Raw genomic sequence first — 84,319 nt, 5'->3', positions numbered from 1 at the left:
CCCCCTCCTGACAAACAGAAAACTTGTCCACGCCCCTTCGCCCTGCCCCTATACTTGCCCCGCCTGCTCAAAGGGCTCCGTGGGGGACCGTCCTTTACGGGGGAGCGGGCCGGGCGTGGGCTCACGGGGGGATGGTAACGCAATCCGTCCGGGGTCCGGTGACAGGCCTCAGGGCAAACAGCTGTACCTGAGCAGTCTATCCATTCCGGGTGTGCTGTGCGGCCTCGGGTGCCGGTCAATTCGGCGTCGTGGTTATCCTGTCCTGGTTCGGAGTTCGGCTGTCCTGTCACACAAAACAGCCCGGGCGGGGCCGTCAGGCCATGCCGAAGAAACACTATTTGTCTCAAGATGCGCAGGCAGGGGCCTGACGCGTCCCGCCACTCCTGTATCTTGCAGGGGATTTCCAAACAAAACGCCGGAGGAAACCCTCGCGGCGCTTTTCGTGCTGGCTGCTTGCGCAGTGAACGGTTCAAGCCACGAGCTTGTCGACAAAGGTTTGAAGATCAATGGAGCCTTTGCGGGCATTATCGTCGAGAAAGGCGATCCGGCCATTTGCGATGTTCGCATTCATCTCCGAAATGCTCTCCGCCGATTGCTGCGACAGGCCATTTTCCTTCAAGACATCGACCCAGGCTTCCTGTGGCACCGGAACCGCCGTGATCGTACGATTGAGCGATTTGGACAGGGCGGCCGCAACGTCTTCGGCCGAGTACTGTGCCGCGCCTTTCAGTTCGATTACCCGGTGCGGGACCGATGGTGGATTGGCAAGTGCGTCGGCAATTGCACGGCCGATGTCCTGGGTAGCCACCATGTCGACCTTGAAGTCGAGCGGCAGGATCATGCTGGGAAAAATGTCTTCATGCAGAACCGCGGGCATGACGTCCTGTATGTTTTCCAGGAAATAGCCGGGCCGAATGGCCGTGAGCGGAATGGAGGCTTCGGTGAACAGTTTCTCAAGATACGCGATTGTCGCGATCGGGCCGACCTTGTCGGCATGTTGGGCGCCGACCGATGACAGAATTGCTGCATGCGGCAGCCGGGCCGCCTTGGCCGCATCCACGATCGCTTCTGCGCGTTTGCGGCTGAGGCCTAGGAAATCCTCATCGGCAAGATCCGGCGGCAGCAGGAAGTAGGCACCGCTTGCGCCGTCAAGCGCCTTGGTCATGGCGGCGGTGTCGAGCAGATCTGCAACGGCAACCTCCGCGCCCTTTGCTTTCCAGGCCTCGCCCTTTTCGGCGGTGCGCACGATCACCCGGACAGCTTGTCCCTGATCGAGCAGGGTTTGAGCAACAACGGAACCGGTGTTTCCGGTAGCACCTGAAATAACGAACATGATGTAGTCTCCTTTGGTTTGGGTCAGTTCGATGCCTGAAACCTAAGGAACCCCTTTGCATTCATCCAATGCATGTTTTATATTTTATATATGCATCAAACGAATGTAAAAAACGTCGACTTGAATCTCCTGAAGGCGCTGGACGCTCTTCTGGAAACGGAGAGCGTCAGCAAGGCGGCGGTTTTGGTGAACCTGTCGCAGCCGGCGATGAGCCGCGCCCTCAACCGGCTGCAGCATGCGCTCAAGGATCCGCTTTTGGTCCGCTCCGGCCGCGGCATGGTTCTGACGCCGCGCGCGGAGGCCCTTCGTGCTCCGGTCCGTGAAGCGCTTGCCCAGGTCTCGAGCGTGTTTACGCCCAAGGTGTTTGATCCGGCAAAGGCACAGGATCACTTTCGCATTATGGCCCCAGACTATCTGGCGCAGACCTTGCTGCCGCCCGTTTTAGGCCAGCTGGTGAATCTGGCACCGGGGGTCCAGATCGATATCGAGAACCTGTCCGCGAGTGGTGTCCAACAGATGTGCGAGGGGCATATCTCCCTCGGCTTCGGTGTTGTGAATGACGGGCCGGTGCTGGAAAACGTCGCCAGTCAGGCGCTTTTTCAGGACCGGCAGGTGTGCCTCATGCGCAAGGGGCACCCGCTTGCGGCAAAGACCCTGAGCCTTGAGGACTACGCCGGCGCCACACATGCCTTGTTGAGCATTACCGGGAAAGGCGGTGGCCGGATCGACGACATTTTGAACGAACACGGATTGAAACGGACAATCGCCCTCCGGGTCGCGCATTTCATGACAATCAGCGCCGTGATCGCCCCTACCGACCTAATCATCACAGTGCCGGAAATGCTTGCCGCTCAAGTCATGACCGAGGATCTCGAACTCGTCGCGCCACCGAAAGAACTCGGTATGCCGCACTTCTCGGTCTCGCAGATCTGGCATCAACGCTTTACCAAGGATCCCGCCCATCAGTGGCTCCGGCGGATGATCAAATCGGCCTGTTTGGTGCAGAGCTAAGCCCGATGGACACAAAGATCTGATGACGATGCAGTTCAGAACCTGACAAATGCGTCCGTTGCGTTGAACAGCCATATGCGGGCGCTATTTGTTCTTTGTGTGCGGGCGTAGACCGGCCGCTGCGGGAAATCTTCGTTTGGGAGGAGAGGCATCATGAACGTGACAGCGCCCCTTGCCTTGGCCGGAGCCATGTTTCTGACCGGTGCATTGGCTCCAATGCCGGCGATTGCGAGCACTTTGACTGCCCAGGAAATACAGGCAGAAATGCTGAACAGAACCATCGTCACTTACAAATTCGGGATGCAGGTGACGATGCGCTACAAACCCAGCGGCGTTGTTTCGGCGCGCGCGCTGCTTGGTTCAGTGGATGGGACCTGGCGTGCACGAGGCAACCAGATATGTTCAACATTTCCACGCGGTCCAGCCAAAGGGACCAGCTGCGTTAGTTTTCAGCGGCTGGGAAACAATCGGTACATCAGTTCTGAAGGTGTGCGGTTCCGTGTGGTCGATTAGTCATCCGCCGAAGGCATTTGAAACCCGAGGTCCGGGCTGAACCTGAATACCGGCCGCAATATAAGCCGAGTGCAAGCCTGCGCACTGCATTCCGCAACGTAATTAATTGTTAACCAATCCTTGTGATTTTATGAAAGCGATCCTCCAGAAGGAGGCTTCATGCTAGAATAGGCCAGGAGGCCATCATGCCATCGACGATTGAACGGCCCGTAGCGGCCCAAGTCGTGGCGCATGCGACCGAATATCCGCCCGATCGCCAAAGGCAGGAACGGGAACCGGATGAAGAGCGTGGTAAAGAGTCAAAGGCGCAGCGCCCCGAAGACCAGACCGGATCTGACACAGAGACGCCGGCGGTCCTGATTGACGATCATCATCAGGAAGATCACCGCCTCGACGGTGTGGCCGCTTACACGGCCGCAGCACAGCACGCGGCAAAAACGGCCAGCAAGCCGGTGAGCGCGCTGCCCCGTACCGAGCCCCCTGAAAAGCAAAGCGCAGAAGCCGTGCGCCATGCCTATGAAGATCATCGCGGCGAAATTGAACAGCACGAAGTGAATGTGGCCACGTAAACCAGCCTGTGGCACTCAGAACAGGCATCCGCGCGTTTCCAAGGTGCGGGCGACGGTTCTGGATGCCTAGAATGCGCAACAGATGCGCCTTTGTGCTTGAACGCCAATAAGGGCGCGCATATACCAGCGAAACTTACGCATTTTTTCGTATTTTGCGATCCTGTGTGCAGAAATCGCGAACCGCGATTTAGAAAGGTATTGCGCGTGCTCGAAACGATCATCGGACTTGCAGCCGACAATCTTTTGTCGCCAATCATTCTTTTCTTCGCCCTCGGGCTTCTGGCTTCCTTTCTGAAATCCGATCTGACCGTACCGGAGGCCGCCGCCAAGGCTCTGTCGATCTACCTGCTTTTTGCGATCGGCTACAAGGGCGGTGTAAGCGTAAGCGATCACGGTATCGACCAGACCCTGCTGCTGACGCTTGCCGCCGGTGTTGTTCTGTCCTTTGCCCTGCCGCTCATCGCATTTGCGTTGTTGAAGGTGATGACCCGGCTGAACCAGACCGATGCTGCAGCCGTTGCCGGGCACTACGGCTCGATTTCGATCGTCACATTTGTTGCGGCGACTTCCGTGCTTCAAAGCCAGGGCATGGCCAGTGAGGGCTATATGGTGGCAGTGGCGGCTGCCATGGAAGCACCGGCGATTCTGTCCGCGCTCTGGCTCGCCAGCCGGGGCGGCAACAGAAGCAGCGGAAGCGGGGAAGACAGCGACGGCCTGTTGAGAGAAATCCTGCTGAACGGCTCAATCGTTCTGCTGGTCGGGTCGTTCCTGATCGGCCTGATTACCGGCAAGGAGGGGCTTGCCGAAATCGAGAGCTTTATTGTCTCGCCTTTCAAAGGCGTCCTTTGCCTGTTTTTGCTCGATATGGGACTTGTGGCAGGGCGTGGCTTGCGCTCCAGCAGCAAGGTGCTGACACCGGGATTGATCGGGTTTGGGGTCTTGATGCCGGTCATCGGGAGTTTGTTTGGCCTGGCCGCCGCCTTGACGATTGGGCTGTCGATCGGGGGCGCCGTGTTGTTGATGACCCTGTCCGCCTCAGCGTCTTATATCGCGGTTCCGGCGGCCATGCGTGTGGCCCTGCCGGAGGCGAATCCTTCAATTTATCTGACAATGTCCCTCGGCGTGACCTTTCCGTTCAATTTGACGATCGGTATTCCGCTGTATTTATCGCTCGCAACCGCACTGGGAGGATAACCCGATATGGACACCAACACGGCGAAACGGGTCGAGATCATCATTGAAGCCCCGATGGAGGAACGTTTGACCTCTGCGCTTGAAGGGGCCGGTGTAACAGGCTTCACAGTCCTGCCGGTCCTGGGCGGCAGTGGGCGATCCGGCCGCTGGAGCCGGGAAGGTCAGATTTCGAGAGCCGGTGGTATGGTCGCCGTGATCTGCATCATCCGCGAGGAACGGCTGGATGAATTGCTGGAAGCAGCGTTCAAAGTGGTCAAACGCCACATCGGCGTCGTATCCGTGAGCGACTGCGAGGTTCTGCGTGCTGAGCGATTTTAGGCGGATTGCTCCGGAGGTATCTAGGTAATTGACCTTATCTAGGCGGTTTCTGCCAGATCTTTTAATGTGCAACGGATGCGCATTCCAAAGTCTGGAGAGGCCAATTGACGTTTCCGCCGAATTTGCTGGCCGGCTATGGCCGGTACCTGGAAAAAGGGTTCGTGCGCTATCGTCAAACGCATGAGCATCTGGCCATTTACGGCCAGCAGCCAGAGGTCATGGTCATATCCTGCTGCGATAGCCGGGTAACCCCGGAAGGGGTGTTCAATGTCGGACCGGGCGAATTGTTTGTGGTGCGCAACGTTGCCAATCTCGTTCCGCCTTTCGAGGCGACCGACGGTCAGCACGGCACAAGCGCGGCCATCGAATATGCCGTGACCGCTCTTCACGTGAAGCACATTGTTGTTTTAGGTCACGCAAAATGCGGCGGCATTTGTGCCTTCCGGGAAACCGTCAACCGGGACACGCTGGACGGCAATTTCATAGGCCGCTGGATCAAGCTGCTGGAGCCTGCAGCGATTGCCATGGCCTGCATGCCAGTTGACCGGATCGACGATCCGCAATTGGCTATGGAATATGCCGGTGTGCGGCAATCCTTGAAGAACCTCCTGACCTTCCCGTTTGTCCGCGACGCCGTCGAGGCCGGGAACCTTGATTTGCATGGCGCCTGGTTCGACATCGGGTCCGGCGAGCTGCGTACCATGGATCCGGACACGCTGCGTTTCGCGCAAGCCGGAACGGAAACGCAGCAGCCGCTGCCAGTCGTGGCCGCAGAATAGGGTGCTTCGCATGTGTGCCGATCCGAACCTTTGCAGGCGGATGGCCGTCTACAATCTTTGGATGACCGAAAAACTATATGCTGCCTCAGGCCAAATGACCGACGAGGAGCGGAAGCGGGATCAGGGCGCATTCTTCAAGTCTGTCCACTCGACCCTCAACCATATTTTGTTTGCGGATCGCGCATGGATGAGCCGGTTTACGGGACATCCATATGAGATCAAGGGCATGGGCGTTGATCTTTATGCTGATTTCGAGGCTCTTAAATCTGCTCATTTGGCAATCGCCGGTGATATTATTGCCTTCGCCGATACGCTGACGCCGGAGTGGCTGGCCCAAGACCTGGAATGGACGAACACGCGCGGTGTCACCAAGGTCCGCCCAAAATGGCTTTTGGTGATCCACATGTTCAATCATCAAACGCACCATCGGGGCCAGATTTCGACGCTTTTGACACAGGCGGGCATTGATATCGGGGTGACGGACTTGCCATTTATGCCGGATCTGGAACTGGCGGAATAGGCGCCGGTGCATCTCCGGAGTTGGGCCGGTTTCAAAGGAGATGGGCATGAACACGAGCCCAGTTTGTTTCACGCTGCTGTTCGGTTTTTGGTTTCTGGCCAGCGCGCAGGTGGTGTTTGCGCAAGGGATCGAGGGTGGCAGCTACTGTTCTGACGGAGATGGTCTGCCTGAAAAAGTCACCGTCGAATATGCTGGGCCGCCGACGGAAGACAATGAATTCATGGATCTGCGGGTCAACATTGACACGGTTGAGGCTCCGGCGATGTCATCCTTCAGCTATTTTGGCCGAACCCTGCCACCGAATGGCTTTGTTGTTGCGGTCATCCCGTCGATTGCCGAGGTTCCCGACGCCCCTGAAATCTTGCTGTTTGAAGATACAGACACTGGCAAGTGGCTGACCTATAACGGTAAAACCATGCGCGCATGCGAATGAGACTGGCGCTTAGTTCATAAACAGCAGCGCACTGCCCACGACCACCAGTGCAGCGCCCGCCCAAGCGCCGAGGGCCGGGATCTCCTTCGTGCGCCACCACAGCAGCGGCAGCATGAGAGCGGGGGTCGTTGCCGAAAGCGTCGCGATGATGCCGACTTCGCCGCCGGTCAGCGCGAACAGGATCAGCGTCATGCCGATCCCCATGCCGATCAGTCCGGACAAGGCAATGAGCGCCAATGTTCCGGCGGTCAGTTTTCCGGCCGACTTGACCCAGGCAAAGGGCAATTGGGTCAAGAGGAGGAGCCCGAGCGCTGCGACCCCGACACGGATGCTGGAGGCTGCCACCGGATCGGCGCCGGTCTCCATCACGGGCCGGGCAATCAAGGAGCCGATGGATTGCGAGAGCGCTGCGCCCAGCCCGAGCAAGACACCGGCCCAGAGCGGGCCGCGGATGCTTTCCCACTGATGCAGCTGAGAGGGGCGCTTGCCGAAGCGGATGGCGAGCAAAACGCCGGAGAAGGTGAGGGCAATCCCGAATATCTGTGCCGTCGTTAGCGTTTCCGACAGAAACAGCCAGCCCAGGATGACCGACATCGGGGCATTGAGCGAAAACAGCATTGCCGTCCGGCGCGGGCCCATGCGGTTGAGGGTCAGAAACAGCGCCGTATCGCCGAGAAAGATGCCGATAAAGCCGGACAGAACCAGCGGCATATAGTGATCCGGGCTGATCGATCCCCAACCACTTGTCAGCGCCACGTAGCCGGCCAGCATCAGGAACACCAGACCCATGCGGGTCCGGTTGAAGGCGATGGCGCCAAGATGCTGGGATGGACCGGCCGATATCAGCCCGGCAATGGCCCACAGGGATGCCGCACCGATGGCCGCAGCTTCATAAATGAACATGCCAGAAGGACCGGGAGGGGAAACGAAAAACGGGCGCCGGATGGCGCCCGCTTGGATAGTTCTTAGGCTGCTGCCTTTTTCGGGGTGATCAGACCGCGGTTCACCAGAACCTCAGCGATCTGCACCGTGTTGAGGGCCGCGCCCTTGCGCAGGTTGTCGGAGACCACCCACATGTTGAGGCCATTCTCAACCGTCGCGTCTTCGCGGATGCGGCTGATGTAAGTCGCATCTTCACCGGCAGATTCGTAGGGCGTGATGTAGCCGCCGTCTTCCTGCTTGTCGATGACGAGGCAGCCCGGTGCTTCGCGCAGGATGTTGCGGGCTTCTTCAGCCGTAATCTCGTTTTCAAACTCGATGTTGACGCTTTCTGAGTGGCCGATGAAGACCGGAACGCGCACGGCCGTGCATGTCACCTTGATCGCCGGGTCCAGCATCTTCTTGGTTTCGGCCAGCACCTTCCATTCTTCCTTGGTGTAACCGTCTTCCATGAAGCTATCGATGTGCGGGATCACGTTGAAGGCGATCCGTTTGGTGAATTTTTCCGGCTCGATCGGATCGTTCACGAAAACGGCGCGGGTCTGGTTGAACAGCTCTTCCATCGCTTCCTTGCCGCCGCCAGACACCGACTGGTAGGTGGACACGACAATGCGTTTGATCTTCGCATGATCGTGTAGCGGCTTCAGCGCGACAACCAGCTGCGCTGTAGAGCAGTTCGGATTGGCGATGATGTTCTTCTTGGTAAAGCCGGTGATGGCGTCGGCATTCACTTCCGGAACGATCAGCGGCACTTCGGAGTCGTAGCGCCATGCGGACGAGTTGTCGATGACAACGCAGCCCTTGGCGCCGATCCGCGGAGACCATTCCTTCGAAATGTCGCCGCCTGCGGACATCAGGCAGATGTCCGTGTCGGAGAAGTCATAGTTCTCCATGGTCTGGACCTTCAGCGTCTTGTCGCCGAAGGAAACCTCGGTGCCTTGCGAGCGGCGGGATGCCAGCGCGACGACTTCGTCCGCCGGAAAACCGCGCTCGGCGAGAATGTCCAGCATTTCACGGCCGACATTTCCGGTCGCGCCTGCAATTGCGATCTTGTAACCCATTTGAAATTCCTCGTCCGTCTCCCCGCTCCGCCGTTGCCCGCGCAATCGGCCTTTCGGCACCCCCCATCCCCGGGGAGTGCGGGACGAGCGGCACCGTTAAGCGGTGGTCTTTGTGGTCGTGGTTGTGCGTTTGGTTGCAGTCGACCGCACGGCGCGGGCTGCCCCACGTGAGAATGTCACGTCGGAAACGGCCTGGCTCATCAAGGTCAAAATGTCAGCGGTCAACCGCTTCATACTGCTTCGCAATCACGTTGAATTCGAGACGGCGTGTTCTTGCCCGTCAATGGGCACTTGTCAACCGTTTTGATGCGGAACCGCCGCCAATCGGACCGGTGAATGGATTTTGCGGGGGCGATGAAGCATCTCCCGCAGAGGAGCCAAACAAAACACTATATATTTCGATAATTCTTGATATATTGAAATAAGGGTTGGGCCATTGGAAGTGACAAGAGTCCCTCTGCCGCAGCAGGCCAAACCCCGTCATATTTGAATGCGGCGGGCACATGCTTTGAGACAATGAGAGTTGGGAGTGAAGCGCATGTCCGGATCAATCTACAATGTTCTTTTCCTGTGCACAGGAAACTCTGCGCGTTCCATCATGGCTGAAGCCATCATGAATCGGGAAGGTCAAGGGTGGTTCAAGGCATATTCGGCCGGTTCTTTCCCCACGGGCGAAGTCCGGCCAGAGACGCTCGAGTTGCTGGCGCGCATGAACTACAAAACCGACGACCTTCGGTCGAAAAGCTGGGACGAATTCTCAGGCCCGGATGCTCCGGAAATGGATTTCGTTTTCACCGTATGCGACCAGGCCGCAAAAGAGAGTTGCCCGGTTTGGCCCGGTCAGCCGATGTCCGCACATTGGGGAGTTGCCGACCCGGCTGCCGCCGAAGGCAACAAGGCCGAACGTGAACTCGCTTACAGCGACGCGTTCCGGATGCTGAACAACAGGATCTCGATTTTCGTTAACTTGCCAATCAAGTCGCTCGACAAGCTGTCCTTGCAGAAAAAGCTCGACGACATCGGCAAGGCAACTATGGCCGAACCGGCCGCTTGAGCTGCAAACAACCGGCCTGGCCCGGCTTCTCTTGTCGACAGGCCGGCCAAAGTCAGCAAATGCCAGGCGAGTGCCGAATTGCTGCTGATCACCGGCTGGCCGAGGGCTGCCTCGCACGCCTCAATGATGCTGAACGTGCGGAGGTTGGTGCAAGGCGTGAACACGGCCTCGATTTCAGGGGCGGCGGCAAGCTCGACAACCGCTGTCTTGACCGAGCTTCCCGTGATCCGGGCCTTGGGGTGGGTCTGATGTAGGACTGCATCAACGTGGCCGCTTCCTCTCGTCTATAAGCCGATCATAGGCAGCTCTGGCCCGGTGGGGCGGGTGAGAAACTCGGCCCCGTCCTCCCGGATTACGATGTTTTCCTCGTGCACCATCATGCGGCCCTCGGTCGTGGTGAGCCCCGGCTCGAGTGTCAGGACCATGCCGGCCTCCAGAACGGTGGTGTCGAAGGGCGCTATCGAGGGTGTCTCGGTGAGTTGCATGCCGAGCCCGTGCCCCATCCGTCCGACCTGACCGCCTTCGTCTTGAAGCACCTTTGCCATTGTTTGAAACAGATCGGCGAATGTGCGTCCGGGCCGCGCCGTCTCGAATGCGGCTTGCGTGGCCCTGACAAGTGTTGCATGGGCTCTTGCCGCGATTTCCGAAGCGGGGCCGACACTGAAATTGCGGTCGAAGTCGCAGAAATACCCGTTCAGGGTCGCGCCTGTGTCCATCATGAACACATCGCCTGTGGCCAGATGCGTCCCGTCCGGCGGAGAAATGATGTCTCCGTAGCCGTCCGGCCCGGCGCCGCCGACAAGATAGGGCACGTCATCGGCACCCCGCCGCAGCAGGTCGATCCGGAAGGCCCGGAAGGCATCTTTCAGCGTCATCCCGGCATGGATCTGTTGGGGCACCGCGTCGAACGCATCGCAGGCGATCAAACAGATCTGCCGGATCAGCGCGATCTCACGTTCTGACTTGATATGGCGAAGCGTCTGGATCAACGGCGCGGCATCGGCAAGCTCGCACCCCGCAAGGCTGTGTGTCAGCTCCTGAAAATCATTGAGCGGCAAGCGAAGCTGGCTTTCTCCGCTCATGGGCAGGCCGATGCGGGCCTTTGTTTTCAGGAGGCCGGCGAGTATCGGCAGGGCTTCGTTTTGGGGGGCGGGTGAGGCAAACGTGCGGATATCCTCGATCCAGGTCCGGGCCATCAGAGCCGCGCCGATTTCGGGGATCACCGCAATCGGTTTTCCGCTCGAGGGCACGATCAGGAACCACGGTCGCGTCGGACTTTGCCAAAAGAGCGTTCTGAACCCGGAGAAATATCTGATTTCCGGTTCTGTTGTCAGGAGCAGGGCATCCAGATTGTCGCCGGCCATCAGCCTTTGGGCTCTCTCGAGCCGGTCTGCGAACTCGCTTTCGGGAAAGTCGGGCTCAGACATCCTCTGGCCCTTCGGAAAGGTAACACAGGACCCGCGATTGCGGGGTCAAACCGAACCCCGAGAGCTGCGCGCCGCCATGCCTTAAGGCTGCAACCCCTGCTGCCCCGGAGGGTGTTGTCGCCAGATCCTTTCCGCCCAGCCAATCCGCGGTTTCCCGTGCCTCGGTATCGGAGATGGTCACAAACCCGTCCGCCTCCTTGGCCAGATACTTTAGCGCCAAATGCGAGGGCTCCTTGCAGTCCAGCCGCCCCATATTGGACACCGGGCCCGGCGCGATGACGGGTTCTCCCGCCTTGATGCTGTCAAGCAAGGCGGGTGCGGCTTTGGGCTCGACAATGATGATGCACACGTCATCACCCCAAGCGGCGCGGGCACTGGCCGCGCAGGCGGCAGCAAGCCCACCAACACCGGCCTGCAGGAAAACATGCGTCGGTGCTTGGGGAACCTGACCTACAACTTCATCGCCCATGATCAGATAGCCTTCCATCACATCATGGCCGGGCCGGGTCATGCCGGGCCATGTGCTGTCGGGCAGAAGTTCCCAGCCGTTTTCTGCGGCCTGTCGTCCGGCTTCGGCCATGCTTTCTTCATAGGTGGAGCCCGAGCGGACAACTGCCGCCCCCTTGGCCCGCAAGCGCTCCGCAAAGGCCTCGGGAACCGTGTCAGCTATGAAAACGGCGGCCTTTGCCCCGAATAGAGGGGCTCCCGCAGCGAGCGACAGGCCGTGATTGCCAGCGCTGGCGCATACATAGGTTCGTCCGCTCAGCGCATTTTCATGACTGCGTGCGGTGCCGCTTTGAACCAGCCGGTCCGCTTCTTTGGCGATGGCATAGGCGGCACCAAGGGCCTTGAAACTGCCAAGCCCCATACGGCCACGTTCGTCTTTGAGGTAGAGAGCGCCGATGCACAGCTCAGCGGCGAGGTCCGGCCGGCTTTCAAGCGGTGTCGCTGCCGCCTTCGGACAAGCTTGAAACAGAGAGCGGGGACCGGCGCCATCTGTTGCAATGCCGCCCTCGGCAAGGAGTGCGGATTTGGGAAGGCCATTGCCACGCCATGGATTTATCAAAACCGCGTCCTCACCTGCTTATTGATTGCGAGCCCCCCACAGGAACAGTCTTCGCGTCCAACAACAAGCCGAAAAACAGCCATGCGGGACAATGGCCGGGCGTGCAGGACCCTTGAGGGATGAAAGGCGTCCGGCAGATGATGCAATTCAGATTTGGAATGTCTGGAAAATTACCCGGCAAAGTTTCATGAAAACTTCAAACAACTGTCACCGAACCTCCATCGCACAGCCCTAGCGTTCCGCAGCGAAATCGTGAATTTTATCGAGATTAACGGGGATTTAGCATGAGAAGCTTGCGCAAAAAGCTCATGGTCGGCGTCAGCCTGGCCGTTGCGCTCGGCATGGGAGGCGCGGCCGCAAACGCAGCGTCTTTCTTCGAGCGGATCAACTCCTACCCGGTCTACAAGACGCTCCCGGAAGGTGCTGACCTGTCGACCGAAACGGTGGCTGAGATTATTGCCGCTTCCAAGGACGGCCGCACGCTGGCCTTCACCGACAGCCCTGGTGAAGCTATTGTCTTCGTCAATGCGACCAACCCGGTCAACATCCAGCCGATCGGCCGCGCGGATCTGGGCGGTGAGCCAACCTCCGTTGCCTTCGGTGCGCATGCCGCCTATGCCGGTGTGAACACCAGCGAAGACTTCATCAACGCCTCCGGCCATCTCGCCGTCATCGATCCAGAAACGCTGGAAGTCACCGCGAGCTGTGACGCGCAAGGCCAACCGGATGCGGTTGCTATTTCCGAGGACGGGCGTTTTGTTGCCGTTGCGATCGAAAACGAGCGCGACGAAGATCTAAACGACGGCGTGATCCCGCAAATGCCGGCCGGTCACCTTGCCGTTTTCGATCTGGATGGCGAAGGCCAGGTCACCAACTGCGACAGCGTCCGCATCGTGGACCTGACCGGCCTTGCCGAAGTTGCCGGGTCCGACCCGGAGCCGGAGTTTGTGTCCATCAACGGCAACAACGAAGCTGTTGTCGCGATGCAGGAGAACAACCACCTTGCCGTGGTCGATCTGGCGACCGGTGAGGTCACCGCGCATTTCTCCGCCGGTGCCGTGAGCGTTGACAACATCCCGGTGACGAAAGCGCGGATGAGCGACGCTTCCGGTTCGATCGCGGACGTTCCGCGTGAACCGGACGCGGTGGCCTGGATCGACAATGACCGCTTCGTGACCGCCAACGAAGGCGATTATGAAGGCGGATCCCGTGGCTTCACCATCTGGAGCAAGACCGGCGAAGTGTTGTTCGACAGTGGCGACCAGATGGAACATATCGGCATGTCGCACGGTCATTACCCGGCCAAGCGGGCGTCCAAGAAAGGCACCGAGCCCGAAGGCGTTGCAGTTGGTGAGTTTGGCGGCGAAACAATGATTTTCGTCAACTCGGAGCGCGGCAACTTCGTCACTGTCTATCGTGACACCGGCGGTGAGCCGGAGTTTGTCCAGCTGCTGCCGACCCATGTCGGCCCGGAAGGTCTTTTGACCATTCCGCAGCGCGATCTGTTTTTGGTTGCCAACGAAGTCGACGAAGACGGTGTGCGGGCCCATGTGGGTCTTTATCAGTTCGGCGCCGATGCGCCGGCCTATCCGTCCATCGTCTCGGCGATGGATCCGGAAAAGAGTGCGCCGATCGGCTGGGGCGCTCTGTCGGGCCTCGCCGCTGACCCAAACAATACCAACACCCTCTATGCGGTGAGCGACAGTTTCTACGACGAAGCGCGGATCTACACGATCGACATTTCCACTTCACCTGCCACCATCACCTCCTATGTCACCGTGACCGGTGCAGGCCAGGAGCGTCTTGACCTTGAAGGTATCGCCGTCGCATCTGATGGCGGGTTCTGGCTGGCGTCCGAAGGCCATCCGGACAATGAGCGCGGCCACCTGCTTCTGAAGGTCGGCACGGATGGTGCGGTTGAGACGGAAATCACGCTTCCGGACGAGCTCGTCGCCCAGGCCGAGCGTTTCTCCTTTGAAGGTGTCACCGAGTTCGAAATGAACGGTGAGCCGATGGTGGCCGTTGCCGTTCAGCGCGAGTGGAAGGACGATCCGAAGGGCTTCGTGAAGCTGGCGCTCTACAATCCGGCTGACGAGACCTGGGGCTTTGTCCACTATCCGCTCGATGCACCGGCCAGCCCGGCTGGCGGCTGGGTCGGCCTGTCGGAAATCGTGTCTCTCGGCGATGGCCGGTTCGCCATCCTGGAGCGTGACAACAAGGGTGGTGAAGATGCGGCGATCAAGCAGATCACCGTTGTATCCATGGATGGCGTAACACCGGCTGCTTATGGCGAAGACCTGCCGGTTCTTCAAAAGCGCATGGCGATGGATATCCTGCCGCACATGGCAGCGGCAAAGGGCTGGATCCTCGACAAGCCTGAAGGCCTGGCGATCACCGCGGACGGCCATCTGATCCTGATCACCGACAACGACGGTGTCGACGACGCGCCGGGCGAAACCCAGCTGATCAACTTGGGTCCTGCGACCCGCCTGAACTAAGTTCTGCGGCACGCCTCAAAATCGGACCCGGCGGTTTCTCCGCCGGGTTTTTTTATGTTTTGGAATGCGCCTTCGGACGGCTTTGCCAGACCGGCGCTGCCAAAAATGCCTCAACGGCTCCATCCAGATCGGCACTAACCTTCGAAAGCGCGTTGGCCGTTTTTGCCACGCGTGTTGAATCATCCTGCGCCTGACCAATCGCCGTTGTCAGGTTTGAGACGTTTTCCGAAGCGGTTGCGCTGCCTCTGGCAGCCACTGACATGGACTGGCTAATTTCGCCGGTGGCTGCGCCTTGCTGTTCAACGGCGGAAGCGATCGCGGTGGTCACGTCCTGAACGTCCTGCATGCTGTCGCCAATGGCGCGGATCGCGGCCACGGCGGTTTCAGTGGAATGCTGCACACCGGTGACTTGGGCTGAAATCTCGTCTGTAGCCCGCGCAGTCTGCGTCGACAGGTCCTTGACCTCGGCGGCCACAACAGCAAAACCGCGGCCTGCCTCTCCCGCCCGGGCAGCTTCTATCGTCGCATTCAAGGCAAGCAGGTTGGTTTTTTCCGCGATGTCTCGAATCATGCTGATCACCTCGCCGATTTTTTCTGCAGCAGCAGAAAGTTCGCTAACGTCGTGGTCGGTTTTCCGGGCAACATCGGCTGCGGACTGCGTGATTTTGAGAGCCTTGCCGGTGTGTTGGTTGATTTCGTTGACCGAAATGCGCAACTCTTCTGCCGCTGTTGCGGAAGCTTGAACACCGTCATCAGATGCTTTTGTGGCAGACAAGGCACCGTCCGCCGCTTCTGTGGCGTTCTGCGCTAAGGTGACGATTGACTTGGCGGTTTGCGACATGACACCGGTTTGACCGGTCAGGTCTTGCTGAATTGCGTGAATACGTTGCTGGAATTGCTGCACAACAGCTTCCATGTCTGCGCGACGGCGTACTTCCCTATCGGCGCGTGCCGCGCTTTCAGCCTCCATTTTTTCGCAGTAGACGGCATTTTCCTGGAATTTTATGAGCGCTCGTTCCATTTCGCCAAGCTCATCGCGCCGGGCGGTGTCCGGCAGCTGCACATCGAGCCGTCCGGCCACAAGGTGGCGTATATTTTCAATGATGGTACCAAGTGGCCGGGTGATCGAACGGGCAAGCAACATCCCTGTCGAGAGCGCAAGAATCAGCAAGACAGCTGCTGCTCCGAACATCCAAACTTTCATCTTTGCCAGCGCGGCCATGGCTTCAGTTTCAGCTTGAAGCGCAACAACGTTCCAGCGCGTGCCGAACAGGTTCAGGTCCGCTGTCATGGCTAGCATGTTCATGCCGCGCCAAGTGTTGGTATGCCAGGTAACCGTTGGCCCGGTTTCGACCGCAAGCCGGCGGGTGAGGATATCGTTCTCTTCAGTGAACCGCGAATTGTTGCGCAAAAAGCCATCCGGCCCGACGATCAAAGTCTCGCCAGTTTCTCCAAGCCCGGTCGTGCGGTCCATTAGCTCGTTGATCTTGTCAATCGGCATTTGAAAAACAAGCACCCCAATTTTTTCGCCGCCGGCAACAACGGGCCGCGAAATGAAACTGGCTGGTGCTCCATAGCTTGGCTGATAGGGGGCGAAGTCGTAGAAATGAACCTCGTTGTCAGGCCCGTTCAGTGCAGCCCGGAACGCATTTCCAAGATCGGTTTCAGCCCATGGGCCCCCAGGCATGAAGTTGGTTGCAAAATCCTCCTCCTTGAAGACCGTGTAGACGAGGTCTCCTTCCTTATTGAACAGGAAGATGTCGTAGTAGCCGCGATCAATCAGCAGCTCCCGGAACCAGGGATGGAAGGTCTGATGCACGATATCATAGGCTGGATTGTCGTTTGCGCTGTCAAGAAGGTGTTTTTCGCCAAGCGGGTGCGGATTATTGGAGATGTACGCTTTTTTGAGGGCGCTTGTCTTGTCGCCAGAAATATCCATCCATGCGACCTTAAAGGCTGTGAGAGCATCCGCGGTGAACGGTAGTTCGCTGACCAGTTTCAGGTCGGTCTTGATGGCCTCTAGATAGTCTTCCAGTTCAAAGCGGCGATTTTCAGCGACAGCTTGCAGTCTGTGCTCTGTAAGGAGGTGGATTTCCCGCGCTGCTGTGAAGTAGCTGCTGATACCGATCCCGATCCCGACCAGCATTGCGCCACATAAAATTGCGGCCGGTATTTTGAATTTGACAGAGATTGAGTTCCACATGCAGGCCTCCACACAATATGCAAAGGGTGCTTGGGTGCAATGAATCAAATATTAAATCTAAACGTGTTTTGCATAAATAATATGCAGAAATAAATCTGTATCAAGTAGTATTTATCAATATAATATTTAATGTTTGATAAAATTTACTTAGTAAAAATAGGGGCTATTTGTGTTTTTGGATGAGGTCCCATTTGTTGACAAATGGATCTTCAAACACGACGACTTTTCCGTAGTTCTCATGTCTGGGATTTTCCAGAAACTTCACACCTGCAGCTGTCATTTTCCGCATGTCAGCTTCAAAATCATGTGTTTCCAAAAACAAAAAAACACGCCCGCCTGTTTGATTGCCAATAGCAGACAGTTGCGCCTCGGCATCAGCCTTCGCCAGAAGAAGGCGCGTCTGCGCGGTTTCGTTGGGGGCGACGATGACCCAGCGTTTGGTATCAGACAGTACCGTATCCTCGATCAGAACAAAGCCCAGCTTATCTACGTAAAAGGACTTCGCAGCCTCGTAGCACGGGACAACAAGCGCTATTGCGGAGATAAACTGGACCATCACTGAGCCCGGCGATAAACGGACACGTTTTCAAAGCTTGCAACGTCCACCAAATGGACCGTTTGCGTCACTGTCAGGGTGCTGCCGTCTTCAGACAGCTCGCGGTCAGCCTTCATGATTGTCAACCCGCCGCGTCTGGCCTCAGAAACCAGGTTCCGGTCGCCCTGGAACACCAGCCGCATGGCATCCACGAGCCCGCTTTTTCCGAGTTTCACCTCCGGTCCGTCCGGTACCGCTTCGAACCGGTCATTGGTCACTTCGCCATCTGCACCGACCTGGTTCATCGTGAACACGGCCATGCCGAAGTTGTCTTCGATTTTCAAGGTCGCGCTTTTCGGTGGATCGCCTTGTTCGAATTCGCTCTCGTCCGGATCCAAAATCCAATTGCCCAGAAAGGGGCCGATCTTGTCTTCCATCGTCTTGTTGATCCCCAAACCTAAATAAAACCGGCCGCCGGCGGATACCCGCCAGCGGCCGGATGAAAATTAGTCCAATCACGCGCTCAAAGCATCCAGTTCGGCAATGATTGCTTCGCCCATCTCGGTTGTATTGACAGTTGTTTCGCCACCGGCTGCGATGTCTTTCGTGCGCAAGCCTTTATCCAGTGTGTTGGCAATGGCCTTGTCCAGCAGGTCAGCCGCCTCAACCATTTCAAACGAATACCGCAAGGCCATGCCAAAGCTTGCGATCATCGCGATCGGGTTCGCTGCACCTGTTCCGGCGATGTCAGGGGCCGAGCCATGTACCGGTTCATAAAGCGCTTTGCGTTTGCCGGTCTTCGCGTCCGGCGCGCCCAGCGAGGCAGACGGCAGCATGCCGAGCGAGCCGGTCAGCATGGCGGCCACATCGGACAGCATGTCGCCGAACAGGTTGTCTGTTACGATAACGTCGAATTGTTTCGGCCAGCGCACCAGTTGCATACCGCCGGCATCGGCCAGCATGTGCTCAAGCGTGACGTCTTCAAAGCCGTTCTTGTGGGTCTGAGTGACGACTTCGTTCCACAGAACGCCGGACTTCATGACGTTCCGTTTTTCCATGGAACACACCTTGTTGTTCCGTGTGCGGGCGAGTTCGAACGCCACCTTGGAAATGCGCTCGATTTCATAGGTGTCATACACTTGGGTATCGACGCCACGCTTTTGTCCATTGCCGAGATCAGTGATTTCTTTCGGCTCGCCGAAATAAACACCGCCGGTCAGTTCACGGACGATCAGGATATCCAGCCCTTCAATCACGTCCTTCTTCAATGAAGAGGCGTCTGCGAGCGCCGGATAACAGATCGCCGGACGCAGGTTGGCGAACAGTTCCATGTCTTTTCGCAGGCGCAGCAGACCGGCTTCGGGACGAACGTCATAGGGAACGTCGTCCCATTTGGGGCCGCCAACTGCGCCGAAAATGACGGCATCCGCTGACATTGCCTTGGCCATGTCTTCTTCGGAAATGGATTGGCCGTGCGCGTCATATGCCGAGCCGCCAACAAGCCCTTCTTCGGTCGTGAAATCCGTACCGCCATTGGCATTGAACCAGGAAATGACCTTTTTGACCTCTTCCATGATTTCCGGACCGATGCCATCACCTGGAAGAAGCAGAAGATTATGAGAAGCCATAGACGTTCCATCCCGCATGTCTTGAACAGTATGCATCGGGTTAAAGGCTCAGGCTGGGGATGACAAGCGCAATGCTGTTGCGAAGACTTCAATTGGACCCGGACGCCGGTTCAACTATTCCCCGAGGGAAGCGCCGACTGGAAACTTGGCCAAACTGTTTCCAAGGCCGCCACATTACCAGCGTTTGCTTGCGTAATTAAGGGCTTCGCGGACGTCGAGCTGCCGGGTGGAATTGCCGCTTCTTACATAGAACGTCGAGGATTTGCCTTCTTCCATGTATACCGCGCGCGGGGCGGGCCGCACGATAACCATTGCGACGTCGTCTTCGCCGATTTTGGCAAAAACGGTGTGAATGTAAGGGCACAGGTCGCCGCCTAGAAACTTTGTCACGACATCATTGACCGACCTCTTAAAGGCATCGACATTTGGCTGTTTGAGGGTCGTCAGATCCTTGGCAAGGCCCAGGACTTGACCGTTGTCATCCACACCGATGACCAGATAGCCTCCTTCTCCGTTGAAAAAGCCGGCCACTGTCTTTGCGATAACTTTCTCAAGACCCCGGTTTACCCTGTTTTCATTGACATCCCATCGCAGCGACGATTTGAACTCGACCTTCGAGCTCTCCCCGCGCTTGATGATGTCCGGAATAAGGGCGGTCTGTTCTTCCCTTAGCGACTGGTATGCCTTTGCCGTCGTGACATAGTTGCGGGTGAAGACACCAAAGGCCGCGCCGACGAGCGCGCCGATGACGGCATAGGCAAGCGCAACGTCCATGTGGCGCGGCAATACCATAAACCAAAGCCTGGCCTGCATGAACTCCATAAAGCTCGGAGCTGTTTCCGAAAACCGCGCCAATTCGAACCAAACCACCGTCAGATTCAGCGGATGGATAAGCAAAATGCCGACAAGCGCGCCGAGGAAGAGATAGGACGCCATCATCGATACGCGGCTGGCTGCAAACGGGAGCATGGCCTCGGCCTCTGGTTTTGATGAATACGCCCGGATGAGCCGGCGTATTTAAATCCTGGTGTATCAGGCGGAGGCCGGAAGCGCCGTCTCCACCAGCTTGACCCAATAGGAGCATCCGACCGGGATCAGATCGTCATTAAAGTCATATTCGGGATGGTGCAGCCCGGCACTGTCGCCATTGCCAGCGAAAATGAATGCGCCTGGACGCTCTAAAAGCATATAGGAAAAATCCTCGCCACCCATCATTGGGTGGATGTTGGTCTCGACCTTGTCATGGCCTGCGATGCTGCGGGCAACCGTTGTGGCAAAATCGGTCTGTGCGTCATGATTTGCCGTGACCGGATACCCGCGCTGAAATTCTATGGTGGCGGTTGCTCCAAAGCTTTCCGCTATGGTGGCCGTAATTGACTTGAAACGCTTCTCCGCGAGTGCGCGCACGTCATTGTCGAGCGTTCGGATCGTCCCGCGTAGCGTTGCGGTTTGCGGGATCACGTTATAGGCGCTGCCGGCTTGGAAAACAGTGACAGACACGACAACCGCATGAAGCGGATTGGCGTTCCGGCTGGCGATGGTTTGGAGGGCGCTGACGATATGGCTGCCAGCGACGATCGGGTCGATCGTTTCGTTCGGCTTTGCCGCATGGCCACCCCGTCCGGATATCGTAACTTCAAATGTGTCTGTTGCGGCCATGATGCCGCCCTTGCGGATGGCAAACTCGCCGACCGGCAGACCGGGGTAGTTGTGCATGCCGTAGACTTCATCCATATGCCAGCGGGTCATCAGGCCGTCGTCGATCATAGCTTTCGCGCCGGCTCCGCCTTCTTCGGCTGGTTGGAAAATCACAATCACGGTCCCGTCGAAGTTGCGGGTTTCGGCGAGATATTTCGCAGCACCGAGCAGCATTGCTGTATGACCGTCATGGCCACACGCATGCATTTTGCCGGGGATCTTGGAGGCGTAGGGTTTGCCTGTCGCTTCCTCAATTGGCAGCGCGTCCATGTCCGCGCGCAGGCCAACGCTTTTGCCGGCGCCGCCATTGCGGCCCTTGATCACTCCAACCACGCCAGTTTTGCCGATGCCCGTGGTTACTTCGTCGACCCCGAAGCTCTCAAGCAGCTCAGCGACACGGGCGCTCGTGCGTACTGTATCATAAAGGGTTTCGGGGTTTTCATGGAAATCGTGACGCCAGGCCGTTACTTCCTCTGCAAATTCAGCCAGGCGATTGACGATGGGCATGCGGGTCTCCTTGGGTACGAAGCACAACACTATCCTGTATCGGGCATCGGTACCGATTGCTCAAGGTCGATCCGCAACATGCTGCTGTTTTTCGAAGGAGGAAGTCCGAAAACCGCGAAAATTGAAGGGGTATTCAATGTTTGCGGGTTGGGCCCGTGTTTTTCTTTTTGCGCGGAACAATGTAGCGCAAGGGTGCCATGAATGGGGCCGCCGGTTTTTCCGGAGGAGCAACAGTCAGGGCTTCCAAGGGATCCTTAATATCGCTGACAGAGCTGCTTTGGCGGGCCGTTGCAATTGTTTTTTCGACTGCAGCCATGCGCCGGCCGTCTGGCGTCGCTGTGCTTGCATTCGCCTGTTTTTGGATGCGGGCGATCGCGCCAAGGGTCGTTTCCATGTCCTGCAGCGTTATCGTCTCCTCGATTGGCAAGGGGTCTTCATGCCGGCGGATCGCGGAGTAAACGATGGTGTGGCACAGGACAATTACCAGTGGGAGAAGATCGATCGAAATAGCGCCGGCCCAGGAGGGAATGAAGCTCGACCAGTATTTTAGGACGGCCTCTGCAGGTGACAAAGGAACGTAGCGCGGGGTCTGCACCGCCTCTTGTGCCAAAACGGTGTCGGCGGCTTTGACCAGGATTTCCGATTGCTCCGCAAGGCTCTGTTTGATGGAGGTCACGGCCTGGCGTTGCAGATCCCGCATTGCTGCGCTTTGACCGGTTGCTACCGGAATCACGAAGCCACGGTTCAGGTTTTCTGCCGCACGCTTCACGGCGGGGGCCAGAGAGTTCTGGTTCAGTTGGGCGACGATACCCGAAACGCTGGAGGCGGCTTGTGCGAACTCTACTGCGCGGGCATCAACCTCTCCGGGCGACGACACCAATTCGCGCATAATCGTTAGGTCGCGGGTGCCTTCCTCGTACAGCAGTTCGACGTCGCTCCGCGAGTTGATGACCTGCTCTTCGAGTATCCTTAGGTTTTGTGCCGTTTGAGAAAGCAACTGGGCAACTGTTCCCGAACCGGCCCGGCCGGTCAAGGCGCCCAGGTTAAGCTCTCTGGCGGCGATTTGTTCAAAGTTGTCGGCGGCCCGTTCCAGATCCGGAAGTATGCCTTGAACGGCAAGCGCGTTTTCATAGGCGGATTTCAGGGATTCCTGATAATCTTCAACCGTTTCGGCCAGGTTCTGTTCGACAGCAGCGGATCCTGCGAGGGCTGCTGCGTTCAGCCATGAAGAGATCGCAACGATTGCGACGCAACCGATCCCCATGGCAATGCACATCTGAAATTTCGCTCGGGTGGTGGTCAGCAAAGGAAGGATGCGGAGCATATAGCTCCAAAACATATAGATGCCGATGGAAACTGCTACGGAATAGGCAATAGCCGCACTGGATACCAGGAAATTCGAGCCGTTCAGCAAGCCGCGGACACCAATATAGGTGTAAATACCGGAGGCGATCGCCAAAACGGCAAGCCCGACAATGGTGAGACTGTTCAGAGACGATACGGCTGACTTGAGTTCCCGGGACAGACTGCACCTCCCTTGGCACATTGGTCGCTTGAGGGCCGAAAACGAACCACGCTCACTTGCGCACCAGTATCGTCAGGCTTTGGTGTCAAGAGCAACACACAATCCATGATTTACGTAGGGTTTCCCCTGATCTCTTGCGTCTTCTGGTGTCTTGTCTGGGTTGATCGCCTGGTTTTTCTATTGGCGCGGCTGCAGGCGAAAAATGCTGGTCTTTTTGATCTCGCTGTCTTCCAGTGCGCCAACAATGGGTACTGAGTAACTGGCCAGTTCTTGCAGCCGGTTCTTAGGGAGGTAGCTGCGCCCAGGGTCGCCGATCAAGACGTCCGAACCGTTGCATCTTGCCCGGTCGAGAAAAGCGAGCACACGCTCCGCCATTGGTTTGTCGTAGAAAACATCGCCTGAAAACACCAGGTCCACATTTGGCGGTGGCCCGTCCAAAACGTCTGTGCGCGTGTGGATCAAGGTTACCTGGTTTAGATCGGCATTCAGGCGGCCGGCAATCTCCGCGAATGGATCAATATCTGCGCAAATGCAGCTGCGAGCGCCCGCCATCATGGCCGCAATGCCGACCAGTCCGGATCCGCTGGCAAAATCCATAACAGATTTGCCAATTACGGATGCCGGGTGATCAAGAATATACCGCGCAAGACCCTGTCCTCCCGCCCAGGCAAAAGCCCAAAAGGGCGGAGGCAGACCGAGTTCGCCAAGCTCGTCCTCCGTCTTGAGCCATAAAGACATGGCCTCGTCGGCAAGGTGCAGCCGAATCTCCTCCGCGTGCGGAACGGTTTTGATTTTTGTCTCAGATCTGATGAAGGCGGCCGGGTCGGATATCCGGCCCGAATTTCCGGCAGGCTCAGGAGTTGTGCCGTCGGCTGTCACACCTCTTCCTTTAGGTCGCCCATTTCACACACGATTTTCCATTCTTCTTCGGTGACGGGCTGCACTGAAAGGCGCATTGAGGTGACAAGTGACATGTTCGACAGCTGCGGTTCAGCTTTCACATCCGCCAAGGTCACGGGCTTGGGCATATCGCAGACGGCTTTGAAATCCACGCACTCCCAGCGCGGATCGTCTGTCGTCGTGTCCGGGTGGATTTCACTGCACACCTCGACGATGCCGACAACTTCCTTACCGATATTTGAATGGTAAAAGAATGCCCGGTCGCCGATCTCCATTTTCCGCATGTTGTTGCGGGCCTGGTAGTTTCGAATGCCGTCCCACTGTTCGCCCTCGTCGCCCTTAGCCTTTTGCTGGTCCCATGACCATTTGTCGGGCTCGGATTTGATCAGCCAGTATTGCACTTACGACGCCTCCGGGTTCTTTACCGCCCAGTTCCAAGGACGAATTTCTACGCTTTCGAACAGGCCAGCCTTAGCATACGGATCTTCCTGTGAAAACGCGAGGATCTCGTCGCGGTTGGACGCCTCTACAATGACCAGCGAACCAGTCATATTGCCGTCATCGTCCAGAAACGGTCCCGCGGCTTTCAGGCTGTCGCCAAGGCCTTTCAGGAAATCGATGTGTGCCGGACGGTTGTCCAGCCTGACTTGATGCGCGCCCGGTTTGTCGGTGCAGATGAGTGCATAAAGCATTGTCGCCCAATCCTCGCGAGAAAATGTCAGCGGTGAAACTATGTGCCCTTCAAACAGAACTCAATGGCATTCGAGCTCAAGAACTTGCCTCTGGTTTCAACGGGCGGGACATCAGGGCCGTCAGCGCTTCGTCCACGTCCAGGTCTCCGTCAATCATCCGGGAGACTGTTTCGCAGATCGGCAGGTCCACTTTGTGCCGTCTGCCGATATCCAGCGCCACTCGCGCAGAAAACGCGCCTTCCGCAAGTTTGTCACTCTGGAGCAGGAGGTCGGCCGCCTTGTGCCCTTCTCCAAGCTTTTTACCAAAGCTGAAGTTGCGTGATTGGGTTGATGAGCAGGTCAGTACCAAGTCCCCGAGACCGGACAGACCGGTGAGTGTTTCCGGTTTGGCATCCATCGCAACGCCCAATCGGGTCAATTCCGCAAATCCTCTGGCGGTCAGGGCAGCTTGTGCACTTGCGCCTAGTTTGCGGCCGGCAACAGCTCCGCAGGCAATGGCCAGAACATTTTTCAAAGCGCCGCCGATTTGCGTGCCCACCACATCGGTCGATGCGTAGGGCCGGAATGCCGGTGCAGCCAGCGCCAAGCAAAGGGCGTGGCCCAGCTCCTGGGAGTCGATCGCAATCGTAACGGCTGTCGGGAGCCCTTTAGCAACATCCTCGGCAAATGACGGGCCCGACAGAACACCCGCCGGTGTGCCGGGCAGTTCCTCCGAGACGATTTGAGACAACAGTTTGCCGGTTTGGCGTTCAAAACCTTTCGCACAAAGCAATAGCGGCATCTTAAAAGCGCCAAGCCTGGAAAGTTCCTGCAGCATAGGGCGTGTTGTTTGCGCCGGGGTGACCAACAGCACCGCATCGACCGAAACAAGATCCGTCAGGACAGTGGTCGCTTCGATTTCCTCATCAAAGGTAATCCCATGCAGATAACGAGGATTTTGCTGACGGGCCCTAATATCAGAAACGGTATTTGCATCCCGTGCCCACAAAATCGCTTTTCGCCCGGCACGTGCGGCTGTCAGGGCAAGGGCGGTTCCCCAAGCGCCGCCACCAATCACACCGACAGATTGGATCCTCTGCATCAGCGTCTCTCCTTCATTTTCTGCCGGAGTTGGGCAATCGGGGCTCCAAAGGCTGCAAAGAAAGCGGAAGGATCACTCGCTCTGGGGTCGTCAAGGGCAAGCCAGAACAGCCTGAACCGGATCGGTTCGCCGCCGACGCTTGGCGTCATCTCGAAATGCTCCCATTCTTCTGCCGGTGGCTCGGAAACAACTGCATGGAAGTGTTTACGAACGTGTTTTCCCGTGATTGGCCGTTGTAGCGTGGTAATCGGACTCGTATTGTCGTCTTGGAGACCGAACGGAAGCACCTGATCCGCAAAATGCTCGAATGCCGTGTCGAGCTTCAAACCGGTTTCTTCGCTGAATTCGCGTCGTGCGCCTTGCAAAAAACTTTCGCCCGGATCGACAGTCCCGCCTGGTACCTGAAGGCCGATTTCGGGATTGTCGGGCTCTTCAAACACGAGCAGCCGGTCCTTGCAGGTCAAGTAAACATAGGCCTTAAAATAGACGTTCATAGAAACGAATCCCACGGGCTGCCTCGGTGAAGTCCTAACAGGCCCGTCTCAAGGGGCAAAGGCTGTACAATGCAATTTCCGACAGGTTCTCAAGACACCTCGCGCGTCGCATTGCAGCATTGGTCATAAAGGCTTAAACCTTGGCGCCTTTTTTTCCAGCACCTAAAACGGCTGCTTTTGTGGCGTCCAGCGGCCAACGGGGTCTTGGGGGCAGCGCCATGTCATCAACAGGTCCCAGAACAAGCCGTTCAATCCCCGCCCATGCGATCATGGCAGCGTTATCAGTGCACAATGCCATCGGCGGCGCGATGAAATCTGCCTGTGCTGCAGCTGTTGCAGCCTGGAGCGATGTGCGGATTTCCTGATTTGCGGCAACCCCGCCCGCAACAACGAGTGTTGGCGGCACATCGGGGTGCCGTTCGCCGAAAAGCTGAAGGGCGGCTTTGGTGCGGGCTGCGAGTACATCTGCAACAGCCTTTTGAAATCCCGCGCATAAATCCGCGATTGTTTGGTCATCAATGGGTTCGAGCTTTTTGGCTTGGGTCCGCAGTGCGGTCTTTAGGCCTGCGAAGGACATGTCGAGACCGGGACGGTCCAATAATGGGCGCGGCAATTTGAATCGACCGGCATCGCCAGCAAGAGCCATGTGCTCGACGGCCGGCCCTCCTGGATAGGGCAGGCCGAGCAGTTTGGCGGTTTTGTCAAAGGCTTCGCCGATGGCGTCGTCGATGGTTGTTCCCAGCCGCTCATAATCTCCAACGCCCCGAACCAGAAGAAACTGGCTGTGCCCTCCCGAAACCAGCAGAAGCAGGAAGGGAAAAGGCAGGTCGTCGGTCAGTCTGGCGGTGAGGGCGTGGCCTTCCAGATGGTTGACGGCAATAATAGGTTTGCCCGAGGCCATGGCAATAGCCTTGGCGGTCATGAAGCCAACAATCACGCCGCCGATCAGACCGGGGCCCGCTGTCGCAGCAACCGCATCAATGTCATCCCAACCGCAGTCCGCCCTCGACAGGGCTTCGGCAATAATCCCGTCCAGAACTTTGATGTGCGCGCGGGCTGCGATTTCCGGCACCACGCCACCGAAGGCGGTGTGATCATCGATTTGCGACCGCACGACATTTGAAAGGATCTGCTTTTCTGCCGGTCCGCGCACCACAGCCGCAGCCGTTTCATCGCAGCTTGTTTCAATACCAAGCACCGTCATTTGCAATGTGGGTTCAAGCGGATTGACTGAAGTCATTGGGTTTGCTGCATTGGGCCATCTAGTGTCGGGCATTCGCTCGGTCGCATAATCGTAGTTTCTAGGCGTGCCCTTGGTGGGCCATACATCGGGATCTGTTCTCTTGCAATCAACTCCTTTGCGTATCGGAACGCGCGGCAGCGCTCTTGCCCTTGCACAAGCCCACGAGACGCGCGCGCGCCTGATGGCGGCCCACGGCCTGGCGGAAGATCAGTTCGAGATCGTCGTCATCAAAACAACCGGCGACCAAATACAAGACCGCCCCCTGTCCGAGGTTGGGGGCAAAGGCCTATTCACCAAAGAGATCGAAGAAGCACTTTTGGACAGTCGTATCGATCTTGCGGTCCATTCCTCAAAAGATATGCCGACTGTGCTACCCGACGGGCTGGCTCTTACGGCGTTCCTGCCGCGGGAAGATGTCCGGGACGCATTCATTTCGCCTAAAGCAAAAACGCTGGCCGGTCTGCCTGAAGGCGCTGTTGTGGGCTCCAGTTCGCTGCGCCGCCAGGCAATGATTAAGCGCCTGCGGCCGGACATTGATGTGGTCATGTATCGTGGCAATTTGCAGACCCGGCTCCGAAAGCTTGAAGAGGGGCAGGTTGATGCGACCTTGCTCGCCTATGCAGGGCTCAAGCGACTCGGCTTGGAAGATGTTGTGACCAGCTTGTTGGACACCACGGAATTTCTGCCCGCCGTGGGCCAAGGTGCAATCTGTATCGAGAGCCGCGTTGGAGATGAGAGAACCTTGGCGATGCTTCAAAAAATTCATGATCAAGACACGCATGTCCGGCTGGAAACCGAGCGTGCGTTCCTTGCGGTGTTGGATGGTTCCTGCCGGACGCCGATTGGCGGGCTTGCGGAAGTGGTCGGCGACACGATCCGCTTCCGCGGCACGATCCTGAAGCCGAACGGGTCGATGGTTCATGACATTGAGACACGTGGTCCAGTCTCTGACCCTGAAGGCCTTGGCCGGTCCGCGGGCGAAGCGCTCAAGGAGATGGCGGGACCGAACTTCTTGGCCTCGTGAACAAATCGATGCGGTTTCTCGTCACACGCCCGCAACCTGATTGCACGAAAACCGCAGACAACATTCGCAGTGCGGGGCATGAGGCCGACGAAGCGCCGCTCTTGGTGGAAACATCGCAGCTGCCCACCTCGTTCCAGCTTTACGGGGTTGCAGCTTTGGCAGTGACCAGCCGTCGGGTCGTTGCGTTGCTGGCCAGGCACCCGGAGTTCAATCAGCTATGTGGTCTGCCTGCGTTTGCTGTCGGCAACAGCACCGCCGAGGCTTTGCGGATTGCGGGGGTTTCAACCGTCTATACCGCCGGCAGCAATGTTGTGGCGTTGGCAGATTTGATTGTGTCTCAATCGATCAATGGCGATGTGCTTTATCCCTGCGCGCGTGACCGCGCCGGCGATCTTGAGGGCATGCTTGCAAAGCGCGGTGTGACGTGCCGGACGGTTCAGATCTATGCAATGGAAAGAGCGCCTGCGTTGCCACGGGATGTTCAAATTCGTTTGCGCGACGGACACTATACGGCCGTGTTGATCTATTCACGCAGAACCGGTTTATTCTTTAAAGAGTTATTGGAAGCGGCGGGTTTGGGATGCTGTTTGAAAAACCAGACTGTCATTGCCATGTCCGAAAATGCGGCCGGGGACCTACGAGGTGCGGGCTGCCTTAAATTTCCCGCAAAGCCGAACGAGCAAGCAATGCTCGCTTTAGCGTTAGCGGACTGTTAACCCGAAGCAGCGAGTCCATTTCTTGCGATGCGAAAAAAGACTTGCGCGGTTGCGGTATCACTTGCCTGTCGGGCGTGTATAGTAGGTTAGACAGCCCGGCATGGGCCAGGAGGAGACAAGATGGCATCGGATAAAGACCCTTCCGGAAAATCGTCAACATCTTCAGGAGCCGAGACTTCAAAATCAGCCGGTTCCGGAGGTGGCGCCAAGGGCGAGACTGCAAAAGATACAAAACCATCCTCCAGTGCGTCATCAGCTACGTCTTCAGCTGCTGCATCGGGCTCCGGCAAACGACCGGTCACCATCGACTTGAAACCTGAGAAAGTTGCGGCAAAACAGGGCGCGGCTGGTGATTCATCCGCAGCGTCCAATACGGATCAAAAATCCGCTAACAAGGATGTGAAGTCCACTGCTTCGGGCAGCAAACCGGAAACCGCTACCGCCTCCGGGTCCGCGAAGAGCGGCGCGGCTACTTCTGGAAAAACTGGCGAAGACGCCAAGAAAACCGCCTCTTCCACAAGCGATACGGCGAAACCCTCCGGCTCATCCGGGACAACGGCGAAACCCGTCGGTGGCGGGGGTGCGGCTTCCGCGACTGTGAATACATCAGCATCATCCTCAAAGACGGCTTCGGCAATTGACAAGGACGCTGGAAAACCGGCAGCGGCTTCCAGCTCGTCATCTCAGAGCCGCAGTGGGTCCAAGTCCTTTACGCCGCCGGCTTCTCCGGAAAAATCTGGATCCGGTTTTGCGGGTATGTTGGGGGCTGCGGTCTTTGGCGGGGTCGTCGTCGTGTCAGCGGCCTACGGTTTGCACGCGGCGGGTGTCTTGAAGCTGCCGGCTGGCGCGAGCGAAGAGACAAGTGCGCTTCTTCAAAGCGCAGAGACGAAAATTGCGAACCTTGAACAGCAGATTGCGGACCTGTCGCAAAACGGTGTCGCGCAGGCAGCCCAGCAGCGTGTTGCGGAACTTGAAACCCGCTTAAGTGGCCTTGAGGGAACTGTTGCCAATGCAGTTTCCGGCAGCGACAGTTCCGGGGCGGCAGATACCAGCTCTGCACTTGAAGCGCTGAAAAGTGATGTCGCGTCGCTGACAACCCGTATTGATGACGTTGCAAGCCAGCTGGGTGCAGAGGGCGGTGCGGCATCAGGCGGTGGGGCCGCTGTTTCAGCTGATGCACTTGCCGGTTTGGAAAGCAAGGTGGCCGGGATTGAGACAAACCTTAACGCGGCGACCGAAACGGCATCGTCAGCGCAGCAGTCGGTCACGTCCCTGCAAAATGATATGAATGCGCTACAGAGCAAGGTCGAGAATGCCGAGGCCACCGCAAAGGCAGCGCAAACGGCAGTGGCAACCTCCGACACCTCGTTGAAAACGTTGGCCGACAGCCAGGCTCGTGCAAGCGATACTCTCGCCAGCCTATCGTCCGATATTCAAACAATGGCGCAAACGCAGTCAGCGTCTCTCGCTGAAATCAAGAGCGAGCTTGCCGCCATGTCCGCGCGTATAGCGACCGTTGAAAGCACGATGGGCGATGCCACTGCTCGAGAAGTGGCAGCCCGGGCGCTTTCCGTGTCGGCTTTGAAATCCGCTGTCGATTCCGGTCGGCCCTATCAGACGGAATTGGCAGCCGTGAAGGCCGGCTTGCCGGCTGATACGGATCTTGCAGCGCTGGAGGCTCATGCGGAAAACGGGATTGCGCCGGTTTCGGTGTTGATCGCCGAGTTCCCGGGAGTGGCGCGGAAGATGTTTGGAACATTTGCCCAGCCAGAGCAGTCCGGTGATCTGCTCGACAGTTTTCTTGCCAGCGCAAAATCGATTGTTTCCGTGCGCGGCCCGGGCGATGCGGATGGCTCCGGACCTGCTGCAACCTTGCGGCGCATGGAGAACGCGGTCTCAAATGGAAACCTGAGTGCAGCGCTCACCGCCTATCAGGAATTGCCTGCTGCCGCACAAGCTGCGGGGAGTGACTGGGCGGCCCGGGCGAAGGCGCGGGTTGAAGTCGATGGGCTGACCGAAAAGGCCTCGCAGGAAGTCTTGTCCGAGCTTGCACGCAAGGACAGCTGAACCAGTTCCGGCATCGTTATGGGTGCTGGATCGCATGGAAAAACGGCCTCGTGCCGGAAGATTGTGACGGAGCGTAGGAAATGATCCGCGTCCTTTTGTTCTTTGCCCTTTTGTTCCTGCTTGCCTTGGGCTTTGCATGGATGGCGGACCTGCCTGGCGTAATTTCGGTGAGTTGGCAGGGCTATGTGTGGGAACAGCCGCCCGTGGTCGTCGCAATCGTGGCCGGCATTTTGCTGTTCGTCTTTCTCCTGGCGGTCTGGTTGATTTCCGCCATTCTACGGTCTCCCAAGATCGCTACGCGCTTCTTTCGGCGCCGCCGGCGAGACAAAGGGTACGAGGCGCTGTCTCATGGGCTCATTGCTCTGGGCACCGGAAACGCGAAACTTGCCCGCCGCTACGGGCTTGACGCTGAAAAGCTTCTCAAAGGTGAGCCTGCGGCGAAACTGCTCCTCGCTCAGACCGCTCAGCTTGCCGGACGAAATGATGAGGCCCGGGCATTGTTTGAGAGCATGCTGGACGAGCCTGAAACGCGCGCGCTCGGCCTCCATGGGCTGTTTATTGAAGCCGAACAACAGAACGAACCGGTTGCCGCGCGCCACTATGCTGAAGAAGCTGCCAAGACCCAGCCGGGTCTGGAATGGGCCGGAAAAGCCGTTCTGGGCTACCAGGCGATTGCCAGCCACTGGGACCAGGCACTCACGACTCTCGAGCGCAATTACAGCGCAAAGCTACTCGATAAGAAAACCTACCGGCGCCAGCGTGCAGTGATTTTAACGGCCCTCGCTGAAAAGCTGGAGGATCAGGAGCCTGAACGGTCTTTCTCGCTCGCCAAGGAGGCGCATGGCCTGGCGCAGGATTTGGTTCCTGCTGCGGTTATCACCTCAAGGCTTGCGACGCGGCGTGGCGATGTGCGTAAAGCTTCTAAAGTTGTCGAGACGACATGGCGCCTCGCGCCGCATCCCGATTTGGCTGACGCTTATGCTCATGTCCGGACCGGGGATTCCGCCGTCGACCGCCTGAAGCGGGTGAAGTCGCTTGCCGCTCAGCGGGCAAACACCTCGGTTGGTGCTTTGGCAGTTGCGCGGGCGGCGATGGAGGCCCGCGAATTTACGGAGGCGCGTGAACAGCTCAAGAAAGTCCTTCAAAGTGACCCGACCCGCGGAGCTTTCCTGCTGATGGCTGAGCTTGAAGAAGCCGAGCATGGAGATGTGGGTCGTATGCGTGATTGGTTGGCGCGTGCTGTCCGTGCGCCGCTTGACAAAGCCTGGGTTGCCGATGGCATCGTGTCCTCCGAGTGGCGGGCGGTTTCGCCGGTGACTGGCCAACTTGATGTGTTTGAATGGACCACGCCCAATCAGTTGCCCGGTCAAGAAGATGGTCAAATGATCGAAGACAGCCTGTTCGAAGCGCCGGTTTTGCCAGCAGGGGCAGGCGATGGCGCCGCGGATCAAACTGCAGATGCACCGAACACTTCCGGCGAAGAGCCGGCGCCAAAGGTTCATATGAAAGAAATCAATCCGCGCCCGCCCGAGGCAGCTGATACATCTGCGGAAAAGGCTGCGCAGACCGGCAAGGACGACCCGGCGGTGGCAGCTGGGCCTCACACGAAACCAGGCGGTTACGAGGGGACGACGGACGATATCCATCATGCGCCAGCGCCGGCGAAGTTGCCGGACACGCACGCGGATGCTGCTACAGGTGCTGAAACGCCAAAGGGGGCGAGCCCTGAAAAAACCGTTGACGTTCCAGAAGGCGAAACTTCCGAACCGGAACAGAGCGCCGCGGCAGCGGGGTCCTTGAAAGACAAGGTGACGCCTGATGCTTCTGAACAATTGGTAGGCGCGGCGCCGGTTGAACGCGGTCGAAACACAACACCTTCAGCTGGTGAAACGAGCGCGCCCGAGGAGCCGTCCGGTGCGGGGCCTGAGACCTCGACCGGACAACAAAACACCCAGGACACCGGTAAAAACGGACAAGGAAAAGCAGCGTCTACCGCAGAGGAAACCGATCTCGACAAACCAATCGAATTTCCGTTTAACCGGATGCCTGATGATCCGGGACCGGCCGATGACGAAGACGATTCCAAAAAAACGCAGTCTAAATTTTTCAATTGAAGCGGCGGCCAACCTGCCGTTTCACGTCCCTTCAGCCAAACATTGAACGAAATCTTGGTGGCGGGCTGACGGGGCAGGCTATCACGGATCAGAAATACGCTTGCATCGAACGCGCCTGTCCGGTAATTAGCCGTCCATTCCGGGTGCTGAGCACCCAAATGCGCCCGACTTTTGGGCGGGAAGCCGCTGTAGCTCAGTTGGTAGAGCACGTCATTCGTAATGATGGGGTCGTAGGTTCGAGTCCTATCAGCGGCACCATTTAAGCTTGAGCGTTTCGCTTTTCAGCCATTTTCGCCCCGCCCTTCAAGGCATTGCCGCTTGTCAGCGGGTAGACCTATGACGACAAGCTTTCACCCCACTGCCCCCAAAAAACTTCCGTAATTGCGGAGAAAGTATGCAGCGCATGTGCCGCATATTAAAAGGCCGTTGTTCTCACTTGTAAAGACGAAGCGGTGTTCCTCTGCTATGTGAAGACTTACTTAAAACATTTCATTGTAAGAAACACGGCAATAGTAGCTGAAGACGTAGCCGGGATAGGGGGACGCGTGTTTAGGACGCGCCAGGGGAAATGCGCCAATGTTGCATAAAATGATCCGGGTCTTGATCGCTGATGACAGTGCGATCGCGCGGGATGTGGTCCGCGCCGGCATCAAAACGCATCAGTCGAAGCGGTATTTTGAAATCGATGTCGTACCCGACGGCCAGCAAGCCCTGGATGTGCTTCACAAGAAGCAGATCGATATCGCTTTCATTGATATCAACATGCCTGGCCTGTCCGGACCCGAAGTCATTTCTGCGATGAAAGAGACCAAGTCGAATGGCTGCTTGGCAATCGCAATGTCCAGCGACATGAACGAAAAGGCCCGCGCGATTTTCACCGAGTTCGGCGCCTATCACTTTCTGAAGAAGCCGTTTCATCAAGAAGACGTTGCCGGGATCGTTTCATCTTACATAACCATGACTGAGGGATATCCGATCCTCATCGTGGACGATTCCACGACCATGCGGAAACTGACCCGAAAGATCCTTGAAAACAGCCGGTTTAATTTCGATATCTCAGAGGCAGACAGTGCTGCTGCAGCTTTAAAAATGGTATCGACTGGAAAGTTCCGCATCGTACTGACCGATTTCCATATGCCGGATGTCGACGGTTTGGAACTAGCCGGTGCCATCCGAGATCAGTCCAGCAAGATTTCGATCTACATGATGTCAACAAACGACACGACCTACCTGGAGCGGTCAGCTGCATTTATCGGCATCACCGGATTTTTGAAAAAGCCGTTCACGGCACAGGACATTGATACGGTCATGCACAAGCTGCTTGGGCTCGATGACCCAAATTTCGGCAAAGTGCGCGACTTGTTCAGCTTTTTCGAACGGGAGCGCAAGGCGTCCTAAGCGCCGCAGGTCATTTGGGACGCATCCAATGGCGTGTAGTCCGCCCTCTCACAGCTTGAGCGGGCTGGCCATCAGCTTCGCACAAGCATCTTTTGAAACGGTTAGTAACAGTATGACCGCGCCTTCCGCTTGACCTGTCCCTGCGAAATGATTCCAATAAGGGTGAAGTGGTTTCTCGGTTCGAATCACGAAGACCGGCTGCGAAAACATGCTCCTTGGCAAATCGGCAAAAATTGAAGTTGTCCGGCGCATTCTGCCGGCATTTCTTGGCGTCTTGAGTGTGATCGGGATGGCCAGCTTCATGGCGCCGATCAGTGGGCTGCTCTGCCTTGTCGCCGGTGCAGGGATCTACGCGGCCTTGCCAAGGCCGAGCCTGCCAAGCGGCGCGATCAAGCCCGAACCATCACCGCCGACAGTCGTGACCGATATAGGCGGCTTTCTTTTGTGTGTTCCGCTATTCTCCATTGTGGTGCTTGGCATGGCCAATGCAAACGGGCCCATGGGTTGGTTCTTTCTGCTCTTGCTGGTACCTGCATGCGCGTCCTTGATGATCTTCCTAATTGCCATTCGTCAGGAAACTTCATGGGTTCGCTTTTTTGGAAACGGTTTCGAGTTTGCTTTGTTGGGTCTCAAAACCCGCGTCCGCTACGTCGACCTTGCAGATGTGAAAGTTAAGCATTGGGTCGCCAAAGGAGGGTTTGGACGGTTTTTGGGGCTTCTCGGTCTGGCGCAGCGGTCCAATGTGGCACTTCTTGGGCCCGCAAATCAGACCAAAACGTTGGTATTCACTCGCAAAGACGGATCACAATTCACGATTTCATCCGAGCTGATCCCTGATCTGCAGCGGATTCTCGTCGGCATGGACCGGGCGGGCGTGGAGTTGCCCAAGGGTATCAGCGAGCGCCAGCGCAAGAAAATTCGAAAAATGCGTGAGCGGATGTATGGCGCGGATGAAGAAGATACGCCCCAGATCGAACAGCAGCAGGTCGCCCGCATTGCAGCCCTTATTGAGCACGCCCGGAGGCACTAAGTTACCTGTTGGCTTGCATTGGCACTCTCAGTCCAAGCAGGCGTTCTTTTTTCGAAAAACGCGGACACACCTTCCTTAGCGTCCGCAGTTTCCCAAGCGTTGGCAAGCTGCTCAATCGTGCTGTCAATAACTTCGTTTGAGATCTGCGGACCAAGCGACCGGGCCAGGCGTTTTGAGGCAGCAACGGCCGCTGGTGATGCTGCGAAATACGGTTCTGTTTCTGCCTCTACGGCACCATCCAGTTCTTCGGCGCGAACCACGCGCGCGACAAGATCAAGGTTCCGAGCTTCTGCCGCATCAAAAACACGAGCGGACATGAAAACGCGTCGAGCCTTGCCTTCGCCCATTCTGGCTAGAACATAGGGGCTGATCGTCGCGGGGATCAGCCCGAGGCGAACCTCCGTCAGGCCAAATTTGGCGGTATCGACGGCTACGACGGTGTCGCAGACACTCAACAATCCAACCCCGCCGCCAAATGCCTGGCCTTGAACCTTGCCGATGAGGGGTTTCGGCAGCTCGTTAAGCGTTTTTAGCATCATGGCAAGCTTGCGGGCCTCGTGCATCCGTGTCGCCCGATCCGCAACAAATTGTTCGCGCATCCAGCCAAGATCGCCACCTGCACAAAAGCTCTTTCCACTGCCGGTGAGGATCACAACTCGTACGGATGCATCCTCGGCGAGGAATGAAGCTGCGGCGGTGAGCTCTTCAATCATCTGGGCTGACATAGCATTGTGTTTGTCCGGACGGTTGAGGGTCAGGGCCGCAACACCGCGCTTGTCTACAGCCAGGTGAATGGTTTCGAACGTCATGCGCTTGCTCCCCTCAATGACCGTGCAAAGGCGGCAGCATCTTTCAGCTTGTCCATGTCGAGCCCCGTTTCAAATCCCTTGTCTGAAAGCAAAGCCGCCACGGCTTCGGTTGCCACGTTACCTTTTGCGCCTGGGGCATAAGGACATCCGCCAAGACCACCTACGGCGCTGTCAAACGTCCGTAGGCCCTTGTCGAGGCTGATCTCAATGTTTTCCAGCGCACGGCCCTTCGTGTCATGAAAATGGCCGGCCAGCTTTTCTGCCGGCAGATCACCCAACACAGTATCCAGCATCTTGCCAATCGTCTCGGGGGTTCCGGCGCCAATCGTGTCACCAAGCGAAATCTCGTAGCAGCCAAGATCAAAAAGTGTTTTTGCCACTTCAGCGACCTTGGCCGGTGAAGTAGCGCCATCATACGGGCAATCAGTTACACAGGAGACATATCCACGCACCGGGATGGCATCCTTTTGCGCTTTTTCGATCAGTGGCTTGAAGCGTTCAATGCTTTCCGCAACAGAGCAGTTGATGTTCTTACGAGAAAACCCTTCGGAGGCGGACCCAAAAATTGCGACCTCATCAGCAGAGACGCGAACCGCAGCGCCGTACCCTTTAACGTTGGGTGTTAGCACCGAATAAGTGACTGCGGGATGGCGGTAAATGCCTTCCATGACTTCCTGCGCGTCGGCCATTTGCGGAACCCATTTGGGGCTCACGAAACTTGTGACTTCAATTTTTCGGAAGCCGCATCCCGACAACCGGTCCACCAATTCGATCTTCTGTCCTGTCGGAACAAAATTCGTCTCGTTCTGCAGCCCATCTCTTGGCCCCATCTCGAATATGGTCACAAATTCGGACATTTAGCCGTCTTTCCTTTCTGCGGCGGCCTGGGCTCGCAACTCCTTGCGGATTACTTTGCCCGTCGTGGTCATTGGCAGCGAGTCTACAAAAGCCACTTCGCGTGGATACTCATGTGCTGCCAGACGGGTTTTGACGAACTCCGCGATCTCATTGGCCAGCGCATCACTTGGTTCAAAGCCCGTTTTCAACACAATAAATGCCTTAACGATTTCGGTACGCTGAGAGTCCGGCTTGCCGACAACACCGGCCATGGCAACAGCGGGATGTTTGAGAAGGCAGTCTTCGATTTCGCCGGGCCCGATGCGGTATCCGGAAGAGGTAATGACGTCGTCGTCCCGGCCAACGAAGCGGATCCAGCCGTCCTTGGACAGAACCCCGGTGTCCCCGGTCAACAGCCAATCGCCAGCAAACTTTTTGGCAGTTGCCTCCGGATTGTTCCAATAACTCAGGAACATAACCGGGTCCGGGCTTTTCACGGCAATGTTGCCAAAGGCCCCGTTGGGCAGAAGGGTTCCGCTATCATCTACAATTGCCACGGTATGGCCGGGCACCGACCGGCCCATAATCCCCGGCCGGGGCGGCATGATTGCCGCGCAACTGGAGACGATCATGTTGCATTCAGTTTGACCGTAAAACTCGTTGATGGTGACACCGAATACTTTTTGGCCCCATTCAATCAGCTCGGCACCAAGAGTTTCACCTCCAGAGGCAACGGACCTTAAATTCAGCTGCCAGCTGTCTGTAGACGCGTCGGTCTGGCGCATCATCTTGAGTGCTGTTGGTGGGAGAAACGTGTTCCGGATTTTGTAATCATGCAGCAATTTGAAGGCCGCATCCGCTGTAAACTTCTTAAACCGGCAGGCAACAACCGGGACCCCGAGATAAAGTGCCGGCATCAACACATCGAGCAATCCGCCAATCCAGGCCCAGTCTGCAGGGGTCCAGATTTTGTCGCCCGGCTGGCCAAGGAAGTCGTGGCTCATCTCCACTCCAGGCAGATGGCCAAGCAGCACCCGGTGGCCATGAAGAGCCCCCTTGGGCTGACCTGTGGTTCCGGATGTGTAGATGATTAGGGCGGGATCATCCGGCCCGCTGTCGAAAGGCTCAAAGACAGATTCGTGACCGAAAAGGCATGTCATCAGATCTTCGGCGCCGGCCGTATCACCCTCTACTGTAAAGACGGAGGTGAGGTGCGGCAGCTCGCTTCTGATCCGGCGTAGTTTTTCAGCGCCGCTATTGTCAGTGATCACAGCTTTGGTGCCCGAATCCTTGAGCCGATAAGCAAGGGCTTCGTCGCCGAATAGCGTGAAAAGCGGAATTGTGATCGCCCCGAGCTTCAAGGCGGCGATATGGGCAAAGGCTGTTTCCGGCCGCTGAGGCAGCAGAACCCCAATCCGGTCGCCGGGCTGAACCCCCCGGCTTTGCAGAAGATTTGCAAGCTGGTTCGATAAACGCTGCAAGTCACCATAGGTGTAGACTGTGGCCGGACCGTCCTGTTCGGCGTAAATCAGTGCTTCGCGATCCGGTGCTTTCTTTGCCCAGTCGTCGCAGATTGCCACGCCGATATTAAAACGTTCCGGTATCTGCCAGTCGAACCGTTGCTGGAGCTCGTCATATGTCGAAGCCTCAGGCAGCCGCATCGCCTTCCTCCGCAAGAGTCAACAGCACGGTGCCATCCGTTACTTGCTCGCCAGCCTTTACAAGCGTCTCTCCAATGACACCATCGCGCGGCGCCCGCAGGGTGTGTTCCATTTTCATGGCTTCCAGAACGACAAGCACATCGCCTTTCGAAACGTTCTTTCCCGGTTCCCCGTTCAGGACCTTTACTAGACCAGGCATCGGGGCAATCAGCTGATCCCCGGCGCCAGCTGCGTCATCATCAGAACTAAGCCGGTCCGGGAGGCCAATTTCAAAAGCATGACCACCGGTAAAGACGGTGACGGTATTTTGAGACAGAACGACGGCTCCTGAGGCCCGGTGGCCGTCTCGTTCATACACGATGCGCGCACCATCCATGCTGATGATGTTATAGCGAGCCTGTCCGCTTCGAAGATGAACATCGAAGTGGTTCTTGCCGCGTACATGGACTTCGATGTCCAAGCGCTCCTCATCGATCTCCAAATAAGCAAATTGCCGTGAGGCACTCCAGATCCGCCAGCCCTTCAACGTTTCGAAAGGATCATTTCCGTTAGCTTCTTCGGTTAGGCCAAGCGCCGTAATGGCTGCCAGCGCAATGCCATCTTCGGGAAGTTCGGGTTCGGCAACCAGGTTGTCGAGGTCACGGTCGATTAGACCCGTATCGACATCGCCATTCGAAAACCCAGTATGCCGGCACAGGGCTGCCAGGAAGCCGGCATTGGTGACGCAACCGGCAACCTCGGTCTTCTCGAGACTGGCCAGCAGCTTTCCAAGGGCCGCCTCACGGGTTGGTCCATGAACGATGATTTTCGCGATCATCGGATCATAATACGGGCTGATACTGTCGCCCGGACGTACTCCGCTGTCGACGCGTGCGGTGTCTTCCGGCAGGTGCAGATGCGAAAGCGTGCCTATGGCCGGCAGGAATCCCTTCGGCACATCCTCCGCGTAAAGACGGGCTTCAAATGCCCAGCCATTGAATGAAAGGTCCGCCTGGGTTTTTGGAAGCGGCTTACCCGCCGCGACGAGCAGCTGCCACGCAACAAGATCCACACCTGTGATGAGTTCGGTGACAGGGTGTTCCACCTGAAGGCGGGTGTTCATTTCCATCAAATAGAAACGGTCGGCACGGAGCCCTTCTGAAACGTCCGCTATGAACTCGATGGTTCCGGCGCCGGAGTAATCGATTGCTTTTGCGGCCTTGACTGCGGCCTCGCCCATGGTCTGGCGCATGGCTTCCGGCATGCCTGGCGCAGGCGCTTCTTCAATAACTTTCTGATGCCGGCGTTGGAGCGAGCAATCGCGCTCGAACAGGTGAACGGCATTGCCATGAGTGTCGCCGAAAACCTGGATTTCGATGTGCCGTGGTTTTGTGAGGTATTTTTCAATCAACACACGGCCGTCGCCGAAGCTGGCTTCGCCCTCACGTTGAGCGCCTTGCAGGGCGTCGTCAAAGTCCTCGGCGGCATCCACGCGTCTCATGCCTTTGCCGCCGCCGCCGGCGCGGGCCTTGATCAGGACCGGATAACCGATGGCAGCGGCCTGTTCTTTCAAAAATGCCGGGTCTTGATTGTCTCCGTGATAGCCGGGGACAACAGGGACACCAGCTTTTTCCATCAAGGCCTTCGCGGCATCCTTCAAACCCATCGCTCGGATTGAGTTTGCGCTCGGGCCAATGAACGCAATGCCAGCCTTTTCCAGCGCTTCAACAAACTCCGGGTTTTCGGATAGAAATCCATAGCCCGGATGAACAGCTTCGGCCCCACTGATTTTACAGGCCTCGATAATTCGATCGGTTTTCAGATAGCTTTCCGATACGGGGGAAGGGCCGACGCGAAAAGCTTCGTCAGCCATGGCAACATGCTTCGCGCCAGCATCCGCGTCGGAATAGATTGCCACCGTCCTTATGCCAAGCTTTTGCGCGGTTTCCATGACCCGGCAGGCGATTTCGCCGCGATTGGCGATGAGGATCTTTTTGAACATGTTCTACTCCTCACATCCGGAACAGGCCAAAGCGCGTGTCTTCAATCGGGGCATTCAGGGCAGCTGACAGGGAGAGCCCCAGAATGTCACGGGATTTGCGTGGGTCGATGATACCGTCGTCCCAAAGCCGGGCGCTGGCATAAAGCGGGTGCCCCTGCTCCTCAAACTGGTCGACGATCGGTTGCCTGAAGGCGGCTTCCTCGTCCGCAGACCAAGTGCCGCCCTTGCGTTCGATCCCATCGCGGCGAACCGTTGCCAAAACGCCCGCGGCCTGCTCACCACCCATTACGGAAATGCGGGAGTTTGGCCAGGTCCACAGGAACCGCGGCGAATAGGCCCGGCCGCACATGCCGTAGTTGCCGGCGCCAAAGGATCCGCCGACCAGCATGGTGATCTTGGGAACCGATGTCGTAGCAACTGCTGTGACAAGTTTGGCACCGTCTTTCGCAATGCCGCCACTCTCATATTTCCGGCCCACCATGAAGCCGGTTATGTTCTGCAAAAACACCAGAGGCACTTTGCGCTGGGAACAAAGCGCGACAAAATGCGCGCCTTTGATAGCGCTTTCTGAAAAAAGAACGCCATTGTTCGCGATGATTCCGACCGGCATCCCGTGGATATGTGCAAAACCACAAACCAGCGTGGTGCCGTAGCGTGCCTTAAATTCTTCAAAGCGGGACCCGTCGACGATCCGGGCAATCACCTCGCGAATGTCGTAGGGCGTTTTCAGATCGGCAGGTATCACTCCCAGGATTTCATCCGGATCATACAGCGGCTCTTCTGGTGTCTGCACAGCCAATTGGCTGTGTTTCGTTCTGTTGAGACTGGCGATGGTACGGCGCGCGAGCGCAAGTGCATGCGCATCATCGCTTGCAAGATGATCAGCAACGCCGGAAAGGCGCGTGTGCACATCGCCGCCGCCGAGGTCTTCCGCCGTTACTTCTTCACCGGTGGCGGCTTTGACAAGTGGCGGTCCAGCCAGAAAGATTGTTCCTTGGTTTTTGACGATGATAGTTTCGTCAGACATGGCCGGAACATAGGCGCCGCCCGCTGTGCAGGAGCCCATCACCACTGCGATCTGGGCAATGCCTTTGGCCGACATGTTCGCCTGATTGAAAAAGATCCGGCCGAAGTGATCACGGTCCGGAAAAACTTCATCCTGGTTTGGCAGGTTCGCGCCGCCGCTGTCGACAAGATAGATGCAGGGCAGATTATTCTGTTCGGCGATTTCCTGCGCGCGCAGATGTTTTTTTACCGACAGTGGATAGTAGGTTCCACCTTTCACTGTTGCGTCATTGGCCAAGATCATGACGTCTTGGCCTTCTACCCGGCCAATTCCGGCAATCATTCCTGCAGACGGCGCAGCGCTCTCATACATGTCGTGCGCGGCAAGCATCCCAACTTCGAGGAAAGGCGAACCTGGATCGAGCAGCCGGGAAACACGCTCACGAGGGAGAATCTTGCCGCGGGACACATGCCGATCCCGTGCTGCCTTGCCGCCGCCGTCAAGGGCTAATTGCGCTGCAGCACGGATCTCCGACATGGCGGCTTCGTGGGCGGCTTTGTTGGCGGCAAATTGCTCACTGCGCGGCGACAGGCTCGACTTAAGGATGCTCATGTCATCCGTTCTCCCGGGGTTCGTAAGGCAGGCCTGGTGCGACGGACTTGCGCACCATCGTGGAATAAAGGTCTTCAATTTGCTGGCGGCTCAGTGCGCCATTATCCCGATACCAGGACGGGATGGCGGTCAGCATGGCGATGATCGCCCGCGTCGTGACCTTCGCGTCTTCGACGGCATAAACTCCGGCTTTGGAACCGGCCTCCAAAATACCGGTGAGTATGGCTTCATACTTCCGCCGTTCGGTTTCCACCTGTTTGAAGTTCTGCGGCTCAAGGTTTCGAAGCTCCATGTAGGAGATAAAAACTTCGTCTGCCCGGTCGAGGTGATAGCGGATATGGAAGCGGACAAAGGTATCCAGCGGGTCGCTTGCGGATGGATTGCCAAGTTGGTGATGCCAAGCTTCCATCAGCGCTGCCATATGCGACAGCATCAGATGCTTCAGCAGGTCTTGCTTCGTCGAAAAATGATTGTAGAGCGCGCCGGGCCGGACACCTACTTCATTTGCGATTTCACGCATGGACACGGCTGCGTAGCCGTTCTGGGCAAACAGCCGTAGCGCTGCGCCGCGCACACGTGCTGCCGTTTCAGAGCCTTTTGTCCGATGTGTTCTGTTGTCCGGTGAAATATCCAAGTCGGTCCTCCGCTTGCAAAAATAAATGAACGATCATTCATTTTCAACCGGAATGTTCATGTCATGTCAGCCAGAGCGGCATCCAATTGCTCATGGTTGGAAAATTGTCAAAAAAGCTACATGGTAACCAGCTTCACAGTAGCGATACGTTTCGTGGATTTTTGAAGGACATGAAGATGAGCGACGATCAAACTGCCAAAACATGGGTCGAGGCAGAGTGGGCTGATAGCCTTGACGAAGAATTGGAAATGGAGATCGACGACAATCTGATCGCCAAAGATCTGGCGTTCATTTCCGACAAGAAACACAAGTCACCTCTCGACCGGAATTTCTATTTTCACGAATTGCTGAGATTGCAGGCAGAGCTTGTGAAGCTTCAGGACTGGGTTCAGCATACCGGCGAAAAGGTAGTCGTCATCTTTGAAGGCCGCGATGCTGCCGGCAAGGGCGGTGTGATCAAACGGATCACCCAGCGGCTAAACCCCCGCGTTTGCCGGGTGGTCGCCCTGCCGGCGCCAACTGAGCGTGAAAAGACCCAATGGTATTTTCAGCGCTACGTGCCTCATCTGCCGGCAGCTGGTGAGATCGTTCTGTTCGACCGATCCTGGTACAACCGCTCCGGTGTCGAGCGCGTGATGGGGTTTGCCAGCGAAGATCAGGTGGATCAGTTTTTCAACGACGTGCCTGAATTTGAACGTATGCTCGTGCGCTCTGGCATCAGACTGATTAAGTATTGGTTTTCGATCACCGATGAGGAGCAGCAATTGCGCTTCCTCATGAGGATCCACGACCCTTTGAAGCAGTGGAAGCTGTCTCCCATGGATCTTGAGTCCCGGGTGCGTTGGGAAGACTATACCAAGGCAAAGGAAGCGACATTCGAGCGTACAAATATCCCCGAAGCACCATGGTTTATTGTTGAAGGCAATGACAAAAAACAGGCCCGCCTGAACTGTATCAGTCACTTCCTGTCCATGCTTCCATATCATGAAATTGCACACGAGCCGATTACCTTGCCGGATCGTGTGTTCAATCCCGATTACGAACGCAAAGTGCTGCCAGAGCATCTCTACGTGCCTAAAAAATATTAGGCTTTTGGCTCTGAACACGTCTTGCAAGCCAGGTTGACCCTTGTCATGAGTTGACCTGCACGGATGAGCCGTGCAGGTTTTTTTTAAGGGAGACTTTGATGAGCCAGGCCAATTCTGTCCGCTGGGGCATTCTTTCGACAGCAAAGATTGGTCGGACGAAAGTGGTTCCTGGTATACAGAGGTCCCGCACGGGGGTGCCATTGGCTATTGCGTCTCGAAACCGGGAATCGGCCCAAAAAGCGGCAAACGAGCTTGGAATTGAGCGGGCTTACGAGTCCTACGAAGACTTGTTGGCCGACACCGATATTGATGCGATTTATAATCCGTTGCCCAATCACATGCATATACCCATGACACTGGCGGCAGTGCGTGCCGGAAAACATGTTCTTTGTGAAAAGCCGATTGCGTTGAATGCGGAGGAGGCGGCCCAACTTCTGGACCTGCCGAAGGGACAGCATGTTTCGGAAGGGTTTATGGTGCGCGCGCATCCGCAGTGGATCCGGGCTCGGGAAATTGTGCGGTCGGGTGCGCTGGGCGAACTTAAAGTGATCCAGGGTTTTTTCAGTTATTTCAATGCAGACCCTGGCAATATCCGCAACAAAGCAGACATCGGCGGAGGTGCACTAATGGATATCGGATGTTATCCATTGGTTGCCGGTCGATATTTTTTTGAGTGTGAACCGGTGGGTGTCCTTACGCTGGCGGACCGCGATCCGGAATTCGGCACGGATCGGCTCACGAGTGCATTGATCGACTTTGGCGCAGGGCGGAGGCTTGAATTCACAGTTTCAACTCAGCTTGTGCCTTACCAGCGGCTCCATCTTTTTGGCACGACGCAACGTCTTGAAATCCCGGTTCCCTTCAACGCGCCGCAGACAGAGCCGGTATCTCTGAAATTGGATGAGGGCACTGCGCTGGGCGACGCGTCGGCACAGCCAGAGGGCATCGGCATCTTCGATCAGTATGCCGAAATGATTGACGTCTTCGGTCGCGCTGTGCTCAAGCAAGACACTCTGCCATATGGACCGGAAGATGCGGTTCAGAACATGAAAATCCTCGACGCGCTGTTCGAGTCTGAGCGCGTGGGCGGCTGGGTTGAGATCGGGCAAACTGTACGGTGAAACGCGCAGCGGAAGACCCGAATAAAAAAGCCCCGCATATGCGGGGCTTTTTCGTTCAGTGGTCAACTCACTGTGCTACTTGAGTGGCGCAAGCACCATAACCATCTGGCGCCCTTCGAGTTTCGGAGAAGACTCAACCTTAGCGATTTCTTCGGTTTCCTCACGAACCTTATTGAGGAGTTTCATTCCAAGGTCCTGGTGTGCCATTTCGCGACCGCGGAACCTTAGGGTCACCTTGACCTTGTCGCCGTCATTGAAGAAACGCTGCATATTCCGCATCTTCACCTCATAATCATGGGTGTCGATATTCGGCCGCATCTTGATCTCTTTGATCTCAACGGTTTTCTGTTTTTTGCGGGTTTCCGCAGCTTTCTTTTGCGCTTGATACTTGTAGCGTCCGTAGTCCAGGATCTTACAAACCGGCGGCTGGGCATTCGGTTGAATCTCAACGAGATCCAAGCCAGCTTCCATCGCAATATCGAGAGCTTCTTCGGTCGGGATGACTCCGCGATTGGAACCTTCGTGGTCGATCAACTGGACTTCGCGGACGCGAATTTCTTGGTTGGTGCGCGGACCTTCCTTGGTTGGAGGCGGGGCGCGGAACGGACGGCGAATGGTCGCGATCTCCTATATTGTTTCTGTTCTCTGTTATGTGGATGCTCGGCCTACGCGTTTTAAGCCCCGAACGCGCACGACGGAGCTGTTTTTGATCGCTTTCCGAACAATCAACTTGGAAAATCCCGTGAATTGGCCGAAAAGTCAATAGGTTTCCAGCCGACAAGCTGGCGTGAAACCAGCCCGAACGCATTGCAACGCAGCAATTGATATAGCGTCGACATCCAGCAAAGGTTCCCTTATGGAGCGCCCTCCCGATACGGCCAAACAGCCCGAAATTAGTGGTACCAGGTTTGTTCTCCAGATCATTTTGGATTGTTTCGCTTTTATTTTCGCTGTCTTTGCGGCCGCGCTATTTCTGTCATGGGGATATTTGGTGCCAGCAAACTCGCAAGGTGAGCCCATGCAGATTGCGGCGGCCATTGGCTCTGCGATCGTATCGTCTGCAATACTCGGGGCTGCCGTTTTTGTTCCGGCTCTGATCGCGATCGCGGCTGCCGAGATTTTCAGATGGCGTAGCCTGTTCTATTTCGTGGGCGCTGGCGGCGCTTTGGGCTTTGTTGTTTGGAACGTTGGGGCGGCGGATCACGCGACAAACCTGCGACCGGGAACCACAGTGGCACTTGCTTCCGGCTTTATCGGCGGTTTCGTTTACTGGATAGTTGCCGGGAGAACGTCAGGTTCATGGGCTGCCGCCAAACGAGGCAACTAGCTTAGCGGCTAATCAAGGTCATCCCCAGCAAGCGCTTCTTTTGCTGCGGTGATGTGTTCATCGCGCACATGTGAGCGAACCATAGCGATAACCCCCATTAAGATCGTGGCGTCATCACCAAACCCAATGCCGACAATGAAATCTGGAACAACGTCCACAGGCAATACAAAATACGCGAGTGCAGCGAGGAGGCTGGCGCGCACCTTCGAGGGTGTGGCCGGATCAAGAGCACAATAATAGCCCGCCACAACGTCCTCCATAAACGGAATTTGGCGTGCGGCTTTGCGCGCTGTCTTGAGCAGCCGCTCGCGTACAGTCTGCTTCTGGGTTTCCTCTGGCCCAAGTATTTCCGGGTCAAATCCGAGATCTTCAAATGTATTTTTCACGCAGTCGATCTCCGTAGTCGGATACTGATGATGTAGTGATCGACCCGCATAAATTCAACTGAGCTCAATTCGGCTTGATCGTGACCGATGTCACTTTCTATCGGCTGATGTTTATGTCAGTTTCAATTCGAATGCATAGCAACAATGAGCAGTATCAGGATGTAAGATGTACAAGATCCCGAAAGTAATGGCCCTTTCTTCCGCGTTGCTATTGCCGGTTACATTCAGCGCCTGGGCTGGTGAAACACCGTCACCGGACGGAGCAAAAGCTTACATCATCAATGTTGAAGACGGAGCGCGCGTCACGAGTCCTCTATTCCTTCAATTCGGATTGTCGGGTATGGGGATTGCACCTGCTGGCGTAGATGACAAAGCTGACACTGGCCATCACCACCTCTTTATCAATGACACATTGTCTGAAGATGAGGTGAATGATGTAATTCCAGCCGATGATGCTCACATCCACTATGGAGGCGGTCAAACGGAAGCGTCTATAGAGTTGGCCCCAGGGGAATATACTCTTCAACTTGTATTAGGCGATTGGTCTCATATTCCACACAACCCGCCAGTGATTTCTAATCCGATCACGATTACGGTCGAGTAGTCAGAAACCCGGTGCAGGAACAGCCGCCTCTTCCTGCACCGATTGCTCCGATCAGGTACCAGCCCGTGTCTCGAGGATCCGGCGTGCGATGACCTGTGCTTGGATCTCGGCCGCACCTTCGAAAATATTGAGGATGCGCGCGTCGCAAAGAACGCGAGAAATTGCATATTCAAGTGCAAACCCGTTTCCGCCGTGAATTTGCAAAGCGTTATCAGCTGCGGCCCATGCAACTCGTGCACCCAACAGTTTTGCCATTCCAGCCTCAAGGTCACATCGGCGGCCGGAATCTTTTTCCCAGGCCGAAAAATATGTCAGCTGACGTGCAATCATGACTTCGGTCGCCATCAAAGCGAGCTTGTCCGAGACTCTGGGGAACTCAATGAGCGCCTTGCCGAACTGAATGCGATCCTCGGCATAACGCAGACCAAGATCAACGGCAGACTGGGCAACACCAATAGCCCGCGCTGCAGTTTGGATGCGGGCGCCTTCAAAGGTCTGCATCAGTTGTTTGAAGCCTTCGCCTTCTACGCCGCCCAAAAGGTTGTCTTCGGCGACCTCGAAGTCATCAAAGGCAATCTCGTATTCCTTCATTCCGCGATAACCGAGCACCTCGATTTCACCGCCGCTCATTCCCGTTGCCGGAAATGGGTCTTCGTCGCTTCCGCGTGGTTTCTCGGCCAGGAACATCGACAAACCCTTGTAGCCAGGCTCATCTGGGTTTGTCCGAGCGAGCAGAGTCATGACGTCTGCACGAACCGGGTGGGTAATCCAGGTTTTATTGCCTGAAATCTTCCATATGCCGTCTTTCTTGATTGCCCGCGTTTTGAGAGATGCCAAGTCTGAACCGGTATTTGGTTCGGTGAACACGGCGGTTGGAAGGATTTCAGCAGAGGCGATTTTCGGCAGCCATTTTTGCTTTTGTTCTTCCGTGCCTCCGCACAGGATTAGCTCGGCTGCAATTTCCGACCGCGTACCGAGTGACCCTACGCCAATATAGGCGCGTGACAGTTCTTCCGATACGACACACATGGCTTCCTTGCCGAGCCCAAGCCCGCCGTATTCCTCGGGTATCGTTAGCCCGAAAACGCCGAGTTCAGCCATTTGGGACACCACATCCAGCGGGATGTACTCATTTTTCAAATGCCATTCGTGCGCATGAGGCGCAACGTTGTCTTCAGCGAACCGGCGCATTTCATTGCGGATCTGTTCCATGGTGTCGTCAAGCCCTGGATTGCCAAATGTTGATTGGCCGGCTTGATGGCGGACAAGGTTGGTTATCTTACTGCGAACGGAAGTCGTGTTTCCGGATGAGATCAAGCTCTCAATGTCCTGGGTCCGGAACCCTGCGATGGTCGGCTCATCGAGGTAAAGGTCTGTAAGCCGTATGAACTCGGTCTGGTTCATCGGTATTCCGCCAAAGACTTGTGACAGATACTCCGAAAACCCGAGGGAAACCATGCACTCTTCAAGTTCGCCGAACGCGCCTTGATCTGACAGGCGCTTGCCGTAGGCATCGAGCTGGCGTAGTGCCTCGACATAGGTTGCCAGCCATGCCAATCCATGCGTGGCGCGCTGTTCGCGCTCCATTGCTGAAGAGGAAATGCGGTCACCATCGACGACCTGCGCACGGACTTTCGCTGCGGCCGTGTCCAGCAGTGCATCCACTGTCGCAACAGCGCTCTGAGTCAGGTCAAGCAATGGGCGTTCTGGGGTTTCAATCGGCACAGCGGCTGTTGGCATGTGTGGCTCTCCGTGTTCATTTCTTTCGCATATTAGCGACAATTTTTTTTACTATGTTGCGTTGCAGCAGCGGGTTTGTCGAGCGGTTATTTGTAGGCCTTTGGGAGAATAGGTCGCAGCAATTGCACCGCGTATCGGCGCACTTGACCTTTGTGCCTTGTCGGGATCACATCGCTACATGACTCACCAAGGATTAATTGTCGCAACATATCAAGTCCTTAAGGATGCGCTCGGCCATTTCGGCAGAGATGACGGCTTTGCAATGGCCAGCCATGTGGCTTTGTCCGCTTTGCTGGCGGTCTTTCCGCTCCTCATCTTTATCGCTGCGCTCGCCGGATTTTTCGGGCTGGATGGCGCGGCCGACAGCGTTTCGAAGATCGTGTTCGAGGCGTGGCCACAGCGCGTCGCCGAGCCGCTTTCCGGCGAGATTAACAGAGTGCTTACGCAGCGAAGGCCTGATCTGATCACCTTCGGTGTCGTGGCTGCGATCTGGTTTGCATCCAACGGCGTCGAAGCCCTGCGCACCGCGTTGAACCGGGCATACCGCCAACGCGAAACACGCTCACTCATTTACCTGCGTCTTCAATCGCTCGGGTTGGTCGTTCTTGGGGCGATTATTTTGATCGCCTACACGTTTCTGGTGGTTTTGGCGCCATTGGGATTGGCCGCACTCAAAGTCTATCTTCCCGGCCTTGAAGAGTTTTTGCTGTCGATCGATATCATTCGCTTCGGCGTCGCGGGTTCGCTACTTTTGCTTGGCCTTGTTGCCACTCACTGGCTGCTGCCCGCCGGGCATCGCAGGATAGTAGATCTCTTGCCCGGGGTTGCGGCAACGATGGTGCTCTGGATGATCGCCGGCGCCAGCTTCGGTGCCTATCTGGCGAGCTTTGCGAATTATGTAACGACCTATGGCGGGCTCGCGGGGATCATGAGCGCCATCGTGTTTTTGTACATTTGTTCGGCTGCTTTTATCCTTGGCGGTGAATTGAATGCGGCTCTCTACAGGGTCCGGGCGATGCGCAAACAGGCAAAGCGGGCTGCGTAACGCAGTCAGGCGCGTCGGCGGATGAGGAGGACCGAGAGAACAACCAGCAGCATTCCGACTATCTGAATGACGCTCAGTATCTCACCGAACAGAAAATAACTTTCGATCGCGGTTGCCACGGGCACGAGGTAAAATAGGGAGGCGACCTGGGACACTGCACCTTTGCGGATAAGCACCATCAGCAAAAGGATTGCGCCGATAGACAGGACAAACACCAGCCAGGCCAAAGCAAATATGAACTGACCGGACCAATCGATGCTCCAGCTCTCAAATCCGGACAAGGGCAGTGAAACGAGCAGAGCTCCGACATACTGCCAAAAAGTTGCCGCGAGTAGGTCGGTGCCGGGGACAAAGCGCTTTTGGTAGACCGTGCCAAGACTGATGGCGCACACCGCAGTCAATGCTGCGGCCAAGGTCCACGGATTGATGCCCGACCCCAAAACGCCGATCTTCGGTCCGAGAACTGCAACAAGACCGACAGTTCCTAAAGCCATGCCGGCCCAGTGCTTTGGTCTGATGTCTTCCTTAAGAAGGGCAGCGGCTGTCAGAGCACTTAGAACAGGCTGTAGCCCTACAACAATGGCACTTGCGCCCGCAGGCATGCCTTGGTCAATGGCCCAGAAAATGCCGCCGAGATACACCCCGTGGACAAGGATGCCTGTCATGATGCAGTGGAGGATCTGCGTTTTGGATGTAGGCCAGGTTGCTCCGTAGGCTAGCGTGATCACGCCGAGCAAGGGCAGAACCAATGCAAATCGAATCGACAGGAAAACCATTGGATCCGCATACGGGGCGCCCAACTTGGATCCGATAAATCCAGTTGACCAGAGCAAAACGAATAGTACGGGGGCCAGTTTTGTAACGGAAATTCGCAAGGGAAGCTTTCTTAGAACGATCTAATTATCGTCAACTCGATCAATGTTATTACCGCCATGGTGTCTAAATCCCAAGTTGTCTAAAAATTGAGGGTTTCTTTAACCACTCGGGCGCACACTCCTGAGAATTTGGTGGACAGCATCGGTTGGTTAGACCCATGGGAATCAAACTTCAATCGCTGCGTCGGATTGGCGGCGCATTATCAGTCAAAGTTCGCATCCTTTCGCTCACTATCATAACGGCGGTTGGATTGCTCACAATTGGCGGCGTTTTCTGGTGGAGCCAGACCGCGATTGAAACTGCATTCTCTCAACTTGACCAAAGTGCTGGCCTTTCACGCGAAGTCAGTGACTTGTCTCAGAGCGCGGGAGAGATGCGCTATATTGAAAAGGGTTATCTAGCCATTCCAAGCGAAAATGCGCATAAGCAGTTCAATAAGGCACTGAGCACTTCGAAGGTTGTTATTGATCAGATCGCCGACCAGCCGGTTGCTCAGGCGCTGAGTGCTCAAATCGCCGACGTCCGGGATACTTTAGAGGGTACGAGCGGTGCATTCGAAATGCTGAACAGTGTTCAGCAGGAAATTGGCTACGACTCAGAATCAGGACTGAGGGGGATCTTGGGCGAGACCGCTGGCGCAGTTAAAGCCAGACTCAAAAAGGAAATGAATTTCGGAGGCGGTCCGGATTTTGAAAAGCTGGCCCGGGCGATCTTGGAAGTTCAATTATCCGAAAAAGAATACACCCTGGATCAGACCGATATTTCGCTAGGTAATTTTGAAGTCGCGTTCGGACGGTTCGAACGGCTTTTGGAAAAAGCGTATATTCCGAATGAAATCAAGGAAGAGATCTCCACAAATATGGCCACCTACAGGGAGGCCTTCGACAGCTATACAGCTTTGATGGCCGACCGAATGAAGCATGTGGAGCTTTTGGAAAATCTCTTTGATCTTGTTCCTCCACACATTGCCGCACTAAACGACGCGGCGCGGGCTGCCGAGCAGGCTGCTTCTGCTGACTTGGCCACGGCCCGCGATCTGTCCTCGATTGTTATAGGTGCGGTGGTGCTCGGATTGCTCATCGGGTTGACGGGCCTCGCCATCCTTATCGGTCAATCCATTGCAGGCCCTCTTGGCCGATTGCAGATGGCGATGGAGGCTCTTGCTAGCGGTCAAACCGATGTCGATCTGCCGGTGGCAAATGGCAAGGATGAAATCTCGCGCATGGTCCGGACCGTGAATGTCTTTAGGGACAACGCGATCGAGCGGGCCGAACTTGCCTCTGCCCAGGAGCACGAAAACGAAGAACGCGATCGACGTGTCGCGCGCCTTGAGGAGATCATTTCAGGGTTTGAGGCGACAGTGTCTTCAGCTCTGGGAAGTTTGGATCATTCAACGGACGAACTGGTTCAGACGTCTAAAGCTATGGAAACGGCGTCCGATGATGTGAGCGCTCAAGCGGACCAGGCAGGCAATGCGGTGCGCGTTGCCACGGAAAACGTGTCCACAGCCGCAAATGCCACGGAGGTACTTGCGGCCTCCATCACCGAAATATCGGGACAGGCGAGCAAATCGACGGAAGTCGCTCAAAAGGCCGTCGCCAGCGCCAGCGGTACATTTGAAACCATGCAGGAGCTTTCCAATGCGGCTGATCGGATCGGCGAAGTGATGGGGCTGATCCGTGACATTGCCAACCAGACCAATTTGCTGGCTTTGAACGCGACGATCGAGGCTGCACGGGCCGGTGAAGCCGGAAAAGGCTTCGCTGTCGTTGCTGCTGAGGTCAAGCAGCTCGCTGAACAGACATCAAAGGCGACCGAAGACATTGCAGCGCAGGTTGAGGCCATCCAGGGGTCATCGGAGAACGCTGTTCAGGCCATCGAACAGGTCAGCAGCATCATCTCGGAAATGGAAAGCCTGGCTTCTGCTGTGGCTGAAGCCGTGGAACAGCAAGACTCGGCTGTCAGCTCAATCTCCGAAAATGTCAGTCATGCATCGGAACGATCGGAAGAGGGAGCAGAACGGATGTCTGCCGTCGGATCGGCCGCCGAACATGCCCGCTCGACCGGGGTTGAGGTTGAGCGTCTTGCGAAATCCTTGGCAGAGCAGGGTGTGTTGCTGCGCGACGAGATTTCGAACTTCCTTGAAGGTGTGCGCGCAGCCTAAAACGCAAATATATCAATCCTTTTCGAAACGCCGCAGTATGGGCACAGCTGCGGCGTTTTGCTTGGCTGGTCGGCGCCGCAAAGACGTGATAGGCCAATCCGGAAAAATTAGATTGGGTGAGGCGACCGAAAAATGCAGGATAGCGTAGTTGTGATCGGCGCAGGGCAGGCAGGCGCACAAGTGGTGCAGTCGCTTCGCCAAGGTGGACACACAGGCATAATTCGTTTGATTGGCGAAGAACCGCACCCGCCATACCAGCGCCCGCCCCTGTCTAAGAAGTTCCTATCCGGCGAAATCGGTCATGAGAATTTGTGGCTTCGACCGCCGGCTTTTTATTCCACTCAGAACATTGACCTCATTCCGAACACCCGAGTAGCCGCTATTGACCGGGACAAGCAACGACTTGCGCTTGAAAATGGCGATACACTTGGATACGGAAAGCTGGTTATTGCGACGGGTACGCAGGCGCGGCGCATTTCCATCCCTGGACACGATCTGCCGGGTGTGGTGACACTCCGCGGCATTGGAGATGTGGAACACATCCGCGCTCAATTCGAAACACATGCCAACATCGTCATAATAGGTGGCGGCTATATTGGGCTTGAAGTTGCGGCGGTCGCCAAAGAGCTTGGCAAATCCGTCACTGTTGTCGAAGCTCAAGACAGGCCGATGAAGCGGGTGGTCTCTCCTGTCATCTCAAGCTTTTACACCGACCTTCACAGCAAAAAAGGTGTGGCGTTTCGTTTGGAAACCGGAGTTGATGCGATTGAGGGCACCAACTCGGTGGAGGCCGTAAGATTATCCACTGGAGAAAGCCTGCCCGCCGATCTCGTGTTGATTGCGGTTGGTGCGGTTCCGAATGACCATTTGGCCGCAGAGGCTGGCCTTGAGACCGACAGTGGCATCATTGTCGATGGCGCGGGACTGACGAGTGACGAGGCAATTTACGCGGCTGGCGACTGCACTCGTTTTTACTCAAACCGGTACCGCCGCTCGGTTCGTATGGAAAGCGTTCAAAACGCGATCGATCAATCCAAAGCGGTCGCCCAAGCTATCCTTGGAGAAGACGTCGATTACGATCCTCTCCCGTGGTTCTGGTCGGACCAGTATCACGTAAAACTGCAGATCGCAGGGTTGTCAGATGGCTATGATGATACCGTACTCGTCGGCGAACCGGCCGATGACAAGTTTTATGTGGCCTATCTGAAAGCCGGTATTCTCGTCGCGGTTGACAGCATCAATGCGCCGCGTTCGCACATGATGGCACGCCGTGTTATTGGCGAGCCATGGCGAGAGGGGCTGCTTCCGGAAGCTTGAGCCAATGACCTAGCTGGGGAGCCCGATATTCTGCCGGATAAGCCGCGTAACTTCCTGCGGGATTTCGAGGTGTGGCATGTGTCCAACGCGTTCGAATATATGCGTGGCAACTACACCAGGCAATTTGTGGGCCTGCCTAGTTGGCAGAACGCGGTCCTGGGTTCCCCAAATCACTTTGACTGGAAGTGGCAATTCAGCAAGCTCCTTCCGCGGCAGCGTTTTTTGGACGTCGCCATCGATAATCTCTTCTGCAATCGCTTCAAGCGTCGCAACAGCGCCCGGTCTGGAACGGGCTTCGGCGGTAGTCTTTGCAAGAAACTTTGGCAACTTGAACTCCCAGCCGAAAAACTGCTCTAGAAGCATTTCCATTTCCGAAGGGTCAGTGGCAGCCGCATAACGCCGCAACAGCTTTTGGTTGATTTCGGGTCCGAACCCACCCGGAGCAAGAAGCGTCAGACTGCCGACCTTTTCGGGCGCTCTTAGTGCAATCAGCGCCGCAACCGCGCCCCCCATCGAGTGTCCGACAAGGTTTACTTTGGAGAGCCCCATCGCCTCTATGGACTGAAGAACCGCTTTTGCGGCAATGCCAGCGTTACCAACGACAGGCCAGTCAAGCGCTTCGCCATGCCCTGGAAGGTCGAAGGCCAACGATTGAACCTTAGAGGCGAGTGCAGTCTGCAGATTAACCCAAGTTTGGCGGTCGCCGCCAAACCCATGCAAAAACACAATAACGCCTGCATTGCCGCCTGCCGGGCCTTCCTGAGCGCTAAAGGGCAAATGCTTGGGCGATGAAGGGCGTAGGTTGGTCATTCTCAGTCCTGAATTTAAAACATTCGCCAAAAGGGCATACCAGTCCGGATTGGAAAGTCCAGTGTCATCAGACGTCCGGCAAAACGTTATGGAGCCAAAACGGCCACTGTGTTAGCTCTGTCAAGGTTCCGATTCGCCCTTGTGGCTCCTTTCGGACCAAAGTGGGGGTGACGTTGATGCGGTTATTTTTGGTCTTGCTGCTTGGGTTGGGCGTCTTAAGCACGTCACCTGTCGTGGCTCAGTCCGGCTTTTTCGATCCAAATACGAAAAAGTGGGTAACCTACAGGCTCACACCGGAAGCGGCGAGCAAGATCGCCCGCAAGAAGTACAAGCGAAAAATCGTCAACTACCGGGGCGCAGGAGAACCGGGCACGATCGTGATCGATACGAAGAAACGTTGGCTGTACTTCGTCCGGGATGACGGAACAGCGATCCGCTACGGCATCGGTGTTGGCAAGGAAGGCTTTACCTGGCGCGGAACAGAAAAAATCACCCAGAAAAAGAAGTGGCCGGGCTGGACGCCACCGGCTGAGATGATCGTCAGAGAACGCAAGAACGGCCGAAAACTGCCCTCCTATATGCCGGGCGGTCCTGAAAATCCGCTCGGTGCCCGTGCGCTTTACCTGGGCAATACGCTCTACAGGATTCATGGGACCAATGAAGACTGGAGCATCGGTCGCGCAGTCTCGTCTGGCTGCATCAGAATGTGGAATGAAGACGTCGAACACTTGTATCAGCAGGTCAAAATCGGGACGACGGTCAAGGTCCGCTGAACGCAGTTCTGCGCATGAACCTAAGCTGATGGCGGCAACAGTTCAAAAATTGGCTGGACGGTCTTAAAGCCAGACAGCAGGAACTCGCCTGCTGGCTTGGCGCGGTTCCCAACATGGGTTGCGACATCCTCCGTGATAAGAATATCGGACCCAACGGTTTTAGTCAGGCTTTCAAGGCGGGCTGCAGCGTGGACGGTTTGCCCAATGACAGAAAACGTCAATCGCTCGGACACTCCGATATTACCGAACATGACTTCTCCAACTGATAATGCAATGCCTGCCCGGAGTTCAGGTCCCTCCGGACGAGCATCGTTTGCCCGACGAATATTGTTGTGGACCTCATCGGTTGCTTTAAGCGCACGGTGTACGGCAACTGTAAAGCCTGCGCTGTCGATGGGAAAAATGCCCAGCACCGCGTCGCCGATGAAATCCAGTATCTCGCCACCATGGTTGAGGACAGGAGTTGCCGTTGCCCGAAAGAAATCATTCAGCCAGGCGAGATATTTTTCAGGACCAAGGACATCTGCGATCTGGGTGGATCGGCGCATATCGCAGTAAAAAATGACGGCCCGAATCCGTTCGCCGTCACCGTGCTGGATTTGACCGCTCAGAACACGATTTCCAGCCCATTTTCCCAGGTAGGTTTCGGCAATCGTTCTGGCGATCTGTTCTTCGACATTGCCTCGTGCGGCCAAGGCCAGTCTTTTTTGAATGTAGTTGATGGCTTTGAGTTGCGCGTCTGTGAATCCGCCCTTCTGGCGGGTTGACCAGCTTACAACGATCCCGGTGTAGGCTCTCTGATCGTCCATTGCGGGCATGCGGAAGGCTGTCGCCAATATGAGATAGTCGGTAAATCCTTCCTCAGCTAGCTGCTTGCACAACGGAAAGTCATGCTCCGAATTGCCTTGATCGAGTCGGCTCCTGAACATGGTTTCCCGGTTGACGATGACCATGCGAAGAGGACTGTTCAGCCACTCTTCGGTATCGTTTTCGTCGTGGTGAAATTGCTCGAATCTGACACCTTCCGAGGCTGTCCAGTATGCGACTTCAGCCTCAACTAGAGGGTGAAGGGTTGCCCAAGCCATCAAGGAGCGCTCAACGGGTATGCCGCAGGCGCGCAAACGTTCGCACATTTCGCCAAACATATCAGGGACCGGCTGTGAGGCCAGCGCCTGACCGATCATCCATTCTTCGACGTCGTCTATTTTTTGCATGTCCACCATAAGGCTAAATTAGGTGGAAATGGTTGGCGGTACTATGTCTTTGTCGGGCATTCAGTTTGCCATCGGTTCTACTGCAACAGATCCAGGCGGGATAATAAGCCAATTGACTGTGACCGGCGGAATGATGCCATTGCCAGCATAATCGATGTCAATGCTGCTCTGGCGTCTGGCGTTTGGATAAAACCTCAGTAATTCGGCGAGCGGCTGGTCATTTGTTCCCCGCCAGACAATCATCAGCCCTTTATTCTGCACATCCGACAGATTGATCCAGGGGCTCAGTTCGACATCATGAAGATAGAACATGGATGGCCGCTCAGGCGCATGGATCGTTACATTGGCCGCCGACCACATGTCTCCCGCAATGTAACGCAATTCGGAACCCATTTCGTTTTTCCATGCCTGTGAGAGCGCAAGAGCGACGGCCTCTCCGGGATAGTGCATGCGCGTTTGTTTTGCTTTCCACCGCGGCTCCAGCGTGGCCTGTCCTATGGCTAAGACAATAAAAGTCGCTTGCACGAGAACAACGAGTGACAAAGCCGCTTTTTGGTGCCGGAAGCGTTTTGGGAGATCCAGCAGATAAACGGCTGCCAGGCCGGAAAGAACAAACATGGGCGTGCCCCACATATGCTCAAACTCGTTACCGGTACTCAAACCGGCGAGCAGAAGCACTGAAAGAGGCAAGAAGGCAAACCACAGGACAAAAACCTTGCTCTGCAAATCCTTTGGAAGTGCAGGCGTCGCAGGGTCATTCCTGTGCTTCAGCCCAGCCACACCCAGCCCTACCAGAACTGCGAGGATCAGTGCCGCATGGTTGCCGAGCTGTGCGCCGAAGAAGGACAACGGGTTTAGGATGTGGTCCAAAATACCCACGGCTGTCTTGCTGCGGCTTGCAGCATATTGAAGGGTCAGGAAATCAGTTTGAAAAAGCCACCAAATATGCGGGATGAGCAAAATCACGCAGGTGAGCGCGGCAAGCCACGGACCCGCAGTTAAAAGGCACCGCCGCGCGCGTGGGAAGACGAGCACATAAAGACCGATCGCGCCGACCAGCAAGGCAACGAAATACTTTGTATAGAGGCCGAATGCTGCCACGGCGCCAAGGAGCAGCCAGTCCGTCTTTTTGCCATTGGCGAGCGCCTGGTGGAACAACAGGATCATCCAGGCCCAAACAGGGATTTGGAGAATGTTCGGATTGAACTCCGGCAGCGGCTGAGTGAAGTAAAAGGTGATACTCGTGAGGAGTATTGACCAGAGAGCACCGGCCGGAGATATGCGCAGACGGCGGGCAAGCTTCCAAATGGCGATGTAGCTTAGACCAACGCAGGCGGCGCTGAGCCAGTATCCGCCGAAAACATGGCCGCCAGTAAGCCGGTAGGTTGCTTCGAGCAGCCAGGCTTGCATGGGCGGGTGCTTGGTATAGCCAAGCGCAAGTTCCCGGCCCCAGGCGAAGCCTTCGACGACATCCAGAGGCGGATTGGGAAAAAGGAGTGTCGGAACCAAAGCCCATAGCAAGCAGGTGACTGTCCCATACAACAGCGCGGCATTTCGTGCGCTCAGCCGTTTAAACATCTTTGTCTTGTGAGTGTCCGGAGAAAGCCCATAAGCGAGAGCCAAGAAAGGTAAGGCCTGGCACGACTGCGATCGAAAACAGAATTCCGAGCGCGTCTGGCCACGGTGTCAGTTGTAACCAAGCAGCCAGAGCGGTCGAATTTAGGGCAAAACCGCTGGCGGCAAGCGTAAAAAACCGCCGCATGCGGCGGCTGACTGCTGCATCGTGTCTGGATGCGCCAAAACTCCAGAAATGGTGTCCGGTGAATGACACACAAAATGCGATCATGAAGCCGACAATATTTGCCGGGAATGCACTGAGGATTCCGAATTCGAGAAGGCCAACCGCAGTCGCCGCGTGTACACCGGTAGCTGTCGCGCCCACAATCGCAAATCGGCTGGCGGCCCCTACCTCGGTTTTAATGCGCTGTTTCACCAGGGGCAGCCGATCGGAGTTGGACATCATGTTTCCTTGTTCGCCCGATTTGGTAAGGAATTTGGGCCTTCAATCACATCTTGAAGAAGATAAACCGGTCGCTGTTTCGATTCATTGAACAGCCGGGACACATACTCACCAATCATTCCAATGGAAAGCAACTGGATGCCGGAAAAGAACAACAGGGCCACCATCAAAGACGTGTACCCGGGAACATCGACACCTGTGAAAAACACACGAATGGTCAAATAAAGTGCGTAGGCAAACGCCGCGCCTGCTATTATGGCACCGCCGTAAAACCATATTCTCAGTGGCATCGTTGTGAAGCCGGTCAAACCATCAATGGCGAAATTCCAGAGCTTCCAGTAATTCCATTTTCCCTCGCCTGCCCGGCGAGCAGGGCGCTCGTAAGGCAAGGCCATCGACGGAAAGCCGACCCAGGCGAATAGCCCTTTCATAAACCGGTTTCGTTCCGGAAGCTTCAAAAGTGCATTCACCACGGACCGGTCAATGAGGCGGAAGTCTCCGGCATTTGGCGGCATTTCGATATTCGCCAGCTGGTTGAACAATCGGTAGAACATGCCAGCGGTTGACCGTTTCATCAGCGTATCTGAGGAACGGTCGACCCGCAGGCCGTAGACAACGTCATAGCCTGCCCGCCAGCCATCGACCATTTGCGGGATGAGTTCCGGCGGATCCTGAAGGTCCACGTCAATGATGACAACAATGTCGCCGTGAGCGTGTTCGAGGCCTGCGGAAAGCGCTGCCTCTTTGCCGAAATTTCTGGACAGTCCAAGCAAACGGGCGGGAAGGCCGTCCCTGATCTTTTCTTCGAGAATATCCGCCGTGGTATCCAGGCTGCCGTCATCGACGAAGACATATTCGTAGGCAAGCTCAAGATCTGCTAAAACCTTTTGAGTTTCCTCGATGAAGATTCCGATAACGTCGGCTTCGTTGAAGACCGGCACCACAATGCTCAGCAAAGGCTTTGCGCAGCGGATTTCAGCTCGGCGCGTTAGATAGACTTTGCTTTGTGTGCTGGTGCTCATGCTTTTGTGCCGACGGTCAAACAGTTGGGCGGCAAACTGCCGGATATTCAAAAAAAAGACCAGCCCTAAGGCTGGCCTTTTCGATCGCGTTTTATGATCAATTACACGAGTGCACCGTGGCAGTGTTTGAATTTTTTTCCTGAGCCACATGGACAGGCCTCATTTCGCCCGACTTTGCCCCATGTGCTTGGGTCTTCAGGATTCCGTTCGGCTGAAGGGCGGTTTGGCGCGAGTTGCGCATCTGCTTGTGCCATCTCATCAAGGCCTGTCGTCGCATCAATGTGATGTGCATGCATTTCCGGCAATTCCGGCGCTTGTTGGAATGCCGGGGCCTGTTCCTGAACCAGCTCAACCTTCAGCAACTGAGAGGTTGTCGTTTCGCGGAGTTGCGAAAGCATAGATTCAAATAGGGTAAAGGCTTCGGTCTTGTATTCCTGCAGCGGATCTCGCTGCGCATACCCGCGGAACCCGACAACAGATCGCAGATGATCCAGATTGGACAGATGCTCGCGCCAGAGATTGTCGAGCGTCTGGAGGAGGAGCATTTTCTCCAACTGTCGAACGATGTCCGGTCCATATCTGGCGACCTTTTGCGCCATGGCCTCATCTGCGGCGCGGCGCAAGCGGTCTTTGACCTCTTCTTCCGCAATGCCTTCTTCAGCGGCCCAGTCTGTCACCGGAAGATCAAGATTGAGAATTGTTCTGACTTCTTCTTGAAGTCCCTCTGTATCCCACTGCTCAGGATAGGCGCGTTCGGGAATGTGGCGACCGACAAGACTCTCGATCACGTCGTGACGCATGTCGCTGACTGTTTCCTGCAGGTTGTCGCCATCCATAAGGTCGATGCGCTGTTCAAAAACGACCTTGCGCTGGTCATTCATAACATTGTCGAATTTCAAGAGATTCTTACGGATATCGAAGTTGCGCGCTTCGACTTTCTGCTGCGCTTTCTCAAGCGCCTTGTTGATCCACGGGTGAATGATTGCTTCACCCTCTTCAAGACCGAGTTTTTGCAGCATCGAATCCATGCGTTCAGATCCGAAAATCCGCATCAGGTCATCTTGCAGCGACAAGAAAAATTTTGAGTGGCCAGGATCACCTTGACGTCCTGATCGGCCACGAAGCTGGTTGTCAATGCGCCGGCTCTCATGACGTTCAGTTCCAATAACGTAGAGACCACCGGCTGCTAGCGCCTGCTTTTTCTTCTCTTCGATCTCGGCCTTGATCTCGGCTTCGCGGCGCGTGCGTTCCTCGCCCTCGGGCACGTCGCCCAGTTCGATGCTGATTTGCATGTCGGCATTTCCGCCGAGCTGAATGTCCGTGCCTCGCCCCGCCATGTTTGTTGCGATGGTTACAGCACCCGGCAAACCGGCTTGAGCGATAATTGAAGCTTCCTGTTCGTGATAGCGTGCGTTCAAAACAGAGAAGACCTTAGACTTGCCGCCTTCCTGTTTCTGAGCGTCAGCGATTGCCTTCGGATCTGAAACATCGATCTGCTTGTACCCGTGCTTTTTGAGCAGCTCGGCAAGATACTCGGATTTTTCGATGGACGTTGTGCCTACCAGAATCGGCTGCCCGCGCTCTTTGCAATCGTCAATGAGCTTGACGATTGCGGCGAATTTTTCTTCAAACGTGCGATAGACTTCGTCATCATCGTCAATACGCTTAACGGCGACATTGGTTGGAATTTCGAGGACTTCCAGGCCGTAAATGTCCATGAACTCGTCAGCTTCTGTCGAGGCTGTACCGGTCATGCCCGCCAGCTTGTCGTACATGCGGAAGTAGTTCTGGAAAGTGATGGATGCAAGGGTCTGGTTTTCTGGCTGGATGCGTACTTTTTCGCGCGCCTCCAGGGCTTGGTGAAGCCCTTCTGAGAACCGGCGTCCGGGCATCATCCTACCAGTGAACTCATCAATTATGACCACCTCACCATTTCGGACGATGTAGTCTTTGTCTCGCTGGAAAAGTTTATGCGCTTTCAAGGCCTGCTGGAGATGGTGTACGACAGACACGTTCTCCACGTCATAAAGGGAATCGCCCTTGAGAAGGTCCGCCTCTGCAAGCAGCGTTTCCAGCTTCTCGTTGCCCGCCTCTGTGAAGGTTGCCGCACGCTGCTTTTCATCCAGTTCGAAGTCTTCCTCGGTCAACATCGGAATGAATGCATCTACGGTGTTGTAGAAGTCGGACCTATCTTCCAATGGGCCGGAGATGATGAGCGGTGTACGGGCTTCGTCGATCAAAATAGAATCAACTTCGTCCACGATGGCGTACGCGTGATCACGCTGAACCATCGATTGACGATCGTGCTTCATGTTGTCGCGAAGGTAGTCGAACCCAAACTCGTTGTTGGTGCCATAAGTGACGTCAGCCTCATAGGCGGCCCGGCGTTGTTCGTCGGACAGCCCGTGGGTTATGCACCCAACGGACAACCCAAGAAAACGGTAGACTTGACCCATCCAGTCGCTATCGCGTTGTGCCAGATAGTCATTTACGGTCACAACGTGAACACCTCGGCCGGCCAACGCATTCAAATACACTGGTGCCGTTGCAACGAGTGTCTTACCCTCCCCGGTCCGCATCTCGGAAATGCGGCCTTCATTGAGGACCATGCCGCCGATTAGCTGAACATCGTAATGCCGTTGGCCAAGAGCGCGTTTCGCAGCTTCTCGGACTGTTGCAAATGCCGGAACCACCAAATCGTTTAGGTTGGCGCCGTTTTCCAGCTGTTCTTTGAACTCGCCTGTCCGGGCTCTCAACTGATCATCGCTCAGGCTTTGCATTTCGGCTTCCAGAGCGTTGATCCTGTCGACCTGAGCCCTGTAGCTTTTGACCTTCCGGTCGTTGGAGGATCCAAAAATCTTTCGTGCTAGCGCGCCAAGGCCGGCCATGCGGCGGTCCTTTCTTGTTGGGCGGCGTCCTTGTTGGCTGATGACGGCCTGCCCATGAAATCGTCTCAATTGTTGTCCACGGTCTGAGCTGGCTCATGGCCCTGGTAGACAAACCGTAGAAAAGGTCATGCCCCAACCGGATTGGAGCCGTTCGACAGATAAGAGGGGCTAGAATGCTTGTCAACGCTGTGCGGACGCGCAAAGTTGCTGGCCAGACGGCGTCCTGCCTTTCTTAGATACGAGCGGCTGGTCCGTGCTAGAGAAACCCCAGAACTAATTACCGAAGGACATCATATGTTCCGACTAACTTCGCGCCGTCCTGTTCGGCTGCTCGTTGCCACGATGTTTGCTGTATCGCTCGGAACAGCATTGCCGAGTGTTGGCGGGTTGCATGCAGCAGAGCCCGATGACGTCATAGCCAAAGTGGGTGATGCAGAAATTACGGAAGCGGATATCGCGTTCGCGGCGCAAGACCTTGGGTCGGAGCTCCAAAGGTTCCCGCCAGCACAATGGAGAGCAATTCTCCTCGATGTCTTGGTGGACATGGAGCTTCTTGCAGAAGCGGCCCGGCGTGAGGGCATAGACAAAGGGGACGATTTCCAAAAGCAAATCGATTTTCTGACGCTTCGGGCGCTGCGAAATGCTTATCTTGCGCAAAAAATCGACGGTGGTATTTCGGATGAGGATCTACAAGCCGCCTATGATGAACAGTATGCCGACTATGAAGGGGATGAGGAGTTGAATGCCCGTCACATTCTGGTCGAGGACAAAGCTATAGCGGATGATATCATTCAGCAGTTGAACGGCGGTGCTGATTTCGCTGAGCTTGCTAAAGAGAAGTCTACCGGACCTTCGGGCGCAAACGGCGGTGATTTAGGCTATTTCACAAGAGGGCAGATGGTGAAGCCTTTCGAAGACGCTGTGTTTGCGCTGGAGCCGGGTTCGTACACCGAAGAACCTGTCGAAACGCAGTTTGGCTGGCACGTTATCAAACTTGAAGACAAACGCCGGCAGCCCAAGCCGGCACTGGAAGAGGTGCAAACCAATCTCCGCCAGGCGTTAGTCCGAGAGCGTTATGAGCAGGAAATGGAGGCGTTGAAAGCGGATATCGACGTCGAGATCCTGGATGAAACACTCGCTCAGCCGTCCAATGGCGAGACAGATGACCTAGCAGAGTGACGTTATTACTGCTGTAGAGAAATGGCCCGGCCTTTATACTTAAGAGGCCGGGTTGTTACTATGCGCGGATCATTTCGGGTCATCGCGCCAAACTTTCAGTATCGCTTGCACGCGTTTGTCTGGTAGGGCATGGCTCATTACGTGCCAACACTGTCCTGAGAACATCTATGTCTGCCAAGATTTCGCCGCTCGCGCCGACCGCTTTCCCGGAATTGCCGGACATAGGTGGTGTCACGTTTTCAACGGGCGAAGCTGGAATAAAGTACTCCGGTCGCGCTGATGTTCTGTTGGCCAATTTTAGACCAGGCACCAAAGTTGCCGGTGTTTTTACCAAATCAAAATGCCCTTCGGCCCCCGTTGATTGGTGCAAATCGATTTTGAAACGTGGAACCGCACGAGGCCTTTTGGTGAATTCGGGCAACGCAAACGCTTTCACCGGAAAAAAGGGAGCGGACGCTGTCGCGCTTTCTGCCAGAATCGCTGCAAAAGCGCTTGGGTGCCTGGATGAAGAGGTTCTTCTGGCCTCGACAGGAGTAATCGGAGAGCCGTTGCCTGCCGATAAGTTTTCGTCTGTCATCGACGATTTAGTAGCTGCAGATAAGCCGGCAACCTGGCTGGAGGCGGCCCGGGCGATCATGACGACTGATACCTATCCAAAGATTGCTACCGCAAACGTAGATCTGGATGGCCAAAAGATAACCATCAACGGCATTGCCAAAGGTGCCGGTATGATCGCACCGGACATGGCGACAATGCTGTCATTCATATTCACCGATGCAGATATCAGTTCCCATGTCATGCAAACACTTTTGTCAGAAAGGGTTGAGGGCTCTTTTAACGCGATCACTGTAGATAGCGATACTTCGACCTCTGACACGGTGCTGCTCTTCTCGACCGGATCGGCTGCTGAGAAAGGCATAGCTCCGATAAACGAGATGGATGACCCGCGTATCGATGTGGTCCGTTCCGCGCTCGGGGATGTCATGTCAGATTTAGCGCATCAGATTGTCAAAGACGGTGAGGGCGCGCGAAAATTCGTGCAAATTGAAGTTGAAGACGCCGAAAGTGATGTGTCAGCAAAAAGAATTGCGCTGTCGATTGCAAATTCGCCGTTGGTCAAGACTGCCATTGCCGGTGAAGACGCCAATTGGGGACGAGTCGTGATGGCGGTCGGTAAGGCCGGTGAACGTGCAGACCGCGACAGCTTGTCGATTTGGTTTGGTGACGTCCGAGTGGCTTTTCAAGGAGAGCGTGACCCTTGCTACAGCGAGGAAGCAACAAGCGCGATCATGAAAGCTGAAAATATTACACTTCGCGTCAATCTTGGGCTTGGAACAGGGCAAGCTACCGTTTGGACATGTGATCTCACAAAAGAATATGTAGAGATCAACGGTGATTACCGTAGCTAGCAATCCAGCACACAAAATGATTAAAATCTTGGACGTTATGGTTTCCATTTTCCGAACAATTTGTCGAATTTTGGGACGGTTTTTATGACCCGAATGGTGTTGGTTTCCGCTTGCGCACTGGTCGACCCCGATGGGCGGATTCTGCTTGCACAACGGCCCGAAGGCAAAGCGATGGCTGGTTTGTGGGAGTTTCCAGGGGGCAAAGTAGAAAAGGACGAACGCCCGGAGGAAACACTGATCCGGGAATTGCGGGAAGAGCTTGGCATTACGGTTAATGAAGCGTGTCTGGCTCCACTCACGTTTGCCAGTCACACTTATGAAGATTTTCACCTCTTGATGCCCCTTTATGTATGCAGGCGATGGGACGGGTTTCCATCCGGGCGGGAAAAGCAGCAGATCAAGTGGGTTCGGCCAAATCGGCTTCGCGATTATCCGATGCCCGCGGCGGACGAGCCGTTAATTCCACACCTGATGGATCTTGTGCCTAGCTAGTACAAATGAGTTTCAGTGAGGTTTTGTGCAAATGGCTGGAGTTAAGAGAATTCGCGATAGCCTATTAAAGAAGTGCAAAGCTTTCATTTCGAATGAAGATGGGACCACGGCCATCGAATATGGGCTCATCACGCTCTTGGTAGGGATCAGCATAATCACGGCTTTAATCGCGATATCCGAGTCGCTCAACAATAACTTCTACGAGCCCGTGAATAGCGCACTTTCTGAAATAAACAGCTGATCCTTTTTAGAGCACATCACTTAGGCGCTTTTGAGCGGAGCCTGGTTTAAGGGGCTTTTGCTGGCTTTCATGCGCTGCCCAGCCAGATAACGTGATCAGATCGAAGGTCGCCCGTATCCGGCCATCTTCATCCGCATAGTCAGACGCATAAATCTCCGCGGCCTTAAAAAGGGTCTGGCGGCTCAATGGCGAGCCTTGGTCCGCTAGTGCGGCGGTTGAACCCATGGCGCGCAAGTCGTTCAGCAAACCAAACATGTTGTCATAGCGGACAATAATGCTGTCCTTATCGGCGACGGGGAGCGCAAAGCCGGCACGTTGGAGCAAGGCACCCGCATCTCGCGTGTCGGTGAAAGGTGCCACACGGATAGCTGCGCCACCCATCATCTCAAGTTCGGCCCGCATCAAGACGTCTCGGAGTTCGTGTAGCGTGTCCCCACCGACCAGCGTTGCCAACAGCAGACCGTCCGGACGAAGGGCCCGACGAAGTTGGACCAGGCTGCCCGGTAGGTCGTTTACAGCATGAAGGGTCAACGCTGAGAGGATAAGATTGCAACAGCCGTCTGCCAACGGTGGTAGCGCATCGTCAAAGACGAAGTCCGTTGCCCGACGATGGGTGTTTGCTACAAACAAATCACCACTGAAAACGTGTTTTGTTTTTCCACTGGATTTCAACACGTCGCAGACGGCATCATTGTGGCCGCCTAGGTCAATTGCAACATCAAAGCTGCGATTGATCGGCGCAAGGCGTTCAGCAATATCAGCGGCGGCTATGGCTGCGATAAAATCGGCGCCAGGACGAAATTGTCTGACCGCGCGTGTTCGCCTTTTTTTGACAGCGTTGCGATCAAAGATTTCTACTTGTTGCATTTTTTGCTCCGGAGACCTGTGCGCCTCGCGACATATGGCATAAGGTTCGATTTGGTCAATTCGCTCTTGAAGTCCTGTTTTTATGAGTCCTGTCAATTGAGTAGTTGGGCCAGAGACTTGCGGTACAAATGCGTCGGTTTATTAACCAGCGCGTCTAAGTCCAGCCTCGATTTTTTATTGCCGCCGCGATGCTTGATTTGTAGCGCTGCGACAGACAGGGGCGGCGCCTATTGCCCGAACTGCTGGAAAGACTTACCGCTTATTGAACGCCCGTTCTGTGAGCAATTAGGCATTCCGTTCGTACATCACATGGGAGCGGGTGCATTAAGTCCGAAGGCCATCTCCGATCCGCCTCTGTTTGCACGCTCACGATCAGCAACACTGTTTTCAGGTTCCGCACGTGAGTGTGTTCACAAATTAAAATACGGGCGGCGCCGTGAGCTTGCCAAGCCAATGGCTGAGATGATGGTGCGCGCGGGCAAAGACATCTTACAAGAACGAAGTATAATTATTCCCGTGCCCTTGCATTGGACCCGCTTGGTCGAAAGAAGGTTCAATCAGGCCGCTGATCTGGCGAATGAGATTGCAGCTTATACGGGATATCCCATTGAGATAAGTGGTCTGCAGCGTACCCGCCGCACTCAGAATCAAGTTGGGTTGACCGGAAAAGAGCGCGCAAAAAATGTGCGGGGCGCGTTCCGGGTGAAAGCCGCGTCTGCGCCTGTGATTTCATCTCAGAGGGTTCTGCTGGTAGATGATGTCTTTACCACTGGATCGACGGTTCGCACCTGTGTGCGAGCGCTTCTGTCCGCAGGCGCTTCTTCGGTAGATGTTCTGACTTTCTCAATGGCGGATACAACGGCAAATCAAACAAATCTGCCTTGACCTCCAAAAGGCACCGAATGCACGGGCAAGCATGACACTGCTTGTGTTTCCTACTTCATTTCACATATACGCATGAAAGCTTTTGCTGACAGATTATGTGAGGTAGTTCGATGGCCAATGTAGTAATTTACACACGCCAGCTTTGTGGTTTTTGCACTGCCGCCAAAAACCTTTTGGACAAAAAGGGCGTCCAGTATGTGGAACGTGACGCCACCTTTGACCAGGACCTGCGGAAAAAGATGATTCAAGAGGCAAATGGCCGCTCGACATTTCCTCAGATTTTTATCGGCGGCCAGCATATTGGTGGCTGCGACGATTTATTCGATATCGATCGCGCGGGTAAACTTGATGGAATGTTGGCGGCATAACGGCCAAAAGCGAACCAGATTGGAAGTCGAATGAATGCCTTTAGGGCTGCTTGCGTTCAGATGCGCAGCGGGAAAAACCCGTCCGAAAACTCTCTGCAGGCGAGCGCGTTGATCAAGCAAGCGGCAGCAGACGGAGCGACCTACATACAAACACCTGAGATGACAAACTTGCTTGTTGGCTCGAAAGCTGAGTTGCTCGACCGGATCTCAGCTGAGTGGCAGGACGTTTCGTTGAAAGCTTTCAAGCGCCTTGCCGATGAACTCTCTATTTGGCTGCATATCGGCTCTTTGGCTGTGCTTCGGGAGGATGGCAAGATTGTCAACAGGGCCTTTGTCATTTCACCTGAGGGCTCTGTGGCTGTGCGGTACGACAAAATTCATATGTTTGACGTTGATTTGCCGGGTGGGGAGAGCTGGAGAGAATCTGCGACATACCAGCCCGGCAATTCGGCAGTCTGTTGCGACCTTCCCTGGATACGATTCGGTGTCGCTATTTGTTACGACATTCGCTTCCCGACACTTTTTCGGGCACAAGCAAAGGCTGGCGCATTTATGTTAACGGCCCCTGCGGCGTTCACCCAACAAACCGGGCAGGCACATTGGCACGTACTACAGCGCGCTAGGGCCATCGAAAACACCTCTTTCGTCGTTTCCGCAGCACAAGGCGGACTGCATGAAGATGGCCGGGAAACGTATGGCCACAGTATAATCGTTTCGCCTTGGGGAGACGTACTGGCAGAACTCGACAACAACGAACCGGGCTACATGACAGCAATGATTGATCCGGAATCTTCTACCCGAGCGCGGCAGCGTATCCCCTCTCTTCAAAACGACAAAGAGTTTGAAATCAGTGGTGATTTTAGAGCGGCGGAGACCCGCGCGTGATCCGGTACAGCTTGCAATGCGAGGAAGGGGTAAGCCATCGGTTTGATGCTTGGTTCAGAAGTTCGGCCGATTTCGATGAACAGCGTCGAAAGAAGCTTTTGACTTGTCCGGTCTGCGGGTCGGAGAAGATTGAGAAAAGCCTAATGGCGCCCGCCGTTTCGACAGCTCGCCAAAAAGCATTGAGCTCCAATCCTGACGAGAAAAAGGAAGCCTCTAACAGTCTCTCAGATGCCCGCGAGTGTACAAACGTGGCGAACTTGGAAACACCATCCGATTTCGGCCAGCCTGAAAAGCTTGCAGAATTCGTATCGACTCTGCGCAGCGTCAAGGAGCAACTGCTGAAAGATTCAAGGTATGTAGGGTCCAACTTCGCGGAAGAGGCGCGAAAGATGCATTACGGCGAAAAGAGTGTCAGCCCGATCCACGGTGAAACCACACCGGACAACGCCAAAGCTCTGTTAGAGGAAGGTATTCCGGTCGTTGCGTTGCCTCGGTTGCCGGAAGACAAGAACTGATCCCTTAAAAACCAAGCCAGTTTCGGACAACGGTTGTTGTGTGTTCTGGCTGTTCCAGTGTTGGCAAATGGCCGCTGTTTTCAATCAGCGTCAGCTGGCTGCCTGGGATGAGTCCATGGATTTCTTCTGCAAGTTGGGGTGGTGTTAACGTGTCACCGTCGCCGACAATGATGAGTGTTGGACACTTGATAGCCGGCAGATGAGGCCGGGAATCCGGACGCGCGATTATCGCTCTTTTTTGGCGTATGAAAGCTTCGCTGCCCGTATCCATAGCCATATTCACCACCGTTTGACGAAGGGTAAAGTCTTCCTCCCTGCTTTTATGAACGAAGCCCGGATATAAAAGGTGCGGAACTTTATGGAAGCCTTTTTTCTGGGTGAGGCCAATCAGGAATTCCCGCCGTTTTGTTTGATCAGCTGTATCCGGCCGGGCATTCGTATCCATGAGAATGAGTTTTGAAACCCGTTGCGGAGCGGTTCTGAGAATGTCCATTGCGATGTAGCCACCCATCGACAATCCGACGAGTGTGAACTCCGCTGGCGCTGAATTGAGAATGTCTCTTGCAATGTCCGAGATGGTTTCATGCCGTGAATGGTTGGCAACCATTATTGGAGTATCGGCAAGGGATGCAATTTGAGGCGCAAAAACGGCCTCGGTGCACAAAAGCCCAGGAACAAAAACAATCGGATGGTAATTTCCGCTCATGATTTAGTTAAACGCTCTGCCAACAACATGTAATTCACGTCCATGTCCTTGGACTGGCTCCATGTATCGGTGAGAGGATTAAAGCTCACACCTGACCGATCGATAACTTGCATGCCAGAAGCTTCGAGAGGGCCTTCAATTTCGGACGGCTTTACCAGCTTCTCATAGCTATGGGTTCCTTTGGGTAGCCAACGAAGGACGTACTCCGCTCCAACGATGGCCAAGGCATACGCTTTCAGTGTTCGGTTGATCGTTGCTACGAACATCAGGCCGCCTGGACGGACCATATTTGCCGTCGCCGACAAGAACAGCGGTACGTCAGACACATGTTCGACCACTTCCATGTTTAAAATGACATCGAAGCTTTCTCCGTCGGCTTCAAGCTTTTCCGCAGTCTCCGCCCGGTAATCTATTTCCAATCCGGACTGTTCCATGTGAAGGCGGGCAACCTTGATGTTGGTTTCAGACGCATCCGCACCTACGATGTCGGCGCCGAGACGAGCCATGGGTTCGCACAACAGCCCACCGCCGCAGCCGATATCCAAAAAACGCAATCCATTGAACGCATCTACTGCTTTTGGGTCCCTCCCAAAATGCCGGCAGACCTCCCGTTTGATATAGGCCAGCCGCACAGGATTGAACTTGTGCAAAGGCTTGAATTTTCCGGCTGGGTTCCACCACTCAGCAGCCAATGCTGAAAATCGCGCCACTTCTTTATCGTCAATGGTCGTGCCGGCTTTCTGACTGGTCGCGGAGTCGTTCATTTCTGTTCCCTTCAAGGCCTGCGTATAGAAATACACCTAGCGTTCGATCTAGGGTGGCTCGACTTTTGTCAAGGCGTATGGTTGCGGCGAGAGGACTGTGCCTGTATGCATGTCCGCCGATTGAACAGGGCGCAGGCGCGTTCTGTGTTCTGATAATAAAGAAAACGACCCTAATGGCGCGACTGGTTTTGAAATTCGGCGGCACGTCGGTTGCCGACCTTGATCGCATCCGGAATGTTGCCCGTCATGTCAAGCGTGAGGTGGACGCTGGCAATGAGGTAGCTGTTGTTGTCTCGGCAATGGCAGGTCAGACCAACAAACTCGTCGAATTTTGCCGCGAAGCATCTCCGTTACATGATGCTCGTGAGTATGATGCGGTCGTTGCTTCCGGAGAACAGGTAACTTCCGGGCTACTGGCAGTTGTGCTGCAAGACATGGGCGTGAATGCCCGCTCGTGGCAAGGCTGGCAAGTTCCCATCAAGACCGATGAAAACCACGGTGCAGCCCGGATCAAGGAGATTGATGCTGATTTTCTGAGCGAACGATTGTCTCAGGGCCAAGTTGCTGTTCTTGCCGGGTTTCAAGGGATATCTCCCGATAACCGTATTTCCACACTCGGTCGTGGCGGTTCTGACACAAGCGCTGTTGCGATCGCGGCAGCCGTGAAGGCCGACCGTTGTGATATTTATACGGATGTAGACGGTGTCTACACCACGGACCCAAGGATTGTGCCAAAGGCAAAACGACTAGATCGCGTCTCGTTCGAGGAAATGCTGGAAATGGCCTCACTTGGCGCGAAGGTCCTCCAAGTCCGTTCAGTCGAAATGGCTATGGTGCACGGCGTACGCACTTTCGTACGGTCCAGCTTCGACGATCCAGACGCCCCTCAAGTTGGAAACGGCGGACTCCCACCCGGTACTTTAATCTGCGACGAGGACGAACTCGTGGAACAGCAAGTTGTGACTGGCATTGCTTTTGCCAAAGACGAAGCACAAATATCCATCCGCGACGTCGCGGACAAACCAGGTGTGGCTGAATCTGTATTCGGGCCGCTGGCTGATGCGAACATCAACGTGGACATGATCGTTCAGAACATTTCGCCGGATGGCAAGACCACCGATATTACGTTCACAGTACCGGAGGCCGACTATATTCGCGCCATTTCGGTTCTTGAAGATAACCGGGGAGAGATCGGATTCCAGAACCTCGAAGGTGCCACTGACGTTGTAAAAGTGTCCGTAATCGGTATCGGCATGCGCTCTCATGCCGGTATAGCAGCTCAGTGTTTCCGGGGTTTGGCTGAAAAGGGCATCAATATACGGGCGATCACAACTTCTGAGATCAAGATCTCAGTGCTCATTGATTCCGCATACACGGAACTTGCGGTCCGGACTCTCCATTCGCTATACGGGTTGGACGGATAAATATTCCCATAGTGGTTGCGGTGGTTCAAGACGCCATCCCGCATCCGGGGCAAGACGGGGTAGGCGATGCGTAGCAACCTGGCCGGTCCGCGCTTGTTGCTCCGCCGGCTTCGCGAGGTTATGGCGGAGCCGATCAAGGCGCAGGAGCGGCTCGACAAGATCGTGGTTTTGATCGCGTCGAACGTGGTCGCCGAGGTGTGTTCAGTATACATCTTGAGGGCTGACGGCGTTCTTGAACTCTATGCTACTGAAGGGTTGAACAGCGATGCGGTTCACAAAGCGTCGCTCCGGGTCGGCCAAGGTCTCGTTGGTTTGATCGCCGCAGAGGCGCGTCCACTAAACCTTCCAAATGCGCGTGCTCACCCTGGGTTTGCTTATCTGCCCGAAACGGGCGAAGAAGCTTATAATTCTTTCCTGGGCGTGCCCATTCTACGTGCAGGCCGGACACTCGGGGTTCTAGTAGTTCAGAACCAGTCGCACAGGACCTATCTGGAAGACGAAGTTGAGGCACTGCAAACCACCGCGATGGTAATCGCAGAAATGGTTGCCGCAGGAGAACTTGAAGCGATCTCGCAAAAGGATACCGGGCTTGATTTGTCCCGGCCGATCCACGCACCGGGCATTGGCTTGGCCGAGGGTGTTGGTCTAGGGCACGTAGTCCTGCATGAACCGAGGGTGGTTGTTACCAATCTGATCGCTGAGGATGTCGATGCTGAAAGCGAGCGTTTAGAAGGTGCAATCAACCGGCTGAGGCTTTCGATTGACGACCTACTTGCAAGCGGTGAAATTGCTGCTACAGGCGAGCATCGCGATGTTCTCGAAGCTTACAGGATGTTTGCCTATGACCGCGGCTGGATCCGGAAGATTGAAGAGGCGATCCACAATGGCCTGACTGCCGAAGCAGCTGTCGAGAAGGTCCAAAGCGACACACGCGCACGCATGTTGCGGCAAACCGATCCCTATTTGCGTGAGCGCCTGCATGATCTGGATGATCTGGCGCATCGTCTGATTCGGGAGCTCATGGGCCGGCAACACGGTCCGGGATCGTCTGAACTGCCGCAAGACGCGATCATTGTGGCCCGCAACATGGGCGCAGCCGAATTGCTTGACTACGGGCGGGATCGGGTTCGTGGCCTCGTATTGGAAGAGGGAAGCCCAACTAGCCACATCACGATTGTTAGCCGGGCTCTCGGGATTCCGATGGTCGGTCAGGTTGAAGACATCGTTAGCCTGGCAGATGCCGGTGATGCAATTATTGTCGATGGCGATGCCGGGGAAGTTCACCTTAGACCGGCTTCCGATGTTGAAAATGCTTATGCGGAGAAGGTCAGGTTTAGGGCGCGTCGGCAGGCGCAATACCGGCGTTTGCGAAACAAACCGTCACTCACCAAGGATGGCGTTGAGATAACGCTGCAAATGAATGCGGGTTTGCTGGTAGACCTGCCGCATCTCGCAGAGGCGGGGGCTGCTGGAGTAGGTCTTTACCGTACCGAATTGCAATTTATGGTGGCTTCTTCGTTTCCGCGTATGCGTGAGCAGCAGCTCCAATACGAACAGGTTCTTGAAGCCGCTGGGGACAAACCCGTCACCTTCCGTTCGCTCGACATCGGTGGTGATAAAGTGTTGCCCTACTTGAGGTCGATACAGGAAGAAAACCCTGCCATGGGATGGCGGGCACTGCGTCTTGGGTTGGATCGGCCAGGTTTGCTGCGCACGCAGATACGCGCGCTGTTGAATGCCGCCTCTGGCCGAGATCTTAAGCTCATGTTTCCGATGATTGCGGAGGTGGATGAGTTTAGGCAAGCTCGAGAGCTCGTCGACAAGGAAGTCAAGCATCTACGCCGCCACGGTCACGCAACCCCTGAGAACATCCGGCTGGGTGTCATGGTTGAAGTGCCATCCTTGCTTTTTCAGCTGGATGAACTCATGGATCAGGTCGATTTTATCTCTGTCGGATCCAATGATTTGTTCCAGTTTTTCTGCGCTGCCGATCGGGGAAACACACGGGTTGCGGACAGGTTTGATGTATTGGGTGTTGGGTTCCTGAGGGCGCTAAAGCGGATCGTGGATGCGGCAAACAAGGCGCATGTGCCGGTGACGTTGTGTGGAGAACTGGCTGGCCGCCCTTTAGAAGCTATGGCGCTTATCGGCCTCGGCTATCGGGACCTGTCGATGTCGCCGGCATCATTAGGCCCGGTCAAAGCCATGTTGCGAACGCTTGATGCGGGCCGTTTGTCAGCTCGCTTGCTTCCAAGGCTTGAGCCCGGACACCCCGACACAGATATCCGGACCTATTTAAGGCGCTTCGCCGCTGAACTCGACGTCGCGCTATAGCTGCTTAAAGACATTCCAGTTTTGGAAGGAGACTTGCGCTTATGCTGGCGCGTCAGAAACTGAACCTGCTTTTGGATCGCTTTGCCGAGCTCGAACATCAAATGTCGGCAGGAGCGGATCCGGATAGTTATGTAAAATTATCGCGCGAGTACGCAGGTCTTGAGCCACTTGTCCACAAGATCCGCGAGCTAGATAGAGCGGAAGCCGACCTTGCGGACGCGCAAGCGATGCTGGATGACCCTGCTACAGATTTCGATATGCGCGAACTCGCGGAGGCCGAGCAACAGGAATTGGCTGAAAAGGTCGAAACCCTGTCACAGGATGTGCGTTTTGGCTTGTTGCCAAAGGATGCGGCCGACTCAAATGACGCCATTTTGGAGGTCCGCGCCGGGACGGGAGGCGATGAGGCCGCGCTATTTGCTGGCGATCTTTTCAGAATGTACCAGCGCTATGCGGAGTTGCGCGGGTGGAAGGTGGAAATCCTGTCCGCAAGCGAAGGTGAAGTCGGCGGCTTCAAGGAAGTAATTGCTTCCGTTTCTGGAGACAATGTGTTCGCCCGGCTCAAATTCGAATCCGGTGTCCACCGTGTGCAGCGTGTTCCCGCAACCGAATCTGGAGGGCGCATCCATACCTCGGCGGCCACGGTCGCCGTTTTGCCCCAGGCTGAGGATGTGGACGTCGATATTCAGGACAGCGATTTGCGCATTGATACCTTCAGGGCATCTGGTGCGGGTGGGCAGCACGTTAACACAACTGATTCAGCTGTTCGAATTACCCACATACCAACTGGTATCGTTGTCGCGGTCCAGGACGAGCGTTCTCAGCACAAGAACAAGGCGCGAGCCATGCAGCTTCTACGTGCTCGTATCTATGATGAAGAGCGCGAAAAAGCGGCAAGCGAGCGGACTGAAGCACGCCGTCTTCAGGTTGGATCCGGCGACAGATCGGAGCGAATCAGAACCTACAATTTTCCTCAAGGCCGGGTCACTGACCACCGGATTAACCTGACTCTCTACAAATTGGAGCAGGTGATCGCCGGTGAAGCCTTGGATGAAATCATCGAGGCTCTGATTATGGACCACCAGGCAACGCTTCTTGCTACAGAAGAAGTTTGATAGCTGTGATGCATGTTGGGCCGCTCTACCGCACTTTGCGTGACCGGTTTCGGAAAGCTGGATTGGCGACACCGGAATTGGATGCGCGCATTTTGGTCGGGTACGCGGCCGGTATTCCTCCAAGCAACGTTGTTATCTGTGAAGATCTTGTCGCCACCGGAGAGGTGCGTCGCAGGGCACTCGCGTACTCCGAAGCACGCCTTGAAGGTTGGCCGGTTGGGCGCATTTTGGGAATGCGGGAATTCTACGGTCTCGAATTTCGGCTCAATGATGCAACCCTTGAACCTCGACCCGATACAGAAATCCTTGTCGATGTCATTCTCGAACGTTCGCCCACCAACCGAGGGTTTCGTTTTGTCGATGTTGGAACCGGAACAGGAGCGATTGCAATCGCCCTCCTAAATGAACGCCCGGCTTGGATTGGCGTTGCGACAGATATCTCAGAGCAGGCACTGATATGTGCGAAGCATAACGCTCAGCGTCACATGGTCCATGACAGACTTTTGGTCGCTCGCTCCGATTTCTGCAGTGCGGTTTCGCAGGGTCTTGACTGTCTGGTCAGCAACCCCCCTTACATCAGAACGAATGTGGTCAACGAGCTTGATCCGGAGGTTCGGAAATTTGATCCAGTTGCGGCTCTGGACGGTGGCGCAGATGGTCTAGATGCCTACAGGGCGATATTGGCCCACTCAGCGCGTGTGCTAAGAAAAAATGGCCGTGTCGCGTTTGAAATCGGTTTCGATCAAGAAGCTGCAGTAGCTCATTTGCTCAGGGAGGCATCCTTCTTAGATGTTGAAACCATTTATGATTTAGCCGGAAAGCCAAGGGTTATTACCGGTCTAATTGCAAAGTGACGCTGGTTTTCGGCTAGGTGTGAAAAAGCACTTGGAAAACGTGACAGAACACGCTAGTTTCCAACTGCCGACACCGGAAATGTGATCTTGTGTGACGCAGGGGCTGCCTGAGAGGTAACACGGGTACAAGCGCTAATTCTCGCGTTTTGGACTTTTGTTCAACATAGCATCCGGACATTCGGACTGTCACTTTTGTAACGCCTAAACGCGCATTCGAGTGCGGGACGGCAAAACTCTGTTTATACGTGACATCCGCTGACCATCACCTTTGGTATCGGTAATTATTTCGTATCGGTTTTAGGCAATTCCGATGTTTGACCAGCGTTACGCCGGTCGCCGTTCCTTAAGAGAAAACGGCAGGATGAGACCAGGAAATCAAAGCAACAAGCGCATGCGCGGACGGGGCCGCAAAGGACCTAATCCGCTCACCCGGACCTATGAATCGAATGGTCCAGACGTCAAAATTCGCGGGACCGCTCTTCATGTAGCGGAAAAGTACCAGCAACTTGCTCGAGATGCGCAGGCATCGGGCGACCGGATTATGTCTGAGAACTACAACCAGCACGCTGAGCATTATCTGCGAATCGTAGCTGCTGCCCAGGCTCAATCGCAGCCAAACCAGCAGGTAACGCGCCAAGATGATGAAGCCTCGGACGGCCAGGCCGCAAATGGTCACGGGAACCAGAACGGCTCCAGCGAGCGTCAGCGTCATGAACGTGGAAATCCGACCAATGGTCGTGAACAGCCGACCATGGTTGAAGAGGATAGTCCGCAACCGTTTATTGAGAGCATGCCAACCATCGATGAGGCTGGTCAGCTAAATGGCCAAGCTGCCGATGGCGCCTCAGCCGATGGTGCTTCTGCCGACGCAGATGCCGGCGAAGAGAAGCCGAAGCGCCGAGCGCGAGGCACCCGTAGCCGAACTACAAAGCGGACGTCCGAAGCAACATCTGACGATTCTGCAGTTGATGGTGGCGCTGATGTTTCTGCTGCGGATGATGCAGGAGAAGATGCTAAACCAAAACGGCGCACAACGCGGCCACGACGGGCGAAAGTTGCGGAAGCAGCTCCTGCCGAAGAAGAGGCCGTTGCCGCTGGCGAATAACAAAATTGTTTTATCGGATAGAACGGCGCCGACTGGGCGCCGTTTTTTGTTGTCTGTTGTGCTGTCAGCCTCTTTTGTTGTTCTTTTGCAACACTATATCTAAAGTGCGGCGCGTAAGGGCCGTGCGGGTGCCCGTCAACAGGGGCTTGCAATCTTGAACGCCGACCATGCTTCGGGTGGTGCCGGCGTTAAGGAGGTTAGACGAATGAATTTTGAGAAATACACAGAGCGTGCAAGAGGCGTTATTCAAGCTGCCCAGACGTTCGCACTGGGAAAAGGCCACCAGCAGTTCACGCCGGAGCACATCCTTAAAGTTTTGCTCGACGACAAAGAAGGTTTGGCTGGCGGTCTCGTTCAAAAAGCTGGCGGTGACTTAAAACTGGCGCAAGCTGAACTGCAGGCGTTGCTTGACAAAATGCCGACCGTTTCAGGAGGCTCCGGTCAGCTGTATCTGTCCGCAGCAACTGCGCGGGTGTTTGATCAAGCGGAGAAAATCGCTGAGAAAGCAGGCGATAGCTTCGTCACGGTTGAACGCTTGGTTCTTGCATTGGCTATGGATACGCAATCCGATGCCGGCAAACTGCTGGCTAAAGCGGGTGTCACGCCGAACGCGCTCAATGAGGCGATTAATCAGCTTCGGCAAGGTAGGACAGCTGACAGCGCGACTGCCGAAAATCAGTACGATGCCTTGAAAAAGTATGCCCGTGACCTGACAGAGGTTGCACGTGACGGTAAGCTTGATCCGGTCATTGGACGCGACGAAGAAATACGCAGAACAGTCCAGGTGCTGTCTCGCCGGACAAAAAACAATCCGGTCTTGATTGGTGAGCCTGGCGTTGGAAAGACCGCGATTGCGGAAGGCCTTGCCTTGCGAATCGTCAATGGTGATGTGCCTGAGTCTTTGAAAGACAAACAATTGCTAGCACTTGACATGGGCGCATTGATTGCCGGCGCCAAGTATCGTGGTGAGTTCGAAGAGCGCCTGAAGGCTATCCTGTCAGAAGTCGAGGCCGCTGCTGGTGGCATCATCCTGTTCATTGATGAGATGCATACACTCGTCGGCGCTGGTAAAGCGGACGGAGCCATGGACGCGTCCAATCTGCTCAAGCCAGCACTTGCACGTGGTGAACTTCACTGTGTGGGCGCGACGACGCTGGATGAATACCGAAAACACGTCGAAAAAGATGCAGCCCTCGCTCGGCGGTTCCAGCCTGTCTTTGTAAGTGAGCCTACAGTTGAAGACACGATTTCGATACTGCGTGGAATCAAAGAAAAATACGAACTTCATCATGGTGTTCGGATAACGGATTCTGCGATTGTCTCAGCGGCAACCCTCTCCAACCGGTACATCACCGACCGTTTTTTGCCCGACAAGGCCATTGATTTGGTTGACGAGGCAGCGAGCCGTTTGCGGATGCAGGTGGATTCCAAACCTGAGGAATTGGATGAGTTGGACCGGCGGATAATTCAGCTCAAGATCGAACGCGAAGCTCTTAAGGTCGAAGATGATGAGGCAGCGAAAGACCGTTTGTTTAATCTGGAAAAAGAGCTGAACAACCTTGAAGAAGAGTCTTCTACACTGACACGGCGCTGGCAGTCGGAAAAGGAAAAACTGAATCTTGAGCAAAAGATCAAAGAGCAGCTGGAGCAAGCGCGGATTGATCTAGAAATTGCGCAACGCCAAGGGGACCTCGCGAAAGCTGGCGAGCTTGCCTACGGTGTCGTGCCTGAGCTTGAGCGCAAGCTGGCCGAAGCTGAGTCCTCGGAAGACAAAGATGCCATGGTTGATGAAGCGGTGACCTCATCGCATGTGGCGCAGGTTGTCTCGAAATGGACCGGCATTCCGGTTGATAAGATGCTGGAGGGCGAGCGAGACAAACTCCTACGGATGGAAGATGTTTTGGCCGGCCGTGTTATTGGACAGGCGGAAGCTATCCATGCAGTCTCGACGGCTGTCAGGCGGGCACGGGCTGGTCTTCAAGATCCGAACCGACCAATCGGCTCTTTCATGTTCCTCGGTCCGACTGGTGTCGGCAAGACCGAATTGACCAAAGCGCTGGCCAACTTTTTATTCGACGATGATAGTGCGATGGTTCGGCTAGACATGTCCGAATACATGGAAAAGCACTCGGTCTCCCGGTTGATCGGTGCACCGCCAGGCTATGTTGGATATGAGGAAGGTGGTGCTCTCACAGAGGCCGTCCGGCGGCGTCCGTATCAGGTTGTTTTGTTCGATGAAATCGAAAAGGCTCACAACGACGTGTTCAACGTGTTGTTGCAGGTTCTGGACGATGGACGCCTGACCGATGGTCAGGGCCGGACAGTCGACTTCCGTAACACGTTGATCATTATGACATCGAATCTGGGTGCGGAGTTTCTGGTCAGTCAGCCGGAGGGGCAGGATACCGATGCGGTACGTGATCAGGTGATGGAGAGTGTTCGTGGTCACTTTCGGCCCGAGTTTTTGAACCGCCTTGATGAGATCGTCTTGTTTCATCGTCTACAGAGGAATCAGATGACCGATATTGTCGAGATTCAGCTTGAACGCCTGCGCGGTCTGCTCAAAGAACGCAAAATCGTGCTTCAGCTGGATGATGGCGCCATTGGCTGGCTTGCACAAAAAGGGTACGATCCAGCTTATGGCGCGCGCCCGTTGAAGCGGGTCATCCAAAAGGATGTTCAAGATCCCTTGGCCGAGAAGCTCCTATCTGGTGAGTTTAAGGATGGTCAGGTCATCAATGTAAGTGCTGGGGGAGATCGGCTTGTGTTTGCTGCCGATACAGACGCCAGCGCCGCAGCTTAAAGTGCACAAAACGAAAGCCCGGCTTTTTACCGGGCTTTCATACTGGCTGCATTACTGCGCCGAAGCGACCCTCGATGGCGGGCGGGCCCGGTCAAGCAATGCATCAATGCGTTGTCGTTCCGTCTCAAACGCTGTGAGCATATCGCCATCGAGGACGCGGCCGCGGGGCAGCCTGATCCTCATTGGGTCAACAAAACGGCCATTTACCAAGACTTCGTAGTGGAGATGCGGGCCGGTAGACAAGCCCGTTGATCCAACATAGCCGACGATTTGGCCTTGGCTGACCTTGGTACCCTCGCGCACACCCTTCGCAAAACCCGTCATATGGCTATACGTCGTTGTATACCCATTGGCGTGGCGCAGTTCGATCCTGCGGCCGTATCCAGAACTCCAACCCGCCTTGACTACAGTCGCGTTGCCCGCGGCCATAATGGGGGTGCCACGCGGAGCTGCCCAGTCAACCCCGGTATGCATTTTCTTGTATTTGTGGATTGGGTGTCGCCGCATGCCAAAGCCCGATCGGAAGCGTCCACTGGATAGCGGTTTGCGCATGAGAAATTTCTTGGCGCTTTGACCGTTGGAATCGTAATAGTCAACCACACCGTCATCCGGTGTGCGGAACCTGTAAAATCTGCGCTCTGAATTGCCGGTGTTCAAAGCTGCATACAACACTTCCGGCGGCCCATCTGAAATATTTTCTTCTGCAAAAAACACCTCGAGCGAGTCGCCTGGCTGGACGCGCGAATTGAAGTCGACATCAAACGAGAAGATCCGAATCAGCTCGTCGATCAAAGGTTCAGAGAGGTCTTGTTCCAGTGCAGTCTGGTAGATGCTGTCATACAGCGCCGGGGTTGGGCCACCGTATGAAATCCGGTCCGCTTCCGCAAAAGCGTCGGCCAGAAAAGTCGTCGGTGCGTTGGCTTTGATATAGGCGCCTGTATCGGATTTTGCGATTGTCGCACGGTGTACGGTATCAGAGTAAAGGCTCACGCGTTCAGGGCGCATCCGGCCAGAGCCGTCCGCGACAGGCGCATAGGCGATCCTTAGCCTTTGGCCATCGGACAAGGATGTGACATTATATAGAAGGTCGAACGCGGACTGAATCAGCTCTGCTTCTTGTTCGGTCGCATCGTTGTCCCGCATGACGTCGAACAGATCCATGTCTTCTGTGAGGGGGACAATCTTTTCATCCATACCCGCAAAACGGATGTCCTCATCCCTTTTTGAGACAAACGACACGTTTTCTGGTGTGATACGCACAGCATAGCGCTGCAGCTCAGGCTGGCGCGCCAGATTGAAGTCGAAACGGCCTGGATCAAAAAGAGCGCTCACCGTCGGGTTTTCGGCTTGGTCGGTCATAAAGCGAGCCGTCTCTCGAACGCTCAACTCAACCTCTGCTTCTGAGGGAGTTTCTTCAAAATCAATATCACCGCTGTTTGCTGGGAAGCGCGCGAGCGTGATGCTGACTTCCCCTTCCACCTTTGCGCCGTAGATCGAGTCCGAGAAACTTGCATTGCTCGGGTTTCGCTCGGGGACGTCTTGATTTTCAGAAAACATATTTAGCGGATTGAAAGCCGGTATTTGCTGCGCCAGCTCCGTCTCTTTTCGTGTTGCAAGGCTCGAAGTTACTAGCGCGTATGGTTTGACACGAATATGCTCTTTGTCGCCGTCGCGGGTGACCACGTTAACCGGGACAACTTGTTTGTTCGCGAACTCGGCGGCCGTTTTGATCATCCGGTCACCCTTCGAGCCAGGGAGCGTTCCGCGGCCCGCGTCGCCTGCGACACGGTCGCTCCCAAAGCCTGTCGCCGCTGAGACGCTGTATTGCCCATCAAGGGCGGAAAAAAGAGCACCGCCCATCAATACCAGCGAAGTGACACCAGTTAGGATCGTCCCGGTTAACCAGCGAATGGAAACGCTTTTACGGTCATGCAGAAGGCTTTTGTCCTCCCCGGCGATCAATGGGGGGTGTTCGCCGAGGTCTACCGCGAAAGTGTGCGAATTCTTGAACGGGGCGAAATGCATCCGAGGCTAAATTTCCGGTTCTAATGACGAAGACATTAAGCGCCCCCCGGGGAGCGCCGATCATACTCTATACACATCCCTGCCATTTCTTTCCAGCCCTGCGCCTCAACCAGCCCTGTTGGTTGGCAACAGCCATAGCGTATTGAGCGGCTTTTGGTTTCTCTCGAGCATGGTTTGGTAATATTTGGGCTCATTGACCGCTGAGATGGATCCGCAACAAAGGTTGGCATGAAAACGGGCTGAGTTTCAAACGCCCAAAGGAATGCCAAGCCTTTCCGGGCTTTTTTGGTGCGCTCGCTCTCTATGAGATAGGGGGGCGGAAGAATCCGCTATATGAATCTTTTTTGACAATCTGTGTTGACTCCCAAAAAGGCTGTGCGTATAACCCACCCATCGACGGCGGTGCCGCTGAAACGCGGTGCGTCTCGCTGTCGGTTCTACCAGAAAATCAGATCGGCTGCCTCTTCAGGCGACGAGCTTGTTTTCACAGCTTCGGCTGAACTCCTAGGGATTTTGTCCCTGTTCTTTGACAATTTGGTATTGAAGGAAGGGAAGCGTGGACGGCGTTGCTCTTGCGGTTCTGGGGTATTTATCCTGGGATGTTTTAAGAGTTACGCAGGTACGCTGATCTTTCAAACAAGGAAGCCGATTGGCTTGGGGTTTTAGGGCCTTGAGTTAGTTGAGCTCTTGTTAATTCACGGTCGCAGAGATGCGATTGTTTGAGTGCTTTATAGCGATTGATTAAAGCAGCCTGTGATTGGACTTTTAAGTTAAACCTGAGAGTTTGATCCTGGCTCAGAACGAACGCTGGCGGCAGGCTTAACACATGCAAGTCGAACGGTC

77 protein-coding genes, 1 tRNA gene, 1 rRNA gene and 1 pseudogene are annotated in these 84,319 nt (G+C 55.5%); 40 read left to right on the top strand and 40 right to left on the bottom strand.

From position 1 onward, the window contains the following. Positions 1-469: 469 nt before the first annotated feature. Positions 470-1,333 (bottom strand): NmrA family NAD(P)-binding protein, encoded by an 864-nt coding sequence (locus tag JM93_RS20935; RefSeq protein WP_145347523.1) that lies wholly within the window; start codon positions 1,331-1,333, stop codon positions 470-472. Between the two features lie 120 nt (positions 1,334-1,453). Here JM93_RS20935 and JM93_RS20930 point away from each other — a divergent pair, with 120 nt between their 5' ends. From JM93_RS20930 to JM93_RS20895, 8 genes are all read left to right on the top strand, one after another. Then, positions 1,454-2,344 (top strand): LysR family transcriptional regulator, encoded by an 891-nt coding sequence (locus JM93_RS20930; protein WP_170230788.1) that lies wholly within the window; start codon positions 1,454-1,456, stop codon positions 2,342-2,344. Between the two features lie 153 nt (positions 2,345-2,497). Next, a complete protein-coding gene (locus tag JM93_RS20925; RefSeq protein WP_145347519.1) occupies positions 2,498-2,857 on the top strand; it encodes a hypothetical protein in 360 nt (119 codons plus the stop codon). Between the two features lie 185 nt (positions 2,858-3,042). Then, the gene (locus JM93_RS20920; RefSeq protein ID WP_145347517.1) at positions 3,043-3,426 is read left to right on the top strand and encodes a hypothetical protein; all 384 of its coding nucleotides are present in this window, start codon (positions 3,043-3,045) and stop codon (positions 3,424-3,426) included. 204 nt (positions 3,427-3,630) lie between these two features. Next, positions 3,631-4,620 (top strand): sodium-dependent bicarbonate transport family permease, encoded by a 990-nt coding sequence (locus JM93_RS20915; protein ID WP_145347515.1) that lies wholly within the window; start codon positions 3,631-3,633, stop codon positions 4,618-4,620. Between the two features lie 6 nt (positions 4,621-4,626). After that, on the top strand, positions 4,627-4,938 hold the full coding sequence (locus JM93_RS20910) for a DUF3240 family protein (protein ID WP_145347513.1): 312 nt from the start codon (positions 4,627-4,629) through the stop codon (positions 4,936-4,938). 104 nt (positions 4,939-5,042) lie between these two features. Next, positions 5,043-5,717, top strand: a complete 675-nt coding sequence (locus tag JM93_RS20905) for a carbonic anhydrase (RefSeq protein WP_145347511.1) — start codon at positions 5,043-5,045, stop codon at positions 5,715-5,717. Positions 5,718-5,727: 10 nt separating this feature from the next. Next, a complete protein-coding gene (locus JM93_RS20900) occupies positions 5,728-6,237 on the top strand; it encodes a DinB family protein (RefSeq protein WP_145347509.1) in 510 nt (169 codons plus the stop codon). Positions 6,238-6,283: 46 nt separating this feature from the next. Then, positions 6,284-6,670, top strand: a complete 387-nt coding sequence (locus tag JM93_RS20895; protein WP_145347507.1) for a hypothetical protein — start codon at positions 6,284-6,286, stop codon at positions 6,668-6,670. Between the two features lie 9 nt (positions 6,671-6,679). On the opposite strand, the gene JM93_RS20890 is transcribed toward JM93_RS20895, so the two are convergent. From JM93_RS20890 to JM93_RS21830, 3 genes are all read right to left on the bottom strand, one after another. Then, on the bottom strand, positions 6,680-7,573 hold the full coding sequence (locus JM93_RS20890) for a DMT family transporter (protein WP_145347505.1): 894 nt from the start codon (positions 7,571-7,573) through the stop codon (positions 6,680-6,682). A 62-nt stretch (positions 7,574-7,635) separates the two neighbouring features. Further along, positions 7,636-8,670 carry an aspartate-semialdehyde dehydrogenase gene (locus JM93_RS20885; RefSeq protein ID WP_145347503.1) on the bottom strand — a complete coding sequence of 345 codons (1,035 nt, stop codon included), beginning with the start codon at positions 8,668-8,670 and terminating at the stop codon, positions 7,636-7,638. 96 nt (positions 8,671-8,766) lie between these two features. Then, entirely contained in the window at positions 8,767-8,904 is a 138-nt protein-coding gene (locus tag JM93_RS21830) for a hypothetical protein (RefSeq protein WP_155197338.1), read from the bottom strand. Positions 8,905-9,208: 304 nt separating this feature from the next. Here JM93_RS21830 and JM93_RS20880 point away from each other — a divergent pair, with 304 nt between their 5' ends. Next, positions 9,209-9,724 carry an arsenate reductase ArsC gene (locus tag JM93_RS20880; protein WP_145347501.1) on the top strand — a complete coding sequence of 172 codons (516 nt, stop codon included), beginning with the start codon at positions 9,209-9,211 and terminating at the stop codon, positions 9,722-9,724. Between the two features lie 65 nt (positions 9,725-9,789). Here JM93_RS20880 and JM93_RS22225 read toward each other — a convergent pair. The 3 genes and pseudogenes from JM93_RS22225 to JM93_RS20870 all read right to left on the bottom strand — a co-directional run. Next, positions 9,790-9,888 (bottom strand): annotated as a pseudogene (locus JM93_RS22225) (maleate cis-trans isomerase family protein); the annotation flags it as partial. A gap of 120 nt (positions 9,889-10,008) precedes the next feature. Continuing rightward, complete coding sequence (locus JM93_RS20875) at positions 10,009-11,151, bottom strand: M24 family metallopeptidase (protein ID WP_145347499.1); 1,143 nt, start codon at positions 11,149-11,151, stop codon at positions 10,009-10,011. Beyond that, positions 11,144-12,217, bottom strand: coding sequence for a pyridoxal-phosphate dependent enzyme (locus tag JM93_RS20870; protein WP_145347497.1), 1,074 nt, complete (start codon positions 12,215-12,217; stop codon positions 11,144-11,146). The genes JM93_RS20875 and JM93_RS20870 overlap by 8 nt, the downstream gene beginning before the upstream one ends. 284 nt (positions 12,218-12,501) lie before the next feature. Here JM93_RS20870 and JM93_RS20865 point away from each other — a divergent pair, with 284 nt between their 5' ends. Further along, entirely contained in the window at positions 12,502-14,715 is a 2,214-nt protein-coding gene (locus tag JM93_RS20865) for an esterase-like activity of phytase family protein (RefSeq protein WP_145347495.1), read from the top strand. Positions 14,716-14,767: 52 nt separating this feature from the next. On the opposite strand, the gene JM93_RS20860 is transcribed toward JM93_RS20865, so the two are convergent. From JM93_RS20860 to tsaD, 13 genes are all read right to left on the bottom strand, one after another. Next, complete coding sequence (locus tag JM93_RS20860) at positions 14,768-16,918, bottom strand: methyl-accepting chemotaxis protein (protein ID WP_145347493.1); 2,151 nt, start codon at positions 16,916-16,918, stop codon at positions 14,768-14,770. 163 nt (positions 16,919-17,081) lie between these two features. Further along, complete coding sequence (locus tag JM93_RS20855) at positions 17,082-17,474, bottom strand: VOC family protein (RefSeq protein ID WP_145347491.1); 393 nt, start codon at positions 17,472-17,474, stop codon at positions 17,082-17,084. Beyond that, entirely contained in the window at positions 17,474-17,890 is a 417-nt protein-coding gene (locus JM93_RS20850; RefSeq protein WP_145347489.1) for a hypothetical protein, read from the bottom strand. The genes JM93_RS20855 and JM93_RS20850 overlap by 1 nt, the downstream gene beginning before the upstream one ends. 78 nt (positions 17,891-17,968) lie before the next feature. Beyond that, on the bottom strand, positions 17,969-19,081 hold the full coding sequence (leuB, locus tag JM93_RS20845) for a 3-isopropylmalate dehydrogenase (protein WP_145347487.1): 1,113 nt from the start codon (positions 19,079-19,081) through the stop codon (positions 17,969-17,971). A gap of 174 nt (positions 19,082-19,255) precedes the next feature. After that, a complete protein-coding gene (locus JM93_RS20840) occupies positions 19,256-20,050 on the bottom strand; it encodes an AlbA family DNA-binding domain-containing protein (protein WP_145347485.1) in 795 nt (264 codons plus the stop codon). A gap of 63 nt (positions 20,051-20,113) precedes the next feature. Then, positions 20,114-21,286: a M20 aminoacylase family protein gene (locus tag JM93_RS20835; protein WP_145347483.1), complete on the bottom strand. Its 1,173-nt coding sequence runs from the start codon at positions 21,284-21,286 to the stop codon at positions 20,114-20,116. Positions 21,287-21,419: 133 nt separating this feature from the next. Then, the gene (locus tag JM93_RS20830) at positions 21,420-22,832 is read right to left on the bottom strand and encodes a hypothetical protein (RefSeq protein ID WP_145347481.1); all 1,413 of its coding nucleotides are present in this window, start codon (positions 22,830-22,832) and stop codon (positions 21,420-21,422) included. 156 nt (positions 22,833-22,988) lie between these two features. Then, positions 22,989-23,690: a class I SAM-dependent methyltransferase gene (locus JM93_RS20825; protein WP_145347479.1), complete on the bottom strand. Its 702-nt coding sequence runs from the start codon at positions 23,688-23,690 to the stop codon at positions 22,989-22,991. Further along, on the bottom strand, positions 23,687-24,112 hold the full coding sequence (locus JM93_RS20820) for an EVE domain-containing protein (protein ID WP_145347477.1): 426 nt from the start codon (positions 24,110-24,112) through the stop codon (positions 23,687-23,689). The genes JM93_RS20825 and JM93_RS20820 overlap by 4 nt, the downstream gene beginning before the upstream one ends. Next, the gene (locus JM93_RS20815) at positions 24,113-24,403 is read right to left on the bottom strand and encodes a YciI-like protein (RefSeq protein WP_145347475.1); all 291 of its coding nucleotides are present in this window, start codon (positions 24,401-24,403) and stop codon (positions 24,113-24,115) included. It lies immediately after the preceding gene. Positions 24,404-24,479: 76 nt separating this feature from the next. After that, positions 24,480-25,484: an NAD(P)H-dependent glycerol-3-phosphate dehydrogenase gene (locus tag JM93_RS20810; RefSeq protein ID WP_145347473.1), complete on the bottom strand. Its 1,005-nt coding sequence runs from the start codon at positions 25,482-25,484 to the stop codon at positions 24,480-24,482. Further along, positions 25,484-25,978 carry an NUDIX hydrolase gene (locus tag JM93_RS20805; RefSeq protein WP_145347471.1) on the bottom strand — a complete coding sequence of 165 codons (495 nt, stop codon included), beginning with the start codon at positions 25,976-25,978 and terminating at the stop codon, positions 25,484-25,486. The genes JM93_RS20810 and JM93_RS20805 overlap by 1 nt, the downstream gene beginning before the upstream one ends. A 133-nt stretch (positions 25,979-26,111) precedes the next feature. Further along, entirely contained in the window at positions 26,112-27,182 is a 1,071-nt protein-coding gene (gene tsaD / locus JM93_RS20800; RefSeq protein WP_145347539.1) for a tRNA (adenosine(37)-N6)-threonylcarbamoyltransferase complex transferase subunit TsaD, read from the bottom strand. Positions 27,183-27,321: 139 nt separating this feature from the next. Between tsaD and hemC the strand changes: the two genes are divergently transcribed. The 7 genes from hemC (at position 27,322) to JM93_RS20765 (ending at position 35,570) form a co-directional block, all read left to right on the top strand. Further along, a complete protein-coding gene (gene hemC, locus JM93_RS20795) occupies positions 27,322-28,245 on the top strand; it encodes a hydroxymethylbilane synthase (protein ID WP_145347469.1) in 924 nt (307 codons plus the stop codon). Positions 28,246-28,253: 8 nt separating this feature from the next. Next, on the top strand, positions 28,254-28,961 hold the full coding sequence (locus JM93_RS20790) for a uroporphyrinogen-III synthase (protein ID WP_145347467.1): 708 nt from the start codon (positions 28,254-28,256) through the stop codon (positions 28,959-28,961). A gap of 120 nt (positions 28,962-29,081) precedes the next feature. Then, positions 29,082-31,028, top strand: a complete 1,947-nt coding sequence (locus tag JM93_RS20785) for a COG4223 family protein (protein WP_208995379.1) — start codon at positions 29,082-29,084, stop codon at positions 31,026-31,028. An 80-nt stretch (positions 31,029-31,108) separates the two neighbouring features. Next, positions 31,109-33,142 carry a heme biosynthesis HemY N-terminal domain-containing protein gene (locus JM93_RS20780; RefSeq protein WP_145347465.1) on the top strand — a complete coding sequence of 678 codons (2,034 nt, stop codon included), beginning with the start codon at positions 31,109-31,111 and terminating at the stop codon, positions 33,140-33,142. Between the two features lie 182 nt (positions 33,143-33,324). Then, a tRNA-Thr gene (locus JM93_RS20775) sits at positions 33,325-33,400 on the top strand. Positions 33,401-33,718: 318 nt separating this feature from the next. Beyond that, a complete protein-coding gene (locus JM93_RS20770) occupies positions 33,719-34,540 on the top strand; it encodes a response regulator (protein WP_208995377.1) in 822 nt (273 codons plus the stop codon). Between the two features lie 208 nt (positions 34,541-34,748). Next, on the top strand, positions 34,749-35,570 hold the full coding sequence (locus tag JM93_RS20765; RefSeq protein ID WP_208995375.1) for a hypothetical protein: 822 nt from the start codon (positions 34,749-34,751) through the stop codon (positions 35,568-35,570). On the opposite strand, the gene JM93_RS20760 is transcribed toward JM93_RS20765, so the two are convergent. From JM93_RS20760 to JM93_RS20735, 6 genes are read right to left on the bottom strand one after another with little or no spacing between them, the layout of a single operon-like run. Continuing rightward, complete coding sequence (locus tag JM93_RS20760; protein ID WP_145347463.1) at positions 35,567-36,379, bottom strand: crotonase/enoyl-CoA hydratase family protein; 813 nt, start codon at positions 36,377-36,379, stop codon at positions 35,567-35,569. The genes JM93_RS20765 and JM93_RS20760 overlap by 4 nt on opposite strands. Beyond that, positions 36,376-37,236: a hydroxymethylglutaryl-CoA lyase gene (locus JM93_RS20755; RefSeq protein WP_145347461.1), complete on the bottom strand. Its 861-nt coding sequence runs from the start codon at positions 37,234-37,236 to the stop codon at positions 36,376-36,378. Before JM93_RS20755 ends, JM93_RS20760 begins: the two co-directional genes overlap by 4 nt. Then, on the bottom strand, positions 37,237-38,877 hold the full coding sequence (locus JM93_RS20750) for an acyl-CoA synthetase (RefSeq protein ID WP_145347459.1): 1,641 nt from the start codon (positions 38,875-38,877) through the stop codon (positions 37,237-37,239). It abuts the gene before it with no gap. Continuing rightward, the gene (locus JM93_RS20745) at positions 38,864-40,858 is read right to left on the bottom strand and encodes an acetyl/propionyl/methylcrotonyl-CoA carboxylase subunit alpha (protein ID WP_145347457.1); all 1,995 of its coding nucleotides are present in this window, start codon (positions 40,856-40,858) and stop codon (positions 38,864-38,866) included. The genes JM93_RS20750 and JM93_RS20745 overlap by 14 nt, the downstream gene beginning before the upstream one ends. Positions 40,859-40,868: 10 nt before the next feature. Further along, positions 40,869-42,476, bottom strand: coding sequence for a carboxyl transferase domain-containing protein (locus JM93_RS20740; protein WP_145347455.1), 1,608 nt, complete (start codon positions 42,474-42,476; stop codon positions 40,869-40,871). A 1-nt stretch (position 42,477) separates the two neighbouring features. Then, positions 42,478-43,110 carry a TetR/AcrR family transcriptional regulator gene (locus JM93_RS20735; protein ID WP_244300971.1) on the bottom strand — a complete coding sequence of 211 codons (633 nt, stop codon included), beginning with the start codon at positions 43,108-43,110 and terminating at the stop codon, positions 42,478-42,480. Between the two features lie 176 nt (positions 43,111-43,286). Here JM93_RS20735 and ppk2 point away from each other — a divergent pair, with 176 nt between their 5' ends. Both ppk2 and JM93_RS20725 read left to right on the top strand, forming a co-directional pair. Further along, entirely contained in the window at positions 43,287-44,198 is a 912-nt protein-coding gene (gene ppk2 / locus JM93_RS20730) for a polyphosphate kinase 2 (protein WP_145347453.1), read from the top strand. Positions 44,199-44,296: 98 nt separating this feature from the next. Next, the gene (locus JM93_RS20725; RefSeq protein ID WP_145347451.1) at positions 44,297-45,319 is read left to right on the top strand and encodes a Gfo/Idh/MocA family protein; all 1,023 of its coding nucleotides are present in this window, start codon (positions 44,297-44,299) and stop codon (positions 45,317-45,319) included. A gap of 75 nt (positions 45,320-45,394) precedes the next feature. Here the strand turns inward: JM93_RS20725 and infC are convergent, their stop codons facing one another. Further along, positions 45,395-45,934 (bottom strand): translation initiation factor IF-3, encoded by a 540-nt coding sequence (gene infC, locus JM93_RS20720; RefSeq protein WP_145347449.1) that lies wholly within the window; start codon positions 45,932-45,934, stop codon positions 45,395-45,397. A 403-nt stretch (positions 45,935-46,337) separates the two neighbouring features. On the opposite strand from infC, the gene JM93_RS20715 reads away from it, so the two are divergent. Continuing rightward, on the top strand, positions 46,338-46,646 hold the full coding sequence (locus JM93_RS20715) for a hypothetical protein (RefSeq protein WP_145347447.1): 309 nt from the start codon (positions 46,338-46,340) through the stop codon (positions 46,644-46,646). Positions 46,647-46,654: 8 nt separating this feature from the next. On the opposite strand, the gene JM93_RS20710 is transcribed toward JM93_RS20715, so the two are convergent. After that, positions 46,655-47,032, bottom strand: coding sequence for a YkvA family protein (locus JM93_RS20710; RefSeq protein ID WP_145347445.1), 378 nt, complete (start codon positions 47,030-47,032; stop codon positions 46,655-46,657). 166 nt (positions 47,033-47,198) lie between these two features. Between JM93_RS20710 and JM93_RS20705 the strand changes: the two genes are divergently transcribed. Then, positions 47,199-47,636: a DUF4399 domain-containing protein gene (locus tag JM93_RS20705; RefSeq protein WP_145347443.1), complete on the top strand. Its 438-nt coding sequence runs from the start codon at positions 47,199-47,201 to the stop codon at positions 47,634-47,636. Between the two features lie 51 nt (positions 47,637-47,687). On the opposite strand, the gene JM93_RS20700 is transcribed toward JM93_RS20705, so the two are convergent. After that, on the bottom strand, positions 47,688-49,376 hold the full coding sequence (locus JM93_RS20700) for an acyl-CoA dehydrogenase family protein (RefSeq protein WP_145347441.1): 1,689 nt from the start codon (positions 49,374-49,376) through the stop codon (positions 47,688-47,690). A 178-nt stretch (positions 49,377-49,554) separates the two neighbouring features. Between JM93_RS20700 and JM93_RS20695 the strand changes: the two genes are divergently transcribed. Continuing rightward, positions 49,555-50,421 carry a YihY/virulence factor BrkB family protein gene (locus tag JM93_RS20695; protein ID WP_145347439.1) on the top strand — a complete coding sequence of 289 codons (867 nt, stop codon included), beginning with the start codon at positions 49,555-49,557 and terminating at the stop codon, positions 50,419-50,421. A gap of 5 nt (positions 50,422-50,426) precedes the next feature. Here JM93_RS20695 and JM93_RS20690 read toward each other — a convergent pair whose 3' ends face one another. Next, complete coding sequence (locus JM93_RS20690; protein ID WP_145347529.1) at positions 50,427-51,254, bottom strand: DMT family transporter; 828 nt, start codon at positions 51,252-51,254, stop codon at positions 50,427-50,429. 200 nt (positions 51,255-51,454) lie between these two features. Here JM93_RS20690 and JM93_RS20685 point away from each other — a divergent pair, with 200 nt between their 5' ends. Further along, the gene (locus JM93_RS20685) at positions 51,455-53,461 is read left to right on the top strand and encodes a methyl-accepting chemotaxis protein (protein ID WP_145347437.1); all 2,007 of its coding nucleotides are present in this window, start codon (positions 51,455-51,457) and stop codon (positions 53,459-53,461) included. Between the two features lie 132 nt (positions 53,462-53,593). Beyond that, positions 53,594-54,778, top strand: coding sequence for an NAD(P)/FAD-dependent oxidoreductase (locus JM93_RS20680; protein ID WP_145347435.1), 1,185 nt, complete (start codon positions 53,594-53,596; stop codon positions 54,776-54,778). 9 nt (positions 54,779-54,787) lie between these two features. On the opposite strand, the gene JM93_RS20675 is transcribed toward JM93_RS20680, so the two are convergent. Further along, entirely contained in the window at positions 54,788-55,588 is an 801-nt protein-coding gene (locus JM93_RS20675; protein ID WP_145347433.1) for an alpha/beta fold hydrolase, read from the bottom strand. A gap of 176 nt (positions 55,589-55,764) precedes the next feature. On the opposite strand from JM93_RS20675, the gene JM93_RS20670 reads away from it, so the two are divergent. Then, complete coding sequence (locus JM93_RS20670; protein WP_145347431.1) at positions 55,765-56,361, top strand: L,D-transpeptidase; 597 nt, start codon at positions 55,765-55,767, stop codon at positions 56,359-56,361. A 20-nt stretch (positions 56,362-56,381) separates the two neighbouring features. Here the strand turns inward: JM93_RS20670 and JM93_RS20665 are convergent, their stop codons facing one another. The 5 genes from JM93_RS20665 to secA all read right to left on the bottom strand — a co-directional run bounded on the left by JM93_RS20665 (position 56,382) and on the right by secA (position 63,505). After that, the gene (locus JM93_RS20665; RefSeq protein WP_208995372.1) at positions 56,382-57,575 is read right to left on the bottom strand and encodes an adenylate/guanylate cyclase domain-containing protein; all 1,194 of its coding nucleotides are present in this window, start codon (positions 57,573-57,575) and stop codon (positions 56,382-56,384) included. A 60-nt stretch (positions 57,576-57,635) separates the two neighbouring features. After that, positions 57,636-59,153, bottom strand: coding sequence for a glycosyltransferase family 39 protein (locus tag JM93_RS20660; RefSeq protein WP_145347427.1), 1,518 nt, complete (start codon positions 59,151-59,153; stop codon positions 57,636-57,638). Next, complete coding sequence (locus tag JM93_RS20655) at positions 59,146-59,595, bottom strand: GtrA family protein (protein WP_145347425.1); 450 nt, start codon at positions 59,593-59,595, stop codon at positions 59,146-59,148. The genes JM93_RS20660 and JM93_RS20655 overlap by 8 nt, the downstream gene beginning before the upstream one ends. Continuing rightward, positions 59,595-60,617: a glycosyltransferase family 2 protein gene (locus JM93_RS20650; protein ID WP_145347423.1), complete on the bottom strand. Its 1,023-nt coding sequence runs from the start codon at positions 60,615-60,617 to the stop codon at positions 59,595-59,597. Before JM93_RS20650 ends, JM93_RS20655 begins: the two co-directional genes overlap by 1 nt. Before the next feature lie 101 nt (positions 60,618-60,718). Next, complete coding sequence (secA, locus tag JM93_RS20645) at positions 60,719-63,505, bottom strand: preprotein translocase subunit SecA (RefSeq protein ID WP_145347421.1); 2,787 nt, start codon at positions 63,503-63,505, stop codon at positions 60,719-60,721. 294 nt (positions 63,506-63,799) lie between these two features. On the opposite strand from secA, the gene JM93_RS20640 reads away from it, so the two are divergent. The 4 genes from JM93_RS20640 (at position 63,800) to JM93_RS20625 (ending at position 66,826) form a co-directional block, all read left to right on the top strand. Then, positions 63,800-64,684 carry a peptidylprolyl isomerase gene (locus JM93_RS20640; RefSeq protein WP_145347419.1) on the top strand — a complete coding sequence of 295 codons (885 nt, stop codon included), beginning with the start codon at positions 63,800-63,802 and terminating at the stop codon, positions 64,682-64,684. Between the two features lie 167 nt (positions 64,685-64,851). Then, complete coding sequence (gene argJ, locus JM93_RS20635; RefSeq protein ID WP_145347417.1) at positions 64,852-66,093, top strand: bifunctional glutamate N-acetyltransferase/amino-acid acetyltransferase ArgJ; 1,242 nt, start codon at positions 64,852-64,854, stop codon at positions 66,091-66,093. An 84-nt stretch (positions 66,094-66,177) separates the two neighbouring features. Next, positions 66,178-66,585 (top strand): (deoxy)nucleoside triphosphate pyrophosphohydrolase, encoded by a 408-nt coding sequence (locus tag JM93_RS20630; RefSeq protein WP_145347414.1) that lies wholly within the window; start codon positions 66,178-66,180, stop codon positions 66,583-66,585. A gap of 31 nt (positions 66,586-66,616) precedes the next feature. Beyond that, positions 66,617-66,826, top strand: coding sequence for a Flp family type IVb pilin (locus JM93_RS20625; RefSeq protein ID WP_145347413.1), 210 nt, complete (start codon positions 66,617-66,619; stop codon positions 66,824-66,826). A gap of 6 nt (positions 66,827-66,832) precedes the next feature. Here JM93_RS20625 and JM93_RS20620 read toward each other — a convergent pair whose 3' ends face one another. Further along, positions 66,833-67,693, bottom strand: a complete 861-nt coding sequence (locus JM93_RS20620; protein WP_145347411.1) for a methyltransferase domain-containing protein — start codon at positions 67,691-67,693, stop codon at positions 66,833-66,835. Positions 67,694-67,789: 96 nt separating this feature from the next. Between JM93_RS20620 and JM93_RS20615 the strand changes: the two genes are divergently transcribed. The 4 genes from JM93_RS20615 (at position 67,790) to JM93_RS20600 (ending at position 70,346) form a co-directional block, all read left to right on the top strand. Further along, positions 67,790-68,578 carry a ComF family protein gene (locus tag JM93_RS20615; RefSeq protein WP_244300965.1) on the top strand — a complete coding sequence of 263 codons (789 nt, stop codon included), beginning with the start codon at positions 67,790-67,792 and terminating at the stop codon, positions 68,576-68,578. A 110-nt stretch (positions 68,579-68,688) separates the two neighbouring features. Beyond that, positions 68,689-68,946, top strand: coding sequence for a glutaredoxin 3 (grxC, locus tag JM93_RS20610; RefSeq protein WP_145347409.1), 258 nt, complete (start codon positions 68,689-68,691; stop codon positions 68,944-68,946). Between the two features lie 30 nt (positions 68,947-68,976). Next, positions 68,977-69,831, top strand: coding sequence for a carbon-nitrogen hydrolase family protein (locus tag JM93_RS20605; RefSeq protein WP_145347407.1), 855 nt, complete (start codon positions 68,977-68,979; stop codon positions 69,829-69,831). Beyond that, entirely contained in the window at positions 69,828-70,346 is a 519-nt protein-coding gene (locus JM93_RS20600; protein ID WP_145347405.1) for a DUF1178 family protein, read from the top strand. Before JM93_RS20605 ends, JM93_RS20600 begins: the two co-directional genes overlap by 4 nt. Before the next feature lie 4 nt (positions 70,347-70,350). Here the strand turns inward: JM93_RS20600 and JM93_RS20595 are convergent, their stop codons facing one another. Further along, positions 70,351-70,953 (bottom strand): alpha/beta fold hydrolase, encoded by a 603-nt coding sequence (locus JM93_RS20595; RefSeq protein WP_244300974.1) that lies wholly within the window; start codon positions 70,951-70,953, stop codon positions 70,351-70,353. Positions 70,954-71,048: 95 nt separating this feature from the next. Further along, positions 71,049-71,816 carry a bifunctional 2-polyprenyl-6-hydroxyphenol methylase/3-demethylubiquinol 3-O-methyltransferase UbiG gene (ubiG, locus tag JM93_RS20590; RefSeq protein WP_145347525.1) on the bottom strand — a complete coding sequence of 256 codons (768 nt, stop codon included), beginning with the start codon at positions 71,814-71,816 and terminating at the stop codon, positions 71,049-71,051. 173 nt (positions 71,817-71,989) lie between these two features. Here ubiG and JM93_RS20585 point away from each other — a divergent pair, with 173 nt between their 5' ends. From JM93_RS20585 to clpB, 6 genes are all read left to right on the top strand, one after another. After that, entirely contained in the window at positions 71,990-73,240 is a 1,251-nt protein-coding gene (locus JM93_RS20585) for an aspartate kinase (protein WP_145347401.1), read from the top strand. Positions 73,241-73,306: 66 nt separating this feature from the next. Beyond that, positions 73,307-75,574 carry a phosphoenolpyruvate--protein phosphotransferase gene (gene ptsP, locus JM93_RS20580; RefSeq protein ID WP_145347398.1) on the top strand — a complete coding sequence of 756 codons (2,268 nt, stop codon included), beginning with the start codon at positions 73,307-73,309 and terminating at the stop codon, positions 75,572-75,574. Positions 75,575-75,615: 41 nt separating this feature from the next. Next, a complete protein-coding gene (gene prfA / locus JM93_RS20575; RefSeq protein ID WP_145347396.1) occupies positions 75,616-76,689 on the top strand; it encodes a peptide chain release factor 1 in 1,074 nt (357 codons plus the stop codon). Positions 76,690-76,697: 8 nt separating this feature from the next. Continuing rightward, positions 76,698-77,543: a peptide chain release factor N(5)-glutamine methyltransferase gene (prmC, locus tag JM93_RS20570; RefSeq protein WP_145347394.1), complete on the top strand. Its 846-nt coding sequence runs from the start codon at positions 76,698-76,700 to the stop codon at positions 77,541-77,543. A gap of 361 nt (positions 77,544-77,904) precedes the next feature. Continuing rightward, complete coding sequence (locus tag JM93_RS20565; protein WP_145347392.1) at positions 77,905-78,648, top strand: DUF4167 domain-containing protein; 744 nt, start codon at positions 77,905-77,907, stop codon at positions 78,646-78,648. Positions 78,649-78,853: 205 nt separating this feature from the next. Beyond that, positions 78,854-81,451, top strand: coding sequence for an ATP-dependent chaperone ClpB (clpB, locus tag JM93_RS20560; protein ID WP_145347390.1), 2,598 nt, complete (start codon positions 78,854-78,856; stop codon positions 81,449-81,451). 51 nt (positions 81,452-81,502) lie between these two features. Here clpB and JM93_RS20555 read toward each other — a convergent pair whose 3' ends face one another. Continuing rightward, complete coding sequence (locus tag JM93_RS20555; RefSeq protein WP_145347388.1) at positions 81,503-83,476, bottom strand: M23 family metallopeptidase; 1,974 nt, start codon at positions 83,474-83,476, stop codon at positions 81,503-81,505. A gap of 772 nt (positions 83,477-84,248) precedes the next feature. Between JM93_RS20555 and JM93_RS20550 the strand changes: the two genes are divergently transcribed. Then, positions 84,249-84,319, top strand: a 16S ribosomal RNA gene (locus tag JM93_RS20550); the annotation flags it as partial.

It is taken from the genome of Roseibium hamelinense (genome assembly GCF_007830545.1).
Lineage (GTDB): Bacteria > Pseudomonadota > Alphaproteobacteria > Rhizobiales > Stappiaceae > Roseibium > Roseibium hamelinense.
Note: the sequence above shows the minus strand (reverse complement) of the source record. Positions and strands in the feature narration are given on the sequence as shown.

What these genes read in the sequence shown, in the direction of transcription:
- JM93_RS20935 (WP_145347523.1), bottom strand. Translation starts at nt 1,333, where the DNA reads ATGTTCGTTATTTCAGGTGCTACCGGAAACACCGGTTCCGTTGTTGCT.
- JM93_RS20925 (WP_145347519.1), top strand. Translation starts at nt 2,498, where the DNA reads ATGAACGTGACAGCGCCCCTTGCCTTGGCCGGAGCCATGTTTCTGACC.
- JM93_RS20920 (WP_145347517.1), top strand. Translation starts at nt 3,043, where the DNA reads ATGCCATCGACGATTGAACGGCCCGTAGCGGCCCAAGTCGTGGCGCAT.
- JM93_RS20910 (WP_145347513.1), top strand. Translation starts at nt 4,627, where the DNA reads ATGGACACCAACACGGCGAAACGGGTCGAGATCATCATTGAAGCCCCG.
- JM93_RS20900 (WP_145347509.1), top strand. Translation starts at nt 5,728, where the DNA reads ATGTGTGCCGATCCGAACCTTTGCAGGCGGATGGCCGTCTACAATCTT.
- JM93_RS20895 (WP_145347507.1), top strand. Translation starts at nt 6,284, where the DNA reads ATGAACACGAGCCCAGTTTGTTTCACGCTGCTGTTCGGTTTTTGGTTT.
- JM93_RS20890 (WP_145347505.1), bottom strand. Translation starts at nt 7,573, where the DNA reads ATGTTCATTTATGAAGCTGCGGCCATCGGTGCGGCATCCCTGTGGGCC.
- JM93_RS20885 (WP_145347503.1), bottom strand. Translation starts at nt 8,670, where the DNA reads ATGGGTTACAAGATCGCAATTGCAGGCGCGACCGGAAATGTCGGCCGT.
- JM93_RS21830 (WP_155197338.1), bottom strand. Translation starts at nt 8,904, where the DNA reads ATGAAGCGGTTGACCGCTGACATTTTGACCTTGATGAGCCAGGCCGTT.
- JM93_RS20880 (WP_145347501.1), top strand. Translation starts at nt 9,209, where the DNA reads ATGTCCGGATCAATCTACAATGTTCTTTTCCTGTGCACAGGAAACTCT.
- JM93_RS20875 (WP_145347499.1), bottom strand. Translation starts at nt 11,151, where the DNA reads ATGTCTGAGCCCGACTTTCCCGAAAGCGAGTTCGCAGACCGGCTCGAG.
- JM93_RS20865 (WP_145347495.1), top strand. Translation starts at nt 12,502, where the DNA reads ATGAGAAGCTTGCGCAAAAAGCTCATGGTCGGCGTCAGCCTGGCCGTT.
- JM93_RS20860 (WP_145347493.1), bottom strand. Translation starts at nt 16,918, where the DNA reads ATGTGGAACTCAATCTCTGTCAAATTCAAAATACCGGCCGCAATTTTA.
- JM93_RS20855 (WP_145347491.1), bottom strand. Translation starts at nt 17,474, where the DNA reads ATGGTCCAGTTTATCTCCGCAATAGCGCTTGTTGTCCCGTGCTACGAG.
- JM93_RS20850 (WP_145347489.1), bottom strand. Translation starts at nt 17,890, where the DNA reads ATGGAAGACAAGATCGGCCCCTTTCTGGGCAATTGGATTTTGGATCCG.
- leuB (WP_145347487.1), bottom strand. Translation starts at nt 19,081, where the DNA reads ATGGCTTCTCATAATCTTCTGCTTCTTCCAGGTGATGGCATCGGTCCG.
- JM93_RS20840 (WP_145347485.1), bottom strand. Translation starts at nt 20,050, where the DNA reads ATGCTCCCGTTTGCAGCCAGCCGCGTATCGATGATGGCGTCCTATCTC.
- JM93_RS20835 (WP_145347483.1), bottom strand. Translation starts at nt 21,286, where the DNA reads ATGCCCATCGTCAATCGCCTGGCTGAATTTGCAGAGGAAGTAACGGCC.
- JM93_RS20830 (WP_145347481.1), bottom strand. Translation starts at nt 22,832, where the DNA reads ATGTGCCAAGGGAGGTGCAGTCTGTCCCGGGAACTCAAGTCAGCCGTA.
- JM93_RS20815 (WP_145347475.1), bottom strand. Translation starts at nt 24,403, where the DNA reads ATGCTTTATGCACTCATCTGCACCGACAAACCGGGCGCGCATCAAGTC.
- JM93_RS20810 (WP_145347473.1), bottom strand. Translation starts at nt 25,484, where the DNA reads ATGCAGAGGATCCAATCTGTCGGTGTGATTGGTGGCGGCGCTTGGGGA.
- JM93_RS20805 (WP_145347471.1), bottom strand. Translation starts at nt 25,978, where the DNA reads ATGAACGTCTATTTTAAGGCCTATGTTTACTTGACCTGCAAGGACCGG.
- tsaD (WP_145347539.1), bottom strand. Translation starts at nt 27,182, where the DNA reads ATGACGGTGCTTGGTATTGAAACAAGCTGCGATGAAACGGCTGCGGCT.
- JM93_RS20790 (WP_145347467.1), top strand. Translation starts at nt 28,254, where the DNA reads ATGCGGTTTCTCGTCACACGCCCGCAACCTGATTGCACGAAAACCGCA.
- JM93_RS20785 (WP_208995379.1), top strand. Translation starts at nt 29,082, where the DNA reads ATGGCATCGGATAAAGACCCTTCCGGAAAATCGTCAACATCTTCAGGA.
- JM93_RS20780 (WP_145347465.1), top strand. Translation starts at nt 31,109, where the DNA reads ATGATCCGCGTCCTTTTGTTCTTTGCCCTTTTGTTCCTGCTTGCCTTG.
- JM93_RS20770 (WP_208995377.1), top strand. Translation starts at nt 33,719, where the DNA reads ATGTTGCATAAAATGATCCGGGTCTTGATCGCTGATGACAGTGCGATC.
- JM93_RS20765 (WP_208995375.1), top strand. Translation starts at nt 34,749, where the DNA reads ATGCTCCTTGGCAAATCGGCAAAAATTGAAGTTGTCCGGCGCATTCTG.
- JM93_RS20760 (WP_145347463.1), bottom strand. Translation starts at nt 36,379, where the DNA reads ATGACGTTCGAAACCATTCACCTGGCTGTAGACAAGCGCGGTGTTGCG.
- JM93_RS20755 (WP_145347461.1), bottom strand. Translation starts at nt 37,236, where the DNA reads ATGTCCGAATTTGTGACCATATTCGAGATGGGGCCAAGAGATGGGCTG.
- JM93_RS20750 (WP_145347459.1), bottom strand. Translation starts at nt 38,877, where the DNA reads ATGCGGCTGCCTGAGGCTTCGACATATGACGAGCTCCAGCAACGGTTC.
- JM93_RS20745 (WP_145347457.1), bottom strand. Translation starts at nt 40,858, where the DNA reads ATGTTCAAAAAGATCCTCATCGCCAATCGCGGCGAAATCGCCTGCCGG.
- JM93_RS20740 (WP_145347455.1), bottom strand. Translation starts at nt 42,476, where the DNA reads ATGAGCATCCTTAAGTCGAGCCTGTCGCCGCGCAGTGAGCAATTTGCC.
- ppk2 (WP_145347453.1), top strand. Translation starts at nt 43,287, where the DNA reads ATGAGCGACGATCAAACTGCCAAAACATGGGTCGAGGCAGAGTGGGCT.
- JM93_RS20725 (WP_145347451.1), top strand. Translation starts at nt 44,297, where the DNA reads ATGAGCCAGGCCAATTCTGTCCGCTGGGGCATTCTTTCGACAGCAAAG.
- JM93_RS20715 (WP_145347447.1), top strand. Translation starts at nt 46,338, where the DNA reads ATGCAGATTGCGGCGGCCATTGGCTCTGCGATCGTATCGTCTGCAATA.
- JM93_RS20705 (WP_145347443.1), top strand. Translation starts at nt 47,199, where the DNA reads ATGTACAAGATCCCGAAAGTAATGGCCCTTTCTTCCGCGTTGCTATTG.
- JM93_RS20700 (WP_145347441.1), bottom strand. Translation starts at nt 49,376, where the DNA reads ATGCCAACAGCCGCTGTGCCGATTGAAACCCCAGAACGCCCATTGCTT.
- JM93_RS20695 (WP_145347439.1), top strand. Translation starts at nt 49,555, where the DNA reads ATGACTCACCAAGGATTAATTGTCGCAACATATCAAGTCCTTAAGGAT.
- JM93_RS20685 (WP_145347437.1), top strand. Translation starts at nt 51,455, where the DNA reads ATGGGAATCAAACTTCAATCGCTGCGTCGGATTGGCGGCGCATTATCA.
- JM93_RS20680 (WP_145347435.1), top strand. Translation starts at nt 53,594, where the DNA reads ATGCAGGATAGCGTAGTTGTGATCGGCGCAGGGCAGGCAGGCGCACAA.
- JM93_RS20675 (WP_145347433.1), bottom strand. Translation starts at nt 55,588, where the DNA reads ATGACCAACCTACGCCCTTCATCGCCCAAGCATTTGCCCTTTAGCGCT.
- JM93_RS20670 (WP_145347431.1), top strand. Translation starts at nt 55,765, where the DNA reads ATGCGGTTATTTTTGGTCTTGCTGCTTGGGTTGGGCGTCTTAAGCACG.
- JM93_RS20665 (WP_208995372.1), bottom strand. Translation starts at nt 57,575, where the DNA reads ATGCAAAAAATAGACGACGTCGAAGAATGGATGATCGGTCAGGCGCTG.
- JM93_RS20660 (WP_145347427.1), bottom strand. Translation starts at nt 59,153, where the DNA reads ATGTTTAAACGGCTGAGCGCACGAAATGCCGCGCTGTTGTATGGGACA.
- JM93_RS20655 (WP_145347425.1), bottom strand. Translation starts at nt 59,595, where the DNA reads ATGTCCAACTCCGATCGGCTGCCCCTGGTGAAACAGCGCATTAAAACC.
- JM93_RS20650 (WP_145347423.1), bottom strand. Translation starts at nt 60,617, where the DNA reads ATGAGCACCAGCACACAAAGCAAAGTCTATCTAACGCGCCGAGCTGAA.
- secA (WP_145347421.1), bottom strand. Translation starts at nt 63,505, where the DNA reads ATGGCCGGCCTTGGCGCGCTAGCACGAAAGATTTTTGGATCCTCCAAC.
- JM93_RS20640 (WP_145347419.1), top strand. Translation starts at nt 63,800, where the DNA reads ATGTTCCGACTAACTTCGCGCCGTCCTGTTCGGCTGCTCGTTGCCACG.
- argJ (WP_145347417.1), top strand. Translation starts at nt 64,852, where the DNA reads ATGTCTGCCAAGATTTCGCCGCTCGCGCCGACCGCTTTCCCGGAATTG.
- JM93_RS20630 (WP_145347414.1), top strand. Translation starts at nt 66,178, where the DNA reads ATGACCCGAATGGTGTTGGTTTCCGCTTGCGCACTGGTCGACCCCGAT.
- JM93_RS20625 (WP_145347413.1), top strand. Translation starts at nt 66,617, where the DNA reads ATGGCTGGAGTTAAGAGAATTCGCGATAGCCTATTAAAGAAGTGCAAA.
- JM93_RS20620 (WP_145347411.1), bottom strand. Translation starts at nt 67,693, where the DNA reads ATGCAACAAGTAGAAATCTTTGATCGCAACGCTGTCAAAAAAAGGCGA.
- grxC (WP_145347409.1), top strand. Translation starts at nt 68,689, where the DNA reads ATGGCCAATGTAGTAATTTACACACGCCAGCTTTGTGGTTTTTGCACT.
- JM93_RS20605 (WP_145347407.1), top strand. Translation starts at nt 68,977, where the DNA reads ATGAATGCCTTTAGGGCTGCTTGCGTTCAGATGCGCAGCGGGAAAAAC.
- JM93_RS20595 (WP_244300974.1), bottom strand. Translation starts at nt 70,953, where the DNA reads ATGGTTGCCAACCATTCACGGCATGAAACCATCTCGGACATTGCAAGA.
- ubiG (WP_145347525.1), bottom strand. Translation starts at nt 71,816, where the DNA reads ATGAACGACTCCGCGACCAGTCAGAAAGCCGGCACGACCATTGACGAT.
- JM93_RS20585 (WP_145347401.1), top strand. Translation starts at nt 71,990, where the DNA reads ATGGCGCGACTGGTTTTGAAATTCGGCGGCACGTCGGTTGCCGACCTT.
- ptsP (WP_145347398.1), top strand. Translation starts at nt 73,307, where the DNA reads ATGCGTAGCAACCTGGCCGGTCCGCGCTTGTTGCTCCGCCGGCTTCGC.
- prfA (WP_145347396.1), top strand. Translation starts at nt 75,616, where the DNA reads ATGCTGGCGCGTCAGAAACTGAACCTGCTTTTGGATCGCTTTGCCGAG.
- prmC (WP_145347394.1), top strand. Translation starts at nt 76,698, where the DNA reads ATGCATGTTGGGCCGCTCTACCGCACTTTGCGTGACCGGTTTCGGAAA.
- JM93_RS20565 (WP_145347392.1), top strand. Translation starts at nt 77,905, where the DNA reads ATGAGACCAGGAAATCAAAGCAACAAGCGCATGCGCGGACGGGGCCGC.
- clpB (WP_145347390.1), top strand. Translation starts at nt 78,854, where the DNA reads ATGAATTTTGAGAAATACACAGAGCGTGCAAGAGGCGTTATTCAAGCT.
- JM93_RS20555 (WP_145347388.1), bottom strand. Translation starts at nt 83,476, where the DNA reads ATGCATTTCGCCCCGTTCAAGAATTCGCACACTTTCGCGGTAGACCTC.